The organism is Methylosarcina fibrata AML-C10, assembly GCF_000372865.1.
In the GTDB taxonomy this organism is placed as follows: Bacteria; Pseudomonadota; Gammaproteobacteria; order Methylococcales; family Methylomonadaceae; genus Methylosarcina; species Methylosarcina fibrata.
Genome location: NZ_KB889965.1, coordinates 1 through 115,343 on the forward strand (window position 1 = coordinate 1; position 115,343 = coordinate 115,343).

Annotated in this window: 101 protein-coding genes, 1 tRNA gene, 1 pseudogene and 2 CRISPR repeat arrays (1 of these 105 running past the window's edge); of the genes and pseudogenes, 61 read left to right on the top strand and 42 right to left on the bottom strand. The window is 53.4% G+C overall.

The window, feature by feature from the left end; translation table 11 throughout:
• Nucleotides 1–538 (top strand): IS91 family transposase (locus A3OW_RS0100005; protein ID WP_020561384.1); only part of this gene is annotated, 538 nt, incomplete at its 5' end.
• A 311-nt stretch (nucleotides 539–849) separates the two neighbouring features.
• On the opposite strand, the gene A3OW_RS27515 is transcribed toward A3OW_RS0100005, so the two are convergent.
• The 3 genes from A3OW_RS27515 to A3OW_RS0100015 are packed head-to-tail and all read right to left on the bottom strand — an operon-like array spanning nucleotide 850 to nucleotide 4,002.
• Nucleotides 850–1,155, bottom strand: coding sequence for a hypothetical protein (locus A3OW_RS27515; protein WP_157385745.1), 306 nt, complete (start codon nucleotides 1,153–1,155; stop codon nucleotides 850–852).
• Nucleotides 1,148–1,834, bottom strand: a complete 687-nt coding sequence (locus A3OW_RS0100010) for a TSCPD domain-containing protein (RefSeq protein ID WP_020561385.1) — start codon at nucleotides 1,832–1,834, stop codon at nucleotides 1,148–1,150. The genes A3OW_RS27515 and A3OW_RS0100010 overlap by 8 nt, the downstream gene beginning before the upstream one ends.
• A 17-nt stretch (nucleotides 1,835–1,851) precedes the next feature.
• The gene (locus A3OW_RS0100015) at nucleotides 1,852–4,002 is read right to left on the bottom strand and encodes an adenosylcobalamin-dependent ribonucleoside-diphosphate reductase (protein WP_020561386.1); all 2,151 of its coding nucleotides are present in this window, start codon (nucleotides 4,000–4,002) and stop codon (nucleotides 1,852–1,854) included.
• Nucleotides 4,003–4,389: 387 nt separating this feature from the next.
• On the opposite strand from A3OW_RS0100015, the gene A3OW_RS0100020 reads away from it, so the two are divergent.
• Nucleotides 4,390–4,479: transfer RNA gene (locus tag A3OW_RS0100020), tRNA-Ser, on the top strand.
• A gap of 157 nt (nucleotides 4,480–4,636) precedes the next feature.
• Here the strand turns inward: A3OW_RS0100020 and A3OW_RS0100030 are convergent.
• Nucleotides 4,637–5,983 carry an IS5 family transposase gene (locus A3OW_RS0100030; RefSeq protein WP_020561388.1) on the bottom strand — a complete coding sequence of 449 codons (1,347 nt, stop codon included), beginning with the start codon at nucleotides 5,981–5,983 and terminating at the stop codon, nucleotides 4,637–4,639.
• 403 nt (nucleotides 5,984–6,386) lie between these two features.
• Between A3OW_RS0100030 and A3OW_RS0100040 the strand changes: the two genes are divergently transcribed.
• The 16 genes from A3OW_RS0100040 to A3OW_RS0100120 all read left to right on the top strand — a co-directional run bounded on the left by A3OW_RS0100040 (nucleotide 6,387) and on the right by A3OW_RS0100120 (nucleotide 26,678).
• Nucleotides 6,387–7,637, top strand: coding sequence for a cytochrome P450 (locus A3OW_RS0100040; RefSeq protein WP_020561390.1), 1,251 nt, complete (start codon nucleotides 6,387–6,389; stop codon nucleotides 7,635–7,637).
• A 784-nt stretch (nucleotides 7,638–8,421) separates the two neighbouring features.
• A complete protein-coding gene (locus tag A3OW_RS0100050) occupies nucleotides 8,422–9,453 on the top strand; it encodes a GHMP family kinase ATP-binding protein (RefSeq protein WP_020561392.1) in 1,032 nt (343 codons plus the stop codon).
• A gap of 244 nt (nucleotides 9,454–9,697) precedes the next feature.
• Nucleotides 9,698–10,435 (top strand): glycosyltransferase family 2 protein, encoded by a 738-nt coding sequence (locus A3OW_RS0100055; protein WP_020561393.1) that lies wholly within the window; start codon nucleotides 9,698–9,700, stop codon nucleotides 10,433–10,435.
• A 53-nt stretch (nucleotides 10,436–10,488) separates the two neighbouring features.
• Nucleotides 10,489–11,958: a class I adenylate-forming enzyme family protein gene (locus A3OW_RS0100060; protein WP_020561394.1), complete on the top strand. Its 1,470-nt coding sequence runs from the start codon at nucleotides 10,489–10,491 to the stop codon at nucleotides 11,956–11,958.
• Nucleotides 11,955–12,569 (top strand): chorismate--pyruvate lyase family protein, encoded by a 615-nt coding sequence (locus tag A3OW_RS0100065; RefSeq protein WP_026223213.1) that lies wholly within the window; start codon nucleotides 11,955–11,957, stop codon nucleotides 12,567–12,569. Before A3OW_RS0100060 ends, A3OW_RS0100065 begins: the two co-directional genes overlap by 4 nt.
• Nucleotides 12,570–13,082: 513 nt before the next feature.
• Complete coding sequence (locus A3OW_RS0100070; protein WP_020561396.1) at nucleotides 13,083–13,319, top strand: acyl carrier protein; 237 nt, start codon at nucleotides 13,083–13,085, stop codon at nucleotides 13,317–13,319.
• A 6-nt stretch (nucleotides 13,320–13,325) separates the two neighbouring features.
• A complete protein-coding gene (locus A3OW_RS0100075) occupies nucleotides 13,326–13,907 on the top strand; it encodes a serine O-acetyltransferase (protein ID WP_020561397.1) in 582 nt (193 codons plus the stop codon).
• A 45-nt stretch (nucleotides 13,908–13,952) separates the two neighbouring features.
• Complete coding sequence (locus tag A3OW_RS23630) at nucleotides 13,953–14,546, top strand: serine O-acetyltransferase (RefSeq protein WP_051091776.1); 594 nt, start codon at nucleotides 13,953–13,955, stop codon at nucleotides 14,544–14,546.
• Nucleotides 14,543–15,169 (top strand): beta/alpha barrel domain-containing protein, encoded by a 627-nt coding sequence (locus A3OW_RS0100085; protein WP_020561399.1) that lies wholly within the window; start codon nucleotides 14,543–14,545, stop codon nucleotides 15,167–15,169. Before A3OW_RS23630 ends, A3OW_RS0100085 begins: the two co-directional genes overlap by 4 nt.
• A gap of 785 nt (nucleotides 15,170–15,954) precedes the next feature.
• Nucleotides 15,955–17,415, top strand: a complete 1,461-nt coding sequence (locus A3OW_RS0100090; RefSeq protein ID WP_157385746.1) for a glycosyltransferase family 4 protein — start codon at nucleotides 15,955–15,957, stop codon at nucleotides 17,413–17,415.
• A gap of 733 nt (nucleotides 17,416–18,148) precedes the next feature.
• Entirely contained in the window at nucleotides 18,149–19,294 is a 1,146-nt protein-coding gene (locus tag A3OW_RS0100095) for an efflux RND transporter periplasmic adaptor subunit (RefSeq protein WP_020561401.1), read from the top strand.
• Nucleotides 19,281–20,639, top strand: a complete 1,359-nt coding sequence (locus tag A3OW_RS0100100) for a TolC family protein (RefSeq protein ID WP_020561402.1) — start codon at nucleotides 19,281–19,283, stop codon at nucleotides 20,637–20,639. Before A3OW_RS0100095 ends, A3OW_RS0100100 begins: the two co-directional genes overlap by 14 nt.
• Before the next feature lie 31 nt (nucleotides 20,640–20,670).
• Nucleotides 20,671–22,131 carry a flippase gene (locus A3OW_RS0100105; protein WP_083918102.1) on the top strand — a complete coding sequence of 487 codons (1,461 nt, stop codon included), beginning with the start codon at nucleotides 20,671–20,673 and terminating at the stop codon, nucleotides 22,129–22,131.
• The gene (locus tag A3OW_RS0100110) at nucleotides 22,121–23,455 is read left to right on the top strand and encodes a tetratricopeptide repeat protein (RefSeq protein ID WP_020561404.1); all 1,335 of its coding nucleotides are present in this window, start codon (nucleotides 22,121–22,123) and stop codon (nucleotides 23,453–23,455) included. The genes A3OW_RS0100105 and A3OW_RS0100110 overlap by 11 nt, the downstream gene beginning before the upstream one ends.
• 8 nt (nucleotides 23,456–23,463) lie before the next feature.
• Nucleotides 23,464–24,969: a hypothetical protein gene (locus A3OW_RS0100115; RefSeq protein ID WP_020561405.1), complete on the top strand. Its 1,506-nt coding sequence runs from the start codon at nucleotides 23,464–23,466 to the stop codon at nucleotides 24,967–24,969.
• A 119-nt stretch (nucleotides 24,970–25,088) separates the two neighbouring features.
• On the top strand, nucleotides 25,089–26,678 hold the full coding sequence (locus A3OW_RS0100120) for a glycosyltransferase family 39 protein (protein WP_020561406.1): 1,590 nt from the start codon (nucleotides 25,089–25,091) through the stop codon (nucleotides 26,676–26,678).
• Nucleotides 26,679–26,875: 197 nt separating this feature from the next.
• Here A3OW_RS0100120 and bioD read toward each other — a convergent pair whose 3' ends face one another.
• Genes bioD through bioB form a run of 5 tightly spaced genes read right to left on the bottom strand, consistent with a single transcriptional unit; the run spans nucleotide 26,876 to nucleotide 31,402 of the window.
• The gene (gene bioD / locus A3OW_RS0100125; protein ID WP_026223214.1) at nucleotides 26,876–27,535 is read right to left on the bottom strand and encodes a dethiobiotin synthase; all 660 of its coding nucleotides are present in this window, start codon (nucleotides 27,533–27,535) and stop codon (nucleotides 26,876–26,878) included.
• A 4-nt stretch (nucleotides 27,536–27,539) separates the two neighbouring features.
• Nucleotides 27,540–28,349, bottom strand: a complete 810-nt coding sequence (bioC, locus tag A3OW_RS0100130) for a malonyl-ACP O-methyltransferase BioC (protein WP_020561408.1) — start codon at nucleotides 28,347–28,349, stop codon at nucleotides 27,540–27,542.
• A complete protein-coding gene (gene bioH / locus A3OW_RS0100135) occupies nucleotides 28,346–29,152 on the bottom strand; it encodes a pimeloyl-ACP methyl ester esterase BioH (RefSeq protein ID WP_020561409.1) in 807 nt (268 codons plus the stop codon). Before bioH ends, bioC begins: the two co-directional genes overlap by 4 nt.
• 12 nt (nucleotides 29,153–29,164) lie before the next feature.
• Nucleotides 29,165–30,355, bottom strand: coding sequence for an 8-amino-7-oxononanoate synthase (gene bioF / locus A3OW_RS0100140; protein WP_020561410.1), 1,191 nt, complete (start codon nucleotides 30,353–30,355; stop codon nucleotides 29,165–29,167).
• 42 nt (nucleotides 30,356–30,397) lie between these two features.
• Complete coding sequence (gene bioB / locus A3OW_RS0100145; RefSeq protein WP_020561411.1) at nucleotides 30,398–31,402, bottom strand: biotin synthase BioB; 1,005 nt, start codon at nucleotides 31,400–31,402, stop codon at nucleotides 30,398–30,400.
• 74 nt (nucleotides 31,403–31,476) lie between these two features.
• Between bioB and A3OW_RS0100150 the strand changes: the two genes are divergently transcribed.
• The gene (locus A3OW_RS0100150) at nucleotides 31,477–32,178 is read left to right on the top strand and encodes a ComF family protein (protein WP_332309791.1); all 702 of its coding nucleotides are present in this window, start codon (nucleotides 31,477–31,479) and stop codon (nucleotides 32,176–32,178) included.
• A 28-nt stretch (nucleotides 32,179–32,206) separates the two neighbouring features.
• On the opposite strand, the gene A3OW_RS0100155 is transcribed toward A3OW_RS0100150, so the two are convergent.
• The 5 genes from A3OW_RS0100155 to A3OW_RS27520 all read right to left on the bottom strand — a co-directional run bounded on the left by A3OW_RS0100155 (nucleotide 32,207) and on the right by A3OW_RS27520 (nucleotide 35,527).
• Nucleotides 32,207–32,617 (bottom strand): ExbD/TolR family protein, encoded by a 411-nt coding sequence (locus A3OW_RS0100155; RefSeq protein WP_020561413.1) that lies wholly within the window; start codon nucleotides 32,615–32,617, stop codon nucleotides 32,207–32,209.
• Between the two features lie 3 nt (nucleotides 32,618–32,620).
• The gene (locus tag A3OW_RS0100160; protein ID WP_020561414.1) at nucleotides 32,621–33,283 is read right to left on the bottom strand and encodes a MotA/TolQ/ExbB proton channel family protein; all 663 of its coding nucleotides are present in this window, start codon (nucleotides 33,281–33,283) and stop codon (nucleotides 32,621–32,623) included.
• 15 nt (nucleotides 33,284–33,298) lie between these two features.
• The gene (locus A3OW_RS0100165; RefSeq protein ID WP_026223215.1) at nucleotides 33,299–34,102 is read right to left on the bottom strand and encodes an energy transducer TonB; all 804 of its coding nucleotides are present in this window, start codon (nucleotides 34,100–34,102) and stop codon (nucleotides 33,299–33,301) included.
• A gap of 369 nt (nucleotides 34,103–34,471) precedes the next feature.
• Nucleotides 34,472–35,242 carry a hypothetical protein gene (locus tag A3OW_RS23635; RefSeq protein WP_157385747.1) on the bottom strand — a complete coding sequence of 257 codons (771 nt, stop codon included), beginning with the start codon at nucleotides 35,240–35,242 and terminating at the stop codon, nucleotides 34,472–34,474.
• A gap of 120 nt (nucleotides 35,243–35,362) precedes the next feature.
• Nucleotides 35,363–35,527 carry a hypothetical protein gene (locus A3OW_RS27520; protein WP_157385748.1) on the bottom strand — a complete coding sequence of 55 codons (165 nt, stop codon included), beginning with the start codon at nucleotides 35,525–35,527 and terminating at the stop codon, nucleotides 35,363–35,365.
• Nucleotides 35,528–35,604: 77 nt separating this feature from the next.
• Between A3OW_RS27520 and A3OW_RS0100185 the strand changes: the two genes are divergently transcribed.
• From A3OW_RS0100185 to ccmI, 11 genes are all read left to right on the top strand, one after another.
• Nucleotides 35,605–35,928, top strand: coding sequence for an integration host factor subunit beta (locus tag A3OW_RS0100185; RefSeq protein WP_020561419.1), 324 nt, complete (start codon nucleotides 35,605–35,607; stop codon nucleotides 35,926–35,928).
• A 332-nt stretch (nucleotides 35,929–36,260) separates the two neighbouring features.
• Nucleotides 36,261–37,010 carry a 23S rRNA (guanosine(2251)-2'-O)-methyltransferase RlmB gene (rlmB, locus tag A3OW_RS0100195; RefSeq protein ID WP_020561421.1) on the top strand — a complete coding sequence of 250 codons (750 nt, stop codon included), beginning with the start codon at nucleotides 36,261–36,263 and terminating at the stop codon, nucleotides 37,008–37,010.
• A 77-nt stretch (nucleotides 37,011–37,087) separates the two neighbouring features.
• Nucleotides 37,088–37,711, top strand: coding sequence for a cytochrome c biogenesis heme-transporting ATPase CcmA (gene ccmA / locus A3OW_RS0100200; RefSeq protein WP_020561422.1), 624 nt, complete (start codon nucleotides 37,088–37,090; stop codon nucleotides 37,709–37,711).
• Nucleotides 37,711–38,385 carry a heme exporter protein CcmB gene (gene ccmB, locus A3OW_RS0100205; RefSeq protein WP_020561423.1) on the top strand — a complete coding sequence of 225 codons (675 nt, stop codon included), beginning with the start codon at nucleotides 37,711–37,713 and terminating at the stop codon, nucleotides 38,383–38,385. Before ccmA ends, ccmB begins: the two co-directional genes overlap by 1 nt.
• A gap of 104 nt (nucleotides 38,386–38,489) precedes the next feature.
• Nucleotides 38,490–39,254 carry a heme ABC transporter permease gene (locus tag A3OW_RS0100210; protein ID WP_020561424.1) on the top strand — a complete coding sequence of 255 codons (765 nt, stop codon included), beginning with the start codon at nucleotides 38,490–38,492 and terminating at the stop codon, nucleotides 39,252–39,254.
• Nucleotides 39,251–39,406 (top strand): heme exporter protein CcmD, encoded by a 156-nt coding sequence (gene ccmD, locus A3OW_RS0100215; RefSeq protein ID WP_020561425.1) that lies wholly within the window; start codon nucleotides 39,251–39,253, stop codon nucleotides 39,404–39,406. Before A3OW_RS0100210 ends, ccmD begins: the two co-directional genes overlap by 4 nt.
• A gap of 3 nt (nucleotides 39,407–39,409) precedes the next feature.
• Nucleotides 39,410–39,856 carry a cytochrome c maturation protein CcmE gene (ccmE, locus tag A3OW_RS0100220; protein ID WP_020561426.1) on the top strand — a complete coding sequence of 149 codons (447 nt, stop codon included), beginning with the start codon at nucleotides 39,410–39,412 and terminating at the stop codon, nucleotides 39,854–39,856.
• Between the two features lies 1 nt (nucleotide 39,857).
• Nucleotides 39,858–41,813, top strand: coding sequence for a heme lyase CcmF/NrfE family subunit (locus tag A3OW_RS0100225; RefSeq protein WP_026223217.1), 1,956 nt, complete (start codon nucleotides 39,858–39,860; stop codon nucleotides 41,811–41,813).
• Nucleotides 41,806–42,336: a DsbE family thiol:disulfide interchange protein gene (locus tag A3OW_RS0100230; RefSeq protein WP_020561428.1), complete on the top strand. Its 531-nt coding sequence runs from the start codon at nucleotides 41,806–41,808 to the stop codon at nucleotides 42,334–42,336. Before A3OW_RS0100225 ends, A3OW_RS0100230 begins: the two co-directional genes overlap by 8 nt.
• Nucleotides 42,336–42,794 carry a cytochrome c-type biogenesis protein gene (locus A3OW_RS0100235; protein WP_020561429.1) on the top strand — a complete coding sequence of 153 codons (459 nt, stop codon included), beginning with the start codon at nucleotides 42,336–42,338 and terminating at the stop codon, nucleotides 42,792–42,794. The genes A3OW_RS0100230 and A3OW_RS0100235 overlap by 1 nt, the downstream gene beginning before the upstream one ends.
• Nucleotides 42,791–44,023: a c-type cytochrome biogenesis protein CcmI gene (gene ccmI, locus A3OW_RS0100240; RefSeq protein ID WP_020561430.1), complete on the top strand. Its 1,233-nt coding sequence runs from the start codon at nucleotides 42,791–42,793 to the stop codon at nucleotides 44,021–44,023. Before A3OW_RS0100235 ends, ccmI begins: the two co-directional genes overlap by 4 nt.
• Before the next feature lie 31 nt (nucleotides 44,024–44,054).
• Here the strand turns inward: ccmI and A3OW_RS0100245 are convergent, their stop codons facing one another.
• The gene (locus A3OW_RS0100245; protein ID WP_026223218.1) at nucleotides 44,055–44,711 is read right to left on the bottom strand and encodes a DUF1614 domain-containing protein; all 657 of its coding nucleotides are present in this window, start codon (nucleotides 44,709–44,711) and stop codon (nucleotides 44,055–44,057) included.
• 389 nt (nucleotides 44,712–45,100) lie between these two features.
• Between A3OW_RS0100245 and A3OW_RS0100250 the strand changes: the two genes are divergently transcribed.
• Nucleotides 45,101–45,385, top strand: a complete 285-nt coding sequence (locus tag A3OW_RS0100250; RefSeq protein WP_026223219.1) for a DUF427 domain-containing protein — start codon at nucleotides 45,101–45,103, stop codon at nucleotides 45,383–45,385.
• Nucleotides 45,386–45,408: 23 nt separating this feature from the next.
• On the opposite strand, the gene egtD is transcribed toward A3OW_RS0100250, so the two are convergent.
• Nucleotides 45,409–46,353, bottom strand: coding sequence for an L-histidine N(alpha)-methyltransferase (gene egtD, locus A3OW_RS0100255; RefSeq protein ID WP_020561433.1), 945 nt, complete (start codon nucleotides 46,351–46,353; stop codon nucleotides 45,409–45,411).
• A 17-nt stretch (nucleotides 46,354–46,370) separates the two neighbouring features.
• Complete coding sequence (gene egtB, locus A3OW_RS0100260; RefSeq protein WP_020561434.1) at nucleotides 46,371–47,561, bottom strand: ergothioneine biosynthesis protein EgtB; 1,191 nt, start codon at nucleotides 47,559–47,561, stop codon at nucleotides 46,371–46,373.
• A gap of 652 nt (nucleotides 47,562–48,213) precedes the next feature.
• Here egtB and A3OW_RS0100265 point away from each other — a divergent pair.
• The gene (locus A3OW_RS0100265; protein ID WP_020561435.1) at nucleotides 48,214–48,750 is read left to right on the top strand and encodes a hypothetical protein; all 537 of its coding nucleotides are present in this window, start codon (nucleotides 48,214–48,216) and stop codon (nucleotides 48,748–48,750) included.
• A 69-nt stretch (nucleotides 48,751–48,819) separates the two neighbouring features.
• On the opposite strand, the gene def is transcribed toward A3OW_RS0100265, so the two are convergent.
• The 4 genes from def to A3OW_RS0100285 form a co-directional block, all read right to left on the bottom strand.
• The gene (def, locus tag A3OW_RS0100270) at nucleotides 48,820–49,344 is read right to left on the bottom strand and encodes a peptide deformylase (protein ID WP_020561436.1); all 525 of its coding nucleotides are present in this window, start codon (nucleotides 49,342–49,344) and stop codon (nucleotides 48,820–48,822) included.
• A gap of 4 nt (nucleotides 49,345–49,348) precedes the next feature.
• Entirely contained in the window at nucleotides 49,349–51,499 is a 2,151-nt protein-coding gene (gene ppk1 / locus A3OW_RS0100275) for a polyphosphate kinase 1 (RefSeq protein ID WP_020561437.1), read from the bottom strand.
• A 19-nt stretch (nucleotides 51,500–51,518) separates the two neighbouring features.
• The gene (locus tag A3OW_RS0100280; protein ID WP_020561438.1) at nucleotides 51,519–52,172 is read right to left on the bottom strand and encodes a class I SAM-dependent methyltransferase; all 654 of its coding nucleotides are present in this window, start codon (nucleotides 52,170–52,172) and stop codon (nucleotides 51,519–51,521) included.
• Between the two features lie 282 nt (nucleotides 52,173–52,454).
• A complete protein-coding gene (locus tag A3OW_RS0100285; RefSeq protein ID WP_020561439.1) occupies nucleotides 52,455–53,372 on the bottom strand; it encodes a 1-aminocyclopropane-1-carboxylate deaminase/D-cysteine desulfhydrase in 918 nt (305 codons plus the stop codon).
• A gap of 147 nt (nucleotides 53,373–53,519) precedes the next feature.
• On the opposite strand from A3OW_RS0100285, the gene A3OW_RS0100290 reads away from it, so the two are divergent.
• The 4 genes from A3OW_RS0100290 to A3OW_RS0100305 all read left to right on the top strand — a co-directional run bounded on the left by A3OW_RS0100290 (nucleotide 53,520) and on the right by A3OW_RS0100305 (nucleotide 59,421).
• Nucleotides 53,520–55,499, top strand: a complete 1,980-nt coding sequence (locus A3OW_RS0100290; RefSeq protein WP_020561440.1) for a TRAFs-binding domain-containing protein — start codon at nucleotides 53,520–53,522, stop codon at nucleotides 55,497–55,499.
• Between the two features lie 146 nt (nucleotides 55,500–55,645).
• Nucleotides 55,646–56,191 carry a DUF4231 domain-containing protein gene (locus tag A3OW_RS23640; RefSeq protein WP_157385749.1) on the top strand — a complete coding sequence of 182 codons (546 nt, stop codon included), beginning with the start codon at nucleotides 55,646–55,648 and terminating at the stop codon, nucleotides 56,189–56,191.
• Between the two features lie 79 nt (nucleotides 56,192–56,270).
• The gene (locus A3OW_RS0100300; protein ID WP_083918103.1) at nucleotides 56,271–57,704 is read left to right on the top strand and encodes a toll/interleukin-1 receptor domain-containing protein; all 1,434 of its coding nucleotides are present in this window, start codon (nucleotides 56,271–56,273) and stop codon (nucleotides 57,702–57,704) included.
• A 37-nt stretch (nucleotides 57,705–57,741) separates the two neighbouring features.
• Nucleotides 57,742–59,421 carry an nSTAND1 domain-containing NTPase gene (locus tag A3OW_RS0100305; protein WP_157385750.1) on the top strand — a complete coding sequence of 560 codons (1,680 nt, stop codon included), beginning with the start codon at nucleotides 57,742–57,744 and terminating at the stop codon, nucleotides 59,419–59,421.
• Nucleotides 59,422–59,490: 69 nt separating this feature from the next.
• On the opposite strand, the gene A3OW_RS0100310 is transcribed toward A3OW_RS0100305, so the two are convergent.
• A complete protein-coding gene (locus A3OW_RS0100310; RefSeq protein ID WP_020561444.1) occupies nucleotides 59,491–60,336 on the bottom strand; it encodes a PHP domain-containing protein in 846 nt (281 codons plus the stop codon).
• A gap of 65 nt (nucleotides 60,337–60,401) precedes the next feature.
• Complete coding sequence (locus tag A3OW_RS0100315) at nucleotides 60,402–62,210, bottom strand: ABC transporter ATP-binding protein (RefSeq protein ID WP_020561445.1); 1,809 nt, start codon at nucleotides 62,208–62,210, stop codon at nucleotides 60,402–60,404.
• Between the two features lie 147 nt (nucleotides 62,211–62,357).
• On the opposite strand from A3OW_RS0100315, the gene A3OW_RS0100320 reads away from it, so the two are divergent.
• The 23 genes and pseudogenes from A3OW_RS0100320 to A3OW_RS25790 form a co-directional block, all read left to right on the top strand.
• On the top strand, nucleotides 62,358–64,268 hold the full coding sequence (locus A3OW_RS0100320; RefSeq protein WP_020561446.1) for a transglycosylase SLT domain-containing protein: 1,911 nt from the start codon (nucleotides 62,358–62,360) through the stop codon (nucleotides 64,266–64,268).
• 75 nt (nucleotides 64,269–64,343) lie between these two features.
• Entirely contained in the window at nucleotides 64,344–64,859 is a 516-nt protein-coding gene (gene fabA / locus A3OW_RS0100325; protein WP_020561447.1) for a 3-hydroxyacyl-[acyl-carrier-protein] dehydratase FabA, read from the top strand.
• Between the two features lie 11 nt (nucleotides 64,860–64,870).
• Nucleotides 64,871–66,091: a beta-ketoacyl-ACP synthase I gene (fabB, locus tag A3OW_RS0100330; protein WP_020561448.1), complete on the top strand. Its 1,221-nt coding sequence runs from the start codon at nucleotides 64,871–64,873 to the stop codon at nucleotides 66,089–66,091.
• Nucleotides 66,092–66,156: 65 nt separating this feature from the next.
• Entirely contained in the window at nucleotides 66,157–67,032 is an 876-nt protein-coding gene (ttcA, locus tag A3OW_RS0100335; RefSeq protein WP_020561449.1) for a tRNA 2-thiocytidine(32) synthetase TtcA, read from the top strand.
• A 96-nt stretch (nucleotides 67,033–67,128) separates the two neighbouring features.
• Entirely contained in the window at nucleotides 67,129–67,545 is a 417-nt protein-coding gene (locus A3OW_RS0100340) for a hypothetical protein (RefSeq protein WP_020561450.1), read from the top strand.
• 273 nt (nucleotides 67,546–67,818) lie between these two features.
• Nucleotides 67,819–68,829, top strand: coding sequence for a helix-turn-helix transcriptional regulator (locus A3OW_RS0100345; RefSeq protein WP_232422300.1), 1,011 nt, complete (start codon nucleotides 67,819–67,821; stop codon nucleotides 68,827–68,829).
• A 54-nt stretch (nucleotides 68,830–68,883) separates the two neighbouring features.
• Nucleotides 68,884–71,634 carry a CRISPR-associated helicase/endonuclease Cas3 gene (gene cas3, locus A3OW_RS0100350; RefSeq protein WP_020561452.1) on the top strand — a complete coding sequence of 917 codons (2,751 nt, stop codon included), beginning with the start codon at nucleotides 68,884–68,886 and terminating at the stop codon, nucleotides 71,632–71,634.
• Nucleotides 71,631–73,121, top strand: a complete 1,491-nt coding sequence (gene casA, locus A3OW_RS0100355) for a type I-E CRISPR-associated protein Cse1/CasA (protein WP_020561453.1) — start codon at nucleotides 71,631–71,633, stop codon at nucleotides 73,119–73,121. The genes cas3 and casA overlap by 4 nt, the downstream gene beginning before the upstream one ends.
• Nucleotides 73,118–73,576 carry a type I-E CRISPR-associated protein Cse2/CasB gene (casB, locus tag A3OW_RS0100360; protein ID WP_020561454.1) on the top strand — a complete coding sequence of 153 codons (459 nt, stop codon included), beginning with the start codon at nucleotides 73,118–73,120 and terminating at the stop codon, nucleotides 73,574–73,576. Before casA ends, casB begins: the two co-directional genes overlap by 4 nt.
• A gap of 16 nt (nucleotides 73,577–73,592) precedes the next feature.
• Nucleotides 73,593–74,738: a type I-E CRISPR-associated protein Cas7/Cse4/CasC gene (gene cas7e / locus A3OW_RS0100365; RefSeq protein ID WP_020561455.1), complete on the top strand. Its 1,146-nt coding sequence runs from the start codon at nucleotides 73,593–73,595 to the stop codon at nucleotides 74,736–74,738.
• Nucleotides 74,739–74,743: 5 nt separating this feature from the next.
• A complete protein-coding gene (gene cas5e / locus A3OW_RS0100370; protein ID WP_020561456.1) occupies nucleotides 74,744–75,394 on the top strand; it encodes a type I-E CRISPR-associated protein Cas5/CasD in 651 nt (216 codons plus the stop codon).
• Nucleotides 75,381–75,998, top strand: a complete 618-nt coding sequence (cas6e, locus tag A3OW_RS0100375; RefSeq protein ID WP_020561457.1) for a type I-E CRISPR-associated protein Cas6/Cse3/CasE — start codon at nucleotides 75,381–75,383, stop codon at nucleotides 75,996–75,998. Before cas5e ends, cas6e begins: the two co-directional genes overlap by 14 nt.
• Nucleotides 75,999–76,025: 27 nt before the next feature.
• Nucleotides 76,026–76,229 carry a type II toxin-antitoxin system HicB family antitoxin gene (locus A3OW_RS26725; RefSeq protein ID WP_083918104.1) on the top strand — a complete coding sequence of 68 codons (204 nt, stop codon included), beginning with the start codon at nucleotides 76,026–76,028 and terminating at the stop codon, nucleotides 76,227–76,229.
• A 141-nt stretch (nucleotides 76,230–76,370) separates the two neighbouring features.
• Entirely contained in the window at nucleotides 76,371–76,628 is a 258-nt protein-coding gene (locus A3OW_RS0100380) for a hypothetical protein (protein ID WP_020561458.1), read from the top strand.
• Nucleotides 76,606–77,037 carry a type II toxin-antitoxin system VapC family toxin gene (locus A3OW_RS0100385; RefSeq protein WP_020561459.1) on the top strand — a complete coding sequence of 144 codons (432 nt, stop codon included), beginning with the start codon at nucleotides 76,606–76,608 and terminating at the stop codon, nucleotides 77,035–77,037. Before A3OW_RS0100380 ends, A3OW_RS0100385 begins: the two co-directional genes overlap by 23 nt.
• Before the next feature lie 26 nt (nucleotides 77,038–77,063).
• Nucleotides 77,064–77,438 (top strand): type VII toxin-antitoxin system MntA family adenylyltransferase antitoxin, encoded by a 375-nt coding sequence (mntA, locus tag A3OW_RS0100390; RefSeq protein ID WP_020561460.1) that lies wholly within the window; start codon nucleotides 77,064–77,066, stop codon nucleotides 77,436–77,438.
• Nucleotides 77,431–77,853, top strand: a complete 423-nt coding sequence (gene hepT, locus A3OW_RS0100395; RefSeq protein WP_020561461.1) for a type VII toxin-antitoxin system HepT family RNase toxin — start codon at nucleotides 77,431–77,433, stop codon at nucleotides 77,851–77,853. The genes mntA and hepT overlap by 8 nt, the downstream gene beginning before the upstream one ends.
• Nucleotides 77,854–77,872: 19 nt before the next feature.
• Nucleotides 77,873–78,784, top strand: coding sequence for a type I-E CRISPR-associated endonuclease Cas1e (gene cas1e, locus A3OW_RS0100400; RefSeq protein WP_020561462.1), 912 nt, complete (start codon nucleotides 77,873–77,875; stop codon nucleotides 78,782–78,784).
• Nucleotides 78,765–79,070, top strand: coding sequence for a type I-E CRISPR-associated endoribonuclease Cas2e (gene cas2e / locus A3OW_RS0100405; RefSeq protein WP_026223890.1), 306 nt, complete (start codon nucleotides 78,765–78,767; stop codon nucleotides 79,068–79,070). Before cas1e ends, cas2e begins: the two co-directional genes overlap by 20 nt.
• A gap of 85 nt (nucleotides 79,071–79,155) precedes the next feature.
• A CRISPR array of direct repeats spans nucleotides 79,156–87,182; the repeat unit is 29 nt; unit sequence CCGTTCCCCACGAGCGTGGGGATGAACCG.
• Nucleotides 87,183–87,279: 97 nt separating this feature from the next.
• Nucleotides 87,280–88,393 (top strand): IS630 family transposase gene (locus A3OW_RS26730; protein ID WP_085984322.1). Its coding sequence is split into 2 segments (ribosomal slippage): nucleotides 87,280–87,707 and nucleotides 87,706–88,393, totalling 1,116 coding nucleotides; the frame shifts between segments, so codons are not numbered across the junction.
• A 31-nt stretch (nucleotides 88,394–88,424) separates the two neighbouring features.
• Nucleotides 88,425–89,368: a CRISPR direct-repeat array (repeat unit 29 nt; unit sequence CCGTTCCCCACGAGCGTGGGGATGAACCG).
• A gap of 663 nt (nucleotides 89,369–90,031) precedes the next feature.
• Nucleotides 90,032–90,376: a hypothetical protein gene (locus A3OW_RS0100425; RefSeq protein ID WP_157385751.1), complete on the top strand. Its 345-nt coding sequence runs from the start codon at nucleotides 90,032–90,034 to the stop codon at nucleotides 90,374–90,376.
• A gap of 433 nt (nucleotides 90,377–90,809) precedes the next feature.
• The gene (locus A3OW_RS27525; RefSeq protein WP_020561468.1) at nucleotides 90,810–90,959 is read left to right on the top strand and encodes a hypothetical protein; all 150 of its coding nucleotides are present in this window, start codon (nucleotides 90,810–90,812) and stop codon (nucleotides 90,957–90,959) included.
• A gap of 15 nt (nucleotides 90,960–90,974) precedes the next feature.
• Nucleotides 90,975–91,397: pseudogene (locus A3OW_RS25790) on the top strand (IS630 family transposase); the annotation flags it as partial.
• A gap of 214 nt (nucleotides 91,398–91,611) precedes the next feature.
• Here A3OW_RS25790 and A3OW_RS0100440 read toward each other — a convergent pair.
• From A3OW_RS0100440 to A3OW_RS0100450, 3 genes are all read right to left on the bottom strand, one after another.
• A complete protein-coding gene (locus A3OW_RS0100440) occupies nucleotides 91,612–93,144 on the bottom strand; it encodes a glycosyltransferase family 4 protein (protein WP_456297479.1) in 1,533 nt (510 codons plus the stop codon).
• Nucleotides 93,145–93,642: 498 nt separating this feature from the next.
• Nucleotides 93,643–93,975 carry a PilZ domain-containing protein gene (locus A3OW_RS23650; RefSeq protein WP_020561471.1) on the bottom strand — a complete coding sequence of 111 codons (333 nt, stop codon included), beginning with the start codon at nucleotides 93,973–93,975 and terminating at the stop codon, nucleotides 93,643–93,645.
• Nucleotides 93,976–94,228: 253 nt separating this feature from the next.
• Complete coding sequence (locus A3OW_RS0100450; protein ID WP_083918105.1) at nucleotides 94,229–94,903, bottom strand: response regulator; 675 nt, start codon at nucleotides 94,901–94,903, stop codon at nucleotides 94,229–94,231.
• Between the two features lie 265 nt (nucleotides 94,904–95,168).
• Between A3OW_RS0100450 and A3OW_RS0100455 the strand changes: the two genes are divergently transcribed.
• Nucleotides 95,169–96,386 (top strand): UbiH/UbiF/VisC/COQ6 family ubiquinone biosynthesis hydroxylase, encoded by a 1,218-nt coding sequence (locus A3OW_RS0100455; RefSeq protein ID WP_020561473.1) that lies wholly within the window; start codon nucleotides 95,169–95,171, stop codon nucleotides 96,384–96,386.
• A gap of 68 nt (nucleotides 96,387–96,454) precedes the next feature.
• Here A3OW_RS0100455 and A3OW_RS0100460 read toward each other — a convergent pair whose 3' ends face one another.
• Nucleotides 96,455–97,384 carry a glycosyltransferase family 4 protein gene (locus A3OW_RS0100460; protein ID WP_198291269.1) on the bottom strand — a complete coding sequence of 310 codons (930 nt, stop codon included), beginning with the start codon at nucleotides 97,382–97,384 and terminating at the stop codon, nucleotides 96,455–96,457.
• A 62-nt stretch (nucleotides 97,385–97,446) separates the two neighbouring features.
• The gene (locus tag A3OW_RS26140; RefSeq protein ID WP_020561475.1) at nucleotides 97,447–98,328 is read right to left on the bottom strand and encodes a glycosyltransferase family 2 protein; all 882 of its coding nucleotides are present in this window, start codon (nucleotides 98,326–98,328) and stop codon (nucleotides 97,447–97,449) included.
• 212 nt (nucleotides 98,329–98,540) lie between these two features.
• On the opposite strand from A3OW_RS26140, the gene A3OW_RS0100475 reads away from it, so the two are divergent.
• Nucleotides 98,541–99,728, top strand: coding sequence for a hypothetical protein (locus A3OW_RS0100475; RefSeq protein WP_020561477.1), 1,188 nt, complete (start codon nucleotides 98,541–98,543; stop codon nucleotides 99,726–99,728).
• Here the strand turns inward: A3OW_RS0100475 and A3OW_RS0100480 are convergent.
• The 14 genes from A3OW_RS0100480 to A3OW_RS0100550 form a co-directional block, all read right to left on the bottom strand.
• Nucleotides 99,723–100,493 (bottom strand): class I SAM-dependent DNA methyltransferase, encoded by a 771-nt coding sequence (locus A3OW_RS0100480; protein ID WP_020561478.1) that lies wholly within the window; start codon nucleotides 100,491–100,493, stop codon nucleotides 99,723–99,725. The two genes, A3OW_RS0100475 and A3OW_RS0100480, sit on opposite strands and share 6 nt — an antisense overlap.
• A gap of 53 nt (nucleotides 100,494–100,546) precedes the next feature.
• The gene (locus tag A3OW_RS0100485) at nucleotides 100,547–101,662 is read right to left on the bottom strand and encodes a DegT/DnrJ/EryC1/StrS family aminotransferase (protein WP_020561479.1); all 1,116 of its coding nucleotides are present in this window, start codon (nucleotides 101,660–101,662) and stop codon (nucleotides 100,547–100,549) included.
• Nucleotides 101,659–102,096 carry a cupin domain-containing protein gene (locus tag A3OW_RS0100490; RefSeq protein ID WP_020561480.1) on the bottom strand — a complete coding sequence of 146 codons (438 nt, stop codon included), beginning with the start codon at nucleotides 102,094–102,096 and terminating at the stop codon, nucleotides 101,659–101,661. The genes A3OW_RS0100485 and A3OW_RS0100490 overlap by 4 nt, the downstream gene beginning before the upstream one ends.
• On the bottom strand, nucleotides 102,093–102,989 hold the full coding sequence (locus tag A3OW_RS26145; RefSeq protein ID WP_083918106.1) for a glycosyltransferase family 2 protein: 897 nt from the start codon (nucleotides 102,987–102,989) through the stop codon (nucleotides 102,093–102,095). The genes A3OW_RS0100490 and A3OW_RS26145 overlap by 4 nt, the downstream gene beginning before the upstream one ends.
• Before the next feature lie 506 nt (nucleotides 102,990–103,495).
• The gene (locus A3OW_RS0100505) at nucleotides 103,496–104,740 is read right to left on the bottom strand and encodes a glycosyltransferase family 4 protein (protein WP_020561483.1); all 1,245 of its coding nucleotides are present in this window, start codon (nucleotides 104,738–104,740) and stop codon (nucleotides 103,496–103,498) included.
• 3 nt (nucleotides 104,741–104,743) lie between these two features.
• Nucleotides 104,744–105,610 (bottom strand): class I SAM-dependent methyltransferase, encoded by an 867-nt coding sequence (locus tag A3OW_RS26150; protein ID WP_020561484.1) that lies wholly within the window; start codon nucleotides 105,608–105,610, stop codon nucleotides 104,744–104,746.
• A 61-nt stretch (nucleotides 105,611–105,671) separates the two neighbouring features.
• On the bottom strand, nucleotides 105,672–106,418 hold the full coding sequence (locus tag A3OW_RS0100515) for a glycosyltransferase (RefSeq protein WP_020561485.1): 747 nt from the start codon (nucleotides 106,416–106,418) through the stop codon (nucleotides 105,672–105,674).
• A complete protein-coding gene (locus A3OW_RS0100520; protein WP_020561486.1) occupies nucleotides 106,415–107,695 on the bottom strand; it encodes a glycosyltransferase family 4 protein in 1,281 nt (426 codons plus the stop codon). The genes A3OW_RS0100515 and A3OW_RS0100520 overlap by 4 nt, the downstream gene beginning before the upstream one ends.
• The gene (locus tag A3OW_RS0100525; protein WP_020561487.1) at nucleotides 107,692–108,549 is read right to left on the bottom strand and encodes a class I SAM-dependent methyltransferase; all 858 of its coding nucleotides are present in this window, start codon (nucleotides 108,547–108,549) and stop codon (nucleotides 107,692–107,694) included. Before A3OW_RS0100525 ends, A3OW_RS0100520 begins: the two co-directional genes overlap by 4 nt.
• A gap of 161 nt (nucleotides 108,550–108,710) precedes the next feature.
• Nucleotides 108,711–109,670, bottom strand: a complete 960-nt coding sequence (locus tag A3OW_RS0100530; RefSeq protein WP_026223221.1) for a polysaccharide pyruvyl transferase family protein — start codon at nucleotides 109,668–109,670, stop codon at nucleotides 108,711–108,713.
• A gap of 78 nt (nucleotides 109,671–109,748) precedes the next feature.
• Nucleotides 109,749–110,990 carry an ABC transporter ATP-binding protein gene (locus A3OW_RS0100535; protein WP_020561489.1) on the bottom strand — a complete coding sequence of 414 codons (1,242 nt, stop codon included), beginning with the start codon at nucleotides 110,988–110,990 and terminating at the stop codon, nucleotides 109,749–109,751.
• 20 nt (nucleotides 110,991–111,010) lie between these two features.
• Complete coding sequence (locus A3OW_RS0100540; RefSeq protein ID WP_020561490.1) at nucleotides 111,011–111,835, bottom strand: ABC transporter permease; 825 nt, start codon at nucleotides 111,833–111,835, stop codon at nucleotides 111,011–111,013.
• Between the two features lie 197 nt (nucleotides 111,836–112,032).
• The gene (locus tag A3OW_RS0100545) at nucleotides 112,033–113,697 is read right to left on the bottom strand and encodes a glutamine--tRNA ligase/YqeY domain fusion protein (protein ID WP_020561491.1); all 1,665 of its coding nucleotides are present in this window, start codon (nucleotides 113,695–113,697) and stop codon (nucleotides 112,033–112,035) included.
• A gap of 151 nt (nucleotides 113,698–113,848) precedes the next feature.
• On the bottom strand, nucleotides 113,849–115,343 hold the 3' portion of the coding sequence (locus A3OW_RS0100550) for an EAL domain-containing protein (RefSeq protein ID WP_051091838.1). Its footprint extends 1,040 nt past the window's final position; 1,495 of the gene's 2,535 nt are visible here — the last part of the coding sequence; its start codon lies off the right edge, out of view — the gene reads right to left on this strand; its stop codon occupies nucleotides 113,849–113,851.

Below are 115,343 nucleotides of genomic sequence, written 5' to 3' on the forward strand. Positions count from 1 at the left end.
ACGCGGTGAACTGCAACGGATCACGCGTCCTGCGGAAATCGATACGCGACTCCGTGAGCTCATGCAAACAGACTGGGTGGTGTACACCAAAGCCTATCTCAACCAAGCCGAAACAGTGGTCCAGTATCTGGCCCGCTACAGTCGCAAAACCGCACTCAGTAATGGGCGGATCCGGCAGATAGACGAAGACCAAGTGCATCTGCGCTACAAGGACTACCGGGATCATGACCGCAACAAAGTCATGGTGTTGGGCGGTGAAGAACTGATTCGACGCTTCTTATGGCATATTTTGCCGATCGGGTTCATGCGCATTCGCCATTACGGCTTTCTCGCCAACCGATGCCGGCGACAAAAGCTGGCGCAAATCCGGCATACTCTGCAAGCCATAGCCGAGCAAGAGATCGTCGAGCAGGAAGTTGTAAACAGTCAGCCCGTTACCGCGCCGATCATTGAAAAACCGCAGTTATGTCCGCAATGCCAAACAGGCCGTATGATCGTCGTCGGAGAGATAGCGCCCAAGCGCATAGAGTATGGCTAAGCGATAAACCGATCGGAAGCTTAAGCCAGGAACGGCACAGCCCGTCCACAGGCGCCAAAAGGCCTGGGATACCGTGCGGCCGAGAGAAAGAAAAAACCGAAAAACTAACAAATGAAGCGAACAAAATTGAATAAATCCTTCCCTCGACGGACCTATCAGAAGCTAATCGGTCAGTTACAAACAAGACTAACGTCCATAGAAAGCCGATAAATCTTGGACAACCCTGCTCGAAAACAATACAATCCCCATTAATAAAGAAGGCGGGCTAAGCCAAACATCCAGAGCGGCTTAGTCCAACACACATTTATCTGTCATGCTTGCGCACGACAGATAAAATGCTTATTTGTTATACCGAATAACCACCATGACCATTTAATTAAATCTAAATAGCTAGCTATTTCTAATGGTACAACAAAGCGTATAGCTGTTAATGATAGTGCTAAGCCCGCCGAAGAAAGAGATAAAATAGTTTTGTCATAATTTTCATTGTTAGATAACTGTCTTTTTCTCACCTCATCTCGATAAGAATCATATAGTTCATTCGCTCTTTTCTGTTGCTCTTCAGTTCGAGGAACAACTTGATTTAAATTTTCATTTTCCGTTCCTTCTTTAACCACATTTACTCTCCCCACAATTCAAACAAGTCATGCACCCGTCCATCAACACCATCGCCTTGGTGCTGCATTTTGTGCAGAGCACGGCTTTTTCGGGGAAGGCTTGGCCATTGGATGAGCCGTGCAGAGCTTCGAATTCGCGGCGTTTTTCTTCGATCAGCTGTTTCTGGTGGTCGCTGAGACCTTCCGGTTTGATCATGCCGATGTGTTTCATGTGGGCTTCGATCGCATGGCCGATTTCGGCGACCAGGGAAGGCATGAACACACCGCCTTTTTTGAAATAGCCGCCGCGCGGGTCGAACACCGCTTTCAATTCCTCGACCAGAAACGTGGCGTCGCCGCCTTTCCGGAACACCGCCGAAATGACTCGGGTCAGCGCCAGAACCCACTGGAAGTGCTCCATGTTTTTGGAATTGATGAAGATTTCGTACGGCCGGCGTTCTTCGTGTTCGGTGCCCTGGTTCAGGATGATGTCGTTGATCGTGATGTACAACGCGTGCTCGGACTGCGGTGTCTTGATCTTATAGGTCGAGCCGACCAGGACTTCCGGACGCTCGAGGTTTTCGTGCATCTTTTCCAGATCGGCGATTTTCGCTTCGTTGGCGGCCTGTTCGGCGGCGGCTTTGACTTCGCTGGTCAGTACCTTGTAGCCGATGATTTTTTTGCTGATTTTATGTGTCATTGGGTTATCCTCGATTCTCAAAACTTGCCGTAATAGCCTTCTTTCAAGGCGTCGAACAGGTTGGCGGCGGTATGGATCTCGCCGTCGTATTCCACTTCCTCGTTGCCCTTGAATTCGACGACGTGGCCGTCTTCCAGCGTGAACTGGTAAGTGGTGTTTTCAAGGTCCGATTCCTTGACCAGCACGCCCTGGAAGACTTCGGGATTGAAGCGGAAGGTCGTGCAGCCTTTCAGGCCCATGTCGTAGGCGTATTCGTAGATCGACTTGAAGTTTTCGTAAGGAAAGTCGGTCGGCACGTTCGCGGTTTTAGAAATCGACGAATCGATCCATTTTTGCGCGGCGGCCTGAATGTCGACATGCTGCTTCGGGCTGATGTCGTCGGCGGCGATGAAATAGTCGGGCAACTGCCGGGCGGGATCGTCGCTGTAGGGCATCGCGTCGGCGTTGACCAGGGCGCGGTAGGCCAGAAGTTCGAACGAAAAGACGTCGACTTTTTCCTTGCTCTTCTTGCCGGCTCGGATGACGTTGCGCGAATAATGGTGGGCGAAGCTGGGCTCGATGCCGTTGCTGGCGTTATTGGCCAGAGACAATGAAATGGTTCCGGTCGGCGCGATCGAACTGTGATGGGTGAAGCGCGATCCGTTCGCCGCCAGTTCCGCGACCAGTTCGGGCTCTTCCTTGGCCAGTTGCTGCATGTAGCGGCTGTATTTGGTGTGCAGCACCTTGCCTGGAACCTGGTCGCCGATTTTATAACCGTCGGCGATCATTTCCGGGCGCTTGTGCAGCAAAGCGCCGGTCACGGTGAACATCTGTTCCATGATCGGGGCCGGACCTTTTTCCTTTGCCAGCGCCAGTCCGGCCTTCCAGCCTTCCACGGCCATGACCTTGGTGACTTCTTCGGTAAACCGGAGCGAGTCGGCTTCGCCGTATTTCATGGCGAGCAAGGTCAATGTCGAGCCGAGCCCCAGATAGCCCATGCCGTGGCGGCGCTTGCTGAAGATTTCCTCGCGCTGTTTGGCGAGCGGCAGGCCGTTGATTTCGACGACGTTGTCGAGCATGCGGGTAAAGATGCGGACCGTTTTGCGGTAAGTGTCCCAGTCGAAATGCGCTTCGCTGGTAAACGGCTTTCTCACGAAGCGGGTCAGGTTAATCGAACCCAACAGACAACTGCCGTAAGGTGGCAGCGGCTGTTCGCCGCAGGGGTTGGTCGCGCGGATGTTTTCGCAGAACCAGTTGTTGTTCATCTCGTTGACCTTGTCGATCAGGATGAAGCCGGGTTCGGCGTAGTCGTAGGTCGAACTCATGATGATGTCCCACAGGCGGCGCGCCGGCAGCGTTTTGGTGATGCGGCAGGCGATCAGACCGTCGTTGTTGACGATGTAGCCGTCCTTGCAGGGCAGATCGCGCCAGAGGATCTGTTTTTTGTCGTTTAGGTCCAGTTTGTCCACCTTGACTTCCTTCTCGGTGACCGGAAACGACAAGGGCCAGGGCAGGTCGTTTTTGACCGCCTCGACGAACTCGGAAGTAATCAACAGCGACAGGTTGAACTGGCGTAGGCGGCCGTTCTCGCGTTTGGCCCGGATAAACTCGATGACGTCCGGATGGCCGACGTCGAAAGTGGCCATTTGCGCGCCGCGGCGTCCGCCCGCGGAGGAAACGGTAAAGCACATCTTGTCGTAGATGTCCATAAACGACAAAGGTCCCGAGGTATAGGCGCCGGCGCCGGAGACATAGGCGTTTTTCGGGCGCAGAGTCGAGAATTCGTAGCCGATGCCGCAGCCGGCCTTTAAGGTCAGCCCGGCTTCATGCACCTTGGCCAGGATATCGTCCATCGAATCGGCGATCGTGCCGGACACGGTGCAGTTGATCGTCGACGTGGCGGGCTTGTGCTCCAGCGCGCCGGCGTTGGAGACGATGCGCCCGGCCGGGATGGCGCCTTGCCGCAGGGCCCAGAGGAATTCCTTGTAATATTGATCTTGCTTGTTCTTGCCGGTTTCGACCTCCGACAGCGCCTTGGCGACCCGCTGGTAAGTCTCATCAATGGTCGCATCGATGGCCACGCCTTCTTTCGTTTTTAAGCGGTATTTGGTGTCCCAGATATCGATGGAGGCATCCTGTAAGGGAATTTCGGTAACCGTGTTGGCGATGACATGGAGATGTGCGTTCATGATGATGTCCCTGTGAATCGTGATTGAAAGGATGGGTTAAAGTCGCGATAAATCAGCCAGTTAGGAAGGCGAAGATTTATCGTTGAGTGACTATATGTAGTTAATTGGATTTAACCTATGCACAATATATAGTGTTTTTGAAAAAATACAATAATGGATTCCGATAAATTTGCAAAGCCGTCGCCGTTGCTGGACCGGAAGAGTGAGGGATGTGAATGAGGCTGAAATTCGAATTCAACAATTTTCAAATACTTGCCGATTTTTGACGTATTTGCTGCAAAGTCGAGTACTCTCCATGAGGTCGAATAGGTCGAATTTAAGAGGATATGACCGGAATAAATAAAAAAATTGATTTTTGAATTCGTTCCGATATCATATGCGGTTCGCGGAGAGATGGCTGAGCGGTCGAAAGCGGCGGTCTTGAAAACCGTTGAGGGTTTATCCCCTCCCAGAGTTCGAATCTCTGTCTCTCCGCCACTTCTTCTTTAAAATCAGTAAGTTATTTAATTAATTAAGTCGTTAGTTCCTATATCCTGGAAGTTAACTTAACTTTCCAGAGTCATCAATGCCTTGAGGCGTTTTTTCACTAAATAGTCGTCCCTGAAAAAGTCATTTTTTTGAAAAAAACAGCTCATTAGGAAACATAAACAGATTCCTGAACCGTTTTATTTTGTAAAAACCGGCAGATGGCTTCCCCGATTTCCGGCCAAAAAATCCTCAACCGCCTGAGGATTAAACGCATGTTGTGTCCAGCGGCGCAGAGAACGGCATTCATGGCATCACCGAGTTGGCCTTTCAGGTAATTTCTGCTCAGCAAGCCATCGTTCTTCATGTGTCCAATCACCGGCTCGATGGCATTGCGCCGTTTTAACGCGGTTTTCAACCGTCGGGTATGGACTCCCCGTTTTTGCCTTGACTTGTACAGGGTGACACCGGGTATTTCTCGCTCCCGATAGCCCAAATCCACAAAAGCTTCTTTGGCTCGGGTACCGCTCAGGATTTCAGCTTGTTCCAGGCAGGAGTACAAGGTATCGCCGTCATAAGGATTGCCGGGAAAGCTCCTGGCGCCCAGCACGAAATTACTTTTATTGGTCACCGTGATGCCGACTTTGACGCCGAACTCGTATTTTTTGTGTGCTTTCCCTTTACTGATGCATTCCACTTCCGGTGCATGAAAGCTGTAGAGTTTGTTTTTGTCGGTGTGTTTCTGATTCAGTATCCGCTGGGTTTTGGCCAGGGCGTCCTGAAGCCCCCTTTGCGCGGCCAGCTCCTGTTGCGGCAGTTGCCGCAGGATATCCCGATAAACACGACCGACCAGGGTTTTCAGTTGCTTCAGGGCTTTTTGCTTACGCTTCATTTGCTTGGCATGATGATAACGATGCGATTGCACTAACAGCAGCGGTGCCTTTTTATTGTAGTTCTGTCGCAGGGGCAGCCCGTGTTGTCCAGCCAGCTTGACCAGCTCCCGACGGCATTTTTCGTACAACTTGCCGTCCGTCGGAAAGCCAACCGCTTTTTCCTGAACGGTAGTATCGACGGTGACCGATTGAAAATCTCGTTTCTTCACGGTCCGGGTAGCGACGCCCGCCTCGATCGTCAATAACAACAGCCACTCACAGCCGGCTTCACCGATCCGTTGCCGCCATTTCGTCAGCGAGGTCGGATGACAGGGAACCTCATGCTGAAAAAAGGTTTCGCCACAAAAGTACTGCCAATAACCGTTTTCAACCCAGCGTTTAACGACCGCTTCATCCGATAAACCTTCCGCATGTTTCAGATAATGCAATCCGGCGATCAAACGGGTCGACAACGCCGGGGCGCCTTGTTCTGCTTCAAAAAACGGGCCGAATTCTTCGTCCAGCCGAGCCCAGTCTATTTTGCTGGCCAATCGATAAAGTTCATGTTTCGGGTTCAAAAACTCGTCCAGGCGAGTTTTGAAAAGGTCATTTTGCACAACTTCCTGAGGACGTTTGGGCTTCATTTTTCGGTGAAAATTTGCAAGAAAATAAAACCCATTTTAACATTTTCTTGCAATTTTTGACCTCATAAATATCCATTTATATGATATTAATCAATTTCTTATGAATTAATCAGGGACGACTAAATATATCCCAATGTCTTTATCCATTAAGATGCTCAGAAATAGCGTCTTTCGGATCGTGAGCACTTTTTTAAACCGGTCGTCGTCCTTTCTAATTTCTAAAAGGAACAAATTGTCGTTCGGTTTGCCAAATTTTGTGATGGGGCGGCCTGTTGTTTCAAGCGAATAAGTTTTTGTCGGAAAATGAACGCCGGAAGTGTTTTTTCTTAAAAAACCATATTCTTTGATTATGCCGGACCAAGGCTGAACAGGCTCCAAACAATTTGCTCAGGAGGATGATCCGATGCCTGAAATCCCACATGATATTTGGCCTGAAAGCACTTTGGCCCTGTTGCTCGATCCGTACCGGTTTATTTCGAAGCACTGCCGGCATTACCGCTCCGATCTCTTCCAGACCCGGCTCATGCTCCGCAAGACCATCTGCATGACGGGACCGGAAGCGGCCGAGCTGTTTTATGACGAGAGCCGGTTCATACGAAACGGCGCCGCTCCGCCATGGCTCCTGAAGACTCTTTTCGGTCAGGGCGGTGTCCAGGCACTGGATGGCGAAGCGCATCGGCATCGCAAGCAGATGTTTATGTCCCTGATGTCACCGGAACGCATTGAGCAATTGGGCGCCATCACCGCCGAGGGATGGCGGAATTATGCCCGGAAATGGGCAAAAATGGACAGGATTGTGCTTTACGACGAGGTGAACAGGCTTTTGTCCCAGTCCGTGTGCACTTGGGTCGGGGTTTCGCTTCCGGAGCCGGAAGTCGGCAAAAGAACGGCCGAGCTGATGGCCATGTTCGATAAAGCGGCTGGCTTCGGGCGGGGGCATTGGTTAGCCCGGTTGTTTCGTAAGCGGGCTGAAAGATGGATCGAAAATCTGATCGAGGATATCCGCGCCGGGCGCATCAAGCCGCCCGAAGAGAGTGCGGCCTGGGTAATGGCAATGCACCGGGACTTGAATGGGCAATTGCTGGATCGGCATACCGCGGCAGTGGAACTCATCAATGTACTGCGGCCGACGGTGGCGGTTTCGGTCTTTATCGTGTTCGCTGCGCTGTCTCTGTATCAGTATCCGGTATGCCGGGAAAGGCTTGCGGCCGGGGAGGAGGGCTTTGCGGACCTGTTTGTGCAGGAGGTCCGGCGGTTCTATCCGTTCTTTCCCGCGGTCATGGCCGTTGTGAAGCAGGATTTCGACTGGAAGGGCTATCGTTTCCCGCAGGGGAGCAAGGCGGCACTGGACTTGTTCGGCACCAACCATGACGAACGGAGTTGGGAGTTTCCGTATGAATTTCAGCCGGATCGGTTCCGGCACTGGGAAGAAAATGCATTCAGTTTCATTCCACAGGGAGGCGGTGAGCATTATCACGGTCACCGTTGCCCAGGCGAATGGATCGCTCTCGAACTGATCAAGGTAGCATCGAACTTTCTGGCCAGAGATCTTGCTTATGACGTGCCGGAGCAGGATCTGGGAATCGACTACAGAAGACTGCCTGCTCTGCCGCGTAGCCGCTTCGTCATTAGTAATGTGAGAGAGCGGGTGTAACGGGCGCTGTGCGACGGCAAAAGCGCAGTGCTCTCCTCCGATGGGCCCGGACTTAACGGCATACTGAAATTATCCGCTCGGTTTATTTTCGAGCATGCCTAAAACGGGCGGAAGGAAGCCAAAAATCTTCGTGGCCGATAGAGCCGGTAAAACGGCATTGAATCAGCCTTTTAAAAGGCGGGTCTGTGCTTTGAGATTGAAGTCGGAACCGTTTTGAAAGCGGCCGCGGTACGACAGATATTTTATGGATATGAAATGTTTTTATCTCTCATTCACTCTCTAAAATTAATCCTTTCGAACTCATTGAATTCTTGAGTTTTGTGAAGATCCGGGATATATTTTCGCCAGATCAAGGAAAATGCCGGCTACACGACATTTCCTGAACAATTTCAGGCCACGGTTTTCCCTCTCGTTGAATTGAATGGCCGAAAGAATCGATAAGGCTGAAATAAAAACGGACATTTCGGCATATGATCGGATAAAAAATCAAGATTTTCGAGACGTAGATGTAATCTCGGCTCTTCAAACACATCATAAATTTTTAACATTCCAGCAAGATAATAAGCCGTAAACCTCATTTTCACCTAAGAGCAACCCTCATCAGAAGGATGTTCCAGGCCACCCGCTGAAGCAGTGTTTGCCGGCAATAATAAAGGGCGGAAAAGCCGATTTTTGGGAGTAATTCTTCATTACATATCATTTTCAAATGAGGTCCGGTGGATAATCCTGTCACAGTGACTATACTTTTTTATTGTTTTACTTGTCGTTTACTTGAGGATTCATAATGTCGAAAGAAGGGGCTCAGGCCATAATTCGCGCGAAAGCACCGTTACGTGTCAGTTTTGCCGGAGGCGGTACCGATGTGCCTCCGTATTGCGATACTTACGGTGGCTGTGTTTTAAACGCTACCATAAACAAGTACGCCTACAGTACCTTACAGCCTACCTTGAACGATAAGATCGAAGTTCATTCGCTCGATTACGATTACATTGCTCATTTTCAGGTTGAAGACAATTTGCCGTTGGATGGCGAAATGGATCTGTTAAAGGCTGTCATTAATCGGTTGAAGCGGGGCCAGAAGGGTGTGAGTCTGATGACGCATAATGATGCGCCACCGGGATCCGGATTGGGCTCTTCATCCGCGATGGTGGTGTCCCTGGTCGGTGCCTTTAACGAGTGGCACGGATTGGGTTTGAGCGACTATGAAATTGCCAATCTGGCGCTTGAAATCGAGCGGGTGGATCTGGCCATTTCGGGAGGAAAACAGGACCAGTATGCCTGTACTTTCGGCGGCTTCAACTTCATGGAGTTCGGCCATGACTATACCCTGGTAAACCCGTTGCGCATCAAGAAGGATATCATCAACGAACTTGAATACAACCTTCTTTTATATTACACTGGAAAGAGCAGGCTTTCCGGTAACATCATTGATGCTCAAGTAAAAAACGTCAACGACGGCAAGAAAAAAAGCCTGGATGCCATGCACGATCTCAAGCAACAAACCCTGGATATGAAAAATGCCTTGTTGAGAGGGCAGACGCATAAATTCGGGGAGCTCCTGCATTCCGCTTGGGAGTCTAAAAAAAGTATGGCGGATGAAATCAGCAATCCACTCATTGACGAAATGTACGATACTGCCCGCCAAGCCGGTGCGATAGGTGGAAAAGTCAGTGGTGCAGGCGGAGGCGGTTTTATGACCTTCTACTGTGCAAACGGCAAAAAAAATAAAGTCGCTGAATCTTTAGAGCGCTTGGGCGGTGAAGTGGTGGATTTTCAATTTGAGCTCAACGGGCTTCAAAGCTGGCGCGTCGGTTAGCATTTTAAGTACGTGTTAATCTTTTGCAGCAATAATCCTTACTTTTCGGCAACCGTTTTATTGAATTGCGGAAATCAATAGGGAAAATTGCTTTGTCCAGATCTTTTAATACTCAGATAATTTCCCGGCGCAGGATGGGTTGGCTTTAAATTTTGATAAAGCGACCGGGCACGTACCGTTGTTCGTGCCTTTTATAACAAATTATTCCCCCTCAGTGCATTACCAATTAAAGGAGAAACGCGATATGGCGGCCGTTAGTGAAAATGATACTCGACTTTCCAGTCTGTCCATTGTATTTCCGGCTTACAATGAAGAAAGCAATATTGAGAAGGCAGTCGATGCTGCGCGTCAGGTTCTTCAAAAATATGCCCAATCCTATGAAGTTGTGGTAGTGAACGACGGCAGCAAAGACCGGACGGGCGAAATTATTGATCGGTTGGCGCGAGAGGATAAAAACGTGGTGCCTGTTCATCTTGCTCAAAACAGCGGCTACGGCCGCGCATTGTGCACCGGTCTTTACAAGGCCCGTTGCGACTACATCTTTTTTAGTGATTCGGATCTTCAATTCGATCTGAATGAAATCAACAAGTTGATAGAATGGATAGGGGAATACGATATTGTGGTTGGCTACCGTGCGAAAAGAGCCGATCCTTTCCATAGAAAATTGAATGCATGGGCATGGAACAGGCTGGTCCGGATTTTGCTTGGCGTTAAGGTGAGGGACATCGATTGCGCGTTCAAGTTGTTCCGACGCAAAGTGTTGGATACCATCAAGCTTGATTCGGCTGGGGCTTTGGTCAATACCGAAATGTTTGCAATGGCTGCGCAAAACGAATTTAGCGTCAAGGAAGTGCCGGTCAGCCATTTTGAAAGAAGACAGGGACAGCAAACGGGGGCGAATCCGAAAGTGATACTAAAGGCATTCCGTGAACTGTTTGCCATGTACGGCCGCTTGAAACTCAAAGGGACCAATGCGCAGTGAGCAGGAATCCATTGCTTCGATGACTCAGGGTGCTTATTTAATAAGGAGGCTTAATGATACATGAGTATTTCAAGCAGATAGCGCAACAACATCCCGAAAAGCCGGCTATTATCTCCGGCAAACAAGTGATCAGTTACGCCGAGTTGCTTGATCGCATTGACGGTCTGTCGGCAGCGCTGGCTGAATCGGGTGTTAAAAAGGGCGATGCGGTCGGGGTTTTATTGCCGAACAGTGTCGACTTTGTCGCATCGATCCTGGCGATCATGGCTTGTCGTGCGATTGCGGTTCCCGTCAATACTCGTTTTCAGGCTGCCGAGGTCAAGTATTATCTGGAAACCTCTTCCGCTTGCAAGGTGATTCATGGAGACAAGGCGGAGGCATTGCTTGAGAGTATTTCCACGCCGATAGAGAAAATCAATCTGGACAAGCAGTCCATGGCGGGCACGAAAGGGACGCCGGAGGCGGCAGTGGTCGGCGGAGAAGTGCCGGCTCTTCACATGTATTCTTCAGGATCCACGGGCAAGCCGAAAAGAGTGACTCGCACGCAGACTCAATTAATGGCCGAATACCGGGCTTTGGCCGCGACGATCGAATTGTCCGATCAGGATGTCGTATTATGCACCGTTCCTCTTTACCATGCGCACGGTTTCAATAATTGTATGTTCGCTGCGTTGATGTCGGGCGGGACTCTGGTCCTGATGGAAGGCGATTTTAATCCGAGAGAAGCGGTCAAGCTCATTGAAGGCTCGGGCGTTACCATTTACCCGGCCGTTCCTTTCATGATCAAAATGATCGCCGAATCTTTTTATCCTGCCAAGCCGGATCTGAGCGGCATAAGACTGGTATTTACCGCAGGAGCGCCTCTTGCTAAAGAAATCGCCGAGCGTTTCCGGAATACTTTCGGCAAGACAGTCAAGCAACTGTACGGATCGACCGAAACGGGTGCGATCTGTATCAATTATGACGGCGATACGACGACTGAAGAGTCGGTGGGCAAGCCGCTGAAAGGCGTTCAGGTCGATATCCTAGATGAGAATGGAGAGCTTGTGTCCGCTGGATCACTCGGCGAGGTAGCGGTCCGGAGCCCCGCGATGACCAGGCAGTATGACGATTTGCCCACGTTAACCGAGGAATGTTTCCGGGACGGTTATTATTTGTCGGGGGATCTGGGTCTGGTGGATGCCGAGGGGAGGCTTTTCATTAAAGGTCGGAAAAAACTTTTTATCAATGTCGCGGGTAATAAAGTGGACCCGCTGGATGTGGAAACGGTCATTAAAACGCATCCGAAAATCCGTGAAGTGGTCGTGGTGGGCATGCCCCATTCCAATTATGGCGAAATGGTGAAAGCCGTCGTGGTTGCTGATGAGGGGTGTTCCGAAGAAGAAATTATCGCTTTGTGTGAACAGCAGTTTGCCTGGTACAAGGTGCCGAAAAAAGTGGAATTCCGCAGTGAAATACCGCGCAGTCCATTAGGTAAGATTTTAAGGAAACATCTGATAGATAATCCTGGGGAGGTCGTATGAGTACAGAAAGTTATAGCAATACTCTCCCTATGGAGAGTTATTTTAAGTCCAAAGGCTATGTGCCTGGCGGGATCATTACCAATAGCCGGCATGAAAATCTCGATATAGAAGCCATGCCGCCTTTTCTGAGAACATTGCTCGTGACGGACGGTACTGTAACGAAAAGTCTCGAAGCTTTCTTTTGGGAGCCGGTGGTGGTTGAAAACCTTGGGCAAACGCCGGTGACCTTATCCAGCGCCATCGAATGGATCAACATGCGTCCCGGCGATTCGGCATTGCAACGCGAAGTAAGGCTCAAGGGAGAAATCAGCGGGAAAGTGTATGCTTACGCCAAATCCTGGCTCAGGCTCGATTTGATACCTCAGGGACTGAAGGAAGATTTTCTTGCGGGCAACATCGGTATTGGCGAACTGTTGCGCGAACGGGGGCTTGAAAGTTACCGCGAAGTGCTCGATATCGGCCGTGAAATCGATGAATCATTAGCTCCCGTTTTTAACTCCGCTAAATGCGGCGAACTGCTCTATCGGACATACAGGGTTTTTATGCAGGGAGAGGCTACTATTTTGATCACGGAGAAATTCCCGTATCGTTTATACAATGATCGAACCTGACGGTTCGGTATCAAGCAAAACTGTAATTCTATCGGCTTAAATTCAGTTGTGAATCTGTCTTTCCTCGCTCGAAACGATAAAAATCGTTTCGGGCGAGGCGAGTCGTTTCTGTCGGCATTCCGGCGAATCGTTTCAAGAAATTCCTGACGACCTGTAATGGCCTAGGGAGTGCTCCGGCTGAGACTGGTTTGGAATTGAGCCCGGACAATTCCAGATGACACGCGGGAAATTGTCAGGCCAGGTAAACATTAAAATTGACAGTACGCCCAAATAGTGTCACTTTGGTGCAAATAATGTCACTTTTGCCCTACTTGCAACTGTTTGTGGTTTAAAAGCAAGCATTGCAATATACTGTCTGAATTAATTTTTCTTGAGTTCACGTCATTTTGACGATCAGGTTAATTTATTATTGAGAATTTTTAAATAATACGCCTGTTTGCGTCACATTAGAAAGCCATTTGGTATGATTTGGCGTGAAAATTGCTTTTTTTTAAAAGGAAGAGGATATTTTTTATGAGTCAAAATCGAAACACAATTGAATTGGTACGCGAGGTCGTGGAACGGGTAACGGGGGCCGATCTGTCGGGTACCCGCGTTGATCAACCGCTTGGCCTTGATTCAATCAATCGGATTACCTTGCTGGTTGAACTCGAACATGCACTCGAAAAGCCTCTGGACAGTGAAACGATGACTCCCGAAACATTCGAAAGCGTGAAAACGCTTGCTGAATTTATCGACAATCTGGGATAAGTCGTCATGTTTGAATATCTTCGTGCGGACATCCATAGAAAGCAGGAATGGTTTTTGAAGGAGAAGTCCTGGTTTGTCAAAAATATTCGGGTATTTCTTGAGCCCGGCACTATTGCCGTTATTGTTTTCCGGTATGGAAGATGGGTGAAAAACCTGAAGATACCGGTAATAAAGCAGTTTTTGAATTTATTTTATTTGCTTGGCAAGGCATTCGTCGTATTAGGGTTCGGAATTTATATTCCTGTCAATGCCAATATTGGAAAAGGCTTCACGATCCATAATTTTTCCGGAATTTTTATCTGTGAAGCCACGATCGGCGACAACTGCATCGTATTTCAAAATGTTACGATCGGCCACTTGCGGGGACAGCCTGAACCGCCGCGTCTTGGCAATAATGTATTTATCGGGGCAGGGGCCAAGGTGCTGGGAAGCGTCACTATCGGCGATAATGTCGCCATCGGCGCCAATTCGGTGGTAATAAATGACGTGCCGGATAATTGTACCGTATTGGGCGTCCCGGCTCGAATAATCTCTCGCGAAACCAACTGGATAACGGACAAGCTTGAAGGCCGTTCTATGAATTATTAGCGAATTCGTCAATTCGTATTTAAATTAAGAACTTGGATTTTTCAAATGTATCAATATAGTCGCGAAGATATTGCCAAAAAAATATCGCTTTCCGGAATAAATCCAGGATCTCCTTCCGCCTTTGCGGTTTTGCTTGATCCCGGAACTCTGGCTGTACTTGTTTACCGGTTCGGTCGTTTTGCTAAAAATGTACGATTGCCGGTGGTGGGCCATTTACTGAAGATTCTCTATTTTGTTTGCTTTTATTTGATCCAGATGCTCACAGGGATCAGTATTCAGGCCTATGCGGACATCGGGCCGCGGTTTGTCGTGATGCATTTTTCTTGCGTATTCGTGTTGGCGGAAAAAGTCGGCTCTGATTTTACCGTTTATGAAGGCGTAACGGTAGGCAATATCAGGGGTAAATCGAGATTGCCCATCATCGGTAATAATGTCACTCTTGAAGCGGGATGCAAGGTGCTGGGCGACGTGACCATAGGAGACAATGTGGTGGTGCGAGCCAATAGTTTGGTGCTCAGCGATATCCCGAGTAACTCCATCGCGCTAGGAAATCCGGCTAGACATACTCCCATGAAGCAAGACATAAATAATTCCGATCGGACCGAAATTCAACATTCATTAAAGCAGGAGATAATATGAGGCTTTTCGCAATTCAAGCGATGATCCGCCGTCTGGCGATTGGCGCAGATTTCAGAAGCGCAATGGCATCGATGGGAGGAGTGGGATCGACTGCATTGGCCCGGCATATCGGCTCGATTGCAGACAAAACAGTAAAGGAGCATGCCTATTCTCCTAGAGTTTTTGATCAATACGACAATATCAAGCTGGGTTACATTTACGGTAATCCGTACAACGCGGTGCTTTCAGTCTTTCGAAGAGGGTATCAGCACATGCATGTGCGTGCGATGAATGCGGATAGTGGAACTGAACCAAAGAATTTGGAAGGCATTTCATTGGAGGAGTTTCTGGCGCAGGGAAAGGACGAGTTTTACATGGAAAGGCAATTCGATAACTGGACCTCCGAAGTCAATCCGAAGCATCCCATCATATTGATTAAATACGAGGCGCTAGCCGATCACATCGGAGAAATACTTGATTTTTTCGGCACTAAGGATCCCTTCGAAGTCAAGGAGCGAAAATCGTCCTGGCTTGACCAGCCCGAATCGATTCGCAAACAGCTTGAAAAAGTATATGGGGGATTATTCGAAAAGGTTGAGGCTATGCCGTCGATTAAAATAATTTCTCCCAATAAATCCGCGTAAGGGATTTTGTGTAAAGATTGGACTAAACAGTAAATTTTGTTTTGGCGTTTTATTATTCGTTCAGCGAAGGTTAAGGGTGTACCGATTAAGTTTTACAATTCTTGACTTTCTAACTGCTTGTTATTTTGAATAACTATTGGGACGGGAATAAGGTACCGATATCGGCAAGGATTAATACTTAAAATAAGCAATATAAAAACCTTAACCGTGCTTTTATAACGTAGGGAAATTCTGAATAATTCGGCTCCTCTTGCCCCCTCAAGGCATAAAGGGATAAGTCGGGGCGAGGCTAGAAAAATCAGCCGGTTATCATCCTGATTTTAACCCTCTCGGCAAGCGCTCCCGGCGTGGCCAAGCCACAGGGATGGGGCGAATAGAAAACGCACGGAGCAGTTTTCTGCCTTGCTCCTGCATTCGCAGCCGTCCAGGAGGGAGAAGGAATTAATCGGAGCTTTCTGCTCGAAGCCGCTATCGCCGTTGCTGACAATGGAAGGTTTTTGTGTTGTTGTAGATTAAACCGTTTATCGGCATCCATTAAAACGCCGATGTTCAAGCGAATAATAAAAATGTCCGGAAATTTTCTGTCAGTCCTTCCGGTATGTCAAATTTTAATTATGGCAATAAGTTTTGATTAGTGCCTGAAGAAGCAATTTGGCCGCTTAATATGATCGTAATGTTGGCGCTGTATTCTAGCGCTCAAGTTTGATATTGGAATGTATTTCCATAGTAATCCGTACCAGATAAGCGGAACGATTAATTTTTTAAATCAAACCAAGGAGAGTTTAATGTCTATTCGAGCAACAGATTGCCATGCGGGTCGAAAGCTCACGATTGTGATGGTTGCCGCCTGTCCGTTTCCCGCCAATCACGGCTCCCCGGCGTCGATCCGGGAAATGTCGGAAGCCCTGGTGCGGCAGGGCCATACGGTGCACATTCTGACCTATCCGATCCGGCAAGACATTCCGGTCGAGGGCGTCGCCATCCACCGGGTGCGGGCGCCGTTTTTGAAATCCAACGAAATCAAGGTGGGGCCGGCCTGGGAGAAATTCATCTACGACCCGCTGATGGTGCTGAAACTGGTGGGGCTGATCCGGAAACACAAGGTCGACGTGATCCACGCCCACAACTACGAAGGCGCTCTGATCGGCTGGCTGGGCAAGCTGTTGACCGGCCGGCCGATGCTGTACAACGCGGTCAACAGCATGGCCGACGAGTTGCCCACCTACAACTTCATCAAGCCGCGGGCACTGGCGGTGTTTCTGGGCAAGCTGCTGGACGTGCTGGTGCCGAGAACCGGCGACTACGTGACCATGGTGTCGGACAGCCTGAAGGAATTCCTGCTCGACAAAGGGGTGGCGGCGGCGCGCCTGAAGGTGGTGCCGGCCGGGGTCAATCTGGACATGTTCGCGCACGGCAACGGCGCCAAAGTGCGGGCCAAGCACGGCATCGGCAGCAAGCCTCTGGTCATGTACACCGGCACTCTGGATCAGTTTCAGCGGCTGGATTATCTGCTGAAAGCGATGCAGCGCACGCTGCAGGAATGCCCGGACGCGATGCTGATGATCGCCTGCAACATCCTGCACAAAGGCCATCAGCAGGAGTATCTGGCGCTGGCGCAGGAACTGGGCATCGAGAAACGGCTGGTGTTCGCCTATCCGGTGGCGCTGGAGGATCTGCCGGACTATCTGGCGGCCGCGGACGTGACCGTGGTGCCGCGGCCCGAGTGTCCCGGCCATCCGGTCAAGCTGTTGAATTACATGGCGGCGGGCAAGGCCATCGTCAGTTTCGAGGGCGGCGGCAAAGGGCTGCACCACATGTTCAACGCCTATCTGGCGCCGGACCACGATCACGACAGTCTCGGCGCCGGCATCGCCTTTTTGTTGCAGCGCAAGGATCTGCGGGACATCCTGGGCGCCCAGGCCAAAATCACCCTGCAGGGCAATTTCGACTGGAACACCCTGGCCAAGGGCATCGAGATCATCTACCACATCATGCTCGAAGAAAAAGGCGCGGCGGGACGCGAGCAGGAGCTGGCGCGCTATCTGCGCAGCACCTATGAAATCCAGTACGTGGACCGGCGCCATAGCGATCAGAAGGTCAAGGACAGCGGCCGCAGCGGCGGCGACCGCCGCAAGGTGCAAAAACGGATCGATTTCCTCGAGCAAAGAAAAGTGGCTTTCTCCAATTCCGAACCGCTGCAAAAAGTCACCCAAAAACCCGACAAATCCAAGGAAGAAGCTGCTTGATGTGCATTTTCGGATCGCATGGAGAATTGATTCGCTCAGGCTGGATGCCGAAGGCGGATCAATTCGTTCCCAGGCGCGGTGGGAAAACGCTCTGGGACAACTGAATTCTCTACAAGAAAAAGCATGCCAAGTTATCGGTATTTTGAAAGAATGATGACTTAATGACATTAACCTGTCTGCCTCGGAAATTCGACGGTACGGATACTTTTCGAAATTTCGATCATGTCGGCATGACGTCGTGGTCTCGACTGCCGGTTAATGCGCTTATGGCTATCAAGCAGAATTCAGGCATGCTTGGCCATGCAGTTCTTCAGCACTAAGCTCAAGAGACAATCCGGCAGGATGAAAAAGGAGAACTGCTCTCCGTTCGTTATCTCTAATTAACTTCATTCAGGCCTGAATGCATCCTTTCCTGCCGGCGGCGGTTATGGAATTAGCGCACTAGCCGCTTCTTTAAAGTTATGCTATATTAACCACTTAATGATTCAAGCCACTGAATTTAATAATTCAAGTCACTGAGCCATGAAGTCTGTCATGGAAATTCCTTTGCACTGAGCCGACCGGCTCTGTAGCTGTGTGCGAACGGAAACAAATAATAATTTTAAGGGGGGATATTGAGTTTAAAGCTATTTCATTCGCTCGGCTTGTATTTTCCCATGGCCATTAATAAAGGATCGTCGCTCGGCGTAATAGTCCGCATTTCTTATAAAGTATTTACTATAGCCTCCAATCTATGAAAATGATTCGCTTTAACAGCAGCGGCAAAACGACTTATCTCCTAGCCCTTGCCGGTATCCTTTTAATATTTTTTGTTCTAGGGATGAAATATATTTTCGTCCATCTCAAAGAAACCAACCCTAAGATTGCAAAAGCGTTCTCCTCGCCGCTTCCTGTTGAAGTGCAGGTGGCACAAGGAGGAGGGATTGAAGAATTGATAGGCGCCGAGGTGGTCGCCAAGGCAAGCCAGTCGATCCCGATTCGTACCATGCTTTCCATCGGAAGGGTGACGAAAATTCATGTTCAACTCGGTCAGGAAGTTCGGGTAGGCCAATTGCTGATTGAAATAGACGATACCTTGTTAAAAGCGGCGCTGGCCGCGGCGGCTTCCCAACTGGAAAGCTCCAAAATTGAACTTGATCAAAGCCGGATAAAATTGGAGAGAATGCAGGAATTGTTCAGAAACAAACGAGTGACCGAAGAAGAATATCGGAAAGCGGTTGAGGAAAAGTCCACTAAGGAATTTAACTGGGCCAATGCCAATTATAAATATTCACAAGCCAAGTACGACCTCAGCGGTTGTCGTATCGAATCGCCTGTCGCCGGGGTGGTCACCACACTGGATCTCTATGAAGGCACCATTATAAAACAGGCAAGCGACTTACTGACTCTGAATGCCATCGATCCCATTTTATTAAACGCCAAGGTGAGTGAAGAAAGAGCGAAATCGGTCTTCGTAGGGCAGGAAATGGAGGTTTCCCTCCATGCTTTTCCCGGGCGAAAATTTAAAGCCAAAGTTGCAGTCATTCAACCCTCCGTTGACGAGGAGACTCACCTCTTTGAAGTAATCGCACGGCTGGAAAATCCGGATCTTGAAGTCAAACCAGGGATGAACGGCGTTGCTTATCTTAAAACGAATCGTCAGTCCATAAAAATACCCAGTATCGCGCTCATTTCATCGCAAGACGGTTCGGCTTCAACTTTTGTTGTCGATGATGAAAAGATTGCACATCTTCGGAAAGTGAAAACCGGATCAATCTCTCAGGGATATGTCGAAATCAAGGAAGGGCTTAACGAAGGAGACCGTGTGGTAGTGGTTGGACAAGCCTCATTGCAGGATAATGATAAGGTACGCTTTGGAGATAATTATGTTTCAAATTAGAACATCGACAGAAAAAGCATTATGGGTGGCCATTGCGTGGACAGCCGTCGGTGGCGGCGCCTATGCCGAAACGTTGCGTCTAAGTCCCGAAAAAGCGGTTGAAGAAGCGCTGTCAAACAGCAGTTCCTTAGCCGGAGCGAATGCCAGTATTTCGTCCTCGGAACTGGAACTCCAATCCGCCGAAAGAGGGGGGTTTCCAACCATCTCGGCGGCAGTCAGTTCCATGTACGGAAACGGCGCGCCTTACTCCTTCTTCTCGCTGAATCAATCGATTGATCGGGGAGAAGCCTTTCGCGTCGGTCAAAAAACGAAAGGGGGCTATGCCTCTGGCGCCTTGACTGTTACCGTTCCGGTATTCAAAAAAGGTTCTTTGTTCAATATCGACGCACCGGCGGTTCAACAGGCCGAGGCTGAAGCAAACAAAGCGCGCGCCGATAGTTTGGCTATGTCCGATAAAGTCACAATAGAAGTTCTGCAATATTATCTGGGGGTTCTTCAGGCGGAAGATGAAGTGGCCATTCATCAGCAAACCCATGATTCTCAATCGAAATGGCTGGACTATGTACGCAAGCGGGGTCAGGAAGGACTGGCCATCAAATCGGAAGAGCTCGCGGTCGAGACCGCTTTGGCAACGGAAGCGGCGAATTTGAACATCGCTCGCCGGAAAAAGGATCTGTACATGCTCAAGCTGAATATGGCAATGGGAAACGAAGAAACCAGGAAGCTTGAACTCGCCAAGCTGCCGGACGTGATTACCGATGTTCCCCCTGTACAGGAACTGTTGCAGCGCGCGTTAAACATTAACGGCACTATAAAATCCCAGGAAGCGGAACTGCAACTAGCGAAAGCCGAACTGGAAGACGTCAAAGGCGAGTCCTTGCCGACCGTTACCTTTGCCTCGTCCGCAATCGCAGCCAACAATATAGTGGACAACAATATAACAAGCTTTTATAGCGTCGGACTGAACGTGGCCATGCCGATCTACGATTTCGGGCAAAAATCGTTTAAACAGGACGCCAAAGAAGCGGCAGTGATCGAAAACAGTCACAAACTGGAAGCCGCGAGAGAAGCTCTCGTTCATCAGATTCATGGTTCCTACAATTCGTTGCAGGATGCCAAGGAACAGATGGAAGTCGACAAGAAGGAGATCGCTCATGCCGGACTGGTCGAGGAAGAAAGCAAGGACGGTTATGAAAAGGGATTTGTCGGACTGGATCAGGTGCTGGAGGATGAAAGCGACACTCTGAAGGCCAAATTGAAGCTGATAGAAGATCGTTACTTGGCCTGGGCCAATTACTACGACGTCATCATCACAACGGGAAAATTCGTTGCGTCTTCAAGATAGCTCCCGATCAATTATTTGAATCAGAGTCAGCATGACGACCCCAGCACGGAAGATACTAAGGAATTCTTTTTTTGGAATTGCCAGTGAGGCTATCGGCGGCGCATTATTATTTGTTGTTTTCATCTTTATTGCCCGGTTTTTAGGATCGGAGCAATTCGGGGTCTTTTCCTACATTCTGGCATTTGTGGGCTTGTTCCAGCTCATTGCCGATTTTGGTTTAACCAATGTAATCGTCAGGGAAATTTCTCGAGCGAAAGACAAGGCCGCGCACATCATGGGTGCGATAATTCCACTGGCATGGTTGTTTTCGCTATTAATCTTCGGAGTTATCGCTTTCCTTGGGAGTTTTTTTTCTCTCTCGGAAGAAGGATACAAAGCCACCCTGATCATGGGCGTAGCGGTTCTGACGACCTTCCATTCGGTTGCCTATGGTTCGGTATGCCGTGCTTTTGAAGAAATGGGATTTAATGCAGTAGGTAACGTGACTCACAAGATCGTGTTGTTCCTGCTCGTTTTAACCGCCATTCATTTCGAATGCACGGTAGTCGAAATAGCCGAAGCCTTTATGCTGGCCAACATTTATCAGATGATGTTTTTCTACATTGTCGTGAGCCGCCGCTATTTCAAACTGTCCTTGCGCTTCGATAGGCGCTATTGGCGCTATCTGATCAAGGAAGCTTTTCCGATCGGGCTCGCCATGATCTTTCGAAGGATCACTCTTCACGTCGATACATTGCTGTTGACCGCATTGTCGACGACGTCGTCCGTGGGGTTATTCAATGCCGCGTACAAGGTAATCCAGATGATCGACATGATTCCTTTTACATTATCGTTGCCTTTGTTTCCTCCGTTTACCCGCCTGGCCCTGGAGTCGCGGGAAAGGCTGTTCTCCTTCGTTACCCAGGCGCTGTCGTTTTTTATGGTGATTGCACTGCCTATCTGCGCCTTGATGATCATTCTGGCTCCCCAGATTGTGAATTTGTTTTTCGGAGCCGGATATCAGGAAGCCGCGCCGACTTTACGCATGCTTTCCTGTAGCGTCGTTTTTTTGTTCCCTACCGCGCTGTACATTTATCTATTCTCGGCATTGGGCCACCAGAAGTTTTATACGATAAGCTCGGCCATTTGCTTGATCACCAAGGCCGGTCTGGATGTGTGGCTTATTCCGTTGAAGGCCCATTATGGTGCAGCCATCGCCACGCTGAGCGCCGAAATCGCTTTTTTCCTCAGCGGCTTAATTTATCTGTGGCGGTTGGGGTATTTGTTGCCTTATTTAAAAATAATTTACAAACCCTTGTTTGCAGTCAGCATCTCCAGTCTCGCTTTGATGCTTGGACTCTTCTACGACAAGGAAAAAACGTTGGTTGTACTGATTGCACTGGTCTGTCTGTACGTCATTCTGTATTTACTGTTAATTCTGGCATTTGGCGCCGTTTCCCGCAGACAGCTAACCTTGCTCGAAGAAACATTGAGAGTGAAACATGGCACCTAAATATTGGCCGGCCTTTTCTCTGGCCAAGTTATTCTCGCTGTTCAACTCCGGTCGTTTTGTTCTGGCCTTGCTGGGGTTGCTGCTGACGCTCGCCGGCGGAGTCAGCGAATGGCTTCATTTTCCTCTATCCGCCAAAATCACCGGTTTTTCGATTCCCTACGGAGCGACAAGCGGGGCCGAAGAGTCGACCGTATTTTCTCAAGGGGCGGGCTTTTTAATTTTGATTGTCGGCGCCGTAGCTTCGGCGCTGATGCGGCGTGATGAAATGGGCAGAATATTATTGTCCCTCTCTTTAGTCGCTCTGCTGTATTTTCCTATTTATCTATTGTTTGTCGATACCCACTGGACGATCCAGTATATCCTTGAAGCCGACCAATATAACGGATTGCGTTCCTTCCTGGCGAAAAACTTCATCCCAAATACCGGGGTGGAATTCCCCACGACTTATTTGACGGGGTTCGAGTATCTCGTCGACCGTTTCATGGTGGTATTGGCCGTTACCAGTTGGGGATGGTATTTGGCCGGAATCGGCGTATTGATAGTTCTGTTCAGTTACCGGCCCATGCAGGAGAAAACCTGGAACGCTCTCGGCGCACTGCTCATGTCGGCCGGCATCTCGCTCGTTTTAGCGGTATTGATCGGCTTTAATGAAATATATGCGGATTATCGCCATTCCGAAGGGGATAGATTGTTGACTCAAGGCGCTTATAACGAAGCAATAGACAATTATGCGGCGGCCCTGGTCAACGATCCTGCATTGCAATATTCCGAGCTGTTCCTGTTGAATGTGTCCAGCGCCTATCTTTCGAAAGAAGGAAAATATCACCCCTTTGCCCAGGTTTACGTTTCTGAAGAAAACTCCAGGCGTCAGCTCCCTGTACAGGCGGCGCTTCATCTTGAATATTTTGTGGCGCACGAACCTATCGATTCCGTTTTTTTATCTCCCCTGTTGGCACATTCCGTACGAAAGCTGACTAAAATTTATCTTAAAAGCGGCGGAGAGTTTTATTCGAAAGGTCAACTGGCGGCTGCTTTGAGTAATTTCGAAAAGGCATTGTCGATCGATTCCAGCTTATTGAACGGTAATTTTTACCGGGCCAAGGTATTGCTTGATCTTAGAAAACATGAAGACTGTAAGGCGATTATGGAAAAACTTATCGACAAGGTCAGCAGAGCCTCCATCAAAGCCAATTTTTACAGTACCTTAGCCGAGTGTTTTGTCGGCATGGAAGATTACATTCGAGCCAGGGATGCGTACTCTTCTTCTTATAAACTGGATGACAGAGAGAATTATTGGGCGCTTAAAGGATTAAGCGGAACGTAGTAGGCATTATGGAAATATATCGCATTGTTTCGGGATTTCTTCCCGCCGGTTTCGCCTGGTTACGGCCGGTTTTAATCGTTGTTGCATTCAGCGTCCTGTTGGGTTGGCTGGATGCCAAGACCTCGGGGCCATTCAGAAACCGGACATATCTGGCCGAATGGGATAATGCGCACTGGATTGCGCCCAAAAAAGCGTCGGCGTCGGGTTATTACCGAACGGAATTGATGATCGACAGCCTGGCGACAAAAGCCATTCTGCAGGTTGCCGCTCCGGACCATTTCGAAGTGTACGTGAACGGTAAGAAAGCTGCGGCCAACAGCTTTACATCCATACTCACCACAGGTATTTACGATATCACCTCCATGCTCGACGTCGGGATGAATCTCATTGCGATTCGAGTCGTAAAAAAAACCTATTCGGGATCGGCTTCGTTAATCGTGAACGGATACTGGCAGGATTCCATAAACCATCGGCACAGTATTGTGACCGATACGGACTCATGGCGGGTATCCACCAAGCAGGAATCTCAAGCGGCGGGTGACGTTTCCTGGTATGACGAACAGTTTATCGACGATCAATGGGAAAAGCCGATTCCTTATACGCTGCAGGACAATGAGATCATTCAGGACCTGAGCGTTCCTCCCGAACTGTATGCCGAATTTCCCAAAGGCGAGTGGATATGGAGCCGGGATACCTCGGCGCTCAACGGGACTTTCCGCCGTCACTTCGAGCTGGACGGCTCCCGGATAGACAGCGCCTGGCTGGGCATTGCCACCAACGGTACCTACAAGCTGGCCGTCAACGATAATCTCCTGCTGACGGGCAGCCCCGGAAACTCCAATATGGATACGTTCAATATCGGGCGTTACCTGAAGCTGGGACACAATAACATTACCGTCGAGATTACCAGTCATCAGCCGGGTATCCGCTTGGCGGTTGCCGCTAGGGTATTGGTGGACGGGAAACCGGTCGAACTGTCTTCGGATCAAAACTGGCTGGCCAAATCCACGACTGTGCCTGCCGTACAGTCCGACGACGACTGGTATAAAGCATTTTTGCTGGGACCTATGGAGCCCGTGCCGATCAGTTATCAGCTCAAGGTGAAATCGGGCGTCTTGCGGGGATTGCCGGCAGTGCGCATCATGACCCTCGAAGTACCCGTGGGGCTGGCCATGGAAGAATTTTTCGATTTTTTTTGGCCTGCCAGCTTCATTCTACTGGTCAATATGGGATTGGCGCTGATTTTCGTGTCGTTTGTTGAAAAGCGGATGGTCATCGATAAGCTTCGTGCTCTTGAAATTTATGCCATTCCGAATTTTGTAGGGGCTTTGCTCATTGCTTTTGCCGTACTGATAAGCTTCGATGTGCGTATGGATCCTTCGGCCGTTTTAAGTGGCACGACTTTTTGGGGAATCTGCCTTATTATTTTGAGCTGGATAGCATGGCTGATGTTGGAGGTTTATTTCAAATCCGCCCACTTGGATGAACCACTACGCCGCTCCGGGAGACAATAGCCGTGAACCATTCAGAACGCCGATTATTTTTTTCGCTCTCCGAGGCACAAACCTTTGCGAACTTGTTTTTATCCCGGTTCAATTCGATAGACATACACTCGCGCTCCTTCCTGGATCGTATGAACCGGCTGGATCAGCGCTTATTTTATTGGCTCTCCGCCGTCCTGGTGCTGACCTGCGCCGCGTTGGCGCGGTTTAGTTCGATCGACATACGTTCCCTTACTTTGGATGAAAGCACCATTGTCGTTTTTGCCCAGAGCATTCTGGAAAAGGGATATCCTTATGTTTATGTAGGCAGCATGGAGGTACAGTTGGCAACCTACGAGATAGTGCCTTACTTTATGGCGCTGTCGATCGGCTTGCTCGGACTGACCGACGTTGCGGTTCGTTTGCCTGCGGCTCTGTTCGGGCTCGGCACCACTTATCTCATCTTCGCTACCGCTTGGCGATGGTTCGACTGGCGCGTCGCGATTTTGGCCAGCGTACTCTACGCTTTATCTCCCTGGGCCATTTTCTGGGCTACGAACGCCTTTCATCCTTCGCAAATGCAATTCTTTGCGATGCTGACCATCATTCAGGCTCACAAAATTATTACTCTCGATAAGGTCGAGCCCCGTACGTATTATCTGACGACTTTTTTCTTTACGTGCTCTTACCTAAGTTGGGAAGGAATAGGCTTTCTGTTGCCGATTCTTCTGGTCGTCATCATCCTTATGCGCTGGGGAAACTGGGACTGGCTTAAAAACCGGCATGTCTGGATTGCTTCCGCAATCATTGTCTTTGTCGTGGTCGCCCAAGGCATTCGAAGAGTGCTGTTGCAGAAAAGCTATTTGATGGTAGGTTCGGGGCGAGGCGACGTTTCCTTGCCGGAGTTCGTTTTTACCAAAACTTATTACGATCCTTTCTTCTATATCAATGAACTCTTTACCCGGGAAGGCCACTGGGTATTGACCGGATTATTCATCGTCGGCATTTTCTACACGCGCAAAAGCATCAACTTTCGTTTCGTTTATTTGCTGACGATCGTTGCCGTCTTTTTCATGACCAATTTTTTGGGTTATTACAGCGCGCATTACATTTATTATGCTCTGCCGTTTTTGTTCATGGCCGTTGCGGTGGTGACCTTTGAATTATTGAAGTCGGTGACTTCAACGGCGTTCAGCGACACGCTCGGCGGCGGCAGAACGGCGCGCCGCCTCAGTTACTGTCTGCTGATCGCCATCGAAATAGGCTCCTCCAGCGCTTTTGGGCCCAAGCTATGGAGAAATTACGGCGATTTCAGCGACATAGGCCGCGGAGACATGAGGCCGGGTCTAGCCTCGATCGATTACAAAGGTTTGATCGAGACGATGGACAAGCTTTCCAAGCCTGGGGATGCCATCATCAATTTTGCCCCTTTTACATTGAGAAGATACATCAATAAATCCGGCGAATATTTTCTGCAGAATTATACGATGCAAAAACTGGTATACAACGCAGAAGGCACTTCGCCTTATTATCTGGATAAATACGCCGGAAACATCACCCTGCGGAGCAAGGACGAACTACTGGATGCATTGTACAATCACGAGCGAGTTTGGCTGCTTGCCGCTCCGTACCGGCCTCTGCGCGACATTCTGAATGCGGAAACATTGGAATTTATCGATAAATACATGACCCTGGTTGACGAAAGCTATGACGGCAAGCTTTATCTTTGGGAAAGATATTAACTTCCTCGATATCAAATGGTAACCCGGAGCGCCGGTAACCTTAATCAGAACCATCCTTTGACGCCGGCTTGTCGATAAGCCAATTCTGCGGGAACAAGATCGAATCTTCGGTTTCTGCCGGGACGGGGCTTGTTCAGCACGGTATTTCAGCCGCGGACGGTTGTTTTACTTCAGCCAGGTCTGGCTCAGGACTTAATCTATAAACGCAATTGCTCGGCCATCCGATCGAAATCGGCCTTTTCCAGAAACGGCAAGACGCCCAGCAGCGGGACATGAAGCTCCTGATGAATACGACCGATATTCTCTTCAATTTTTTTCATGGCAGGATCCGAACAGACAGCGATCCAGCCGGCGCAAGGCAAGGCCGAACGATTGATTGCTTCAGCGGTCAATACGGCATGATTGATGCAGCCGAGCCGGATGGCGACGACGAGAATGACCGGCAATGCCAAAGATGTTGCCAGATCGCTGATATTTTGGCGGTCATTGATCGGCGAGTACCAGCCGCCGGCTCCTTCGACCAGGATGACGTCGGCCTGCGGTTTCAGTTCATGAAACCTGACCATTATTAAGTCCAGATTGGCCGGATTGTTTCTGCCCGCTAAATGAGGAGAAACCGGTAACGGGTAAGCGTAGGGATTGACCAGATCGTAGTCCAGTTCGACGCTGGCATTGGCCTGTATCAGCAGGGCGTCGTCATTGACCGGTTTGCCGTTTTTCAGAGTGCAGCCTGAAGCGACCGGTTTCATCCCGGCGACCGTTTGGCCTTTGTTTTTAAAATGGCGCATGAGCGCGACGGTGGCCCAGGTTTTGCCGACATCGGTGTCCGTGCCCGTGATGAAATAGCCGACTTTCATGGCGTTAACCTCGCGCTGCAACCTGAATGATTTCGAAGCTTGCCGGGATCCGTCCTTCTACCCGATACGGTTCATACGCCTTGATCATGCCTTGCATTTGAGCTTTCGTGGTGAAACGCCGGTTGCGGCCGCTGTTGACGTTATGAGCGCCGATCTGTTTGAGTTCTTTCATCAGCGCATGGACCGATTCATAGTGAGATAAATGCAATCGGCTGGCAATTTTCAGATCGGTAAAGCCCGCTTGCTCAAGAAGTCGCCGTATCTCCGATGGATCATGAAATTCGTTGACGTGACTGTACGCGTCGACGCTCGCCCAGGCGCTCTTTAACTCCCGCAGAGTGTCCGCCCCGAAGGTCGAGAAGACCAGAGGGCTTCCCGGTTTCAGAATCCGTTTGAAATCGTATAAAACCTTTTCGAAAGAATTACACCATTGCAAGGCAAGATTGGAGAACAAGCCGTCCAGGGAGTGATCGGCAACCGGCAAAGATTCCGCGTCGGCGCATAGACAAGCCAGTTTCCGTTGGTTTCTGTCCGGTATGCTCGGCGACAGTTTGCAACGCGTCATCTGGAGCATGGTATAGGCCAGATCGAGTGCGATGATCGTTTCCGTTTCGGACTGGCGGCTCCATAATTCTCCGGTCAGAAAACCGGTGCCGCAACCCAAATCGAGAATCGTTCCCGAAAGACGGACGCTGCCGGCAAAGTCCAGCAAATCCTTTCCGACCGCCCGCTGCAATTGAGCGACGCCGTCGTAGCGGGCGGCGGCGGCCCCGAAGGACTGTTTAATTTTGGCTTTATCCAGCAAGGTAGTCATGATTGATCCATAAAGCGCGAAATGATCGCTGCCAGCTCGGAGGGATGGGACAGGAAAGGAACGTGCCCCGCCTGATCGAGCACGGATAACCGCAACGACGGCAGGAGCTGTTGCATTTTGACGCCGGCATCGGCCGGAACCAGGGTGTCTTTGCCGCCGAACACAGCCAGAGCAGGGATCTTCAATTCGGCTAAAACCGGCCTCAGATCGGCTTCCCTTAAAATACGCAGGCCCTGTCTGAGCGTTTCAAGATCCGGAGGCTCGCGGCTGTAGACTGCGGTTTTCAGTTCTTTCAGCAACGTTCTGGCATCCGCCAGGCCGTGAACCTGCAATGCCAGGAAATTGAAGAGGGTGGATTGAGCATTGTTGGCAAAGCGATCGGAAAAGGTAGCGAGCAATTGCGCATCCATGCCGGGCCAGGCGCCGCTTGCAGGTGCCTGCTCACCGATCGGGCTGTAATAAGCGCGGGTGAACCGCGGATTGCCCGCCAGCAAAATGAGCGAGCCGACCCGCTCGGGGAACCGTCCGGCCAGATCGAGAACCACGGTCGCACCCAGAGACCAGCCAAGCCAACAGCATTGCGGATCCTCGATCGCAGCGCTCAGCGCCGTGCTGATTTCCTTTAATGAAAACGGCGATACTGGCCGGCTAAGGCCGTGTCCGGGTAAATCGATACAGGTCACCCGGTAGCGTTCCGCCAGTTGTTCGGCAAATGTTTGCCAGATGGCGCTGTGCATGGCCCAGCCGTGCACCAGTACGATGGGTTTGCCTTGACCGAAAGTTTGTTGAAATATCGTTGTCATCAATTGACCGGATTAGTCGATGGTTGGCTTCGCCGCTGGTCTCTGCGCCAGAATGAATTCAAACGCCTCCAGCAGACGGTCGACATGATGAGCTTCATGCAGCGCCGAAAAAGTGATGCGCAAGCGGGCGCTGCCCTGCGGAACCGTCGGCGGACGTATGGCGCCCACCAGGAAACCTTTTTCGAGTAATGCCTTGCCTATGAACATTGTTTCCTGGCTATCGCCGATCACGACGGGCTGGATGGCGGAGGCCGAAGGAAGTAAGGTCAAACCGAGCTGCTCGGCGCCGCGGCTGAAACGTCGAATCAATTCGGCCAGTTTTTCTCTGCGCCAATGATCGGCGATGGCCATTTTCAGACTGACGCGCGTCGCTTCCGCGACAGCCGGGGGCAAGGCCGTGGTATAAATGTAAGTTCTTGCTTTTTGGATCAATGTTTCAATCAATTCGCGAGATCCTGCCACGAAGGCCCCGAACGTTCCGAACGCTTTGCCCAGAGTGCCCATCAGTATCGGCACGTCGTTCCGGCCGAGGCCGTAATGCTCCAGAATGCCGCCGCCGCGCCGGCCCATGACGCCCAGTCCATGGGCATCGTCCACCATCAGCCAGGCGTTCTGCTTCCGGGCGAGCGAAGACAGCGCATCGAGCGGAGCCAAATCGCCGTCCATGCTGAATACCCCGTCGGTGACGATCAGTTTGCGGCCGGAAGCGCGGGTCAAATTCGCTTCGAGATGCTCCATATCGGCATGGCGATAGCGTTTGAATTGCGCCGCCGACAGTAAGCCGCCGTCCAACAGCGAGGCATGATTCAAGCGGTCTTCCAGTACCGTATCGCCGCGGCCCGCCAATGCCGAAACGATGCCGAGATTCGCCATATAACCGGTGGAAAACAGGAGCGCGCGTTCACGTCCGGTAAATTCGGCCAGTTCTTCCTCGAGAGCGTGATGTGCGGCGGAGTGCCCGCAGAGCAGATGCGCCGAGCCGCTGCCGACGCCGTAACGGTCGGCGCCGTGTTTGAACGCCGCAACGACGGACGGGTGATTGGCCAGGCCCAGATAATCGTTGCTGCAAAAGTTGAGCAGTGTCCTGCCGTCGACGTTCAGAACGATTCCTTGCGGCGAAGAGACGATCCGCCGGGAACGGTACAGGCCGCGTGCCGCGATGGACGCCAGGTCTTCGGCCAACTCCGGGTAAATTTCGGCCATTAAATTGCCTCGGAAGCGGGCATTTCGTTCGAGATCGCTAGCTTACGCAGGACGGGCGTAACTGGAACCGCCCATGTGCAGGCCCAGGCGTTCGAACAAGGTCCGGTCGCGAAGAGTCATCGGATTTTCCGTCGTCAGTAATTTGTCGCCGTAAAAAATCGAATTGGCGCCGGCCAGAAAACACAACGTCTGCATTTCGTCGCTCATGCTGTTGCGTCCCGCCGACAGGCGCACCCGCGATTTCGGCATCAGGATTCGGGCGACCGCAATCGTGCGGATAAAGATCAGGGGATCGAGCGGAGCCGTTCCCATCAACGGCGTGCCTTCCACTTGCACCAGCATGTTGATCGGCACGCTTTCCGGGTGTTTCGGCATATTGGCGAGTTCGATCAATAGTTTGGTGCGGTCGTCGTCGCTTTCGCCCATGCCGACGATACCCCCGCAGCAGACATTAATGCCGGCCGATCTGACCCGTTCCAGCGTGTCGAGCCGGTCCTGATAAGTACGCGTCGTGATGATTTCGCTGTAGTACTCTTCCGACGTGTCCAGGTTGTGATTGTAATAATCGAGTCCGCCCTCTTTCAGACGCGCGGTCTGCTCGTCGGTCAGCATGCCCAGGGTAACGCAGGTCTCCATGCCCAACGCCTTGACCCCCTGGACCATCTCGATGACCCGGTCGATGTCCTTGTCCTTGGGCCGGCGCCAGGCGGCGCCCATGCAAAAGCGCGAGGCGCCTTCCTTTTTCGCCTTTTGCGCCGCCAGCAGAACCGTTTCCACCGGCATCAAGGCTTCCGGCGCGACTCCGGCGTCGTAGCGGGCGCTTTGCGGACAGTAGCCGCAATCTTCCGAGCAGGAGCCCGTCTTGATGCTGAGCAAACTGCTTACCTGCACTTCGTTGGGGTCGAAGTGTTCCCGATGAATGGTTTGCGCCTGATAGATCAAGTCGAGGAAAGGAAGCGCAAAAAGAGCCTGAACTTCGTCCAGCCGCCAGTCGTGGCGCAAGGCGGGAGCGGCGGGAATCCTGTTTGGGGCAGGGTAGGCAGACATGCAGAAATTCTCCTGTTACAGTATGGCGGCGACATATCGGCTCGATAATCACCGATCAACCCAATTGAATGAAAATGGTTAACAACTGGTTCGATATTATACAGGATTGCCTGTTTCCTCCAACCTGTATCTTATGCGGCGGCGAGGGCTTTGCTTCCCGTGACCTTTGTGATGGCTGTTACCGGCTGTTGTCCAGAAACGATCATTGCTGCAGCCTCTGTGCCGAGGTCCTGGACGCGTCCGCCGCCGGCGGAGCGTTGTGCGGGCGCTGTCTGCGCCGCCGTCCCGCCTACGATAAAGTCTATGCTCCGTTCGTCTACCAGGGCGCCGTGGCGCATCTGATTACGGCGCTGAAATTTAATGCGCACTACCCCAATGCCCGTTTGCTCGGCACGCTGTTGGCCGAGTATCTGAAGCGGAATGCGCAGTTGCCCGACCGCCTCGTGCCGGTGCCGCTGCACAGGTCCCGATACGCTCAGCGCGGATTTAATCAGGCGATGGAAATTGCCAGAACCGTAGCCGGGGAACTGGACGTTCCGCTTGATTTTGCCGGTTGCTCGCGTCATCGCGATACGCCTCATCAAACCGGTTTACCGGCAAAACAAAGGCGTAAAAACATGAAAAATGCCTTTTCTTTGGTCAAACCGGTCGATGCCCGGCACATTGCCTTGATCGACGACGTCATGACCACCGGTACGACGGTGCATGAGTTGGCCGCGCTCTACAAGAAAGCAGGCGTCGGCAGGGTGGACGTCTGGGTTTGCGCCAGGGCCTGAGCTACGGCGCTACCGGCGGCAGGCCGCTTTACTTTTCAACGGTCACGAACCCCATCTTGACAATGCCGGCCTGCTGTACCGCCGCCATCACTTCAGCCACTTTTCCGTAGTCGACGGCGTGATCGGCGTATAAATGCACCGCGGCGTCCGCATTTTTAAGCAGTTCGTTTTTGAGTTCGTCCGTCAGTACGGTCAGATTCGCCATCGGTTTTTTATTCAGCGTGACCGATCCGTGCTCGTCGATGCCCAATTGCAACGGCTGGTCTTTGACGTCGGGCGTGGTGGCGGCGGTTTTCGGCAGGTTGACCTTGACCGACTGAGTCAACAGCGGCGCGGTGACCAGCAAGATGATCACCAGCACCAGCATCACGTCGACCAGCGGAGTGACGTTGATGTCGCTCACCGCTTCCTGATCGTCCGAAGAAATTTTAAAGGCCATTGCTTACTCTCCTGCCGAATCGGCGGACAAGGCGATGTGCAGAAAACCGTCGGCGAAATTTTCCAGCCCGATTCGGTGATGCTTGGCCCGGCGCAGGAAAAAGTTGTAGGCCAGCACCGCCGGAACCGCGACGGCGATGCCGATAGCGGTAGCGATCAGCGCGTCCCCGATCGGACCGGCGACGACGTCCAGGCTGGCCGAGCCGCTTTTGCTGATGTCGTGCAGGGCATTCATGATGCCCAGGACGGTTCCGAACAAACCCACGAACGGGGCGGTGCTGCCGATGCTGGCGAGCAGGGTCAGCCCGCTTTCCATCGAGCGCTGCTCTTTTTGAGCCTGCCGACGCAAGGCCTGTTCCAGCAATTCGGCCGGTTCTCCACGGTATTTAAGAAATTTACCGCCGGCTTGACGCATTTCCGAGAGCCATTCGAAACCGCTTTGCGCGATGCGGGCTTCGGGTCCACGCACTTGCTGGGGGGGCAGATTGGCCGCAGCGGCCAGATCGGGAGCATCCCAGAACGCCTGATGAAAGCAGCGGTTGTAATAGGAGTTTTTTGAGAACTGCCAGGTTTTGAACAGAATGACTGTCCAGGTAGCCACCGAAAAAATCAATAATATATATAAAACGCTGTCAATGATAAGAGCCGGCGGAATATAAAAAGGCATTAAAATCTCCTGGGGTTAATCGTCTAATGAAAAAAGAATCGGTACGACCACCGAACTGGCGACCGGCGTATCGCCCCGCCGGGCAGGAACGAATTTCCATTTTTTCACCGCTTCTATCGCCGATTCATCGAGGATTTCATGCCCACTGCTGCGATGGACGGCGACATTGTCGCTGACGCCTGCCGCCGACACCTGGACCCGCAGCAACACCTTGCCCTGCCAGCCTCGGGAACGGGCGATTCGGGGGTATTCCGGCTTCGGATTGAAGGCGTAATTGGCACGGTAATTCGCTTCGGTAAAGCTTTGCGCCTTCGGCGCCGAGGCAGCCGGGGGATTCGGCGCGGGCGGTGCCGGAAGGCTGGGCGCCGGCGCTGGAGCGGCCGCAGTTTCGGCCGGCAATCGCAAGGGTTCGGAGACCGCTTTGGCCGGCTTGGGTAGAGGCTGCTTGCGCACTGTCGCCGGTTTTTTGGCAATGTCCGGTTTCTGTTTGGGCTTCTTCGGCGCAGGAGCCGGCTTGGCAACCGGGACCGGCGCCGGGGCCGGAGCCTTGGGCGCAGTGGCCGGGATCAGCGAGACCTCCATCGTGATCGGCGTGGGCGGTGTCGCCGATTCGGCCGGACGGTGCAGATAAACAAAAAGCCAGATATGCAACAGCGACACCAGCAGACCTAATTCCAATAGCATGTGGCTGGGTTTTTCTTCGGCAGTCAGGCTTTTCAACAAAAGACCGATCATATCGGTTAACGCGACAGTCGAGCCCCCCGGTAGTGCGAGCGAGTGTTCGGCAGCTCGGGGTTCGCGGCTTTTAAATAAAAACATTGAAGGGTCGATTCCAAGCGGGTAATTCCATATAGTTTAATATTCCTGAAAAAATTTCTCCAACTTGCCAATGCATTGCATCGTTCGATCGGGGAATTTCCGGAGAGCTCTGGGTATTAAGGATTGTCGGCTAAATTGGATGAAGACTGTCTTGAGTTTTTCTTGATCAGTGTATCGAAGAATCAACGCAGCACGCATTGGTTGAAGCACTAAGCAGGGCTTTAAAAGATCGAGCTTTTTACGCTTCAGTTGCCGATATTTCTTCAGAGAACGCAAGTTGATCGATCCGAAATGAAGCGCCCCGGTTACGGGACGGTTCAAAACCTGATCCGGTACGGGGTAGTCATGAAGCTCCCATCCGGTAAAGGGCTATGCTGTTGATCTTGAAGGATTGTCCGGGGCCGGTTGAGAATGAGAGAAGGATTGGTATCGAATCGGGCAGAGATGCGGCGGGTGAAGCGATTTTTTCAGGTAGACTGCTTCTTCCAGCACGGCAATGGCTTTTTCGCAACCGACGGTCTGTTCTTTGTGAATAAGCAGGTAATCGGCCAGATGTTCGATGGCGCACCAATGGGCGGGTTCGGTTATAAAATCCAGGGCCCGGTCAAACAATTCGGCCATTTTTTCTTCACGGCGCTGTTGGGAAGCGATGCTGTGTTCGAGATAATGATAGGCCTCGGCCAGGTCCGAAGCGCCGCCGTAACGAAGCAGGGAGGCAAGGCCGACGGCGTGGCGGTCAAACCTGTTTGTCTCGCGGAGAGCTACATGCTTGGCTTCGGCCGCCGCTCCGATGAGTAAGTTGACGATGTCGGCTTCAAGCGCCGTCCGATAGGCATCGGTTGTGCTAAGGGAAAAGTAGCCGCTGCTTTCGAGCACGTCGATCGGCAGCGTTTCCGTGAGCCGTCCTCCTTCAATTTCGGCAATAAAGGGAATGGGCTTTCCGAACCGGGCTTTGGCTGCGGAAGGCATTCCGGCAGCGGCATTTTTCAGGACAATCTGGAAAAATACCGAAGGCAACTGTTTTTGTTTATTGTGCAAATGAATGCCGGCGGCATGGCCCGCTTCGTGGTAGGCAATCCTGTAAATCAAATCTTGAGAATCGACCGATTCTGTCGTCGGCAAGCAGTCGTTTCGCTTCATGGTCATCCCCGAAGAGAGAAAAAAGAAGCGGCCTGGTTTGGCACCGGCCGCCATTGAGGAAGGATACTAATAACAACTCTGGGCCCTTTAGGAGGAGCGCATCCAGGAGTCGAAAATAGATTACCCGGCAAAGCAGAGCTTGAAAACGTGGCAAATTGCCGCGCGGCATTTTGCCGCTTTTTTTGGCATGAATAGTGCTCTTACTAGCTGATTAAGCAAAGCAATTACCTGAAAACCAGCGATCTTTTCATCTAAACGGCCTATCTCTGATAAAAACTGGGGCATTTGCCGCATCCAAATGGGGCATAACCCGTATTTTTACTTTTCTGAGCAAATGCCTTGCTCGGGAGGGAAAAGTGACCATGACAAAAGCAGAACTTATTGAAACTTTAGCCAAACGACAGATTCATCTGGATAAAGCCGACGTTGATTCGGCGGTCGACTGCATCCTGGACCTCATCAGCGAGGCCCTGGTGGCCAATCAGCGCATTGAAATACGCGGGTTCGGCGCTTTCTCGCTGCGGTATCGGGCGCCCCGTCAAGGACGAAATCCGTTTTCGGGCGAAATGTTGAATTTGCCGCCGGCCTATTCCGTCCATTTCAAACCGGGAAAGGAGCTGAGGCAGAGGGTCGACGAGTCCCGCCTGACTTGCCCCATCGTCATCAAGAATACGACTCGAACGTAGCTGTGCATCCTCGATCCGGCCGGCAACAGCCGGATCCTTACTCCTCGCGGCTTGTACAGGAAATTCGGCAATCTTTTCCGTCCGGTGAACAGCGGCGTGGGCCGTGTCATTCCTCTTTCGGAAGATCAGCCTCCGCGAGCCAATTTGCGGTGCCGAGGCTTGCCGCAGCCGGAAAGACGGACGCTGGCTGCGGAAAGCAATGAAGTAACAGGCGCCTTCCATGTACTCAGCCGGTAAAGCCGGGTACAATGTGCCGCAATCGATATTTCCGACGGGCTCAGGCCCGGCCCGATCCGCTCGGTGCGAAACCAGAGCCATTGAGAATTCACTGAATGAAATCAAGTAAATTATGGGGTCTGCACTCGGTCCAGGCCGCGTTGCACCATACGCCGAACAAAATCAACAAGGTCTGGATCGACCGGCAAAGGCAAGACAAACGTTTGGCACAACTGCTGGATGAATTGGCGGGGCTCGGCATCGAGCCCGAAAAGGCCGATAGAAAGAAACTGGACCGTTTGTCGGAGGGCAACAATCATCAAGGCGTGGTCGCCGAAGTCGAACTGCCCGCCGAATTGTCGGAGAGCGAACTTAAAACGGCGGTCGAGAGTCTTGCGGCAACTCCCTTATTTCTCGTGCTCGATAACGTTCAGGACCCTCATAATCTCGGAGCCTGTCTAAGATCGGCCGACGCGACGGGCGTACATGGTGTTATAATAACCCGGGATAACGCTGTCGGCATCACGCCCACGGTATGTAAAGTCGCCTCCGGTGCGGCCGAAACGGTGCCGGTTTATCAGGTGACCAATTTATCCCGTACCCTGCGCTGGCTAAAGGAGCGGGGGATATGGGTGGCCGGCGCGGCGGGCGACGGTTCGCAAAGCCCTTACCAGACCGATTTAACGGTGCCTCTGGTCCTGGTGATCGGCGCCGAAGGCAAAGGCATGCGCCGGCTGACCCGCGAACACTGCGATCTGCTGCTGTCCCTGCCGATGCAGGGGCAGGTGGAAAGCCTTAATCTGTCGGTGGCTACGGGCGTTTTATTGTATGAGATTCTGCGTCAGCGTTCGGTTAGCCCGGCGTGAGGATAAAACAGAATACCCTCAATTAAATCGAATCGATCTTGAACTAACGACAGTACCTTTTTGTCTTGCTTCATCGGATGAGTGAATATAATACCAGGTCGCTCCAGGCCGTCGGTCTGAGCTGTAGCCGCGACGATCGGCTGTTGTTTGACGGATTGAATTTCGAGCTGACGCCGGGACAGGTCCTGTTGCTGGAAGGCAGGAACGGCAGCGGCAAGACTTCCTTGCTGCGAATACTCTGCGGTTTTCGCGAGGCCGATGCCGGACAGGTGCTCTGGTGCGGAGATTCGATCAAAAACGCTCAGTATTATGCCGACATGGCCTACGTCGGCCATCTGGACGGCATCAAAAAGGAATTGACCGTGCAGGAAAATTTAATGGTGTCCCTGGCGTTGAGTCGGCCCGGAGTTTATTCGATCGAGCAGGCTTTGGCCAAGGTGCGGTTGTCCGGCTATGAGGATGTTTTGGTTCAGTCCCTGTCTGCCGGCCAGAAACGGCGTTTATCGCTGGCCCGTTTGTTGATAACTGACAATCATTTATGGATACTCGATGAGCCTTTTACCTCGCTCGATAAAGAGGGCATCGCCCTGATTGAAACCCTTATGATCGAACATTGCATGAACGGCGGCATGATCGTCTTGACCTCGCATCATGACCTCGACCTGCACAGTGCACCCGTACAACGCATCCATTTATCCTGATGTCTTTAACCCGGGCTTTTTGGGCCGTCATTCGGCGCGATCTGATATTGGCTTTCCGGAGACGTTCGGAAATGATCAATCCACTGCTGTTTTTTATTCTGGTCATTACGCTGTTTCCGTTGGGGATCGGCGCCCAGCCTAATTTACTGGAAGCAATCGCACCGGGCATCATCTGGGTTTCGGCCTTGCTGGCGGCGATGCTGTCGCTGGACAGTCTGTTCCGTTCCGACTTTGACGACGGCTCGTTGGAACAGATTTTACTGAGCCCGCATCCGGCTTCCGTTCTGGTGTTGGCGAAGGTGTTTGCGCACTGGCTGGTGACCGGTTTGCCGCTGGTGCTGGTGGCGCCGCTGTTGGCGATGTTTTTGGGGCTGCCGCAGCAGTCCTTGGCCATTTTGCTGCTGACCCTGCTGTTGGGCACGCCGGTATTGAGCCTGATCGGCGCGATCGGCGTGGCATTGACCGTAGGACTCAGACGGGGCGGCATGATTTTGTCGTTGCTGGTGCTGCCGTTGTATGTGCCGGTGCTGATATTTGCCGGCAATGCGGTGTCCATGGCGGGCAGCGGTCTGCCGGTGGATGCCCAGATCAGCATTCTGATCTCCATTCTGTTTCTGGCGCTGGTGCTGGCTCCGTGGCCGACGGCCGCCGCGCTGAAGATGAGTATTAATTAATGATGTTTCTTAACCGAGGTAATTACGGTTGAACGGGAAAGGTCAGGTCAGGCTAATATGTCAAGCCGAATGCTCTTTTCCGTGACTCTGTTTATTGAATTCGTATGTTTTTAATTCCAGATCCGGTTGTTCGATTTTTTCACCGCATGGCTTCGCCGCCTCATTTTTACGGTCTGACCGAGCGGATGATGCCCTGGCTTGTCGCCGTTTTCGTCCTGCTGACGGCGGCAGGGCTGTACGGTGGACTTTATCTGGCGCCGTCCGATTATCAGCAGGGCGACAGCTACCGCATCATCTATATCCATGTGCCGAGCGCCTGGATGTCGCTCTTTATTTATGTCGTCATGGCCGTGGCCGGAGCGATCGGGCTGGTCTGGCGCATCAAGCTGGCGGAAGTGGTGGCGATCAGCAGCGCGCCGGTAGGCGCCAGTTTTACCTTTATCGCGCTGGTCACGGGCTCGCTCTGGGGCAAGCCGATGTGGGGCACCTGGTGGGTCTGGGACGCGCGGCTGACTTCCGAATTGATCCTGCTGTTCCTGTATCTCGGCGTCATCGGTCTTTACGGAGCGATCGACGACAAGCGCACGGCGTCCAGAGCGGTCGCGATTCTGGCTTTGGTCGGAGTCGTCAACATTCCGATCATTCACTATTCGGTCGAGTGGTGGAACACGCTGCATCAGGGGCCTACGGTCAGTAAAATGGACAAACCGTCGATTCACGTCAGCATGCTGATCCCGTTGCTATTGATGGCGGTCGCCTTCAAGTTTTACTACCTGATCGCGATGCTGCAGCGCGCCCGGGTGGAACTGTTGATGCGCGAACGCACCGCGCAATGGGTCAAAAACAAATTTTTCGGAGCGGCGCAATGAACCTGCAGGAATTTTTCGCGATGGGCGGTTACGCCTTTTACGTCTGGACCGCCTACGGCATTACCCTGATTGTGCTGGTGGCCAACATCGTCATTCCGGTGTTTCAGCGCAAGCAGTTTTTACGTCGGCAAATTTTAAAGCAGAAACGATAGACCATGATGAAACCCGCCCGTAAACAGCGTTTGATACTGATAGCCCTGATGGTGATCGGAGCCGGCATAGCGACCGCTTTCGCGCTGAAGTCGTTTAACGACAACCTGATGTATTTCTTTTCGACGACCGACGTCGTCGACGGCAAGGCGCCCAAAGACGCCTTGTTCCGTCTCGGCGGCATGGTCGTGAAAGGCTCGGTGGCAAGACCCGGCCAGGACTTGACCGTGCGTTTCAGGCTGACCGATTTCAATAAGGAAGTCACCGTGCAATACACCGGCATCCTGCCCGATCTGTTCCGAGAAGGGCAGGGCATCGTGGCGCACGGCAAACTCAACGGGCAAGGTGTTTTTGTCGCGGAGGAAGTGCTGGCCAAGCACGATGAAAATTACATGCCGCCGGAAGTCGCCGGCAGCCTGAAAAAACAACCGGACAACTCGGCGGGTCGCTAGCATGATACCGGAACTTGGACAGTTTTCCCTGATTCTCGCCTTGTGCATGGCGCTCGTGCTCGGCGTGGTGCCGATCGTCGGCTCGCAGCGCGCCATCTCCGGCTGGATTGCCGTGGCCAGGCCGGCCGCCTACGCGCAGTGGCTGTTCATGGTCCTGGCCTACGGCTGTTTGACCTACAGTTTTCTAACGCACGACTTTTCGGTGGCCTACGTCGCCACCAACTCCAATACTGCGTTGCCGGTGCTGTATCTGATCTCCGGCGTCTGGGGCGCGCATGAAGGCTCGCTGCTGCTCTGGGCGCTGGTGCTGTCCTCTTGGACCGCGCTGGTCGCCCGTTTCAGCCGAAACATTCCAGACGCCACGGTCGCCCGGGTATTGGGCGTGATGGGACTGGTCGCCGTCGGTTTTCTGCTGTTTTTGCTGCTGACGTCCAATCCGTTCGAGCGTCTGTTTCCGATGCCGGAGGAAGGGCGCGACTTGAACCCCTTGCTGCAGGACCCCGGCCTCGCCATCCATCCGCCGATGTTGTACATGGGCTATGTCGGTTTTTCGGTGGCTTTCGCCTTCGCCCTCGCGGCGCTGCTCGAAGGGCGGCTCGACGCGGCCTGGGCGCGCTGGTCCAGACCCTGGACCAACATCGCCTGGATGTTTCTGACTCTGGGTATCGCGCTGGGCAGTTGGTGGGCTTACTACGAACTCGGCTGGGGCGGCTGGTGGTTCTGGGATCCGGTCGAAAACGCTTCGTTCATGCCCTGGCTGGTCGGCACCGCGCTGATCCACTCCTTGGCCGCGACCGAAAAGCGCGGCGTTTTTAAGACCTGGACCGTATTGCTCGCGATTTTCGCCTTTTCCTTGAGCCTCTTGGGTACCTTCCTGGTGCGCTCGGGCGTCTTGACCTCGGTGCATGCCTTCGCCAGCGATCCGACCCGGGGACTGTTCATCCTGATCTTTCTGGCCGTCGTGGTCGGCGGCTCGCTGCTGCTTTATGCCGTGAGGGCGCCGGCGGTCAAAAGCAGCGCAACCTTCGAAATGGTGTCGAAGGAATCGGTCATTCTGCTCAATAACGTCTTGCTGGTCGTGACCGCCGCGAGCATTCTGCTCGGCACCCTGTATCCTTTGGTCATCGACGCTCTGGGCCTGGGCAAGATTTCGGTCGGCCCTCCCTACTTCAATGCGGTGTTCATTCCGTTGACGGCGCCCCTGGCTGTGGCCGTGGGCTTCGGCGTGCTGCTGCGCTGGAAGCGCGACGCCTTCCGCCTCCTGGCGCTCAGGGTGCGCTGGATCGCCGCCGGCTGTCTGGCGGGTGGTCTGCTGCTGCCGCTGCTGATGCCGTTTTATTCCTGGGCCGCGGTGATCGGGCTGAGCCTGGCCTTCTGGAACGCCGTCATTACCGTGCTGTCCTTCAAGGACCGCCTCGGCGCCCGGGGATTCTCCCGGCAGCGCCTCGCCTCGATCCCGGCCGGATTTTACGGCATGACGCTGGCCCACGTCGGCATTACGGTGTTCATCATCGGCATTACCCTGACTTCCGCCTACAGCATCGAAAAGGACGTGCGCATGGCGCCGGGCGAGACGTTGGACATGTCCGGCTATCGGTTCGAATTTCACGGCGTCAAACAGACCCAGGGACCCAACTACGTCGCCGACCAGGCTTTCGTCACCGTCAGCCACGGCGGCAGGAAAGTGGCCGAGCTGGAGCCGCAGAAGCGCATTTACCAGGTGCAGAAAATGCCGATGACCGAGGCGGCGATCGAAGCCGGCCTGTTCCGGGACCTGTTCGTTGCGATCGGCGAACCTCTGGGCGACAAGGGCGCGTGGAGCCTCCGAATTTATTACAAATCGTTTATCCGCTGGATCTGGCTCGGCGCGCTGTTCATGGCGGCCGGAGGGCTCTGCGCCGCCTGCGACCGGCGCTACCGGATAACGCCGAAAAGCCGGGTGGCAGCCGATGCTTAAATACGTTGTTCCGTTGATCCTGTTTCTGGTGCTGGCCGTTTTCCTGGCCGTCGGATTGAAACTCAAGCCGACTGAAATTCCTTCGCCTTTTATCGGAAAATCGGCGCCGGCCTTTTCTGCGCCCAAATTAGGCGCGCCGGAGCAAAAACTGACGCCGGCCGATCTCAAAGGCAAGGTCTGGCTGTTCAACGTCTGGGCTTCGTGGTGCGTTTCCTGCCGGGCCGAGCATCCGGTGCTGAACCAGGCGCGCTCATCGATCGATGCGGCGATCGTCGGGCTGAACTACAAGGACAATCCGAACGACGCGCGGCAATGGCTGGTGCAATTGGGCGATCCTTACGACGTGAGCATCATGGATCCGGACGGCCGCATCGGCATCGACTGGGGCGTTTACGGCGTGCCGGAAACCTTCGTCGTCGATAAAAAAGGAGTGATACGCCATAAATATACCGGTCCTTTGACTGCCGAAGACGTTCAGCAAACTCTCCTGCCCTTGATAGCCCGGTTACAGGCCGAAAATTGATGAAGATTCTAGTTTTTGTCTTTCTGACGATGTTGTCCGGCCCCGGAATTTCCGGAGTCGAATACCGTGAATTCTCGAATCCCGAGCAACGGGAAGCCTACGAGTCCCTGATCAAGGAGCTGCGCTGCCTGGTCTGCCAGAACCAGACGATCGCCGATTCCAACGCCGATCTGGCGTCGGACTTGCGCCGGCAGGTCTACGAAATGGTGCAGCAGGGCAAAAGCCGGGAAGACATCGTGCGCTTCATGACCGAGCGCTACGGCGATTTCGTTTTATACAAACCGCCGTTCAAATTCAAGACCGGCTTGCTCTGGCTGGGCCCCGCGGCCTTTTTGCTGATCGGCCTGATCAGCGTGTTCATTTTCGTTCGCCGCAAAAAAAACGAGGCCGGCGTGAATCTCAGCGCGGAACAACAGGAAAAAATCCGGCAACTGCTGAAAGAAGGGGACCGCTCGTGACCGCATTGTTTCTGCTGGTCGCAGGCCTCCTGATTCTGCTTGCCTTTTTGTTCGTGTTGCCGCCGCTATGGCGGGGGCAGGCCGTGCCGGATTCGGACAGCGATCGGCGCAACATCGCGATCGCCCGGCACCGCATGGCCGAGCTGGACGAGCAGCGTCAGGCCGGTGCGCTGACTTCCGAGCAATACGACGAGCAGGTGCTGGAACTGGAACAGGCCTTGATCGACGATCTCGGCATCGAAAGCGCCGTCACCCCCGCCGGCACCCAGGGCCGCTGGATGGTCTACGTGCTGGTGCTGGGGATTCCCTTGCTGGCGGGGTCGCTCTACTGGGCCAAGGGCGATTTCGGCGCCATCGGCATCGATCCGGAGATGGCCGCGTCCAATCTGAGCAATCCCAACATCCGCGACATCCATAAAATGGTCGAAGGTTTGGCCGAGCGCATGAAAACCGATCCCGGCAACGCGGAAGGCTGGCTGATGCTGGGCCGCTCGTACAAATATCTTGAGCAGTATCCCAAGGCCGTCGAGGCGTTCGCCAATGCCTACCGTCTGCTGGGCGACAAAGCCGAAGTGATGCTGCTTTATGCCGATGCCATCGCCCTGGCCAGCGACAAGAATCTGGCCGGCAAACCGACCGAACTGATCTTCAAAGCGCTGGAACTGGAGCCCGACAACCTGAACGGCCTGTGGCTGGGCGGCCTGGCCAAGGTCCAGCAGGGCGACGTGCCCGGAGCGCTCGCTTTATGGCGCCGGCTGGAATCCCGTTTGCCGGCTGGCTCCGAGTCGCGAAAGGAAATGCAGAACATCATCGCCAGCCTGCCGGGACAGGCGCCGGCACCGGAAAGTCCGGAAGAGCCTTCTCGGGCCGTTCAGGCGCCCGCCGGTTCGATCGCGGTCGAAGTCAGTCTGGCGCCTGAACTACAGAAAGCCGCAAGTCCCAACGATACCGTCTTCATCTATGCGCAGGCCCTTTCCGGCCCGAAAATGCCGCTGGCGATCGTGCGCAAACAGGTGGCCGATCTGCCGGTCAAGGTGACTCTCGACGACACGATGGCGATGATGCCGGCGATGAAATTGTCCAATTTCGGTGAAGTCAAGGTGCTGGCCCGAATCTCTAAGTCCGGCGAAGCGGTCACGCAGTCCGGAGATTTGATCGGCACGGTCGAAAAGGTGACCGTCGGCGACTCAGGCGAACAAAAGATCGCCATCGATCGGCGCGTCGAATAGACCGAAATGGTACGCGGTGCGTACCCTACCTTCAAGCCAGAAGAACGGCCAGAATGCCGGTCAGAAAAATTCCGTCGAAGGTGCCGGCACCGCCGATCGAGGCAATGGGCGCGCCGAGGTTGACGATTTCTTTCAGGCGGAGAAGATCCGCTCCGATCAACACCCCCAGTACGCCGCTGACATAAGCCAGTTGCGCGGCATGGCCGGGATCGAGAATCAGGGCTACCGTGGCCGCCGCCAAGGGGGCGGCAAGCATCGGCATGCCCACGCCGAAACCCGGAATCAAACGGCTGATCTTGTAGCAGAGGGCTGTGACGATCGCCAGAGCGGCGAGCATTTTGAGCGGATCGATTAATTGCTGCGAAATGAAATACAAACTCAGGCCGAGCGGGATAATGCAGCCTCCGACGTTTGCGGCAACCACGACTTTGCCTTCTCTCGCCGGCTGATAGATTTCCCAGACCGGCTTCTTCTCCGGCGACATCACCAAATGCCCGGTTTGCCTGGTGCGCAGATAAAACAAAGGCAAATTGATGCCGCTGCCGACGAGGATTCCGACCAATAACAGCAACGACAATTCGGGAGTCAGTCCGAGTTTGGCGAAAGCGAATTCAAAGATATGGATCTGTATCAGTGCTACCAGGAACAAGCCGATCAGAAAAACCAGGATGAGCGAATTGAACGGCACGGAGGTCTCCTTTTTCGTCCGAATGGATTGGAATATTAAAATGATTCCGAAAAAACGGAATTTCAGTCCGGCGCTTTTAAACTTCCGGATCGTTCCCACGCAGAGCGTGGGAACGATCCGGATGATCCCGAAAGAAACGGTTGATTTTTAGAGGTCCTAAAAAAACCATTAGAGCAGATTTTACTTTTAAACGCTCAAAAAATTGAAGTAAAGACAGCGATTGGCCGGTCAAACGAATCGGCGCGAAAAAGCAAATCGTGACGCGGGAAAACGCTGTGCGGTCCTTCCCGTGCCGCGCCACCCGTCGGCAGCCGTTATTCCGTATAATACCGGCAACTCCGATGGACATGTTTGACGAAATATTGCAATCCGATCGAGAGGTATTCTCTATGGCTAAAGCAGAATGGAAAGGTAAAGTCCTCGCCGAAAGCGATCAGTTCAAAACGGTGGAAGGCAACGTCTATTTCCCGCGCAGCGCTCTGCATCAGGAGTTTTTGCGCGTCAGCAATCACACCACGACCTGTCCCTGGAAAGGAGTGGCTCACTATTACGACGTCTGCGTGGACGATATGATCAATCCGAACGCGGCCTGGTATTATCCCAATCCCAAGGAAAAAGCCGCCCACATCAAGGATCATGTGGCTTTCTGGCAGGGAGTCAAAGTGATTCTTTGACAGAGCCGGACGGTCTCGCCGATTTAATCCTGCGCCTTAAGTAAAAACACGCCGAATCCGGATTCCTTGTCATCCTCCCAGTCGCGCACCGGATGCCATCCGCAATCCCGGCTCATCGCTTCGAAATCTTCCCGCCGATATTTATAGCAATTTTCAGTGTGAATCGTTTCGCCGGATTCAAAGCGGAAAACGTGGCCGTTGATGCGGACTGTCTGTTTTTTCATGCTGACCAGATGCATTTCGATCCGCCGCTCTTCCGGATTGAAATACGCGCTGTGCCGAAACAGGTCGGTATTAAAATCGGCGCCCAATTCCCGGTTGGCCCGAACCAGAATGTTTTGATTGAATTGGGCGGTGATGCCGCGCGCGTCGTTGTAGGCGGCAATCAATAGATCTTCGTTCTGCGTCATGTCCACGCCGATCAGCAGCCAGGCCTTTTTGCCGGCAAAGCTCCGGATGTTGCGCAATAATCGTCTGGCTTCCTCGGGGGCGAAATTGCCGATGGTCGAGCCGGGGAAAAAGACCAGGCGTTCCGAATTTTCCGATAAGTCCAGTCTGGGAAGCGGCGTCGAAAAATCGGCCGCCAGCGGAGCTATCCTTATCCGTGGAAAATCCCGCTTCAACTGTCGGGAAGAGGACAAAAGAAAGTCTTCCGAGATGTCGATCGGAATGTACGTCTGCAAGTTGGGCTGAGAGTTTAACAGGATGCGCGTCTTGAAGCTGGAGCCGCTGCCCGGTTCGATCATCACGGCCAGGTCGGGAACGGTGTCGGCCAGATCGGAGACGAGTCCGAACAAGAGCTTCGTTTCGACTCGCGTCGGATAATATTCCTCGGTCCGGGTGATTTCTTCGAATAATCTCGAACCGGTTTCGTCATAAAACCATTTGCAGGACAAGGATCTCGGCTTTTTCGAGAGGCCCAGCAGGGCATCGGCGGCAAATTCACTTTCTAATTCGAGGCGCATCATGACGGAGCCTCTCCGGATCAATCGGCATCGGGGCCGTCGGCCGCCAGACGAAGTCCGGTGAATTGCCAGCGCTGATGCGGATAGAAGAAATTCCGGTAAGTCGGCCGGCTGTGGCCGGGCGGCGTTGCGCTCGAACCGCCGCGCAGCACGTACTGGCCGCACATGAATTTGCCGTTGTATTCGCCGATCGCTCCGGGCCGTATTTTGAACCGGGGATAAGGCGCATAAGGGCTGGCTGTCCATTCCCAGACCTCGCCATAGGAGAACGGGGTGGGAGAGTCGCCGCAGGTTATCGCCGTTTCCCACTCGGCTTCGGTGGGCAACCGTTTACCGGCCCATCGGGCAAAGGCATCGGCTTCGAAATAACTGATGTGGGCGACCGGAGCTTCCGGAACGACGGCTTGCAGGCCTTCCAGAGTCATGCTGTGGTAGCCGTCACGGATTATCCAGTACAGAGGCGCTTGCCATTGTTCCGCCTGTACGGTCTTCCAGCCGTCGGCGAGCCACAACAAAGGATTCCGGTAGCCGCCGTCCTCGATGAAACGAATCCAGTCGCCGTTGGCAACGACGCCTCGTGCCAGTTGAAACGGTTCAAGATAAACCCAATGGCGCGGAAATTCATTGTCGAATCCGAAGCCGTTGCCGTCGTGGCCGATGCGCTCCAGACCTCCGGAAAAGGCGATCATTTCGGAGGAAGGAGCCGAAGCAGGGCGTTTTGGTCGGGATGCGGCGGGCCGATAGGCGGGAAAGAAAGGATTCTGCGCCAGATTGTAAAGGATGTCCGTCAAAAACAGCTCCTGATGCTGCTGTTCATGATGAAGTCCCAGTTCGACGACGTCCTGCAGTTCCTTGCCGACGCCCTTGTCCAGAGCTTCCAGTACCGCCTGATCGACGGTTCGGCGGTATCGGAGAATTTCGGACAAGCCCGGCCGGGTGATCAGTCCGCGTTTGCCCTGGGCCTGGCGCCGGCCTACGTTTTCGTAATAGGAATTGAACAGGAACCGGTAGGGTTCGGATTGCGGCCAGCGGTTATTCAAGGCGCATAAAAAGAATTCTTCGAAAAACCAGGTGGTATGAGCCAGATGCCAGCTTCCGGGGCTGACGAAATCGGCCGCCTGCACCGTCATATCGGCTTCCGATAACGGCCGCGATAAGGACAGGGTTTGTTCTCTTACCGATAAAAAACGTTGGATCAACGCGTTCGACATCGTGTTTCTCCTATCGTAATTGAGCATAACCGGCGCCGGGAACAAGAAAACGGCGGAAAACAGCGCTTGTGTCCGAGGCCATTCGAGAGGGACGGAGCAGCCGATTTTCCGAATGAACAGAGAAAGTTTGTTGTTGAAACCGGCTATCCGGAACCTCTTCCCGGTGCAAATCTAACGCCCTTTATTCTTGTCTTTATCGCTTAAATAAGCAAAAAATTATTCCTTCCGCTCGAACGGCGGTCAGGCGGCCGGGAATTTAACGAAGGGCTTTTAAGTCCAAAGAAACAGTAAAAACGGAACAGGCGCATGTGGAAAATGACTCGATTCGTGTGAATCGGGAATCCGTCATTCCGGTAGAGATTGGCTACTACGCGGTCCTAAGTGCGGCTAAGTTGGAAGGCAGGGTGGAGAAGCGCTGCACTGCCCGACTACCGGGACTTCGTCGGCACAATCTATGGCTTTTCATCTTGCGTGCCAGGCGAATTGTTTCGCTTTCGGAGTGCAACCTGGGCGAATGAATTCGCCCCCACCCAGGCGGGCCGTACACGCGAACCGAAAGGCTTAAGCATCGTTGCCCGAATTCTTGATTTTTGACTTGACTTTTTTAAAGTCTATGATTGTATGAAGTACGTAAGTTTTTTAGGAGAGCGTTATGAAATATGAAAAACACTACTTGACCGGTTCTTCCGGTGATGCTGTCGTAGCGGTTGTTCAGGGCATCGACCGCGACGTCGAACGGGGAGAGGACATGCTGACGCTCGGCTTGTGCATCGTAATGCTGTCGTCCACCTTCGCGCCGGTGGCGCCGCCGGATGTTCTTTTGCCGTTGGTGGCATTGACGTTTGCCGTTACCGTTTATTTCGCCCGAAAGAATTATCATGGCATGGAGCGAAAACTGCTCGCTTCCATGGCCTACCTCAATGCGCAGGAAAAAGCCCTGGTGCATCCGATTGTCGCCGTCTTTACCGAACTTTCGGTGGAATCTCTGGCCGAGTCGTTCAATCCGGTCAGGAATCTGAAACGCACCGTCAAGAGCGCGCTCGGCGGCGTGCTGATCAATCCGCTCTGGATGCCCATTTTCTATGTGATGGGTATTCAGATTCGGGAAGAAAAAAATCTGTTCCAGTTGAACCGGGCCATCATGGGCGTCGAGAGAAAAATTTATCCGCCGACTCACTTTTTGAGTTGACGGTAAGCCAGCCGTTCCGGTCGAAAAAGGAGCGGCTTTGCGGCAAGTCTTCCCGTTTGTTGACGAGTTTCAACCGACCCGTTTCAAATATTCGCTTTCGGAAAAAATATCCCGATTGTCTTCTACACGGTCCAGATACACCATCCCGTCCAGATGGTCGATTTCATGCTGAAAGATTCGGGCGACGAAGCCGTTCAGTTCGGATTCGACCAAATGGCCGTATTCGTCGGTGTAATGAATGCCAATGTCGGTGTATCTCGGCACCAGGGCGCGTATGCCGGGAATGCTCAGGCAGCCTTCCCAGCCCTTTTCCCTGGTTGCCGATAACGGGCGATAGCCGGGATTGATCATTACCGCCGGTTTCATGTCGGGCGCGTGAGGATAGCGCGGCGTCGGGCGGGAGGCGACGATAATGATCCGCCTGGACACGCCGATCTGCGGCGCGGCGAGGCCGACGCCCTGGGTGCCGGCCAGAGCATCCCGCATGGCCGCGATCAGTTGCCGGGTTTCCGTGCCGTGCACGTCGTCCACAGCTTGTGCCCGAAGTCTTAGCACCGGATTGCCCAACAGGGCAATTTCAGAGGACGCGCTCATTGTCTTAAGCCTGTAATTCGGTCAACAGCATCGATTGAGCCTGTATCGGCTCTTCCTGCCCCGTTTTCGGATAGGGCAGATAACTGCCGTCGGGTTGCAGCAGCCAGGATTGGGTAGTGTCCTTCAGGTACAAGTCCAGATCGTGCAGGATGCGGCCGGCCAGCTTTTTGTTTTCAACCGGAAAACACACTTCGACCCGCCGGAACATGTTGCGATTCATCAAATCGGCGCTGGCGGCATAGACTTCCTGGTTGCCGTCGTTGGCAAAGGCGTAAATGCGCCCGTGTTCGAGAAAGCGTCCGATGATCGAGCGAACTTCGATGTTTTCGGAAATGCCCGGAATGCCCGGCCTCAGGCAACAAACCCCGCGCACGATCAGCTTGACTTCGACGCCGGCTTGCGAGGCGCGGTAGAGCGCCTGAATCGCCTGCTCCTCGACGAGTGCGTTGACTTTAATGATGATTTTCGCCGGTTTTCCGTTCCTGGCGTGTTCGATTTCCCTTTCGATCTTTTCCAGCAAGCCTTTGTGCAGAGTAAAGGGCGATTGCAGCAGTTTGTTCAAACGGGTCACCTTGCCCAGGCTGGTCAACTGCGCAAAAACCCTTCTGACATCCTCGCCGAGTTCCTTGTCGCAGGAAAACAGGCCGTAATCGGTGTAAAGCTGGGCCGTTTTCGGGTGGTAATTGCCGGTGCCGAGATGCACGTAATTGCGCAGTTCCTTGCCTTCCCGCCGCAGGATCAGGCACATCTTGGCGTGCGTTTTATAGCCCACGACCCCGTAGACGACATGCACCGCGGCTTCCTGCAGTTTGGCCGCCAGATCGATGTTGGCTTTCTCGTCGAAACGAGCCCTCAATTCGATCACCACCGTCACTTCCTTGCCGGCCCGCGCCGCCTTGATCAGGGCATTGACGATCGGCGAGTCGGCGCCGGTCCGGTAGAGCGTCTGCTTGATCGCCAGCACTTCCGGAGATTCCGCCGCCTGCTTTAAAAATTCGACGACCGGCGAGAATGATTCGAAAGGCTGATGCAGCAGAATGTCGCTTCGCCGGATCGCGGCGAAGATGTCCTTGTTGCGCGCCAGTTGCGGAGGCGTGCTCGGCTTGAACGGAATGAACTTGAGTTCGGGGCGGTCCACCAGTCCGATGATGGCCTGCAGCCGGCTCAGATTGACCGGGCCTTTGACCAGAAACAGATGGTCGCGGGTCATTTCGAAGCGGGCCAGTAAAAAGTTCACCGTCTCGTCGGGGCAGTTGGCGTCGATCTCCAGACGCACTTCGTCGCCGTAATTGCGCATCGCCAGTTCGCCCTCGACGGCGAGCAGCAAGTCGTCGATGGCGTCGTCGTCGACGAAGAAATCGCTGTTCCTCGTCACCCGAAACTGATAGCAGCCCTTGACGTGCATGCCGTTGAACAATTGATCGACGAAAGCATGAATGATCGACGACAAAAACACGAAGTCGTGCGGGCCGCTGCCGGTCCTGTCGGACGGCAACTGCACGATGCGGGGCAGGGCTCTCGGCGCCTGCAGCACGGCGCGGCCGCTGTTTCGGCCGAAAGCGTCCTTGCCGGTCAGCGAAATGATGAAATTCAAGCTCTTGTTGAGAATCCTCGGAAACGGATGCGCCGAGTCCAGCCCGACCGGCGTCAGGATCGGCAGGACTTCTTCGTTGAAATACTGTTGCAGCCATTGCAGTTGCGCCTCGGTCCAGTCCTTCCGGCGGATGAAGCGGATGTTTTGCTCTTCGAGCTGGGGAATCAGGATGTCGTTCAGTACCCGGTACTGTTCCAGCACCAGCAGATGAGCGTTGACGGCGATCCGCTCCAGTTGCTCGCTGGGAGTGAGCCCGTCGGAGCCGACGACCTTGGGATCGATGGCGGCCATCTGGATGATGCTGGCGACCCGGACTTCATAGAATTCATCGAGATTCGAGCAGGAAATGCACAGATAATTCAGCCGTTCGAGCAACGGCACGTTTTCGTTCATCGCCTGGGCCAGCACCCGTTTGTTGAATTCGAGCAAGCTGACGTCGCGGTTGATGTACAGTTCGGGACTTTTCAGGTCGACGGTTTCGGCGGGAGGCGTTTTGTCGGGCAAGGGCCTGGCCGGGATCAGTTTGGCCAGAATGGGTTCGTCTAGAGTCAGCGTATCCATGGTGTTTCGGTAGAGTCAGTTAGAGTATGCCTTTAATAAAGACGTGCCGATCACTGATTTGTTCCGGATTCAGTTTTAAATCGGCGCGGATTAATTGCGCTTTGATTTCTTCGAGGCTGAAAGCCGCCAGCAGGGAATGGTAAAAATCACGCTGCAGAATGTCCAGCTCTTCGCCTGCATAAGTTTTTACCAGCGACCGGGCGGTCTCTATGGAATCCGGCCTCAGCAAATCCATGACCGCGACCTGTGTACCCGGCCGGGAATGGGTTTTTATCGAGCGCCATAGAATTTGGGGGTCGGGCAAGTGATGAAGCAGGCTGTTGCTGAAGATGATCTCATAGTTTTGTTGCGGTAATGTGACAAAGGGCAGTCTGCCGTGAATAAAACGGATGCGCTGCGCCAGTCCGCCGGCCGACGCTCGGGCGCGTTCGATCATCGGCCGGGAACCGTCGACCGCATCGATCCGGCAAGAAGGAAAAGCCCGGGCGAAACGGAAGGTGACGTCTCCGGGGCCGCAGCCCAGATCCAGCGCGCTGCCGTTAAAATCCGGACGGCCGACGAAACTCCGGATTCGTTCGATAAAGTCGTTGTGCGGAACCGAAAAATCGGCTCTGGCGTAGGCTTCCACCTGGTCCGGATCTTCCATCAATTCGGGTTCTAACTGCCTTTCCATTGTCCGGTTTGGGTTCTCGAATAGAATGTCATAAAAACATGTAACTATTCAGCGGAAATCACTGGCTTGTTTATAAGTGGTTTCAAAGTAAGGAAAACCAACTGTAGGAGCGACGCCAGTCGCGATAATCACCGCCCAAATCGCGACTGGCGTCGCTCCTACGAATACCGCTGAATAGTTACAAAAACATTAGAAAAAGATTATTTGAAACACGCCGTTCACGGTTTCGGATTTATTCAGCCGGACGATGAAAGCGCCGGCGGCGGTTTTACTTGTCCCGCCTCACGAAAAAGGTCGACGAGTGAAGCCTCTGTTACCCTGCAAACCGCCGGTGTGCAGGGCGATCATTCTGAGTCCTGGCTTGAAACGGTTTTTGGCGATCAGATCGTATAAAGCATATATCATTTTTCCGCTGTACACCGGTTCGAGCCCGATTTTATGTTTTAATTCAAACTCGTGGATGAATTGATTCAGCTCGGGCGTGGTCCTGGCGAAGCCTCCGAAATGATAATCGTGGTTAACGGTCCAGTGAGTATACGGCCGGGGCAGTAATTTCTCCACTTCATCCGTTAGATAGACCGCGTTTTTGACCGCCGCAAAGCCGATGACCGAAGCGCCTTCCGCCGCCGCGCCGACGCAGCCCGCCAGCGTGGTGCCGGTGCCGCAAGGCAGGCAGAGCATGTCGTAAGACAAATCGATTTCATCGAGGCCTTCCTGGATGCCCGCCAGCGCCAGAGCATGAGCGCCACCTTCGGGCAGCCAGTATTCGCCGGGCCGGATTCCCGGCAGGGCGTCGTGTTCGCGGTAGTGCCTGAGCAGCCGGTACTCGGAACGGGAGACGAAGCGAAGTTCCATGCCCCAGCGCAGGCAGTCCTGCAACGTAGGCGTCAACGGTTCCGGGCGTTCGCCGCGAACCAGGCCGACGGTCTTCAGGCCCAGGACCTTTCCTGTAAAGGCCAGCGCGTGCAGATGATTGGAATAAGCTCCGCCCATGCTGATCACCGTACCGCTCCCCAGCGTCAGGACGTGGTCCAGGCAGTATTTCAGCTTGCGCCATTTGTTGCCGGAAATCACCGGATGCAGCAAATCGTCCCGCTTCAGCCACAGTTCGATTCGGTGCCGGTCGAGCAACGGGTCGTCGATTCGGCTGAGGATGGAAGGGCTGAAGGTTTTTTCCAGGCGGATCAGGGCAGGGTGCATGGACAGGGATTTTTAGAATAAAGGAGACATTGTGATTATATAGCCATAATTTATGATTGGAGGTTATCTTCCGCATTCAATAACGAATATGGATAGCGCTCCGGTTTATGCTAAGGTTCTTAAACAAGTCTGCACAGGAGATATTCTATGAAACCGCACGTCTTTGTCGCGATGCCGTTCGGCAACAAACCGGCCCCGGACGGCACTTCGATCGACTTCAACGCGATCTATGACGATCTGATCAAACCCGCTTGCGAGGAGGCCGGAATGGACGTGTTCCGCGCCGACGAAGAGCAGGCCGCCGGCGACATCAAAACCGACATGTTTCAGGAGCTCTTGATTGCCGATCTGGTCATTGCCGATCTGACGCTGGACAATCCGAACGTCTGGTACGAGCTGGGCGTGCGCCATGCGCTTCGGGCGCGCGGCGTCGTGCTGATCCAGGGACCCAGGAAAAAGCAGCCGTTCGATATTTACACCGACCGCAAGCTCAATTACGGATTGGCGAACGGCAGGCCGGATCCGGGCACGCTGGAGGCCGACAAAAAGGCTTTGGCCGGGATGGTGCAGGCGACGATGGAATCCTGGCACGGGCGCAAGATCAGCCCGGTTTACCATCTGCTGCCGAATTTGCAGGAACCCGACTGGACATCGTTGCGGGTCGGCGAGGCCGTCCAGTTCTGGCAGGCGCACGAGACGTGGAAACGGCGCATCGAGTTGGCCCGGCTGAGCGGCCTGATCGGCGATTTGCTGGTGCTCGCGGACGAAGCGCCGGTCGCGGCGTTTCGCGCCGAGGCGCACGTCCAGGCCGGGATCGCGTTGCGCAAGGCCGAACGCTTCGATTTTGCGCTGGAACAACTGGAAAAAGGTCTGGCCGTCGATCCGGAGCACCGCGACGGCTTGCGCGACAAAGGAATCTGCCTGCAACGGCTGGCACTGCTCGGCAGGCCCGGCTTCACCTTCGACCGGGCCCGGCTGCATTACCGAACGTTGCTCGAGCGCTGTCCCCAGGATGCGGAAGCCCGGGCGCTGCTGGCGCGGATCGACAAGGACGAATGGCTGGAGGCCTGGCGGAACAAAGACAGTACCCCCGAGCAGAGGCGCGCCGACGCGGCCTACGAAGAATCGCTGCTGCGCGCGGCCGTTGAAAGTTACCGGCAATCGTTTCGCTGCCATCCCGGCCATTATTATTCCGGCATCAATGCACTGACCCTGATGCATCTTTATACCGATCTGACCGGAGACAGCCGGTACCAGCCTGAAATGGCCACGATGGCGGGCGCCGTGCGTTTCGCCGCCGGCTGCGAACCGGCGCCTTCGTTCTGGAGTCTGGCGACTCTGGGCGATCTGGAAGTGCTGACCGGTACGGAGAAAACGGTAATCGCGGCCTATCGGGATGCGGCGGCCAAAGCCGAAAACGACTGGTTTGCCCTTAATGCCGTGCTGTCGCAATTACGCATGCTTCAGGATCTGGGTTTTCATCCGGAACGGGTCGAGGCGGGGATTGCCGTGCTCGATCGGGCTCTGGCTCGTTTGGCGAAGCCGAAGGAATCGTGGCAGCCGCGTCGGGTGTTTTTGTTCAGCGGGCACAGGGTCGACCCGCCGGGCCGCCGGCCGCCCCGCTTTCCTCACAATAAATCGGCGATTGCCGCCGAAAAGATTACGGCAGCGCTGATCGCTCAGGGCGCCGGCGAAGGCGATCTGGCGCTGACCCAGGGCGCCTCCGGCGGCGACCTGTTGTTTGCCGAAGCCTGCGCAAGGCTCGGCGTGCGCCTGCAATGGCTGCAACCGTTTACGGAAGCCGAATTCATCCAGCGCTCGATTCTGCCGTCGGAGGCAGGGCAAGACTGGCGGGCGCGTTATTACGAGTTGAAAGGCCGACTGTCCATGCCGCCCCGGGCCATGCCCGAGGCATTGGGACCTTTACCTGAGGGCGCCGACCCCTACGAACGCTGCAACCTTTGGCTGCTGTATACGGCTTTGGCCTTGGGCATCGATAAGGTCCATTTTATCTGCCTTTGGAACGGCGAGGGCGGCGACGGCCCCGGAGGCACCGCCCATATGTACCGGGAAGTCAATGGCCGTACCGGTCAAGTCACCTGGATCCATACCGGAAAATTAGGGTGAGGCTTCACCACGGCGATCGGGTTCGGGGCGTCCTGGGAATTCCATCTTAGTTTCGACAAGCGCCTTAGCCTGGGCGCTTATTCCCAACATGGCATTAAATGAAATTGCGCCTATATTTTCTTAATACTTTAAAGAGAGGGATGCCGATGGCCAACGAAAAATCAGAATCACCGTCGCCAGGCTGGATGCAGTCGATCGAAGTCCGCAAGGAAAGAGCCGACTATTATTTCAATAGCGTTCTTTCCGGCCAGCTCGATTGGTACTCCCGGAATGCCGGCCGGCACAAATCCAGGCATCTTCTGTTCGCCGTTGCGGTGATTGTGCTCGGCGCCCTGATCTCGTTGTTGCAGATATACGCGGACGAAGCCTGGGTAGCCGGAGCGACGGGGGCGTTGGGTGCGGCGGTTGCGGTACTGCGTTCCCTCGATACCTTGCTGCGTCCGAACGAAACCTGGCAGTCCTATCGCAAGGCTTCCGAGGGAATGAAGCGGGAATACCGGCTTTATCTGAACAATGCCGACGCTTATGGCCAGGCTCAAACCGAAGAGGAAGCCTATCGTCTGCTGGTGGAGCGTGTGGAAACGGTCGTCGCCGAGGAGCAGCAACTGTTCTGGCAGTTTCATGCCCGGATTCAAACCGCTGCGGAAGCTTCGGCGGACGCAAGAAAAGCCCCGCAAAACGGGCAAAACTAGAAATTTCGAATACCTGCGGGCAGACGATTTGCCGATGAAAAAAGCCGGAACTTGAAGCCGGGCTTTGGAGAGAAGAACAATGGATAACTGTGCACAGTCCGTAATAAGAAATGTACCGCCCCAGTCCCGGGACGAACGGTTCTGGAATCGCTTGCTCAAATCGATCGAGGAAGGCCAGGTGGTGCCTGTCATAGGTTCTCAGTTATTGACTTTCGGCCCGGAGAATGCGCGTCAGACCTTGCAACGCCGGGTGGCGGAACAGTTGCTCGACATCCGCGACGAAACGCCGGACCGGATCTGTTTGAGTCCGGGCAGGGAGCTCCACGACGCCGTTTCCTTCCTGAAAAGCAGAGCCGACGTCAATCTGCAGGATCTTTACGGCGATATTTCGGATGCCCTGGATGCGCTCGTTTCCGATCCCGGTTTTCAAATGCCGGCGGCGCTTCGGCAAATTGCGGCGATCAGCGATTTCCGCCTGCTGGTCACGTTGAGTCCGGATCCTCTGTTGGCCAAGGCCGTCCGGTCCCGCTCCGCCGTCAATGAAATCATCCATTCGCCCTATCTTCCGACCAGCGAGGCCGGCGATCTGCCTCAGGACTGGCTCAAGAGAAGCGGAGAAAGCCATCTGCTTTATCTGTTCGGCAAGGCCAAGTCGACGCCGGTGTTTGCGATTCACGACGAAGACGTCCTCGAGTACGCGCATAATCTGTTTACCCGCGGCAGCAACGTGCCCGGCCGGTTTCTGGGCGAATTGCAGCAACGGAATTTATTGCTGATCGGCTGCAATTTTCCCGACTGGCTGAGCCGTTTCTTCATGCGCCTGACCAACCAGACGCGCCTGGCCGATAAAAAGACCCGCGCCTGGCTGGTGGAGGACGACCGGCACCAGCCGGGGTTGACCTCGTTTTTCAAAGGATTCAGCCGGGAGACCGAGTTTCTTTCCGACGTGTCTCCGGAAACGTTCGTCGCGGAATTGCACCGGCGCTGGCTGGCGCGCCGCACGCCGGGAGAAGAAAAGATCGACGAGGCGGTCAAGGCGCCCGGCCCGACCTTGTTCTTTATCAGCTATTCGCGCGCCACCGATTTGCCGGCCGCGCAAAAACTGTTCGAATCGCTGCGCCAACAAGGCGTCGGCGAAAATGAAATCTGGTTCGACCGCAACGCGATCGAACCCGGCCAGGATTTTCAGAACAGCATTCTCGACGGCATTCGCGGTTGCCGTTATTTTTTGCCGCTGATTTCCGCCGCCGCCGACCGCTTCGATGAAAAATTCTTTCGCCGCGAATGGAAGCAGGCAATCGATCGGAGCGGAGCGATCGCGGGGCGCGATTTCGTCGTGCCCCTGATCGTCGACGCCGACTACGATCCTCTGGCCTATAAACGGGTGCCGCGCGACTGGACCGAGCACATCGATTTCGGCCATGCGCCGGCCGGGGTGCCCGATCCAAGAACGCGCAACCGTTTGAACAAGCTGATTCGCGACGAGCGCAGGGGAGCGGCCGATAGTGTTTGAGGAGCGGCGGAAAGTTCTGAGGGAGCCTTATATTGCGTTGGACAAGCAAAATCCCTGGCCGGGCCTCGCGCCCTACGATGAAAACGGGCAGAATTATTTTAAAGGCCGGGATGAGGATGTGGAGGAGTTGCTTCGCCTGGTGCGGATGGCGCCGTTGACGGTGCTTTACGGCAAATCCGGGCTCGGCAAAAGTTCGCTGCTCAAGGCGGGGCTGTTTCCGAAACTGAGACAGGATCATTATTTGCCGGTGTACGTTCGCCTGGATTGCAGTTCGCAGGGTTCGAAAACTCCGATGGCGCAGGTCTTTGAATTGCTGCTGGCCGAGTTGGCGGCGCAACAGGCCGATTTTCCCGAGCCGCAGCCGGGCGAGACCGTCTGGCATTATCTGCACCGGCGCGATCTGGAGCTGTGGAGCGGCGACAACCGTCTGCTGACGCCGGTGCTGGTGTTCGATCAGTTCGAGGAAGTGTTCTCTCACAACCGTCTCGATCCGGCCAGGCTCAGGCAGACCTGCCATGAACTGGCTGACCTGGCCGAAAACCGGATTCCGGCGGCGGTCGGTTCCTGTCCGGAAGGTCGTCGGGCCGCGGCGCAACTGGACGTGTTCGCGCAGCGGTACCGGATCGTTCTTTCGTTCCGGGAAGATTTTTTGCCCGAAATCAAAAACTGGGAAAGAGAGGTTCCTTCCCTGTTGAAACACTGGCGGCAGCTTAAACCGATGACCAGGAAGCAGGCGGTCGAAGCGGTGTCCGGCTCGGGAGGCGCAGTATTGGCGTCCGGCGTGGCGGAGGCCATCGTCGACTTCGTCGGCAACCTCGACGAAGCCCGCAGCGAAGGCGACCATACCATCGAACCGGTGCTGCTGAGCCTTTGTTGTTATCAGCTCAATCTGCGCCGTCTGCAACGCCGGGCGGACGTCATCGATGCCGAATTGCTAGGGCACGTCGGCCAGAATATTTTGCAGGAATTTTATGAAAATGCGCTCGCCCGAATGCCGGCTTCGGTCCGGTTGTTTATCGAGACCCAGTTGATTCTAGGAGACCGCTACCGGGCCAGCTATCCGGTCAGGCTGGCGATCGAAAATCAATTCATCAACGAGGCGCAACTGGCCGAGCTGACCGGCCGGCAGCGATTGCTCCGGATCGATCATCAATTGGGCAGCGACCGGATCGAGCTGATTCACGACCGCGTCGTGAGCGTCGTGCGCAAATCGCGCGACCGGCGCAAGAAACTCTCGGAAATCAGAAAAATATGGGCTGTTGCCGCGGTCGTCATGATCGTGGCGGGTTCCGGTATGAGCGGACTGACTTTCTGGCAGCGCAGTATCGATCAATTGAATCTGGCCAAGGCTCAGGCCGATCTGATCGAATCGAAGCGGGCGCTGGCGGCGGAAGCGGCCGGAAGTCGCGGCCCCGGCATCGTGTATATGCAGGTCAGAAGCCGGGAGCAATTGCCGGAAAGCAAGGCCATCCGGCAGGTCTTGATCGATCAGGGCTTCAGGGTGCCGGAAATCGAGTCGCTGACCACGGGACCTTCGGCCACTGAGGTGCGCTATTTTGACGACCAAGCCGCCGAGAGTGCGGTCAAGATCGCCGATCTGATCAAAAGCGCCGGAGTCAGGGACGTGTCGGCGAAATTGATTCCGGATTACCACCATGCCGACCGGCGCAAACAAATTTTTGAAATATGGTTTGCTCCCGACGCCTTTTCGAGCTGACTCGGGGAAAAGGCGCGCTTTGTCGATAAGGTAGCGGGAAACGGCCTCCGGTAAACCGGCCGCCGGATTTCAGGCCTTCGGCAACAGCTCCCATACCGGGACGATGCCGTCCGGCAAAGCTTCCAGCCTGCCCAGTTCGACCCATTGATTGGCCGGGTTGTGGAAGTCTGAGCCGGTCGAACCGGCCAGTTCGAAGCGCCGGGCATAATCGCCGACCCGTTTGATTTCCTCGTCGGTGCTTCGGCCGGTGACGACCTCAATGGCCTGGCCTCCGAATGCCTTGAATTCGGCGAGCAGCCTTCTCATCCAACTGGCGGTCAGGTCGTAACGCGTGGGGTGGGCCAGCACGGCGACGCCGCCGGACTGTCTGAGCCAGCCGACGCCGATTTCCAGTTCGACCCACGGGGTCGGCACATAGGCCGGTTTGCCTTTGGCTAGGTACCGGTCGAAGGCTTCCTGCAGGGTGCCGACGTGGCCTTGCGACAACAGAAAATCGGCAAAATGGGTGCGCGTGATCATCCCTTCGCCGGCGGCTTTCCGGACCGCTTCCAGAGCCCCCGGGATGCGTTTTTTCTCCAGTTTCAGGGCGATCTGTTCGGCTCGCTCGAGACGCGTGTTCTGTAGATTGTGAACCGCTTCGGCCAGAGGCGGATAAGCCGGGTCGACGTTCAGGCCGACGACGTGCAGGCATTTACCCTGCCACGTGGTCGAAAGCTCGATGCCGTCGATGAAGCGGATGCCCGCTTCGGCCGCGGCGGCTCTGGCTTCGGCAAGTCCTGCGGTGGTGTCGTGATCGGTCAGGGCCAGCGCGGTGACGCCTTGCAGACGGGCTCTTTGCACCAGTTCGGCAGGCGACAGGGCCCCGTCGGATGCGGTGGAGTGGCAGTGGAGATCATAGAGTTCGGTGGCGGTCATAATAAAAATTATTGGATTGCAAAGGACAGGAAATCTCTTTCAATGGCCGTGTCCCTGTTCCGGATTCATTGGTATTCGCCGTACAATTTAGCATATAGGCCGTTTTGAGCGATTAAAGTTTCGTGTTGTCCCTGTTCGCAAATCCTGCCGCCTTCGAAGACGTAGACATGATCGGCCTGTTTGACCGCGCTGAGCCGATGCGCGATGATCAGCGTCGTGCGTCCCTGCAGAAAACCGCCCAGGGCGAGATGCAGCTTGTGTTCGGTTTCGCTGTCGAGCGCCGAGGTCGCCTCGTCGAGAATGACCACTTTCGGGTCGGCGACGATCATCCGGGCGATCGCCATGCGTTGCCGCTGGCCGCCGGAAAGCCGCATGCCGTGACGGCCCACGACCGTGTCCAGGCCTTTGTCGAGATCCCTGACGATGCGGTCCATCTGTGCGATGGCCAGCGCTTCCCACAATTGCTCGTCGGTGGCGTCCCGACCGAGGGTCAGATTGGCGCGGATGGTGTCGTTGAACAGAATCGGATGCTGCAGCACGGTGACGACGTTCTCCCGAACGACTTCGAGTCCGATTCTTTCAATGGCGACCTCGTCGAAATAAATTTTGCCGGCGGTCGGCGGGTACAGGCCGATCAGGGTTTGTATCAGAGTCGACTTGCCGCCCCCGCTGGCGCCCACCAGCGCCACTTTTTCCCCGGCATTGATTTTTAACTGAATGCCGTTCAGGACGCTTTCCTCTCCGTAGCTGAAATGCAGATCCTCTATCCGGATCGATACCGTTTTTTTGTCGAGGAACGGATTTTCCAGATGCGGATAGTGAGGCTCCTGTTTCAGCACGCGCAGCTTGTTGATGCGTGCCAGCGCCGCTTTGGCCGCGTAAAAAGCGTACTGGATGTTGAGCACTTCCTGGACCGGCCCCATCATGAACCACAGATAGCCGAATACCGCGAGCATCTGGCCTATACTGAGATCGGAATAAAACACCATCAGCATCGCCAGCGCCCGGAAGATATCGAATCCGAATAAAAAAATCAGAAAACTGAGACGGGTGGCGGCATCGCTTTTCCAGGCGTAAGCCGACGAATAATCCTTGACGTACCTTGCCGATTCGATCAATTGCCGGCAATAATGTTTTTCGCGGTTGCTGGCGCGAATCTGGTGGATCGCTTCAAGCGTTTCGGTCAGGGCTTCCTGGAACACCTGATAAGCCGAATTTTCTTTGTTTTTCAAATCTTTGACGCGAGATCCGGCGACCCGGGTGAAATAAATGACGACCGGGTTCAGCAGCAGAATAAACAAGCCCAGTTGCCAGTGCATCCAGAGTAAAATGACGGCCGTGCCGACGATGGTCAGGCTGGCCACCAGCAGTTTGCTGACGGTATTGCCGATAAAATTGTCGATCGTATCCAGATCGGTCACCAGATGCGTGACGATGGCTCCGGTGCCCAGGCTTTCGTATTCGGACATCGAAATGGTTTGCAGGTGTCCGATCAGGCTTTTGCGGATGCGGAAGATGATGTCCTTGGCAATGCACGAAAAATGCCGGGCCTGGATGATGTTGAAAAGAATCGCGATCAGCCGCAGCAGCAAACTGGCCAGCAGGACCACGGTAATGTAGAGGATCGGCCCGTGCCAGTGGTCGGGAAACCAGGGATTGATGAAACGGATGACGATGCCGGGCTTTTTCAGCAGGACTTCGTCTACCAGGAGCGGCATCAGCAGGGGTACCGGAACGCTGACGACGGTCGCAAGAACGGCGATAAAATGAGAGTATATCAGTACTTTTTTATGCTCTAAGGCGATTTTATAAAAAGTATTCCAGTTGTAAGCAGAGAGGGACGGTTGGGAAGAACGCTGGGCTGGCACGGACATACGAAAAAATGGTTACAAGGCATCAATTATAACTTCGAGCCTTGTCTTTAGAAATAGTTTACCGAGTCCGGCGCGCCGGCTCGGCGGAGGAGCGATGCGGCAATTCGACGATTTTATTATCTGCAACCGGAGCAGGCCTGAAACGTCATGAGAAACTTTGTGCTTGGCGTCGTCTTGACGTGTTTTCCGGTCTTCGTGCCCGCGGCCGTTTCCGCACCGGTTCAGGAACGGCAAAGGCAGGATTTCCTGCTGGCCGAGAAAATGATCTCTTCGGGCGACGACCCGAATTTTTTCAGACTGAGCGCCGGTTTAACCGATTATCCCTTGTATCCTTATCTGCAATACCAGTGGTTAAAGGAGCATTTGGCGCACACCGGAAAAATCCTGGACTTTTTACAGACCTATCGGGAAACCCGCTATGCCGATTTGCTGAGGTCCCGGTGGCTGGTTTATCTGGCCGATCATCAGCGCTGGCAAGAGTTTGTTCAATATTTTAGCGCCGATGGCGACCTGGCTCTCGAATGCCGATGGCATTGGGCCAATTACAATCTCGGCCATCGGGATCAGGCTCTGGCGGAAGCCAGACGGCTATGGAGCCTGGGAGCTTCCCAGCCGCCGGCCTGCGAACCGCTGTTTTCGCTGCTGGTGGTTTCTTCGCAGTTGACTCCCGATCTGATCTGGCAGCGTTTCGAACTGGCGCTTACCGCAGACCGCGTGCCTCTGGCCGATTATTTACGGCGCTTGCTGGACGGCAACGAACGGCAACTGGCCGACGTCTGGATGCGGATACATCAGCAGCCGAAACTCATTCAGAAAAATCCGTTTCCGGACGAAAACGATCCGCGGCTTGGACGGCTCTTTGCCCATGCCGTCGAGCGGCTGGCCAGGACCGATCTCGATCTGGCGGTCGGCATCTGGGATGCGAATAAACAGCATCCCTTGCTCGATAGCCGGACGGTTCAACGAATCGAACGCAATCTGGCTCTGGCGCTGGCGTACAACCATAAGCCGGATGCCTATCGGCGGCTGAATCAATTGCCGGACTCCGACAAGGAGGTCAGGGAATGGAAGGTGAGGGCGGCCTTGCTCGAGCAGGATTGGCGGCGTATTAACGAAGCCCTGTCCGGCCTGGCTCCAGAAGAGCTCAAGGAAACTCGGTGGCAGTATTGGCAGGCGAGGTCGCTGGCCGCCAAAGGGGAGCGGGCCGATGCCGACAATCTCTATCTCAAGCTGGCGGAGGACCGGAGTTTTTACGGTTTTCTGGCGGCGGACGCCGCGGCCAGACCTTATAGTTTGTCCGATAAACCGGTCTCTCCGGCGGCCAATGACATCGAGGCGCTGGCGGCGGCAACCGCTTTCCGGGCAGCCTATGAGCTGAGGTATCTGAATCGGCCGCTGGAAGCCGAGCGGCAGTGGTGGCATGCGGTAAAAAAATTGAACAAGGAGCGGCTGACGGCAGCGGCCAAACTGGCCCAGTCCTGGCACTGGGATTCGGTTGCAATAAAGACTCTGGCCAAGGCCGACTATTGGGACGATCTGGCGCTTCGTTTCCCTCTCGGTTACATGCCGCAAGTTCAGAACAATGCTTACCGTTATCAGCTCGACCCCGCCGTGGTGCTGGGCCTGATGCGCCAGGAAAGCATGCTCGACAGCAATGCTCTTTCCCCGGTCGGCGCGCGTGGGCTGATGCAGCTCATGCCGAAAACGGGCCGGCAGATCGCTCAGGAACTGAAGGAGCGCTGGTCGTCCGAAAACAGCCTGTTCAATCCCGACGTCAACATCAGCTATGGCGCCTATTATTATAAAAGCTTGCTGAATCGCTATAACGGCCATGCGGCGCTGGCGACCGCCGCCTACAATGCAGGCCCGGCCCGGGTGGCGAAATGGCTGCCCCAGGCCGGCCCGATGGCGGCGGACGTCTGGATTGAAACCATACCTTATAAGGAAACCCGGAAGTACGTCATCTCGGTCTTGTCCTACGTCATCATTTATCAGCACCGCATGCAGGAAGATGCGCTAAAAATGAAAGACTTCATGCGGGATATACCGCCGGGCTAAAAATGAGCTGATTTTTTTCAGGCTCTGATAGATAATATAAGCAACAGAATGAATTTATTATAAGGTACATAAGTAATGGAGAAACCGCATAGTTTAACGCGCGAAGATTTGTTGAAGTCCGGACGGGGGGAGCTTTACGGACCCAATAATGCGCAATTGCCCTTGCCGCCTATGCTGATGATGGATCGTATTACCCTTATTACCGATGAAGGCGGTTTGTACGGTAAGGGCGAGATCATTGCCGAGCTGGACATTCATCCCGATCTGTGGTTTTTTGCCTGCCACTTTCAGGGCGATCCGGTCATGCCGGGCTGTCTGGGCCTGGATGCCATGTGGCAGTTGGTCGGGTTCTTTTTATGCTGGATGGGCGGTCCGGGCAAAGGACGAGCGCTGGGTGTGGGCGAAGTCAAATTTACCGGACAAGTATTGCCGACCTCTAAAAAAGTGATTTACAGAATTCACATCAAAAGATTGATCATGCGCAAGCTGGTAATGGGAATTGCCGACGCTACCATGGAAGTGGACGGAAAAGTGATCTATGAAGCGACGGATCTTAGAGTAGGTCTGTTTACTTCAACAGAAGATTTCTAGGGTTTATAGCAATGAGAAGAGTAGTTGTCACCGGTTTGGGAATCGTTTCCAGCATCGGAAATAACCGGCATGAAGTAGTCGAGTCGTTAAAACAGGGTCGTTCCGGCATCGTTTTTTCCGAAGTATACAAAGAGTTGGGGTTTCGCAGCCAGATTCACGGCGCGATCCAGATCGACATGGACCAATTCATCGATCGTAAAATCAAACGATTCATGGGCGATGGAGCTGCGTTCAATTATATTGCCATGCAGCAGGCGATCGAGGATTCCGGTCTGGAAGCGTCGGAAGTTTCCAATTTCCGAAGCGGGCTGGTGATGGGGTCCGGCGGGCCTTCCACGTCGAATCTGGTGGATGCGGCCGATATTTTACGCGAGAAAGGCGTGAAAAAAGTCGGGCCGTACATGGTGACCCGGACTATGTCCAGCACCAACACCGCCTGCCTGGCGACGCCGTTTAAAATAAAAGGCGTCAATTATTCGATCAGCTCGGCCTGTGCGACCAGCGCCCATTGCATCGGCCACGCGATGGAACTGATTCAAATGGGCAAACAGGACGTTGTTTTCGCCGGCGGCGGCGAAGAAGTCCATTGGACGATGTCGGTGTTGTTCGACGGCATGGGCGCCTTGTCTTCCAAATACAACGACACGCCGGCGACGGCGTCCAGGCCGTATGACGAAACCCGCGACGGTTTCGTCATTTCCGGCGGCGGCGGCGTGCTGGTCATGGAGGAGCTGGAGCACGCCAAAGCCCGCGGCGCCAAAATCTATGCCGAACTGACCGGCTACGGCGCCACCTCCGACGGTTACGACATGGTGCAGCCGTCGGGCGAAGGCGCGGTGCGCTGCATGCAGCAGGCGATGGCGACGGTGAAAGGCAAAGTCGATTACATCAATGCGCACGGCACCAGTACGCCGGTGGGCGATACCAAGGAGCTCGAAGCCGTGCGCGCGGTGTTCGGCCAGGATCGGATGCCCTGGGTCAGTTCCACCAAATCGCTGACCGGCCATGCTCTGGGCGCCGCCGGTGTAAACGAGGCGATCTATTCCTTGCTGATGATGGAAGAAAACTTTCTCAGCGCCTCGGCCAACATCACACAGCTCGATCCGGCTGCCGAAGGCATACCGATCGTTCGCGAGCGCCAGGACAATGTCACCCTGAACACCATCATGTCGAACAGTTTCGGTTTCGGCGGCACCAACGCCACGCTGGTATTCGAACGTTACCGCGGCTAAGGCTTCTTTTGAACGGGACGGCGAGTTCGTCCCGTTTTTTACACCCTTAACAGTTTCATATTTCTTTGATCGTGTCGGAATTCAAACAGAAGACCAGAACCCAGTTCAACAAATTGCAAAAGCGCCTGCGTCATTACGTCGGCGACGCCATCGCCGATTACAACATGATCGAAGACGGCGACAAGGTCATGGTCTGTCTGTCCGGCGGCAAGGATTCCTATACCTTGCTCGACATTCTGCTGAATCTGCAAAAAACCGCGCCGATCGAATTCGAACTGGTCGCCGTCAACCTGGACCAGAAGCAGCCCGGCTTTCCCGAGCATGTCTTGCCCGAGTATCTGGAATCGCTCGGCGTTCCCTACCACATCATCGAACGGGACACCTACAGCGTCGTCAAGCGCATCATACCGGAAGGCAGCACGACCTGCGGCCTGTGTTCCAGATTGCGACGGGGGACTTTGTACGGCTATGCCGAAGAAAACGGCATTACCAAAATTGCCTTGGGCCATCATCGCGACGACATCCTGGAAACGTTCTTTCTGAACATCTTTTACGGAGGCAAGCTTAAGGCGATGCCGCCCAAGCTGCTCAGCGACGACAAAAAGAATATCGTGATTCGGCCGCTGGCTTACTGCCGCGAGAAAGACATCGAACGCTTTGCCGCGTTCAAGAATTTTCCGATCATTCCCTGCAATTTATGCGGCTCCCAGGAGAATCTGCAAAGAAAGGCCATGAAAGCGATGTTGAGAGGCTGGGACAAGCAATTTCCGGGACGGCTGGAAACCATCTTCACCAGTCTCAAGAACGTGGCTCCGTCGCAACTGGCGGACAATCAACTCTTCGATTTTGCCGGGCTCCGGCGAATTCCGGGAGACCTCATGGAAACCGAGGCCGGAAAACCGAACCGGGATTTGTTGGCCGAATCGGTTTTTTCCTTATAGGCGGGTCGGAACATCGGCCGATAATGAATCCGTTCGGCGCCGACTCTCCGGGCTGGAATCGATCCTTTTTTCTACCGTGACCCGAAGGCCCTGAACATGAACGACCTCCCTCACCGCATCCTGCGCTTTGTTGTCGAAGCCAATTTTTATATTTCGGTGATCAGCCTGATGGCGGTCGGCGTGACGTCGATGAGCGAAAGCCGTCCGCTTTTTGAGTTCCACGAGGATCTGTACGGGCCATTGGCCAATAATCTCCGGATGATGCTGATTTATTTGGGGATGGCCGAAGTGATCCTCTGCGTCTATTGCTTTTTTCTTCGGCAATTCAAGGTTTTCATCGCAGCCGGATTTTTCCTGATTCTGACCAGCGGATCCTTGAAGTTTTACGCCGCGATCAACGATATCGTCGTCGATGAAAATTTCTCCGTGTTCTTCCTGTATCTCGGTTTGTCGCACATCTTATACGGTATCGTGAAATATAAGGAAGCACAGGGGCAGGAAATGCCGCGCTGAAGGGCGCGCGTTTTTCTCTCCATACCGGCTTTCTGCCGTTCAAACGCACGGTTCTTGGCTCTGGCCGAAGCTTGAGGCCGGGCCTCCAGAATGATGCGGATGCTCTTTTGCGAAGAGAGCGGCCGATAGAATCTTTACTCCCGTTTCCGGATTTGTCCGGTCCGGCCTTCCAGTTGATTCGTTCGAACAGCAGGATGAGCGGGAATTTCTTTCTTCGTTGACAGACTGAATAAAGCCGCTAGGCCGTCTATACTTAGCCATCTTGGGTTTTCAATGGCAGAGCTTATGGACCGCTTCGAACGCGTTTATCAACTGCATACCATCCTGTCCGGCCGGCGCATTCCGATCGCCGGCAAAGACTTACAGGAGCGCCTGGAATGCTCCGAAATTACCGTCAAGCGGCTCATCGGCGTCATGCGCAATCACTTCGACGCACCGATCGTGTATGATCGGCAGTTGCACGGCTACCGCTACGACAATCAAAACGGTGCGCATCCGTATGAACTGCCGGGCCTCTGGTTCAACGCCGACGAACTGTGGGGCCTTCTGACCTGCCATACTCTGCTCAGCAAACTGTCGCAAGGCATCTTCGGCGATCACGTGGCGCAATTGCAAAAGCGCATCGAGAAATTGCTCGGGCTGGACAACAGCAGTGCGCGGCGCAAACTCGAAAGCGTCAAGATTCTGCCCCTGGGAGCCAGGCAGAAGGGCGCCGATCCTTTGTTCAACAAAATCGCTTCCGCGCTGTTCGATGGCCGGCAATTGCATCTGACCTACGAGGCGCGCAGCAGCGGGAAAACGACCGAACGCGACGTATCGCCTCAGACTTTAGTCTATTACCGCGATAATTGGTATCTCGACGCCTGGTGCCACCTGAAAAACGAGCTGCGCACTTTCGCGGTCGAAAACATCCACGCAGCCATCCGCCTGGACCGGTCCGCCAAAACCTTCATCCGTGCCGAACTGGATGCCTATTTCTCCTCCGCTTACGGCATCTTTTCCGGAACAGCCGAGCATCTCGCCAGGCTCAAATTCACCCCCGAACGCACCCGCTGGATCAAGGACGAACACTGGCATTCCGCGCAACAGGGCCGCTGGCTTGTCGACGGCAGCTACGAACTGACCGTCCCCTTCAGCGACCACCGCGAACTGTTGATGGACATCCTCAAACACGGCCGCCACGTCGAAGTCCTCGAACCGGAGTTTTTAAGGCAGGCCGTTCAGGATGAAATCGAGGCGATGAAAAAAATTTACCAAAAAGACGAGACTGGGATCATCGAATGATACGGTGGCTATGGATAATGCAGTTTCGAGTTTGAAAAACCGGCGACATTGACGATGACAGAAGAAACCAACAAAGAACCTCCGCTGTATTATCGCTATTGGGGCAAGGCCAAACCGGATGCAGAAGGCGCAGGACCGGCTTATCATTTGCTGCCGTTTCATTGTCTGGATGTGGCGGCGGTGGCGGATGTCTGGTTATATCGAAGCAACAGTCTGCGCCGCCGTTTCACTGACATAACTGGCTTGAGTAACGAGCGAACCCGAGCCTGGTTATTATTTTTCATCGCATTGCATGATTACGGCAAGTTTGATCTACGTTTTCAACGTAAAGCGGGCGAGGCCTGGAAGAGGGTAAATCCTGAATTATCTGCTGTGCAGGCACAATTACGCGGGGACGAGATTAAAAATTATTATCATGGCCCGGCAGGCTTGTATTGGTTTTGTCAGGATTTAACCCAAAGGTTTTCGTTCGGCGAAAGCGATTTTTGTTTTGACGATAATGACGATTGGAACGCGTGGTGCAGTTGGCTGGCGCCAGTCGTTGGACATCATGGCATTGTCCCGGAGAGCCATATCAAGGATACTTTCGAATACGATTTGTGCTTATCTGACGAGCTAAAAACCGCTTTCAAACAAAGCCGCCTGCAATGGCTGCAAATGTTGGAACGGCTGTTTTTGCAATCTGCCGGGATCGCGTTGAGCGACAACCCGCCGGAACTGAAAACCGGCAATAACAAGCAAACGCCGGCAACCATGCTGGCCGGTTTTTGTTCAGTGTGCGATTGGTTGGGCTCTTCAGAGCGCTTCGATTACGACGACAAGCCCTACGACGATTTTGATTCGCTTCAACACTGGTATGTCAAGCGCCTTACTCTTGCGGAAACGGCATTGATCGATGCGGGTATCATCAGCCAGATCAAGTCGTACCGATCCGTTGATGTCTTGCTTGATCATGGCAACAAACCGCGCCAAGTCCAATGCTTGGTCGATAGTCTGTCGGTAACGCCGGGTTTAACCATCATCGAAGCGTCAACCGGCTCCGGCAAAACCGAAACGGCTTTGGCTTACGCTTGGCGGCATTTGGCGTTGGGATTGGCCGACAGCATCGTGTTTGCCTTACCGACGCAGGCCACGGCGAACGCCATGTTAAGCCGCTTGGAAAAAGCCGCGCCGCTGTTGTTTGCCAACCAGACCAACGTCGTGCTAGCGCACGGGCGTGCCAAATATCAACAAAATTTCATCGACTTAATGCAAGCCTGCCAGCCTAAAACCGCGCAAGGCCATGAAGAAGCCTGGGTGCAATGCGGCAACTGGCTGGCGCAAAGCCGTAAACGGGTGTTTCTCGGCCAAATCGGCGTTTGTACCGTCGATCAGATGCTGGTATCGGTATTGCCGGTCAAACACAAGTTCGTGCGCGGATTCGGGATCGGCCGTAGCGTATTGATTGTCGACGAAGTGCATGCCTACGACAGCTATATGTACGGACTGCTGGAAGCCGTGCTGGAACAACAACGCTTAGCCGGCGGTAGCGCGATTTTGTTGTCGGCAACTTTGCCGTTCGAACAAAAGCGGCAATTGGCAAGAGCCTGGAATTGCGATTTGCCTGACGAAAACAATCGTTATCCGTTGATTAGCCATTGCCGGGACGGCCGCGCCGAATTTTTCGATTTATCAGCTATGCCACAGCAACAACCGAAACCGACAGCAGTTACTATCGAGTTACTGAAACGGCCGGATTTATTGCCGGACGACGAATTGTTCCAGCGTCTGCTAGACGCGGTCGAACAAGGCGCTCAAGTTTGCCTGGTCTGCAATCTGGTTGCCGTGGCTCAGCAGTTTTATCAGGTTCTGCTGCAACGTATTCAACAGTCGCAAACGCTCAACGAAGAGCAAATCTTGCTTTTCCATTCCCGTTTCATTTTTGCTGATCGCCAGAAAAAGGAGCAAACCGTGCTCGAATGGTTTGGGCCGGACTCGGCCGAACGCCGCAATACAGGCCATTTGCTGATTGCCACCCAGGTAGTCGAACAGTCGCTGGATCTCGATTTCGACTGGCTGATTACCCAACTCTGTCCGGTGGATTTGCTGTTTCAACGCATGGGCCGGTTGCATCGTCATGCCAAAAATCAAAGCCGTCGCCCAGTCGGTTTTACCGAACCGGTGTGTACCGTCCTATTGCCGGAGAATATCGATTACGACTTGCATGCTTTGATTTACGGCAACAGCCGGGTACTTTGGCGGACGCAACAACTACTGGAGCAAGCCGAACGCGAAGATGGTTCTCGGTTGACGTTTCCGAATATTTATAGAGACTGGATTGAATCGGTTTATAACGAAGAGTCTCGGGATGGAGAGCCGGAAGCGGTGACAAAAAGCTTTGAAGCTTATAAAGATGCTTGCTATACCAGCCGCATGCTGGCTAAACAACTGATCAACAGTTCGATGCATGAACTGTCCGACAACGATTCTAATGTTTCGGCGCTCACTCGCGATGGAGACATGAATTTGAATATCTTACCCTTCTATCTGGATGCTCAAGGACGACGGTATTTGCTGAATGGCGATTGTTTGGACGATCTCGACGACAGCCGATTAGCCGAAGCGCTGAATCTGAACACCGTCGCCGTACCGCACAGTTGGGCCAATCGCGACCGGCTACCCAAAACCGATCAGGATGGCTTGATCCGCTTGCAATTGCAGCAGCAAGACGCTGGTGGATTTATCGCCAGCCATGGCCCAGACATTTATCACTACCACGCCGATACCGGCCTGATCCGCATCGAAACACCCAAGGAGAACGCATGAATCTACTGACCGACGCCTGGATACCGATTCAACAGCAAGGCCGTTATCAAAAAATCGGCCTGCAACAACTGCTATGCGGCGAAGCCGGCGGCGAACTCTGCTTGCCGCGCGACGACTTGGAACTGGCATGTTTGCAATTGCTTTGCGCGATCACACAGGTACTGTTTACGCCCAAGGACAAAAAGGAACTGGGGCGGTTTGTTCAGCAGCCTTTGGCGCCGGAAATCTATGCCGAAGCCTGCAAGGATAAATTGGACTGGTTTGACTTGGACCATCCGCAAACGCCGTTTATGCAGATACGCGGCGTCAGCGCCAAAGAGCCTACCCCAATGGATAAATTGTTGGCCGGCGTCGCCGACGGCACCAATAAAAGCTTTGTTAATCCAGCCGGTTTGGGCGAAGCCTTGTGCGGTGGTTGTGCGGCAGTTGCTTTATTCAACGTCGCCAATAATGCGCCGAGCATGGGCGGCGGTTTTAAGGGAAGTTTGCGCGGCAGCACGCCAATTACGGTTCTGATCAAAGGCAAGGATTTAAGACAGACTTTTTGGCTCAACGTCTTGACCCAAGAATCTGCTGAATCGGTCCTGCCTTGGTATGAAAGGACAAAAGATCAACGCCCCAACTATTTGGATACTGTTAAAGCGGAAGAAAAAATTCCGGCGTCGGCCATCGGTTTGACTCGCGGATTGTTATGGCAACCCGCTCATTTCGAGTTATTACCCGTCGAAAAAAATGCAACATGCAGTTGCTGCGGCTGCGAGGAACCGGTTTACCGAGGATTCAAAAAAGCCAAATTCAACTACACCGTGGAAGGCGTTTGGCCGCATCCGCTATCATCCCGCACCTTCGCGATCAAAAAAGGTGAAAGGGAAGAAAAGTTTCCGTCGTTTACCACGACCGCGCCAACGTGGACGCATTTGAGTAAGTTGGTCGTCGATCAGCAAAACGATAAAGAAGGCCAGCAAGCCGCACCGGTACTTCAACAGGCCAGATCTTTTATGGCCGCTGGCAAGATTCAATTGATCGTCGGTGGTTACCGCAACAACCAGGCGACCGTGTTGGAGCGCCGTCACGAGCTTTTCAGCTTGGCGCAAGGCTGGGCGGAACACGGTTTGGTGATTCATAAGATCATTGAGGGCGGCTTGGCCTATAAAACCGCGCTACGCAAAGCACTCTATCTGTTCGCAGTTGGTGTGAAAGATAAAGTCCACGGCTCCGGGATTAATCTTTGCGACCCCGTTGAAGCGAATTATTACCAGCAAACCGAAAATCTATTGCACCAGACCTTTGCAGGAGTGGACTTTTCCGAACCCGACTCCACGCTGCAGGCGTTAAATCGAAAGCTCAAGACAGTCATAATCGATTTATTCGAGCAAGCAACCGATCCCTACCGGCAAGAACCCAAAATGTTGAAAGCGCTGGCGCTAGCCAGACGATCCTTACACAAATCTCTTAAAGACTTGGAGCCCGAAGGAGCTAAAGCATGAGTGAAGAACGAAACCAAGGGCCGGATTTTGTCAGCCTGTACGAGCGTTACCAAAAACTGAAGCCCGGTTCGCAAGCCGAATTGAAGCGGGTAGCGCAGCCGGACGACTTGCTGGAAATACCGGCGTTTTATCGTTTGCTGTTAGACGCCAAAGCCAGCAAGGGTATGCAACGTTTGGTGTATTGCCTGCCATTGATTAAACATCTGGATAGTGGCGATTCGTTGGGCAAATCTCTGGCAAAAGCCGACATCAACGAAAAGCGCCTGTTCATGGTGATTCGTTCCCAGGAACCGAACGATTTGATCCAGTTGCGACGCTTGCTCAAACAAGTCGAACCCAAACTGGACTGGTTAGCGGCGGCCAAGACATTATATTACTGGAACGACCGCGCCAAGCGCCAATTGCTGGAAGACTTTTTCTTCTATCAAAATACCAAAACCAAAGAATCCGCTTAACCCCAAGGAACAGACCATGAACGAAAACTTTATCAACTTTCACGTTTTGATTTCTCACAGCCCGTCTTGCTTGAACCGCGACGACATGAACATGCAGAAGTCCGCGATTTTCGGAGGCAAACGCCGGGTGCGGGTTTCCAGCCAAAGCCTGAAACGCACAATGCGGCATAGCGATTACTACCGTGAGCATTTGGGCGAGCCGAGCATTAGGACGAAACACCTTTGGGATCCTGACAAAAATAATTTGAAAGAATTTGTATTTGAAGCGTTGGGTAACCGATATGACAAAGACTTGATCCAGCAAACAATCGAATGGCTAAGTGCTAAAAAGTTGGACTCTGAAAGTAAAGTTGAAAATGATGCCGTCGCACCTTGGGTATTGGAAGAAATTTCCTATTTTTGTGAGCAAATTCAGTCAGCTAATGCAGTGACTGATGACGCAAAGAAGAAACTTCAAAAACAAATAGAAAAAGATAGCCAAGCGTTCCGCCAAGCACTGGCTAAAGGTTTAGACATTGCACTGTCCGGGCGAATGGCAACTTCCGGCTTGATGAGCGAAGTCGGCAAAATCGATGGGTCATTGGCCGTAGCCCACGCCATCACCACACACGCCGTCGATGCCGACATCGACTGGTTTACCGCCGTCGATGATTTGCAGGAATTGGGTTCCGGCCATTTGGATACCCAGGAGTTTTCGTCCGGCGTGTTTTACCGTTACGCGAGCCTCAACCTAAAACAACTGCAAGTCAATCTGGGTCTGCTGACGGACATTAAAGCAGAGGAAACCGCCGAAGGTCGAGCCAAAGCGTTGGACATCGCCGCCCATGTTCTGCACATGCTGGCAACCGAAGTGCCGAGCGCCAAACAGCAAAGTTTCGCTGCGCATAACCTGGCGGACTTAGCGTTGGTCAGCTTTTCGCATCAGCCCATTTCGCTCGCGAATGCCTTTGAAGAACCTGTTAAACCTGGCAAAAGCGGTGGTTTCCGCGAACCCTCTATCATGGCATTGAATAGCCATTGGGATAAAATCCATCGCGGTTATGGCTTGGAAGAACGTTGCGCCGAATTTGCTTTGGATGAAGTGGTTTTGCCTAACGACATCACGGCAAAACCCTCGTTGCCAGACTTGGAAAAGTGGGTCAGAACCAACGGCCAAGGATAAACGCCATGCGCGATTATTTGATCTTAAAATTACAAGGTCCGATGCAGGCCTGGGGGCGGGAAAGTTTCGAGGGTTTGCGGCCATCCGAATTGTTTCCGGGCCGAAGCGCATTGCTGGGCTTGCTCGGGGCATGTCTCGGGATTGATCGAATCGACCGTGAAGGCCAACAGGCTTTGGCGTCCAGCGTGTCTTTCGCGGTTCGGGTCGATCATCAAGGTCAAAAAATGACCGATTATCACACCGTTAAAAACGCCCGTGAGGATTACCGGGGGTTGAAAAGCCACGACACGATTCAAACCTGGCGAGAATATTGGCAGGATGCTCGTTACACGGCGGCAGTTTGGGCAACCGACAATCCGCAGATCGGTCTGGAAGACATCGAGCAAGCCTTGAAGCGGCCGCTTTACACGCCGGTGCTCGGGCGACGCAGCTGCCCGTTGGCTAGACCGCTGTTTGATTGTCGTATTTCTGCCGATTCGGCGCTGGCCGCTTTAGCGTTAAGCGGCGATACCGGCACGGTGTACAGCGAGGAATCCAGCGATAACGCAATCCCATTGAAAAAGCGCGACGTACCGATTATTCATCAACCAAGGCAATTTGCCAGCCGGATGCTATTCATGACCAACGGACAAGGAGCGCAATATGTTTCTGAGTAAGGTGCATATTCCTTGGCAGCAAGCGAAAAATTCTTATCAATACCATCAAGCCTTGTGGCGTTTGTTTCCAGGCTATGAAGACGCGGAAAGAGATTTTTTATTTCGCGTCGAACAAATCCAGGCCGGTGTTGGCGCTAGCGTGCTTCTGCAATCGTTACTCATGCCGGAAGGCGGCGATCAAAGCCCATTGATACTGGCTCAAAGAGAATTTGGTTTGAATGTGCCGAAAGGCCAACGCCTGCGGTTCCGGCTACGTGCCAATCCGATCAAAACTATCAAGGACAGCAACAAAGGAACGATTGAGAAGAAGGGTAAAACGTTTGTCAAAACCGTTCGGGTACCGTTGTTGCACGAAGAACAGCAACGGGCTTGGCTGGAGAGAAAGCTTCAGGATTTCGCAAAGCTGGAAACCTTGATTGTCCAGCCCGAACCTATGATCTACTTTCGTAAATCAAAAGAAGGCAGGAGCGGTAAAATCCAAACCGTTCTCTTCGACGGCGTACTAACAGTTATAGACGCAGAGGTTTTACAAGTACATGTTGCCCAAGGCATCGGCCCCGCCAAAGCCTTCGGCTGTGGCTTGCTTTCTGTTGCCAGAGTATAAGTATGAGCCGTCTCTGTGAGGACTCCGATGAAACTTAAAGTAATTATTCACGAAGCAGAAGAATCCGGTTACTGGGCCGAAGTACCGGCATTGCCGGGATGTGTGTCTCAAGGCGAGACTTTTGAAGAATTGCTGAACAATCTTGATGAGGCTATATCCGGTTGCTTAACAGTGGATTTGGTATCCGTAACGATGGATAGAAATGATCGTGTAATCGAAATTTCAGTGTAGACATGCATATTTTCACTTTGTCAAAATATTGTGTATGGCGAGAAAGTAATGCTATCCGAATTTTTCTTTTAACCGCCCGCAATCAACGATTAGGGTTTATGGTATAGTCCGTATGACAAGTCATACAATCAAGGTGACACTATGAGAATCAATGCCCGTTTAGACGAAATTCACGAACAAAAACTGCTTGCCATTCAGCAGGCGACTTCATTGAGCACGTCGGAAATCATCAAGCAGGCGCTGGATTTGCTGTATGAAAAAACGACTTTGAGCGATAAAGAAAAAAACCGGAAACTACTTGAGAAACTGTCGGGCATCGGCCACGGTCCGGCGGACGGCTCGGTCAATTATAAAAAATACGTAGCGGAATATTTGGATGAAAAATTCGATCATCGCTGATACAGGGTTCTGGTATGCCCTGATCTGCGAAGATGACGCATTTCATCAGCGCGCCATGGATGCGATGCAGGAGCTGAATGCTCCTTTGATATGCACATGGCCGGTCATCAGCGAAACGTGTTACTTATTGCAAGCCCGGGTTTCCTCTCAGGCTGCGTTCGAGTTTTTGTCGTCTGGCAATGAAGGATTGTATGAAGTCTATCCGATCAAAACCGAACAAATTCATCGACTGGTCAAGTTGATGCAAAAATACGCCGACCTGCCGATGGATTTGGCCGATGCCTCGCTGGTTCTGCTTGCCGAGGAGATCGGCCACGGACGTATTCTCTCGACCGACCGGCGCGACTTTAAAACCTACCGATGGAAAAACCACAAACCGTTTCAAAACCTGCTGCTGCCGGACGACTGATTCGGCTTCGATAAGAAACTCATGCCATGACCGATCTGCTGCAACAAATCGCCAAACTTGCCGAAAATGACCCTGATATTGCGGTCGTCTGGCTCTACGGTTCGCGCGCGAAAGGCAACGCCCATGCGTCCAGCGATTACGATCTGGCTGTAGCGTTTAATCGCTTTATCAAGGACGACCCGGTCGAAAAGCGGCTCCGGCCCGAGTGTTTGGCGCTGGACTGGCAACAGGCTTTGGGCCTGCATGATTTTCAGTTGTCCGTGGTGGACATCAATCAGGCGCCGATCCCTCTGGCTTTTGAAATCGTTCAGGCGGATAAGGTGATTTTTTGCCGCGATGAAGACCGGCTCTGGCTGGAAACGCTTCGCATTCATAGCCGCATGGAGCTGGATTATGCCTAAAGCCTATCTCGACTCGATCGAGCAACACAGCCGGGAATGCCGGGAAGATCTGGATGCCTTGTCTGTTATGGCCGCAGAGCGTCCATTCAGCCGGATTGAGCGGCGCGCTGCCGAACGGGCTTTGCAGGTATTGATAGAAGCCTGCATCGGAGCGGCAAAATTTTGGTTAAAGGCCGAACATCTTAACCTGCCGGTGGACGCCTACGAAAGTTTCGCCAAACTGGCCGAATTGCAAAAGATATCGCTGAATGAACTGAAGCAGTGGCGCAAAATTGTAGGTATGCGCAATGCATTGGTGCACGATTATCTGACTATCGACGCCGACTTGTTACGGACTGTTTTGGCCGAACGGTCGTATGATTTTCTGATCGATTTTATTTTGAAGGTCAAGCAGCAATGTACGCCTCAACACTAACCGAACAAGGTAATTCCTCATGCTGCCTCCGCTCAAACCTATCGCGATGAAAGAACGCGTATCGATGGTCTTTATCGAAAAAGGCCAGATCGACGTGAAAGACGGCGCCTTCGTCGTGATCGACGAAACCGGCATCCGCACCCATATTCCGGTCGGCAGCATTGCCTGCATCATGCTGGAGCCGGGCACCCGCGTTTCCCATCATGCCGCCGCGTTGGCGGCGAGGGCAGGGACCTTGCTGGTCTGGGTCGGCGAAGCGGGCGTCAGAGTCTATGCTTCGGGGCAGCCGGGCGGCGCGCGTTCCGACCGCCTGCTGTATCAGGCCAAACTGGCGCTGGACGATGCGGCGCGATTGAAAGTTGTGCGCAAGATGTACGAGATCCGCTTCGGCGAAAAACCGCCCGAGCGGCGCAGCGTGGAACAATTGCGCGGCATCGAAGGCGCCCGCGTCAAAAAAACCTACGAACTGCTGGCTAAACAGGCCGGCGTCCAATGGAAAGGCCGCCGCTACGACCCGACGGAATGGGATAACAGCGACATGGCGAACCGCTGCGTCAGCTCGGCCACCGCCTGTCTGTATGGCATCTGTGAAGCGGCGGTGCTGGCGGCGGGCTACGCGCCGGCGATCGGCTTCATCCATACCGGCAAGCCGCTGTCGTTCGTTTACGACATTGCCGATCTGTTCAAATTCGACGAGATCATTCCCCACGCCTTCAAAATCGCCGCGAAGAATAACCGCGATCCGGAGCGCGAAGTCCGGCTGATGTGCCGCGATGTTTTCCGGCAAAGCAAAATCCTGAGAAAAATCATTCCCACCATCGAAGAGGTACTGGCCGCCGGCGAGCTGGAGATTCCCAAAGCGGCCGAAGAATCGGTACTACCCGCCATTCCCAACCCCGAGAGCATCGGCGATGTTGGTCATCGTAGTTGAAAACGTCCCGCCCCGGTTGCGCGGCCGCCTGGCCGTCTGGCTGATCGAAATTCGCGCCGGCGTTTATGTCGGCGACTTGTCGGTCAGAGTCAGGGACATGATTTGGTCGCAAATCGAAAAGGGTATCGAAGACGGCAATGCCGTGATGGTTTGGTCTACCAATACCGAATCCGGATTCGATTTTATCACCCTGGGCAAAAACCGCCGACTTCCGGTCGAACTGGACGGATTGAAACTGGTTTCGTTTTATCCCGAGGAAGACCCGAAGGATCAAAATGCTCTTTAACAATTTAATCTTAATAAATTGGCAAAAAATCGGTAGAAATTTGAAGGCGATTATTTCGCTTTATTAACAATGTGATAAGATAAGTCCGTTCCCCACGAGCGTGGGGATGAACCGCAGGCGGTGTGGAAACATTCACATGCTGGAAACCGTTCCCCACGAGCGTGGGGATGAACCGCGGGCCTTGTCCTATACCGTCGATACATCAAGCCGTTCCCCACGAGCGTGGGGATGAACCGACGCCGTATAACGCAGAGCTAACCGGACCGCACCGTTCCCCACGAGCGTGGGGATGAACCGTCGTTCGATCTGCTGACGCGAAAGGCAGGTCCCCGTTCCCCACGAGCGTGGGGATGAACCGCCGCCGACGCAGGGCGCCGTATTCTAAGCAGTCCGTTCCCCACGAGCGTGGGGATGAACCGCTTACCACCGAACCTCCGGATCTTACCACCGAACCGTTCCCCACGAGCGTGGGGATGAACCGTATTCCAATTCTTTCGCATAGGCCGGATTAACCCGTTCCCCACGAGCGTGGGGATGAACCGGAACAGGGCGTAAATCTCCTGGTTACGGCGGGCCGTTCCCCACGAGCGTGGGGATGAACCGTAATCGATACCAACGGCCATAACAGCGGAGTACCGTTCCCCACGAGCGTGGGGATGAACCGTGGTTCCTATGAGCGTCTTGATTGAGGAAGGTCCGTTCCCCACGAGCGTGGGGATGAACCGTCACGGAAATATTGAGTGGCGACAACGTCGGCCCGTTCCCCACGAGCGTGGGGATGAACCGGCCATACCGGGCTGGGACACGATCAATACCCTCCGTTCCCCACGAGCGTGGGGATGAACCGCTGTTCATTCTGGCCAATGAGGTGTTGAGTCGCCGTTCCCCACGAGCGTGGGGATGAACCGACGCACTACGCAAAACCGCCACGGATCGGCATCCGTTCCCCACGAGCGTGGGGATGAACCGATAACGGTTTAATTTTGGTCATGTTAACTGCCCCGTTCCCCACGAGCGTGGGGATGAACCGTCCATCATGGCGATTTCACCTACAGTTTTACACCGTTCCCCACGAGCGTGGGGATGAACCGGCTTTGGCTTTAGATACGCCGATTCCAACTCCCCGTTCCCCACGAGCGTGGGGATGAACCGGGGGGCTGATGGCTCAGGTCATTCCATTGGCCCCGTTCCCCACGAGCGTGGGGATGAACCGTTGGTTATCAGCATTCAACGGACCTTGTACGGCCGTTCCCCACGAGCGTGGGGATGAACCGGCGTGCGCACGGGCGGCGGATATCTATTTTTCCCGTTCCCCACGAGCGTGGGGATGAACCGTCATCATCAACGGAACGGAATATCAGGGGGATCCGTTCCCCACGAGCGTGGGGATGAACCGCCAGATGGCGTAATGCCGAGCAGCTTAACCAGCCGTTCCCCACGAGCGTGGGGATGAACCGGCGAACGAGACCTATGCCAACGCGGTGAAGGTCCGTTCCCCACGAGCGTGGGGATGAACCGAAAATTAGCGCCGCCGTATTAGCAAAAGCATCCCGTTCCCCACGAGCGTGGGGATGAACCGGACACAGAGGAGTTTTTCCAGTTCAACACGCCCCGTTCCCCACGAGCGTGGGGATGAACCGCCAACAGCAAAGTCGGGCAGACGCTGTTTCAGCCGTTCCCCACGAGCGTGGGGATGAACCGGTGAAACTATGGGAATTCTCGCAACAATTTTACCGTTCCCCACGAGCGTGGGGATGAACCGAATAATAAAACCTTCATTACAAATATGTAATGCCGTTCCCCACGAGCGTGGGGATGAACCGAAAACCGAACCGGTAACCGAGGCACCCGTCGACCGTTCCCCACGAGCGTGGGGATGAACCGGCGAGGTCATCGGCGGGGCTGGCGGGAAATTGCCGTTCCCCACGAGCGTGGGGATGAACCGAAACAACCGGAAACTTACCACCTGACTTATTCCCGTTCCCCACGAGCGTGGGGATGAACCGCTGTAAATGTAATTACAGTAATTATCTTTTTCCCGTTCCCCACGAGCGTGGGGATGAACCGCCTTATCAACATGCGTAAATTTCCAATATCCCCCGTTCCCCACGAGCGTGGGGATGAACCGCCGGTAGTTATCCAGAAACTCGCCGAGCACCACCGTTCCCCACGAGCGTGGGGATGAACCGCAAAATCAAATCCCAATGACGTTTTCTAGATAACCGTTCCCCACGAGCGTGGGGATGAACCGGTATCTTTTTTCGATCAGAGCGCGAGGCTTGTCCGTTCCCCACGAGCGTGGGGATGAACCGGTACAGATTTAAATTTGTAGCAACGGGACAACCCGTTCCCCACGAGCGTGGGGATGAACCCAGAAAAAATCCGGCGGCGCCCTCGATTATCTGCCGTTCCCCACGAGCGTGGGGATGAACCGGCTTGGACTGTTCTGAACTCTTGATCTTTCATCCGTTCCCCACGAGCGTGGGGATGAACCGATGAACGCGAACGCCCAATTGCTTTATGACCACCGTTCCCCACGAGCGTGGGGATGAACCGCCGCGCATCGAGGATATGCACGCGCTTGGTCGACCGTTCCCCACGAGCGTGGGGATGAACCGAGAAAATTGGTTACATTGGCGCCAATGCCAAGCCGTTCCCCACGAGCGTGGGGATGAACCAGGCATTCAACGGGTAAGCGGAGGCAACATGAGCCGTTCCCCACGAGCGTGGGGATGAACCGGACATACAGAGGGCGCTGGGCGAGGTGAAAAGCCGTTCCCCACGAGCGTGGGGATGAACCGATTTATTTGAGATTGTCGCGGCTGCGGGAAAGCCGTTCCCCACGAGCGTGGGGATGAACCGAGTACGGGCGGGATTGTCCGGATTTAAAGCGCCCGTTCCCCACGAGCGTGGGGATGAACCGAGCGACGGGCAACAGATGGCAGCTTCGTTTACCCGTTCCCCACGAGCGTGGGGATGAACCGCGTATTGGGGGAGGACCGATCAAGGCCGGCAACCGTTCCCCACGAGCGTGGGGATGAACCGACCTCATTCATTGGCAAAACTGGCACATCTGGCCGTTCCCCACGAGCGTGGGGATGAACCGATCTATTAATTGCGGCCGCGATTGCAAGAAGCCCGTTCCCCACGAGCGTGGGGATGAACCGCACTCATTGCCCATTATCGTAACCGAATTAATCCCGTTCCCCACGAGCGTGGGGATGAACCGGCCGCGCAACTGGCCGAAGCCGAAAAAACCGGCCGTTCCCCACGAGCGTGGGGATGAACCGAATTCACGCTGCTCGTCGACCTCGAGCAGCGGCCGTTCCCCACGAGCGTGGGGATGAACCGACATGGCTGTGCTTAACAACAACAGCACGCAGCCGTTCCCCACGAGCGTGGGGATGAACCGTATTTTCTTTTCATCGGCCAGGGCGCGACCCACCGTTCCCCACGAGCGTGGGGATGAACCGCATCAGCAGGGACCATCGTCACGCATCACGCGCCGTTCCCCACGAGCGTGGGGATGAACCGTCGGCAATTAAAGCGCAGCATCCGGAGGCTCACCGTTCCCCACGAGCGTGGGGATGAACCGAACCCGTTGAGGTCATGCCTGAATAACGCCATCCGTTCCCCACGAGCGTGGGGATGAACCGCTCAGCGCTTTCCTCCTGAGCGGCCGCCAATTCCGTTCCCCACGAGCGTGGGGATGAACCGCCGGGACACCGGTTCCCAGCCATGCCTAGCCACCGTTCCCCACGAGCGTGGGGATGAACCGCATCCAGGGCTTTTGCCTGAGCCTTTAGCATCCCGTTCCCCACGAGCGTGGGGATGAACCGGCGGCGGCCGCGTTGTCGTTGGTCGCCGTGTACCGTTCCCCACGAGCGTGGGGATGAACCGACCGACGACAAAGACGAAAACCAATTCAACCACCGTTCCCCACGAGCGTGGGGATGAACCGCCGATCTTTTGAAAAAGGCGTTCGGAACGGATCCGTTCCCCACGAGCGTGGGGATGAACCGTTACTGATCAGATCCTATCTTCCGCCGGACAACCGTTCCCCACGAGCGTGGGGATGAACCGCACAAGCTGGCGTTCGAAGTGACCAGTCCGGACCGTTCCCCACGAGCGTGGGGATGAACCGTAGACGTGCCGTAAGCGCCTTGAATCAATTGTCCGTTCCCCACGAGCGTGGGGATGAACCGATTGAGTTTGCGCGATCGGCTGGAGAGCTAAACCGTTCCCCACGAGCGTGGGGATGAACCGAACTATGTCAGTTGGGCCTGGATTCTCCGTTGCCGTTCCCCACGAGCGTGGGGATGAACCGCAAAAAAAGCTACCTTGACCGCTCTGTCAGAACCGTTCCCCACGAGCGTGGGGATGAACCGCGTACTTATACATGGCTTAACAGTTCCGTTGTCCGTTCCCCACGAGCGTGGGGATGAACCGTAGTGGGTTTAGGTGAATATAATTTGTCTGAGCCGTTCCCCACGAGCGTGGGGATGAACCGTCGGTCTAAGAGGGTGTTTTTGCGGTGTTTTCCCGTTCCCCACGAGCGTGGGGATGAACCGGCACGGTGCCGCTGTTTGATGCGCCTGCAGACCCGTTCCCCACGAGCGTGGGGATGAACCGGATGTATATAATAATATGGTGGCGGTCGAGAACCGTTCCCCACGAGCGTGGGGATGAACCGCTAAACGAATACGACGAGGATGAAAAGCGGGTCCGTTCCCCACGAGCGTGGGGATGAACCGCCGCTGTTTTTGAGTTTAATACCATCATATTCCCGTTCCCCACGAGCGTGGGGATGAACCGTTTTTAGAGGCCATTAGGCGTGGCAAGGCGATCCGTTCCCCACGAGCGTGGGGATGAACCGCAAGTTACTTATTGCAAGAATGTTTTGCTGGTTCCGTTCCCCACGAGCGTGGGGATGAACCAGGTTCGTTCCAGCATTCCCATCTTTTTATGCCCCGTTCCCCACGAGCGTGGGGATGAACCGGATTAAAGCATGTAGCGCCTTGCGCCGCAATACCGTTCCCCACGAGCGTGGGGATGAACCGGTGTCAGGCATTCTGGCCAAAGGGACCAAGGCCCGTTCCCCACGAGCGTGGGGATGAACCGACCGCTAATGCCAAGACGGCTAATAAGATGGCCCGTTCCCCACGAGCGTGGGGATGAACCGCCATCGCGGCCAAAAACATCCAGGCCATCCAGCCGTTCCCCACGAGCGTGGGGATGAACCGCCGGCCCGCTTGCCGGACATTTCAAACCCCGTCCGTTCCCCACGAGCGTGGGGATGAACCGCAAAAACTGTTCACCTCGATGGAACTGACCTCCCGTTCCCCACGAGCGTGGGGATGAACCGAAGAAAATGCCCAAGTACAAAAACCAAAAGGTCCGTTCCCCACGAGCGTGGGGATGAACCGCCAGCCATTCTTGCTCTTCTTCGGACACGGCTCCGTTCCCCACGAGCGTGGGGATGAACCGATATAGATTGTATAAACTGAGACAAATGTCTCCCGTTCCCCACGAGCGTGGGGATGAACCGCAGACCATATCCCATAAATCCGGACTCCCCCTCCGTTCCCCACGAGCGTGGGGATGAACCGATCATACCGGCAACTTCCGTTTGAAGATACCCCCGTTCCCCACGAGCGTGGGGATGAACCGAGCGCGACGTAAAAGTTGGCCGGGCTCGATTCCCGTTCCCCACGAGCGTGGGGATGAACCGCCAGGCATGGCATCCGTTGGGATGGCAATGCGCCGTTCCCCACGAGCGTGGGGATGAACCGCAGCGCCTCTTCGATATCCGCTGCCGACTGGCCCGTTCCCCACGAGCGTGGGGATGAACCGTCATTCCTTCCGTTTTTCGCCAGTTACAGCACCCGTTCCCCACGAGCGTGGGGATGAACCGAACAATGGCAGGCAGCCAGGGCTAAGTGGGAGCCGTTCCCCACGAGCGTGGGGATGAACCGCCATATCCTGGATAGTGTGGTAACGAAGCCATCCGTTCCCCACGAGCGTGGGGATGAACCGGCGTCTCGTCCATCGCCAGTGCTTCGGCTTTCCCGTTCCCCACGAGCGTGGGGATGAACCGGCAACCACCTGGGATCATCGATTAAAGTCCTTCCGTTCCCCACGAGCGTGGGGATGAACCGTAAAATTTGATCAGTGCCGTCCGACAACGCCGCCGTTCCCCACGAGCGTGGGGATGAACCGCTCTTGAATCCTTTATCGATGTGGCTGATTATCCGTTCCCCACGAGCGTGGGGATGAACCGTATACATAGCATTGGCATGTTTCAGTGACATCCCGTTCCCCACGAGCGTGGGGATGAACCGAAGTTTTGTTTGATGGGTGCAACCGATGAAGACCGTTCCCCACGAGCGTGGGGATGAACCGGCATTACAAACGATGCGCTAGATGGCGGATGGCCGTTCCCCACGAGCGTGGGGATGAACCGATGCTCCAGAAAACCGCGCTCGATTTCAGCATCCGTTCCCCACGAGCGTGGGGATGAACCGTTCCGTGCCGAGACTGGTGCTGATCGCGTCCACCCGTTCCCCACGAGCGTGGGGATGAACCGACATAGAACAATCTCAACAAACGGATAATATTCCGTTCCCCACGAGCGTGGGGATGAACCAGGACCAATCGATAACCTGTTGCGCGGTAATGCCCGTTCCCCACGAGCGTGGGGATGAACCGAATTTCAATTTGTTGATCGACGTCGCCAAGACCCGTTCCCCACGAGCGTGGGGATGAACCGTAGACGTGCCGTAAGCGCCTTGAATCAATTGTCCGTTCCCCACGAGCGTGGGGATGAACCGGCCAATGTCTCTAGGTTCTGCGCCTGATTTATCCGTTCCCCACGAGCGTGGGGATGAACCGTAATTATCTGCTGGCATCGGGACATCCAGAGACCGTTCCCCACGAGCGTGGGGATGAACCGTATAAATGGCGGGCCAATGGCAAATGCAAAACCCGTTCCCCACGAGCGTGGGGATGAACCGAAAAACGATGTCATGTATCTGATTCTCGGGTCCCGTTCCCCACGAGCGTGGGGATGAACCGATCGATTGCCAGTTGTTCTTTTAAAGCAACGTCCGTTCCCCACGAGCGTGGGGATGAACCGACGTTGAATTTATAAACTGCGATGTTTGTCTTCCGTTCCCCACGAGCGTGGGGATGAACCGATATCCGCATGGCAGGACAAAAAAGAAATTGCCCGTTCCCCACGAGCGTGGGGATGAACCGTCCGCTCTGCGCGTTGATCGGTGGTGGTATCGCCGTTCCCCACGAGCGTGGGGATGAACCGGGTACGCACGGGACCGCGTCCGGAGCGTCCAGCCGTTCCCCACGAGCGTGGGGATGAACCGGTAACGGTTACAGTTGCAGATTCACTAGCTCCCCGTTCCCCACGAGCGTGGGGATGAACCGCAATAAGTGTGCCATTCGGAAAAGTGTGATAGCCGTTCCCCACGAGCGTGGGGATGAACCGATTTTATTCCAATAATTGTTTTGTAGGATACTCCGTTCCCCACGAGCGTGGGGATGAACCGGCAAACTTATGGATATGATCCATGAGTTACAGCCGTTCCCCACGAGCGTGGGGATGAACCGCACAAACTCTGAGTAATATTAGTTTAACCCAACCGTTCCCCACGAGCGTGGGGATGAACCGAAGCAAACCCTGTGCCAATATTTAAATTGGCACCGTTCCCCACGAGCGTGGGGATGAACCGGCAACCCCGTATATGAATCAATCGGTTCGGCGCCGTTCCCCACGAGCGTGGGGATGAACCGTCATCGGAACGCCAGTTCCAGACATTGCAATGCCGTTCCCCACGAGCGTGGGGATGAACCGTATGAGATATTGTTATATCCCAAAAATCTTCTCCGTTCCCCACGAGCGTGGGGATGAACCGCTTTGCGTGGCAGCAATATTATTAAGATTAAGCCGTTCCCCACGAGCGTGGGGATGAACCGAAATTCAGGATCAAATTAACGCCTATTACAATCCGTTCCCCACGAGCGTGGGGATGAACCGTCGGCAGTAGTTAGGGATTGTGCTTGTTCTGTCCGTTCCCCACGAGCGTGGGGATGAACCGTAGTGGTACTAGTAGTCAGTCAATTTAAATCAAAAGGATATATTGGGCTTGTAAGTCACTCTATAGTGGCATTGATGGTTACTGATTGAGGTCAAGCAATGCCAGCTCTTAAATACAAAGTCAATCTGACTGAAGACGAAAAGCGTGGCTTGGAAGCCATGATCAACAAAGGAAAAGCCGCGGCACGCCATCTGACACGCGCGCGAATTTTATTAAAAGCGGCAGCGGGTATTCAGGATAAAGACATTATCCAAGCTTTGGGTGTCTCGGAATCAATGGTGTTGACGACGCGCCAACGGTGTGTGGAAGAAGGCCCGGAAGCCGCCCTGAAAGAACGCCCCCGTCCAGGACGTGCCCCAAAACTGACGGAGAAGCAGGCCGCCCATATTATCGCCTTGGCTTGTAGTGAGGCGCCGACAGGGCATGATCACTGGACCTTGCGGTTGTTGGCGGACAAAGTGGTGGAATTAGCGTATGCCGACCGTTGCAGCTATGAAACCATCCGTCAGCTTTTAAAAAAACACTCTCAAACCCTGGCAGAAGCAAGAGTGGTGCATTCCCGAGGTGAGTGCTGAATTTGTCGCGGCGATGGAAGACGTGCTGGACCTTTATGAAGAACCCTACGATCCGTTGCGCCCGGTTGTGTGTTTCGACGAAAGTCCGAAGCAACTCATTGCGGAAGTCCGCCAACCTCTCCCGCCTGAGCCCGGTCAACCGGCCCGCTATGACACCGGCTATGAACGGAAAGGCGTCTGCGATTTGATGATGATCTGCGAACCTAAACGCGGTTTTCGGCAGGTGGACATCACCGCGCGGCGGACCAAAATCGAATTCGCGCACAGCATGAAGCATATCGCTGAACTTTATCCGGACGCGGCGGTGATCCGGGTGGTGCTGGACAATCTGAATACCCATAAAATGGCGTCTTTGTATGAAGCCTTTCCAGCAGAGCAAGCCCGTGAATTGGCGCGACGGCTGGAGTTCCACTACACGCCCAAGCATGGCAGTTGGCTAAACATCGCTGAGATCGAACTGGCCGTCTTGTCGAACATGTGTTTATCACAGCGGATACCGGACACAGAGAGCCTCCGGCGTGAGGTCGAAGCCAATATCCTACCGCGCAACACCAAGGCGACGCCCGTCAATTGGCGATTTACGACGCAACAGGCACGACGTAAACTGGCTCGCCTGTATCCTTGTGTTTCTTCGTGACTGACTACTAGTAGTAGTAGTTCCATCGGGACCGTTCCCCACGAGCGTGGGGATGAACCGCCGCCTTAGCATCATCAGGCAACGTATAATAACCGTTCCCCACGAGCGTGGGGATGAACCGCAAATCAGCTCCGCCGCGATATTGCCCACGTTCCGTTCCCCACGAGCGTGGGGATGAACCGAATAAAATCTTTGTAGGTTTCTAATGGAATCACCGTTCCCCACGAGCGTGGGGATGAACCGCCGTTATGTTTAATCCGGTTGCTAAGATGATACCGTTCCCCACGAGCGTGGGGATGAACCGGAATTGTTATATTTTATTTGTTGATTCCACGACCGTTCCCCACGAGCGTGGGGATGAACCGCAAAGTAACGGGAATAATATTTTCCCGTTTCTCCGTTCCCCACGAGCGTGGGGATGAACCGCAAGCTATTTGCTTGAATATCCAGCTCTTTGTCCGTTCCCCACGAGCGTGGGGATGAACCGCCCCATTCCATAACAGGGCTTTCTCTGGCTTCCCGTTCCCCACGAGCGTGGGGATGAACCGCCATTGGTTCTATAGATCACACCGACACAGGACCGTTCCCCACGAGCGTGGGGATGAACCGTGATCCGCATCCTGGTGACTCCGAACAAAGCCCCGTTCCCCACGAGCGTGGGGATGAACCGGCGTTTGCCGTGCCGGATGATAAAAAGGCCTACCGTTCCCCACGAGCGTGGGGATGAACCGAATTTCGTTTTCCTGGCCGAGAATGTTAGCGACCGTTCCCCACGAGCGTGGGGATGAACCGCGTCCCGGCATAAAGCCGAGGGCATGACAACCCCGTTCCCCAAGAGCGTGGGGATGAACCGACTGAAGGTCAGGCGAAAGCTGCCCATTGCTGCCGTTCCCCACGAGCGTGGGGATGAACCGGCAGGCGTGTTGCGACTAACCTTGACCTGAATCCGTTCCCCACGAGCGTGGGGATGAACCGGCGGCGATACCTACCGCGTGCCGCTGGGAAAAATAAACTGCAAGTGACCGGAGACGGGCCTTTTGGACTGGTTTACGGTAATCTGGCCGGGGATCCGGTGAATTCCGTGGCGCATTTGTTGCGCATGGGTTCCGGGGAAGTTCCGCGAGCGGGATCGAATCCGATGGCCGGAGATATCAGTTTAGTGGCCGGATTCCCAGTTATACAAGGCGTAGGGGATATGGATTGATGCACATCGATGCGCACGGCCGGAACGACGTGCTGAATTGATTACCTTCGCTATTGACCGAAAGCGTGCCGTATTCGCGTCTATAGGTATTAAAAAAGGATTGCAACCTAAAGACGGTGAGAAAGTCCGTTACTACCTCGGCGATGGGGATTATGAGGCGTAGATAAGGCAAAATTTTGACAATTTGCCAACCGCCGATTGGGCGCACACGTCGTATGCTATCGACCTAGAAAATAGGCTGCCCATGGGACCTGTGCGGTCAACGTCACCACCATCAACCGCGGCGCGTCCACGGGCAGCCCAAAGAACGGGGCAGCGCAGCCCCCACCGAGAATATATCACGAAACCCGCGCGCCTACGAAAACTTGATGACCGAAGAACAATTCGGCCTTCTCGACGAAGCTTGAGCACTGCACCGGTTGCGCAAGGAAAACTTGGAATCCGGGCCGGCCTTCGGGCTGACGCAAGTGGGACGAGATGGCCTGTCGGCCTTGCAGGGCGCGGAAATACCGAAGGCATTCTTTAACAGCAAGTCCAGTCAGGCGGCCGACATTGAGCAATTTCGCAAAGCCTTCCCGGGACAGAATGACGTCTGGAAAGCTCTGAAAAACTATGCACTCAGCGATTTGAAGCAAGCGGCAACCAAATCTAATAGCGTTCTGTCGGACGCCAATCTGCAAAACTGTATGAAATACCGATCGAGTGCCTTAAAAGGCTTGTTGACGGACAAGCAACTGGACGAATTGAGAGCCGTCGCGGCGGACGTCCGGCGGAGCTGAAATCCAGTTCCCTACGAGTATGGGGATGAGACTTGATAATCCGTCCATATGGAACGGTCGGATTGTGCCAGTCTGTCTCTTGACGGAAAGAAAATGAGAGTAAAAAATTTAGAGATGGCAATGTCGAGCAGATAGTGAACCTGGCTTTCTGCTCAAATATTATTCATCGCAAGCTGAAATTTGATTGTCGTTGGAAAACACGGATAACCTAGTAGCGTACCAAACTTGCTTTGATAAATAGTTAATGTAATATTTCAATTTCCTGTATCAAACCAATGAAACTAAAATACTTACCCTATGCCAGCAAAAAATATCGCGTAAAACTGACTGAAACCGAACGAAGTGAGCTACTGGGGTTGCTCAATAAAGGCCGCGCATCGTCACGGAGTGTTGGTGTATTCCCCCGCAAGCGAATGCCGATTTTGTTTGCGCGATGGAAGATGTTTTAGAAACGTATCATCGAAGCTATACCGAGGACGAAGTGTTGGTTTGCCTGGATGAAACCAGCAAGCAGCATATTAAAGAAACACGAACCCCGTTGCCCGCCAGGCCCGGCGAACCCGAGAAACAGGATTTTGAATAGGAACGTAACGGCGTCAGCCATTTATTTATGTTGTTTGCACCCCTTGAGGGATGGCGAAACGTGAAGGTGACAGATCATCACACCCGGGAGGATTGGGCGCGGGTGATCAAAGAATTAGTCGATGAGCATTTTCCTGAAAAGAAGATCGTCCTGGTGATGGATAACCTGAATACCCATAAGGTCAGTTCCCTTTACGCCGCATTCAAACCGGAAGAAGCGCGCAGAATTGCGGAACGGATTGAGATTCACTATACCCCAAAGCATGGCAGTTGGTTGGATATGGCGGAGATAGAAATTGGCGTTATGGTTAGGCAATGCCTGAACCGGCGCATACCCGATCAAGACGCGTTAAAGCGTGAAATAAAGGCTTGGCAAGATCAACGGAATCAGAGGGGGGGTATGTGGATTGGCGGTTTACGACTCAAGATGCTCGGGTGAAATTAAAATCCCTCTATCCAGCAATATAAGCTTGGCGGACTACTAGGATAGATGCTGCGATGAATCGGTATTGCTTTTTTAAAGGCGAATTCGATAGTTTTTTAAAAGCTGAAAAGACAAAGGAGGCCCCCCTCGTTATTTTTTCCATCCTCCTCATCTTTCCGATAAGCGTCAAGACTCCTTTTGCAGCACTTCGCCAATTACAGGCCACCTTCTAAGCAGCTTCTTCCTTGGATTTGTCGGGTTTTTGGGTGACTTTTTGCAGCGGTTCGGAATTGGAGAAAGCCACTTTTCTTTGCTCGAGGAAATCGATCCGTTTTTGCACCTTGCGGCGGTCGCCGCCGCTGCGGCCGCTGTCCTTGACCTTCTGATCGCTATGGCGCCGGTCCACGTACTGGATTTCATAGGTGCTGCGCAGATAGCGCGCCAGCTCCTGCTCGCGTCCCGCCGCGCCTTTTTCTTCGAGCATGATGTGGTAGATGATCTCGATGCCCTTGGCCAGGGTGTTCCAGTCGAAATTGCCCTGCAGGGTGATTTTGGCCTGGGCGCCCAGGATGTCCCGCAGATCCTTGCGCTGCAACAAAAAGGCGATGCCGGCGCCGAGACTGTCGTGATCGTGGTCCGGCGCCAGATAGGCGTTGAACATGTGGTGCAGCCCTTTGCCGCCGCCCTCGAAACTGACGATGGCCTTGCCCGCCGCCATGTAATTCAACAGCTTGACCGGATGGCCGGGACACTCGGGCCGCGGCACCACGGTCACGTCCGCGGCCGCCAGATAGTCCGGCAGATCCTCCAGCGCCACCGGATAGGCGAACACCAGCCGTTTCTCGATGCCCAGTTCCTGCGCCAGCGCCAGATACTCCTGCTGATGGCCTTTGTGCAGGATGTTGCAGGCGATCATCAGCATCGCGTCCGGGCATTCCTGCAGCGTGCGCTGCATCGCTTTCAGCAGATAATCCAGCCGCTGAAACTGATCCAGAGTGCCGGTGTACATGACCAGAGGCTTGCTGCCGATGCCGTGCTTGGCCCGCACTTTGGCGCCGTTGCCGTGCGCGAACATGTCCAGATTGACCCCGGCCGGCACCACCTTCAGGCGCGCCGCCGCCACCCCTTTGTCCAGCAGGAATTCCTTCAGGCTGTCCGACACCATGGTCACATAGTCGCCGGTTCTCGGCACCAGCACGTCCAGCAGCTTGCCCAGAAACACCGCCAGTGCCCGCGGCTTGATGAAGTTGTAGGTGGGCAACTCGTCGGCCATGCTGTTGACCGCGTTGTACAGCATCGGCCGGCCGGTCAACAGCTTGCCCAGCCAGCCGATCAGNGCGCCTTCGTAGTTGTGGGCGTGGATCACGTCGACCTTGTGTTTCCGGATCAGCCCCACCAGTTTCAGCACCATCAGCGGGTCGTAGATGAATTTTTCCCAGGCCGGCCCCACCTTGATTTCGTTGGACTTTAAAAACGGCGCCCGCACCCGGTGAATGGAAACGCCTTCGACCGGAATGTCCTGCCGGATCGGATAGGTCAGAATGTGCACCGTATGGCCCTGCCGCACCAGGGCTTCCGACATTTCCCGGATCGACGCCGGGGAGCCGTGATTGGCGGGAAACGGACAGGCGGCAACCATCACAATCGTGAGCTTTCGACCCGCATGGCAATCTGTTGAACGAATAGACATTTTAAACTCTCCTTGGTTTGATTTGATCAAAGATACAGTTTGTTCATCTGGAAGAATCCGGGCATAACCCATATCAATTAATTTCAATTGTTTACGTTAATCTGGAACTGCCCTTTATTATCCTTATTCAATAAATCACCCTGCTGCAAAATCGCTTTAATTTAAAAAATGTAATCGATCCGTCTGTTTTTGTTATTTTGTTTATTCGAGTTCGGCATTTTTCTTGCTATTTGAGGCTTTCACTCAATAAAGCTATCGGATTTATCAAGGATTTGTCAACTGATTTATTTAGTTAGTCCTCAAAATGGCTGAGCAAAGAATATTGTTCTTAAAAGTTTTCGGTTTTAAGTGAAGTTGAAACTTATGTTGATTATCAATTTATAGAAATTTTTTACGGCCTACATCTAGCGAATGTCCCGACATTTCAAAGAAAAATATCCCGTGTGGATGCGGATTAATTGGGATATTTGTCCTATTGGTCTAGGATGAACGCTGAATTAGCGGCGCCGGCGAGATCGTCTGTATCAAGTCTTTAAGAGGTGAGAGAGGGTGATACAGTTTTTCAGTCGGCTAATCGGTCGATATGATTGGAATCAGGCGACGGTGAGAAAAGCTGACTGCGATACCGCTAAGTCCCATTTGCTTGGCCTCTTCCCGAACTATCCGGCCTCGAGCGGCGAGACTGGCTCCGCCAGGCAGACGGACCAAGGCAAATAAACTCATGCCGACGTGCAGTGCATAAGGAAGCTGGAGATATAATCCGCCTTCGCTGATATTGTCGGCCAGAGTATGCATTTCAAAAAGTTGACCGGAAGCAGTAATGCCTCTTACTCTGACTGGGAAAATTCCCTTCAGGCGCTTCTCGGCCCTACGCTCAACATCACTATGATTGGAATCTGTCATATTTGGGCATGATTTAGGGTGAGTTTCCGGCTATTGTGGCAAATTTCATGCGTGCAGTCATGAGTCAATTATCACGATAAATCACTGAATCATTTATCCGCAATCCGATAGGATGGGACAAAACGCCTTGTCGATAGGGGAGCTCCGAAATGCCACTTACCGATTGTTTACAGCAAATAATTGCTAATAATAGATTGAAGAAAACACAGAAAAGGCAGGAGAAGGGCAGGCAGAGGGGACTGTCCATGTCTTGCTACAGGTCGGGGGATAACAAGCCGAAGTGGGACGCGCGCACCACCAGTTCGACGTGACTGGAAACGCCCAATTTGCTGTATATGATGACCAATTGATTTCTCACCGTTTTTTCGCTGATAAAAAGCTGTCCTGAAATTTTTTTAGCGCCCCAGCCTTTGGCTGCCAGACGGGCGATGGAGAGTTCGCGAGGAGTCAGTAAATTGGTTTTGGGTTTGTTGTCGGGCTCGTTTGCCGGGGAGGGACGGTTAAAGTCTCGCAGCATTTCGGCGGCAAGCGACCGGTTAAGCCATACTTCGCCGGAACAGACGCTGCGAATGGCTTTCAGCAGCATGGAATTCGGCTGATTTTTCGTAAAAATCCCCATGGCGCCGATGCGCAAGGCCAACAGATGCTTGTCGCGGCTTTCGCAGGCGGTCAATATCAGGATTTTGGAAGCCGGACTGGCCGATTGAAGTTCGGGAATACGCGGGGTGGTTTCGCCGTCCTTCAGGATCATGTTCAGCAGGATTAAATCGGGAGTGGCCTGCCTGGCTAGACGAAGGGCATCGGCAAAATTGTCGGCTTGTTCGACCAACTCCAGGTCGGCATCGGTTTGAAATAACGCGCCAATTCCTGTCCGGATCAATTCGTGATCTTCAGCTAATAGTACCCGGATTGGGCCGTTTTCTTTCATAAGTTTTTAGAAATGATATGATTATGAATGAAGTTAAACAGCAGCCAATGACCAGCTAATACTGTAAGATTTTTGGCCTATATTAATTAATTAGGGGGCAAATGTCCATATTCCACTGGCAGGAAGTTCTTTCCTGAGAGGTAATAAATGAATTACTTTTCAAGCGCTTCATGGTTTAATGAGAGTATAGTTTGTCCGGCGTATTTTGTATTGAGTACCGGTAAAAAAGCTGTTTTATGGCCAGTGGTGTATAGAATTGAATCATATGAAAGAAATGTTTGATGTCGTCATCGTAGGCGGGGGCATGGTCGGGGCGGCGGTAGCTTGCAGCCTGGGCGGCAGTTCGTTAAAGGTAGCTCTAATCGAGAGTTCGCCGCCGGAACCTTTTTCCGAGGATCAGCCGCACGATTTGAGGGTGTCGGCGCTCAGTATCGCATCGAAGACCATTCTGGACACCGTAGGCGCTTGGCAAGGCGTCGAAACTCGACGGTCGTGCCCGTTTCGGCGGATGCGGGTTTGGGAAACGGCGGGAGACACGGAGTTTTGCAGCGACGATATCGGCCAGCCGGCGTTGGGTTATATTGTCGAAAATCGAGTCACTCAACTGGCCTTGCTCGAACGGTTACAGGATTTCGCCAATGTCGAGAGAATCTTTCAAGTTCCCGTTAAAACCATCGATTACCGGCCCGATCGGCCGACCGATCTGGAACTGGCCGATGGGCGCCTGTTGTCGGCCAAAGTTCTGGTCGCGGCCGACGGCGGTCAGTCGAGGGTCAGGCAAACGGTGGGCCTGGGCGTGACCAGTTGGGATTACAAACAACATGCTCTGGTGATTTACATTGAAACGGCTTACGGTCAGCAGGATATTACCTGGCAACGCTTTGTGCCGACCGGTCCTCAGGCTTTCTTGCCGTTGACCGGACCTTACGGCTCGATCGTCTGGTACCACTCTCCGGATGAAATCAGACGTCTTAAGGCTTTATCCGACGAGGCGTTATTAAAGGAACTGGTAGCCGCTTTTCCCGATTGTCTCGGAAAAGTCAACAAGGTCCTGGGCCGGGCCAGTTTTCCGTTGAAACGTCAGCATGCTCAGGATTATGTCAAAACCGGCGTCGTTCTGGTCGGCGATGCGGCGCACATGATCAATCCTCTGGCGGGGCAGGGGGTGAATATCGGCTTGCTGGATGCGGCGGCTCTGGCCGAAGTGCTGATCGAGGCGCATGGAAAAGGGCACGATATCCGGGACTTGTCGGTTTTGAAGCGTTACGAAGCCGTGCGTAAAAACGAAAACCTGAAAATGATGACGGTGATGGACGCTTTTTATCGGGTGTTCAGCAATCGTCTGCTGCCGCTCAAATTTATCCGGAATCTAGGCTTGGGTTTGGCCGAGCGGATCATTCCGGCCAAGACTAAAGTCATGCGTGCCGCCATGGGGCTGGAAGGCAATCTGCCCAAGCTGGCCCGGGGCAAGCCGATCGTTTGATTTATTAGAGCCTTTTCGGCTCGCGTGTCCGGCCTCCGGCAAGCGATAGGAAACGTTCTAATCAAACCTTAGTCCTGGGTATCCAGAATTTCTTCAAAATAACGCTGATAGGCCATGGCCATCGTGTGCAGGCGAAACGCTTGTTCTATTTTGATGCGGTTATAGAGCCCCATTTCCTCTCGTAGCCGGCTGTCTTCAGCCAGCCGATGAATGCCGGAAACAAATGAGTCAATATGTCCTACCGGACATAAAAAGCCGCCTTTGTCCTGATCGATCAATTCCGGAAGCGAGGAGCAGTCCGAGGCGACGACCGGCAGGCCACAGGCCATGGCTTCGGCGACTGCCAGACCGAAGCCTTCCCTGACGGTCGGAAACAGCAGAAGATCGGCTTGCCGATAAAGTTCCGGCATGTCGCTATGGGGCACCGACCCCAGGCATTCAAGGCGCGGATGAGAAGGCAGTTTCGTTCGAGGCAATAAGCCGGAAGTATATTGGATAAGAATGTTGCGGTTGAGTTTTTCGGCTATCGGTAATAACCATTGAGCTCCTTTGCCTGATTTTAAATTGCCGCTGAACAGCACTCTCACGACGCCCGATCGATTTTTTCTATCGGAGGGCGGGGTAAATAAAGTCTCGTCCACGCCGTTATAAATGACCCGAATGTCCTTTTCAATGTTGAGTTCCCGCCCGGCGAGATCGGCAATGAAGCGGCTGACCGCAGTGATGCCGGTCGATACGGCGCCGGCCGCCTTCGTGAACCAGTACAGATCGGTTCGCCTATGCAGATTCTGAAAAAAACTGCCATAGGCTTGCAGATCGTCATCCAGCATATAGCCGTGAAACGTGGTCACCAACGGAACTTGATTTCTTAGGTGAAAGAGCCCGTAATCGGCCGGCGTGTGGATGAGTCGGGCCGGCTTGAAACGGCCGACGGAAACTAACGAAGGCGGGCAAAGCGTTCTATAAGGGTGATAAGGCACCACTTGATAATCAAGCAATTTTTTTTCGAGACTTTTGTGCAAAACATAAGCCCCATTGCCTGTTGCTACCGGACTGATAATCATGATCGGGAGGTAGACAAAATTTGCCGGGCGCGCCTATACCACATGTACAGTAGCCAGTACATCCGATAAACGGTTGACATGGCGAAAGAACGGCAATTCTTTATGTGCGCTGTTCTTTCTTCGTCCAGGCGCTTCAACAGACTGGGCCAGTCTTTACGGGCGCTGACGCCGGTATCGCCCATGACGGTAATCGCTAAAGGATGAGAGTGGGCATGGAGGCCGTATCGATAGGCTCTAAGAAAAAAATCAAAATCCATGGCTATCTTGAAACCGGTATCGAAGCCGCCGATGCGCTCGAAAACATCGCGCTTGCAGAGAGTGCCTTGATGATAGACGCCGGTTTTAAAATTCATCCAGAAATTAAAGCCGCGGGGAGACAGGCGTTTTCTGGAATGTCCGTAGAAAATGTCAAACAGAACGATATCCTGGCCATCAAGAAACTCGGCGGCTTTTTCCAGGCTGGTGCTTTCGGACAGAAAATCGTCCGCGTGAATGAAAAGGACATAATCGCCCGTGGCGCGGCTGAGCCCTTTATTCATGGCATCGGCAATCCCTTGATCCGGTTCACTGACCCAGTAGTTGATCGCCTGCCGATGACGGCGAATAATTTCCACAGTGCCGTCGGATGACCCGCCGTCAATGAGGATGAATTCGATGGGACGATAGGTTTGCCCGATGACGCTCAGGATCGTCTGTTCGATGGATGCGGCTCCGTTATACACGACGGTAATGATCGAAATGACAGGACGGTCGGCTTTAAAAGTTTTCTGTTCGCCTGAACTGCCGAGAGGCACGGGTTGCAGGAGTGATGGCCCGCTGCCGGTGTCGTGTCCGGAAAACAGGGCGATTCTCGGCGGCGTTTTCGATCGTAAACTCATTCGGGTATCCGGTTTTTGTACTATGATTCCGTTAGGCTGAACGGCAAAATTCTTAAAGTCGGCGCAAATTGATTATGAAACCGAATTTTTTGCCGGAAAAAAGCAGTCATCAAAAGATGTTTAAATCGACCCGAAGCGAATGCTTTTAGAAATTCCATTAAGTTCCGGTTCGTAACAGTATAGTTTCAATTCCGATCAAGAGTCCTTATCGTTTGCGTCCCGACAAAAGCCGAACCCAATCCGGAATACTTATTATTCACCCGGAAGGAAACTCGTTCAACAATCCCACCCTCAAGAGTCTGATCGACTTGTTCGTCAGCCTGGGGATTCCGGTCGATCTACGCTATGGGGTTTCCGACGCGCCGATGCCTGCCGGTTACGACGGCGTGAAGTTGTTGCCGTACGGAAAATTCCATAAATTCATCCGCGCCGTCATTCTGGAAAATCTTTGCTTTATTCCATTGATCGGGCTGGTAGTCGCCTTGGACGACTTATTGCTGTACGGGAATTACCGGCTGGTCCTGGGCGTCGACCGGGAAGGATTGATACAGGCCGGACTGCTTCACCGGATGAAGAAAATCCCCTATGTTTTTTTATCTTTCGAAATTCAGTTCGGCGATGAAACCTCCAGGCGTTTCAAAGCTCCGGAAATCAAAGCGTCCAGGGATGCTGCCGCCTGGCTGGTTCAGGATGAGGTGCGCGCCCGTCTTCTGGTCGAAGAAAACAAACTGGATCCTGTTAAAAAAATCGTGCTGCCTCTGGCGTCGGTCGGCCACGCCGAAGCGTCTTCGTCGAGGCTGAGAGACCGGCTCGGCATTCCCAATGAAAAAAAAGTCGCGATTACGTTGGGCTCCATTACCGCCTGGTCCATGGCCGCCGATATTATCAAAAGCGCGACTTCCTGGCCGGAGGATTGGGTATTGATCGTGCATGACCGTTACGGCAAAACTTCCAGGCGGTTACAGGACATTCTGCCAGCCATAGAACCCTATCTGAACAACAAGATTTATATCAGCGACGAGGCCAGCCTGATGGTGGACGATCTGGGCAACATTCTTGCCGGCGTTTCAGTGGGACTGGCTTTTTATCGGCCCGTTTGGGACTGTCCATCGTCCGGAAAGAACATTCAATACCTTGGGCTGGCTTCCGGAAAAATCAGCACCTATTTACGCTACGGCATACCGGTTATCGTCAACGAGATAGGGCTTTACGCGGAGGAAGCCCAAAAACATCGTTTTGGCCTGGCGGTCGAGGATGCCGACCGGATCGGAAGCCGGCTTGATGAAGTCGACCGGCCGAGCTACCGCGAAAATGCCAAACGGTATTTCAGGGAAACCCTGGATTTTAAGCTGCATGAAGACAAGATCCTGAATTGCCTGAAAGAAAATAAGGCGTTATGAACGCCGGGCGACGGCACAGGCATTCCAACTGTCGAAGCCCGGCGCGGTGGTTTTCATCCAGGCATGGCTGCCGATCAGTTCCATGCCGTGCCGGGCCAACAGCAGTTCGATCTCGGGGATGAATAAATACCGCATCGAGTGGGTTTCCCTGATGGTTTCCAGCTTTCCATCGGGTTTGCGTTCGATCAGCAGTTCGTAGTTGACGTCGACGATGTTCTTGTCGACATGAACTACGGGTTCGGCAATCCGCGTAAGGCGGACGTCTTTATCTTCGAAGCGCTGTACCCGGACTTCGGGCAATTGCCGGATGACCGCAGGCCCGTACCAGAAATCAAACAGCAGTATGCCGCCGTCGGCCAGATGGGCGGCGGCGGTAGCGACGGCAGCGGAAAGGTCGTCATTCGTCGTCTGGTAACTGAAGACATGAAACAGCGACACCACGGCATCGAAGCGTTTTTCCAGCCGGATGGTGCGGATGTCGCCCTGCGTGAAATTTAACCTGGCGCGAAGTTCCTGGGACATGACGGTTTTTTTCGATTCGGCTGCCTTCAGCATGTTCGGGCTTAAATCCACGCCATGCACTGCGTGTCCCAGTCTGGCGAAGTGCTCGGCGTGGCTGCCGGTGCCGCAGCCGAGTTCCAATAGGTTCGTGCCGCGAGATCCATGACACCGAAGGTGCGACAGGGCATAGCCGGCTTCCGAGGCATAGTCTTTTTCTTTATAAAATAGCTCGTAATAGTCGGCATAGCCGTCAAAAGCACTCATATGACAAATCCGTATAAGCTGTTTTCGGGGGATAAGATCTCGATTCCGGCCTTCTATCGGTTGTGCAGAATACTTTTTACCTGATCGGCCACCTGTCCGATCTGATTTTCGCTCAAAGCCAGACCGCTCGGAAGATAAAAGCCTTGTTCGGCCAGGTTTTCCGCAACCGGATAACTTTCTTGCTCGAACCAGCCCTTATTCAGCAATACCGGCTGCCGGTGCATGGGCCAGAAGAACGGGCGGGTTCCCACGCCGTTGAGCGACAGCCTTTGCATGGCCGATGCAGCATCGATCCCTAGGGTTTTATCCAGGACCAGGCCGAACACCCAGTAGATATTTTCGGCGAATTCCGTTCTTGTTAACGGTAATTGCACGCCGGGCACATCCTGCAGGAGTTCATGATAGCGCCGGCCGATGAAGCGTTTTCTGGCCACGAACTCATCGAGACGCTCCAGCTGCGCCAGCCCGAGCGCGGCCTGGAGATTGGTCATGCGGTAATTCCAGCCGAGATGTTCGTGGACAAAGCGCTTGCCCGGCTGGAAACAGAGGTTTCTCAAACTGCGCGCCCGCTCGGCGAGTTCCTCGTCGTCGGTGGCCATCATGCCGCCTTCGCCGGTGGTAATGTGTTTATTAGGATAAAAGCTGAAGGTGCTGATATCGCCGAAGCTGCCGCAGGGTTTGTCTTTATAGGTTTGGCCGAGCATTTGGGAAGCGTCTTCGATCAATTTCAGGCCGTGCCGGTCGGCGAGAGCCAGTAAAGGATCCATGTCCACCGGCAGGCCGTAAATATGCACCGCCATGATGGCCTTGGTGCGCGGCGTAATCTTTGCGGCGACCTGCTCGACGTCCATGTTCCAGCTCAAAGGATCGCTGTCAACCAGGACCGGCGTCGCTCCTGCCCGGACAATCTGGTGAATGCACGAAATAATCGTGAAGGTCGGCAGAATGACTTCATCGCCGGGGCCGATTGCCAAGGCTTCCACCGCAATATCCAGAGCCGCCGTACCGTTGGCGGCGGCGACCGCATGGCGGCGGCCGACCCGCCGCGCAAAAGCTTGTTCGAAGCGCTCGACGAACGGTCCTTCGGACGAGATCCAGCCGGTATCGATGCATTCCAGCAAATACTTTTTTTCGTTGCCGTCCAGGAGCGGCTGGTTGACGGGAATCACGGGCTCTTCCTCAGCACGATCCGGTCTTCGGGAACGGCATCAAACCGGGTCTTGTCGCTTTCTCCGGCATAGGGCCCCTGTTTCACTTCAATGATTTCGGATTCTTCGAGCATTTCGAAGCCATGACCGCCGAACGCCAGCAGAATCACATCGCCGGCCGCCAGCACGGTGCTTTCCAGGTACTCCTGTTCATCGCTGTAGAAGTCCACGCGGACTCGGCCCGACTTGATGAACAGGACTTCCTTGGTGTACTGCACTTCCCGCACCACGGGATTGTGCACGTGCGGAGGGATGGCGTAACCTTTGGCCCGCTTCATGTAGCCGATCTGTTGCGAATAGGAGCCCGGCGTAAAGAATTCGATGCCGTCCTTTTCGAAAGAGCGGCGTATGATCAGGGCCAGCTCCTTGCCGGCATTTAAAATTCGTTCAATCATGCGGGACGACGGGCAGGGTAGGTTAGAAATGCTCTCAAGAATAACAAACCGGCGACCAAACGCCAGTAACTGAATGCCGGCATTTGCCGAAGCAATTGGCGGGCATCATCGAAGAAACCGAATTTGGCGCAGCGGTTGATCAGAACGGCGCAATGCCGAAGCCAGGCTTTTTTACCTAAAATTTCTTCCATCGCCGCTCGGTGTTTTTCTATGATGTAGCGGTAACCTTCCACGTCGCGCCGCAGGTTTTTCGAAATGGTATCGCCTTCGTGCAGCCAGTAAACCGCCAACGGTTCTTTGATGTGGATGAATTCGCAGATTTCCGCCAGACGAATGGCGGTATCCCATTCCTGATAGGAAGGCACTCTTTCGTCCAGATAGCCGATGGCATGCAACGCCTTTTTGGATACCAGAAGGGTTTGAAACAAAGGGCCGGGTGACTGCAACAGCTTAGCGTGGCAGGACGTTCCGGAAACTATAGGCAAATCCCAGGATTCGGTCGAATTTGTCCGAGGATAATAGCGCGTCATGCCGCCGTGTACGACGATTCCTTCATCCCAGCCGCGAGAAGCCAGGGCGGCCGTCTGTTCGGCCAGTTTGTGAGGATGCCAGGTATCGTCGCTGTCCAAAAAAGCGATCCATCGGCCGAGCGCAGTACGGATACCGGTGTTTCTGGCCGCCTGCGCGCCTTTCGACGAATCGTGGCGGAGCAGGCGGAGGCGAGGATCGTCGAATTCCAGAACTTTTTTTGCCGTACCGTCCCTGGAGCCGTCGTCCACCACCACGACTTCGAAGTCGGTATAGGTCTGCGCAATCACGGATTGCAGGCAGTAACCGATCGTTTGCTCGCGGTTATAAGTCGGAATAACCACCGAAATCATGGGAGACGTCATGGGCGTTTTGATGCGAAGGTGATGTCAAGACTGGGCATGCGCTGCCTGCGTCATTTTAATGTTCATAGGCTTATGGATGGATCAGGCTTTGGGCCTGCTGGCGTATAAAAATTCATTTTATAACGATACCGCCAACCCGGCCAAGGAAACTGCCTTCGCAGTTCCGGAATCATTGCGGCTTCAACTCGTTAGGCCGAAGCTCGTTTCTTTATTCGTAACTATTCAGCGGAAATCACTGGCTTGTTTATAAGTGGTTTCAAAGTAAGGAAAACCAACTGTAGGAGCGACGCCAGTCGCGATAATCACCGCCCAAATCGCGACTGGCGTCGCTCCTACGAATACCGCTGAATAGTTACCTTTATTCTTTATAAAGTAGACCAATAAACCGGCCGAAGACTAATAATTTTACGATAAAGGCTGCCGATTTTAATCCGGCGGCATTTTTACGTTTCAGGTAGCCATAAGCTTAGTGAATAGTGAAGAGGAAAAAACAATGCCCGATTCTGTCAGGCTTTGTCCTCATTCGTATTGATCGACTCATTGATCAGCTCGATGTATTGGCCGGCAAGGCTTTCCGTCGCAAATCGTTGATTGACGAATTCCCATGTGCTGCTTTTCAATCGTTCGTTTTCCTGTTTGTCCATCAGCGAGGTCGATCGCGAAATCAAGGTTTCCATATCCAGAAACGGGACGAGATAGCCGTTCGAACCGTCGGCGACGATGTCGGCATTGCCGCCGACATTGAAGGCGACCACCGGAATTCCGCAAAAGTTCGCTTCCAGAATGGCCATGCCGAAGCTTTCAAGAACGGTCGGCGAAATACAGAATGAACAGGATTTGATTTTAGCGATATTACCGGCATAGTCGGTATGGCCGGGGCAATGCAGCCTGGCATTTTCGGGGATGTGTTCGAGTTCGCCGAGCAGTATGGGGTCGGAAAAAGCGCCGGTCAGGTAAAAGCCGACGATTCGAGTTGAAGCCGACAAACGGCGGATGATTTCAAACACATAACGCGAGCCTTTGATGCCGGTGCCGGCTGACGGGATATAAACGATCGGCGCATCTTCCGGCATCTCCAATATCCGATGCAGGTTGGCGGGAGGAATGGAAGCGATGAAATCGCGGTTCACGAGGTTCGGAATGACCTTAACCTCTCCGTCATATTGATGAGTCCGCAAAAAAGTTTCTTTCATATAACGGGACGGACAGACAACCGCATCAATCCGCGGCATGGTTTTCTGCTCGAAAAACATCGCCAGTCTGGCGTCGAACGAGGAAAAATGGCCCAGGATCGGATTTTCCTGAAAGCGAAGATAATTATGGTGCGAAATGAAGATCGTTTTGCAGCCTTCGGGCGGACGGATAAAAAAACCGGGCGAACCGTTGTCTGGAAGGAACAAGAGGTTCGGCTGAAAAGTTTTCAACGAGCGGTTGATTCTTAATGCCCCTTCCATCGAGGCGAGCACATAAATGAATTGATAGCTTTGGCCCGAAGGTCCGAACCAAGCTTGCAGAAAGGCCAGATACAATCGGTTGATGATGCCGTTCAGCCGCAACCAGAGCCTGGACGCGCCGTGCCGGACCACGTCCCCCTCCATTTGCCCCGTGCAGCCGTTATCGTTGTATGTGAAGATTTTAACGCAAAAACCTGCCTGCTTCAGAGCGAGATATAAATTCCAGTGAGCGGAAGAAATGCCGCCCGTCAGCAAGGGCGGAGTGGAAGAGGAGATAATGGCGATTTTCGGCCGCATCGCTTATTTTTTTCTTGCAATAAGCAAGCGCATATCAAAGCAGCGCTCGTGCCATTTTTTCCATGCGGGCGGCGGATCTGCGGTTTCCCGGCAAACCAGATAAGTATTGCTTATCTCCACGATACAAGTCTTTTCCAATAGGGCTCTGATCCGGTTCCACTCGATATGGTCGTGCCGATAAACATGAATGTCGCCGTCGCCTACCAAGAGTGATTTTTCCGGGTCGGGTCGGGATTGCAATTTTTTCAAGAAAGCCCTGAGACGCTGTCTAAGTCCTGCCTTGCGCTTCAAGCCCAGTTCCGCTGCATGATCGTTATAAAATTTATCGCCCAATTCTTTAAGATACTCCATATAGTCGGCATTGTATTCCCAGTAAGTTTCGTCCACTTCATGATCGATGTAAATGATTCCGCCGGGTTTGACGACTCGAACGAATTCTTCGACGATTCTCAAATAATCCGGAACATGGTGCAGTACCGAGTAAGTGACGATCATATCGATACTGTCGCTCGCCATTTCTTTCAGATCGGAGCCGTTGAGGACCAAGATGCTAAGATCCTGCCGACTACCGAATTTTTCTTTCAGGACTGCCAGCGATTTGGGAGAAACATCCGCGGCCATGACCGAAGCTGCGCCAAGCTCAAGCAGATGACGCGTCAGGTTTCCGGTTCCCGAACCGAAGTCCAGGATTACCGTATTTTCCGGTGTGGTCGAGGTCCGACGCATTCGATAAGCTTCCTTAATAGTGCGGTTAAGACGCTGCTGTTCTGTCGGATTGAAGATTTCGGCGTGGCGCTCGTCGTATACCGCAGCAATTTCGTCGTGCGCCCGGATGTTGAAATTGATCAGTTCGTCGTTGTTAAAAGACATGGCGCAATCCTGGAAATTCGAACAATTGTCCGTGCATTTCAAAATGAAAAAATCAATCCGCCTATCGGGTCAGCAAAATATAGTGTCTTAAGGCTCTGGCAAGATGAAGGCCCCTGGAAAGCCACATGCCGACCATCATGCCCAGATTGTCCAGAATTAACTTTTTTGCCTCTTTTCCCGTTTCGACGGCTGCGATGCTGGAAATGCCGGTTTCATCATAAAGAACGATCGGAATGGACAACATATCGACCGTAATATGCTTGCTGAACAATCGAAACCACAAATCGCCATCCATCGCAATTTTGTAGTCCGGATTAAACCCGCCGTATTGCTCGAACAGACCGCTTCTGATTAGCGTCGCCGGGTGAGGAACCCAGTTGCCGTAAATCGGCGGCCATAAAGCCCAAATCGGCGGATGAATCTGCCGGTTGCCGGACTGCATCCATTCCAGCTCGAATACGATCAATCCGGCTTGGCTGGCGCTTAGAATTTGCAGCAGTAATTCCGCATTCAGTTTGGGATGGGCTTCATCCCGGCCGTTGAGAAACCAAAGCCATTCGGCGTTCGACCGCTCGATTCCCAGATTGAAGGCCCTGGCGATCCCGCAAGGGTTCTGCCAGACGTATTCGAGATTGTTCTCTACGGACAACCGGGCCTTTATTTCATTCGCTATCGATTTACTGCTGCTGTCGATCACGATCTGCCGGACGCCGGCGAGGCTGCGCAATTTTGCCGTACTGGCAATGCTGGCAGCGAGGCCTTCCGGATCGTCTTTGGTAACGGTGATAATATCCAGAGTATTTCTCATGCATCTGTAGTGCGTAGAGGCATTAAAATCGATTCGTAAAGCTTCGAATAATTGCCGGCCTGATATTCCTGAGTGAATGCATTCAGGGCGCTATCCCGGCATTGTTGGCTCATTGAAACCCGTAATTCGGTCTTTATTAAAAGTTCCCGGATCGCGTTCCGCATCGCTTCGATATCGAAATTTTTTATTAGAAATCCGGTTTTCCCTGGTCTGATTAGATCGGGAATGCCGCCCGCATCGAAGCCGACCGAAGGCGTTCCGCAAGCCATCGCTTCCATTAAAGTGTTGGGAAGATTGTCCTGAAAAGACGGAATGACGAAAACATCGGCGGCATTGTAAATCTGCGAGAGCACCAGATCGTTGTCTATAAGACCTAGATGAAGGTGTTCCATGCCGAAATCGACCTGAGGTTTGTTCCGGCCGACGGAAAGCAGCGTTAAAGACGGAAGATCGCGTAATTCCGATAAAGCCTGCATTAGCATGTCCAGGCCTTTCCGTTTGATATTCGTGGAATGCGCGACAAATAGAACAACCTTGGCATCGGGTTTGATTTCGAAAAATTCACGGGCTGTTTTTTTATTACGCGGTTTGAAAACGGAAGCATCCAGGCCATTGGGAATAACGGAAACCGGAAAACGGCTCAAAAGAGGGCTGTTGTGTACTTCTTTGGCCATCCATTGATTCAGCGCGATCAAATGTAGGCTGGCGGGATCGAGGGACGAGAATAAAGAATACTTCCGTTGCCATATCTGACGGGACAAATCGTTTAAATGCTCCGATCCGAGTTGGGGGCAAGCTCCGCAGCCTTCCAGGTATTTCGCACAGCCCATATCATAATGGCAGCCCCCGGTAAATGGATTCATGTCGTGCAGGGTCCAGACAATCCGGATCCGTTCGGGCAACGATGAAAAAAAAGCCCGATAATCGATAAAACCGGAAATCCAGTGCAGATTGACGATGTCCGCTTCCGGCAATTGTATGACGGACTGGCGGCCGAAGGAATTTCTGTCGTCGCTGAACAATTCAAAGCCTTCCGGACGGGTGACGGCGTATTTTGCGAAATCTCGCTTGATTTGACGCCTGGGCAGGAATCTTGCCGCCCGGCTAGCCAAATCACAAGAAGGAGAAAACTGAATGACGGTGGGGTCATCGCTTGCCTTGTGCGCCACAAACATTAACGATTCATGGCCTAGTTTCAGCAAGCCTCCATGCAATCGGTAGGCGGCGCGCGCCGCGCCGCCCTCGAGGTCGTTGGTAATGACGTGAACGATCTTCAAGGTCTGACGGCTTCCATAAATAAAGAGTCCGGTTTATGGACATTGCCGTCCGGATTGCTGTCGAGGTTAAATCGGGACCAATCGGATACATAACTCTCTGTGGCGGTTCTTGGAACAATTCCGGCAAAGCCGCACTCCATCAGAAGTCTGCCGAGAGAAAAACGGTCGTACATCCATTGATGTACCTCACCGCCAAGGCGAAATCGGCCAAGCTGAAGAGCTTCATAGTCGGTATTTTTTAGAATCAGTTTGAGCAGTATTTCTCGTCTATGCCTGGCATCGTAGAACAGCCTGAACAGTTTGGTTAGCCATGATTTCTTTTCGGGGTTGATGGTGTGCAGGGTGTCCGTGATTTTTTCCTGGCGAGCCGCTTCAATCAGCCGTTTTGCTTCGATGCCGCAACGTGCAACGATAAACTTTTCGTTTGCAAGGGCATTATTGCGAAGGTACGCAGCCATTTCGCCGCCGGAGCAATCTCTTACCGCTTGGTCATACATTTCCAGCAGTATCCAGTCATAGTTATTGGCTCCTTCCTTCGATCCGGTTCTTGCCTGTTCCAACGCAAGCAGGTAATGATGAACGATGGCTTCGAGGTCGGGCACGGCAATGCGGAGGATTCCCTCGGGCCGCAAGACGCGATAGCATTCCTTGAGAAAATCCCGAGCGGCCGGTTTCGGCAGATGTTCCAGTAGATGAGAGTGATAAACGACATCGAATGACCGATCCGGAAAAGGTATTCCTTTGGCCACATCGGCGGCGATGACATGGGTATCGGCCGGAGTAAAGTCGACGTTCGTCCAGGCAGGATGGTAGCGTGTTCCGCAGCCGAGATTGAGATAATCAAATTCTGACATTAAGCGCATGCCCTTATTCACAACTCTGTCATTCCGGCAGAGCCTGCCCCGGTCAGGGATTGCCGGAATCCAGACTACAGGGACGTATTGAGCTTGCCGTCCATGGCTCTGGATACCCGCTTCCCGGCGGGTATGACGACATTTGTGTATAAGGGTATGTATTAAGCGAACTGGCTCTTCCATTTGTGGATATTATCAGTATTGATATTTAATTGTGGTTCGACAGGTTGGTATATCCAGCGGACAATACTCTCAAAATCATCTCTTTTATATACACTTAAGTTCGTATCTAGAGATATTTCATGGGAACGATTATCAACGGCAAGGATTAATACTCTCTTTTTCATCGTAAGGCATCGAATTCCTCCATGAAGTCTAGTGCCCACGTAGTCAAATTCTTCTTCGGACAGTAAAAATTCATTAAAGGCGTTTAGAGAATGTCTTAGCATTGAAACTGGATAATTTAATTCCTTAATATAATCCTCATCTTTGCGTCCTTGAGGCCAAAAATATACTTTCTCATAACATGCGAATAGTATTTCCAATAATTTCTTATCTGCGGCGATATTTTTGTAATAATCCGTTAACATTACCAAAACATTGGATGCTTTGGCGCAACAATATTGCGATGGTTGAATTTCAGCCAGTGGCCACATAGTTGGACAGCCAGTATTGACAACATTTTTAAACCCAAGATTTTTAAGTTTTCTTAATGTGTAGCTGTCTCTGACTGAGTGTATATGATTATGAGATAAAGATAGATTTAAAAGTAGTTTGGTGTATAAATTCGGAGAATTTTGATATTGCCACCAGCCTACCCCAAAAAGTATTAAGTTTTTGATGTAAAAAGTTTTTTTAATAGATATGTTCCATTGTTTATATTTATTCATGTAAGAAGATAATAAGTTTGTTCCTCCAACAAAGGTATAATCACATTCCCGTATAATATCAATTTGTTCGGCTTGTAATGGGGATTGGGTGGAAATACTTATTATTTGATCGTTTGAAAATAATTTTCTAATTTCTTTTTTTATGGCTTCTTGAATAATGAGATCCCCTAAATTTGAACTAATTGTTCCTTGGTTATCTTCAAGCCCTGGATCAAGAATACAAATTTTCATAATATTTTTACAGTGGGATCTGAAACAGTACTTTGAAATTAGCTATTTAATTAAATTATCCTTTATCTTTCACTTTTATTACTCCCATACGAGTAATCCTGGACCACATGTACCTTTCCAGTCAGATGCAGCAGTTTTATCAGAAAGTGTGCCAGTGAATATAACTTCGATAGATAATATTTTTTCCTTCTTTTCATATAATTGATAGTTTCTCTTAAATAGTGAATAGTTTACCCAATATTTTCCTGGAGCTAATCCATAAGCAGGGATAATGCAATTTCTTTTGAGCCTATTGCTAAAATTATCATCCACATTTGCAAATGCGCTTGAAGAATGATGCACACATACTCCCCATGAATTTGAAATTGTAATGCCAATTTCCAAATCATTATTATTTCGGCTATCCAATTCAAAGGTAATTTTAATCGGCTTATCTATTTCAAAAATTCTTTTTGGCACTAATTCTTGAGAAATGCAAATGTTTGTTATATGGGGATGCTCGGGAAATTTATGTGATTGATAGAAATATGACTCTAGGTTATCTCCTTCCATATAATACTGAATCACTTTATTAACTTTATCATCCATTACAATCATTCCTTCATTCAAATATATCGCTCTTTCGCACAAAGCTTTTACAGCAGCCATATTGTGACTCACAAACAAAACCGTTCTCCCTTCCGTTCCCGCTTCTTCCATCTTCCCCAAACATTTCTTCTGAAACTGCGCATCCCCCACCGCCAACACCTCGTCGACGATCAATATTTCCGGCTCCAGATGCGCGGCGACGGCGAAGGCGAGGCGGACGTACATGCCGCTGGAATAGCGTTTGACCGGGGTATCCAGAAATTTTTCGACTTCGGCGAAAGCGACGATTTCATCAAACTTGCTTTTGATCTCGGCTTTTCTCATGCCCAGAATGGCGCCGTTCAGGAAAATGTTTTCCCGGCCGGTCAATTCCGGGTGAAATCCGGTGCCGACTTCGAGCAGACTGGCCACGCGGCCGTGAATGACCGCTTGCCCGGTTGTCGGAGCCGTGATCCGGCTCAGGATTTTCAATAGAGTGGATTTGCCGGCTCCGTTGCGGCCGATGATGCCGACTCGTTCGCCCTGTTCGATTTCGAAATTGATATCCCGCAGCGCCCAGAATGCTTCGAGTTCGGCGGTTTTATGCCGGTATTGCCGAGGGTGGCGGAGGCGCTTGATCAAGGACAGCGCATTCTGGCCGATGGCTTCGCGAAGAGTGGCGTAGGGCGCTGTGTTTTTATGCCCGATCCGATATTTTTTACCCAGGTTTTCGACTTTAATCGCGGTCGTCATGACGGCTCCGTTCGTTCCGCTTAAATGGTATCGGCGAATTGCCGTTCGGATTTCAGGAAGTAGCTTAAACCGATCATGAACAAAAGTACGGAAACGCCGGCCGACAAGTACAGGCCGGGCAGATAAAGCGGCGTTTCGCCGCCGTTGATCATCCATCGAAAGCCGTCGATGACGCCGACCATCGGATTCGCCGCATACACAAGGCGCCATTGATCCGGAATGACCCCGCTACTGTAACCGATGGGCGAGACGTACAAGCCCATCTGGACAAGGAAGGGGACCACGATCCGGAAATCGCGGTATTTAACGTTCAGCGCGGCAATGAGAAAACCCAGGCCCAGCGCGGTGATCCCGGCCTGCAACAGGAACAGCGGCAGCAGCACGAAGTAGGGGCTGGGCAGAAACCGGTACCAGATCATCAGGCCGATCAGGAGAACGAAGGAAATTAGAAAATCGATCAGGTTGACGAAAACGGGAGCGGTCGGAACGATGATTCTGGGAAAATACACTTTACTGATCATGGCGGCGTTGCCCACGACGGCATTGGCGCTTTCGCCGAGCGTGCCGGCGAAAAAATACCAGGGCAGCATGCCTGCAAAGACCAGGATGGGGTAGGGGGTGATGCCTTCGCTGGGCAGTTTGGCCAGGTGGCCGAACACGACGGTAAAGACGATCATGGTCAGCAAGGGGCGCAGCACCGCCCAGAGCATTCCGAATACGGTCTGCTTGTAACGGACTTTGAAGTCGCGCCAGGCCAGGAAAAATAACAAATCGCGGTATTCCCAAAGTTCCTTGAACAAGAAGCGGATCGATTTTTCCGGCGTGATGATGAGTGGAGACTGCATGCTGTGTCGATAAAACTTAATTCTGGATGGCCAGGCATTGTAGGGACGAATTCATTCGCCCAGGATGTGCATCGAAGACGAATGAATTCGCCTTTACACACGATAAGACAATGCTCTACATCCTGCTCGACGCGCTCTGTATGGCGAAGTTTAGTTCAAGTTTGTAAAGCTGACCACCCGGGCCGGGCAAAATGCCCTCAATCCTTTTCCCAGTTTTCCCTGAGCGTGACGGTGCGGTTGAATACCCGCCTGCCGCCCACGCTATCGATGGTGTCCAGGCAGAAATAACCGGTTCTTTCGAACTGGTAACGGCTTTCCGGTCCGGCATCGGCCAGACTGGCCTCGACGCGGCATCCGGTAAGGACTTCCAGGGAGTTCGGGTTCAGCACCGACAGAAAGTTTTCTTCGTTATCGGGGTTGGGCACCGTGAACAGGCGGTCGTACAGCCGCACTTCCGCGAGCAGCGAATGGGGTTCGGATACCCAGTGGATCACGCCCTTGACTTTGCGCCCTTCGGGATTCTTGCCCAGGGTGGCCGGATCGTAGGTGCAGCGAAGCTCGGCGATATGGCCGTTCTCATCCTTGACGATCTCGTCGCAGCGGATGACGTAGGCGCCTCGCAGGCGGACTTCGCCGCCGGGAATCAGGCGCTTGTATTTGGGCGGAGGATTTTCCGCAAAATCGTCCCGTTCGATCAGGATCTCGCGCGTGAACGGGACCGTGCGTTTGCCGAATTCCGGGCGTTGCGGATGATTGCCGAGCTCCAGATGCTCCGTTTGGCCTTCGGGATAATTGGTAATGACGATGCGTAACGGTTGCAGAACCGCCATCGCGCGAGGAACGTTCTCGTTCAGATCTTCGCGAATGCAGTTTTCCAGAACGCCCATTTCTATCCACGAATCTTTCTTGGTCACGCCGATGCGTTCGCAAAAATCCCGGATCGCCGCCGGAGTGACTCCCGCCCGGCGCAGACCGGCGATGGTCGGCATGCGGGGGTCGTCCCAGCCGCTCACGTGCTTTTCGGTGACCAGTTGGTTGAGCTTTCGCTTGCTGACGATCGTGTATTCCAGTTGCAACCGCGCGAATTCGATCTGTTGAGGATGGCAGGGCGTATGCAGCTCGTCCAGCACCCAGTCGTACAACGGCCGGTGGTCTTCGAATTCCAGGGTGCACAGCGAGTGCGTGATGCCCTCGATCGCGTCGGAAATGCAATGGGTGTAATCGTACATCGGATACAAACACCAGTCGTTGCCGGTACGATGATGATGCACGCGGCGAATGCGGTAAAGCGTCGGATCGCGCATGTTGATATTGGGGGAGGCCATGTCGATTTTTGCCCGGAGCACGTATTGGCCGTCGGCATACAAGCCGTCGCGCATGCCCTGGAACAAGGCCAGATTTTCTTCGATCGAACGGTTACGGTCAGGGCTTTCCCGGCCGGGTTCAGTCAAGGTTCCGCGATAAGCCCGGATCTGCTCGGGAGTCAGACTGTCGACATAGGCCTTGCCGTCCTTGATCAGCGCTACCGCATAGTCGTACAACTGTTCGAAATAGTCGGAGGCATAATGCAGTTCATGCCACTGAAAACCTAGCCATTGCACGTCTCTTTGGATGGACTGTACGAATTCGTCGCTTTCTTTTTCGGGATTGGTGTCGTCGAACCTCAGGTTGCAGGTGCCCTGGTATTCGGCGGCAGTGCCGAAATTCAGGCAGATCGACTTGGCGTGTCCGATGTGCAGATAGCCGTTGGGCTCCGGAGGAAAACGGGTGACTATCTTGCCGTTGTTTTTGTTTTCCTTAAGATCCTGATTGATGATGTGACGAATGAAGTTGGACGGAGATTGGGTTTCGTTAATGGACATGGGGGGCGTAAGTGTTGAGTCCTCGATTGAACCGGATGCAAAGGTCAGCGACGGAATGAAAAATTATTGAATAATTATGGGCAAACAATATGATCAATTCAATACTACTTGAATCTAAAGGGATTAAACAATCTTGAACTCGCGGTTTTCCTCAGGAATGTTCGCATATCGGTTTCGGTTTGCCGGTGTAGTAACCTTGGGCATAATCGACCTTGAGTTCGTTTAATGTCTCTAAAATGGCTTCGCTCTCGACAAATTCGGCAATGGTCTTTTTGCCCAGAACGTGGCCGATGTCGTTAATGGATTTGACCATCGCCAGATCCATCGAATCGTGCACGATGTCCTTGACAAAAAAGCCGTCGATTTTCAGATAATCGACCGGCAGATTTTTCAGATATGCGAACGAGGAGAGCCCGCTGCCGAAATCGTCCAGAGAAAATTTACAACCGTATTCCTTCAGCCGATTCATGAATTCGGTGGCCTGCGACAGATTGGCGATGGCCGCCGTTTCGGTGATTTCGAAACAGACTTTTTCCGAGGGCATGCCGGTCTGATCAAACTGCGACTCGATGAACGAGAATAGATGCGGATCGCTCAGGCTCGAGCCGGAAAGATTGATCGAGCACAGGGACAACTTCTTCAGACGCTCCGGGTGTTTGGCATAAAACTGGAAGACGTTGCGTATGACCCAGCGGTCGATTTTTGTCGACAGTTGATAGCGTTCGGCGGCCGACAGGAAGGCGTCGGGAGAAATGATCGAGCCGTTTCGATCCTTCATGCGAATCAGAATTTCGCAATGCTCGCCTTCCTCGGCGTTTAACGCAACAATGACCTGAGTATAAAGGCAAAAGAGGTCTTCCTCCAGCGCCTTATTGATTCGGACCACCCAATTCATTTCGCCATGATGCTGGGCAAGGGCTTTGTCGTCTTCCCGATAAATGTGCGTCCGGTTGCGTCCGGCCTGTTTGGCCATGAAACAGGCCATGTCGGCTTGTTTTAAATGAATGTCGGAGCCGCCCTTATTGAAATCGATGATCACGAGTCCGATGCTGACGCCGATGCGAAAACTTTTATCTTCCCAGTAGAATTGAAATTGCTCCACAATCCGATGGATTTTTTCGGTCACGGCGACAGCCTGTTCCAGCGGGCAATATTCCATCAGAATGGCGAACTCGTCTCCCCCGAGCCGGGCCAGCGTGTCGCTGCGGCGGATGACCTGGCAGATGAGCGCGCTGATTTGCCGGAGCAGTTCATCGCCGGCGGTATGGCTGCACGTGTCGTTGACCACTTTGAACTGGTCGAGGTCGATATAACACAGAGCGTGTTCGGTATCGCTGTGTTGCGCCAGAGTGATCACCCGTTCCAGGCGCCGGTCGAATTCATGGCGGTTGATCAGGTGGGTCAGGGAGTCGTGGGTGGCATGATAGGACAGTTTTTCCGTCATCAGCAGTGCTTCGGTGACGTCTTCCTGAATGGAGACGTAACTGGTGATGACGCCTTCCGAATTGATCAACGGAGCGATCGACTCCCGCGCCCAATAGATTTCCCCGGACTTTTTCTGGTTCTTCAATACCCCGCGCCAGACCTGGCCGGAAGAGACGGTCCGCCATAAGTCCTGATAATTGTCGTTGTTGGTTTCGCCGGAA

Bases quoted from the DNA above. Each gene is read 5' to 3' on its own strand.
- A3OW_RS0100040 (WP_020561390.1), top strand. From the start codon at position 6,387: ATGCCTGAAATCCCACATGATATTTGGCCTGAAAGCACTTTGGCCCTG.
- mntA (WP_020561460.1), top strand. From the start codon at position 77,064: ATGACCGATCTGCTGCAACAAATCGCCAAACTTGCCGAAAATGACCCT.
- A3OW_RS0100380 (WP_020561458.1), top strand. From the start codon at position 76,371: ATGAGAATCAATGCCCGTTTAGACGAAATTCACGAACAAAAACTGCTT.
- A3OW_RS0100505 (WP_020561483.1), bottom strand. From the start codon at position 104,740: ATGCGGCCGAAAATCGCCATTATCTCCTCTTCCACTCCGCCCTTGCTG.
- A3OW_RS0100155 (WP_020561413.1), bottom strand. From the start codon at position 32,617: ATGGCCTTTAAAATTTCTTCGGACGATCAGGAAGCGGTGAGCGACATC.
- A3OW_RS0100055 (WP_020561393.1), top strand. From the start codon at position 9,698: ATGGCGGCCGTTAGTGAAAATGATACTCGACTTTCCAGTCTGTCCATT.
- bioC (WP_020561408.1), bottom strand. From the start codon at position 28,349: ATGACTACCTTGCTGGATAAAGCCAAAATTAAACAGTCCTTCGGGGCC.
- A3OW_RS0100250 (WP_026223219.1), top strand. From the start codon at position 45,101: ATGGCTAAAGCAGAATGGAAAGGTAAAGTCCTCGCCGAAAGCGATCAG.
- ccmB (WP_020561423.1), top strand. From the start codon at position 37,711: ATGTCTTTAACCCGGGCTTTTTGGGCCGTCATTCGGCGCGATCTGATA.
- casA (WP_020561453.1), top strand. From the start codon at position 71,631: ATGAATCTACTGACCGACGCCTGGATACCGATTCAACAGCAAGGCCGT.
- A3OW_RS0100450 (WP_083918105.1), bottom strand. From the start codon at position 94,903: ATGAAAGAAAACGGCCCAATCCGGGTACTATTAGCTGAAGATCACGAA.
- A3OW_RS0100545 (WP_020561491.1), bottom strand. From the start codon at position 113,697: ATGTCCATTAACGAAACCCAATCTCCGTCCAACTTCATTCGTCACATC.
- A3OW_RS0100160 (WP_020561414.1), bottom strand. From the start codon at position 33,283: ATGCCTTTTTATATTCCGCCGGCTCTTATCATTGACAGCGTTTTATAT.
- A3OW_RS0100310 (WP_020561444.1), bottom strand. From the start codon at position 60,336: ATGACCGCCACCGAACTCTATGATCTCCACTGCCACTCCACCGCATCC.
- A3OW_RS0100120 (WP_020561406.1), top strand. From the start codon at position 25,089: ATGAACCGGCTGGATCAGCGCTTATTTTATTGGCTCTCCGCCGTCCTG.
- cas7e (WP_020561455.1), top strand. From the start codon at position 73,593: ATGAACGAAAACTTTATCAACTTTCACGTTTTGATTTCTCACAGCCCG.
- A3OW_RS0100320 (WP_020561446.1), top strand. From the start codon at position 62,358: ATGAGAAACTTTGTGCTTGGCGTCGTCTTGACGTGTTTTCCGGTCTTC.
- A3OW_RS0100530 (WP_026223221.1), bottom strand. From the start codon at position 109,670: ATGAAAATTTGTATTCTTGATCCAGGGCTTGAAGATAACCAAGGAACA.
- A3OW_RS23635 (WP_157385747.1), bottom strand. From the start codon at position 35,242: ATGAAGCGAAACGACTGCTTGCCGACGACAGAATCGGTCGATTCTCAA.
- ccmE (WP_020561426.1), top strand. From the start codon at position 39,410: ATGATGAAACCCGCCCGTAAACAGCGTTTGATACTGATAGCCCTGATG.
- egtB (WP_020561434.1), bottom strand. From the start codon at position 47,561: ATGTCGAACGCGTTGATCCAACGTTTTTTATCGGTAAGAGAACAAACC.
- A3OW_RS0100525 (WP_020561487.1), bottom strand. From the start codon at position 108,549: ATGTCAGAATTTGATTATCTCAATCTCGGCTGCGGAACACGCTACCAT.
- A3OW_RS26725 (WP_083918104.1), top strand. From the start codon at position 76,026: ATGAAACTTAAAGTAATTATTCACGAAGCAGAAGAATCCGGTTACTGG.
- bioH (WP_020561409.1), bottom strand. From the start codon at position 29,152: ATGACAACGATATTTCAACAAACTTTCGGTCAAGGCAAACCCATCGTA.
- bioF (WP_020561410.1), bottom strand. From the start codon at position 30,355: ATGGCCGAAATTTACCCGGAGTTGGCCGAAGACCTGGCGTCCATCGCG.
- A3OW_RS0100090 (WP_157385746.1), top strand. From the start codon at position 15,955: ATGTCTATTCGAGCAACAGATTGCCATGCGGGTCGAAAGCTCACGATT.
- A3OW_RS0100100 (WP_020561402.1), top strand. From the start codon at position 19,281: ATGTTTCAAATTAGAACATCGACAGAAAAAGCATTATGGGTGGCCATT.
- ccmA (WP_020561422.1), top strand. From the start codon at position 37,088: ATGAGTGAATATAATACCAGGTCGCTCCAGGCCGTCGGTCTGAGCTGT.
- A3OW_RS0100015 (WP_020561386.1), bottom strand. From the start codon at position 4,002: ATGAACGCACATCTCCATGTCATCGCCAACACGGTTACCGAAATTCCC.
- def (WP_020561436.1), bottom strand. From the start codon at position 49,344: ATGAGCGCGTCCTCTGAAATTGCCCTGTTGGGCAATCCGGTGCTAAGA.
- A3OW_RS0100540 (WP_020561490.1), bottom strand. From the start codon at position 111,835: ATGCAGTCTCCACTCATCATCACGCCGGAAAAATCGATCCGCTTCTTG.
- A3OW_RS0100115 (WP_020561405.1), top strand. From the start codon at position 23,464: ATGGAAATATATCGCATTGTTTCGGGATTTCTTCCCGCCGGTTTCGCC.
- A3OW_RS0100065 (WP_026223213.1), top strand. From the start codon at position 11,955: ATGAGTACAGAAAGTTATAGCAATACTCTCCCTATGGAGAGTTATTTT.
- A3OW_RS0100085 (WP_020561399.1), top strand. From the start codon at position 14,543: ATGAGGCTTTTCGCAATTCAAGCGATGATCCGCCGTCTGGCGATTGGC.
- fabA (WP_020561447.1), top strand. From the start codon at position 64,344: ATGGAGAAACCGCATAGTTTAACGCGCGAAGATTTGTTGAAGTCCGGA.
- A3OW_RS0100095 (WP_020561401.1), top strand. From the start codon at position 18,149: ATGAAAATGATTCGCTTTAACAGCAGCGGCAAAACGACTTATCTCCTA.
- A3OW_RS0100285 (WP_020561439.1), bottom strand. From the start codon at position 53,372: ATGCACCCTGCCCTGATCCGCCTGGAAAAAACCTTCAGCCCTTCCATC.
- A3OW_RS0100105 (WP_083918102.1), top strand. From the start codon at position 20,671: ATGACGACCCCAGCACGGAAGATACTAAGGAATTCTTTTTTTGGAATT.
- A3OW_RS0100150 (WP_332309791.1), top strand. From the start codon at position 31,477: ATGGTTAACAACTGGTTCGATATTATACAGGATTGCCTGTTTCCTCCA.
- A3OW_RS0100480 (WP_020561478.1), bottom strand. From the start codon at position 100,493: ATGAGTGCTTTTGACGGCTATGCCGACTATTACGAGCTATTTTATAAA.
- A3OW_RS0100110 (WP_020561404.1), top strand. From the start codon at position 22,121: ATGGCACCTAAATATTGGCCGGCCTTTTCTCTGGCCAAGTTATTCTCG.
- A3OW_RS0100290 (WP_020561440.1), top strand. From the start codon at position 53,520: ATGAAACCGCACGTCTTTGTCGCGATGCCGTTCGGCAACAAACCGGCC.
- A3OW_RS0100490 (WP_020561480.1), bottom strand. From the start codon at position 102,096: ATGATTGAACGAATTTTAAATGCCGGCAAGGAGCTGGCCCTGATCATA.
- A3OW_RS0100165 (WP_026223215.1), bottom strand. From the start codon at position 34,102: ATGTTTTTATTTAAAAGCCGCGAACCCCGAGCTGCCGAACACTCGCTC.
- A3OW_RS0100345 (WP_232422300.1), top strand. From the start codon at position 67,819: ATGGCAGAGCTTATGGACCGCTTCGAACGCGTTTATCAACTGCATACC.
- bioB (WP_020561411.1), bottom strand. From the start codon at position 31,402: ATGTCTGCCTACCCTGCCCCAAACAGGATTCCCGCCGCTCCCGCCTTG.
- cas1e (WP_020561462.1), top strand. From the start codon at position 77,873: ATGCTGCCTCCGCTCAAACCTATCGCGATGAAAGAACGCGTATCGATG.
- A3OW_RS0100235 (WP_020561429.1), top strand. From the start codon at position 42,336: ATGAAGATTCTAGTTTTTGTCTTTCTGACGATGTTGTCCGGCCCCGGA.
- A3OW_RS0100075 (WP_020561397.1), top strand. From the start codon at position 13,326: ATGTTTGAATATCTTCGTGCGGACATCCATAGAAAGCAGGAATGGTTT.
- hepT (WP_020561461.1), top strand. From the start codon at position 77,431: ATGCCTAAAGCCTATCTCGACTCGATCGAGCAACACAGCCGGGAATGC.
- A3OW_RS23630 (WP_051091776.1), top strand. From the start codon at position 13,953: ATGTATCAATATAGTCGCGAAGATATTGCCAAAAAAATATCGCTTTCC.
- A3OW_RS0100010 (WP_020561385.1), bottom strand. From the start codon at position 1,834: ATGACACATAAAATCAGCAAAAAAATCATCGGCTACAAGGTACTGACC.
- casB (WP_020561454.1), top strand. From the start codon at position 73,118: ATGAGTGAAGAACGAAACCAAGGGCCGGATTTTGTCAGCCTGTACGAG.
- A3OW_RS0100060 (WP_020561394.1), top strand. From the start codon at position 10,489: ATGATACATGAGTATTTCAAGCAGATAGCGCAACAACATCCCGAAAAG.
- cas6e (WP_020561457.1), top strand. From the start codon at position 75,381: ATGTTTCTGAGTAAGGTGCATATTCCTTGGCAGCAAGCGAAAAATTCT.
- A3OW_RS0100515 (WP_020561485.1), bottom strand. From the start codon at position 106,418: ATGAGAAATACTCTGGATATTATCACCGTTACCAAAGACGATCCGGAA.
- A3OW_RS0100385 (WP_020561459.1), top strand. From the start codon at position 76,606: ATGAAAAATTCGATCATCGCTGATACAGGGTTCTGGTATGCCCTGATC.
- A3OW_RS0100455 (WP_020561473.1), top strand. From the start codon at position 95,169: ATGAAAGAAATGTTTGATGTCGTCATCGTAGGCGGGGGCATGGTCGGG.
- A3OW_RS23640 (WP_157385749.1), top strand. From the start codon at position 55,646: ATGGCCAACGAAAAATCAGAATCACCGTCGCCAGGCTGGATGCAGTCG.
- A3OW_RS0100230 (WP_020561428.1), top strand. From the start codon at position 41,806: ATGCTTAAATACGTTGTTCCGTTGATCCTGTTTCTGGTGCTGGCCGTT.
- bioD (WP_026223214.1), bottom strand. From the start codon at position 27,535: ATGAAAGTCGGCTATTTCATCACGGGCACGGACACCGATGTCGGCAAA.
- A3OW_RS26145 (WP_083918106.1), bottom strand. From the start codon at position 102,989: ATGACGTCTCCCATGATTTCGGTGGTTATTCCGACTTATAACCGCGAG.
- cas2e (WP_026223890.1), top strand. From the start codon at position 78,765: ATGTTGGTCATCGTAGTTGAAAACGTCCCGCCCCGGTTGCGCGGCCGC.
- A3OW_RS23650 (WP_020561471.1), bottom strand. From the start codon at position 93,975: ATGACAGATTCCAATCATAGTGATGTTGAGCGTAGGGCCGAGAAGCGC.
- cas3 (WP_020561452.1), top strand. From the start codon at position 68,884: ATGACAGAAGAAACCAACAAAGAACCTCCGCTGTATTATCGCTATTGG.
- A3OW_RS27525 (WP_020561468.1), top strand. From the start codon at position 90,810: ATGGAAGATGTTTTAGAAACGTATCATCGAAGCTATACCGAGGACGAA.
- rlmB (WP_020561421.1), top strand. From the start codon at position 36,261: ATGAAATCAAGTAAATTATGGGGTCTGCACTCGGTCCAGGCCGCGTTG.
- A3OW_RS26150 (WP_020561484.1), bottom strand. From the start codon at position 105,610: ATGTCTTTTAACAACGACGAACTGATCAATTTCAACATCCGGGCGCAC.
- ccmD (WP_020561425.1), top strand. From the start codon at position 39,251: ATGAACCTGCAGGAATTTTTCGCGATGGGCGGTTACGCCTTTTACGTC.
- A3OW_RS0100280 (WP_020561438.1), bottom strand. From the start codon at position 52,172: ATGGAAAGGCAGTTAGAACCCGAATTGATGGAAGATCCGGACCAGGTG.
- A3OW_RS0100030 (WP_020561388.1), bottom strand. From the start codon at position 5,983: ATGAAGCCCAAACGTCCTCAGGAAGTTGTGCAAAATGACCTTTTCAAA.
- cas5e (WP_020561456.1), top strand. From the start codon at position 74,744: ATGCGCGATTATTTGATCTTAAAATTACAAGGTCCGATGCAGGCCTGG.
- A3OW_RS0100210 (WP_020561424.1), top strand. From the start codon at position 38,490: ATGTTTTTAATTCCAGATCCGGTTGTTCGATTTTTTCACCGCATGGCT.
- A3OW_RS0100185 (WP_020561419.1), top strand. From the start codon at position 35,605: ATGACAAAAGCAGAACTTATTGAAACTTTAGCCAAACGACAGATTCAT.
- A3OW_RS0100070 (WP_020561396.1), top strand. From the start codon at position 13,083: ATGAGTCAAAATCGAAACACAATTGAATTGGTACGCGAGGTCGTGGAA.
- A3OW_RS26140 (WP_020561475.1), bottom strand. From the start codon at position 98,328: ATGAGTTTACGATCGAAAACGCCGCCGAGAATCGCCCTGTTTTCCGGA.
- egtD (WP_020561433.1), bottom strand. From the start codon at position 46,353: ATGATGCGCCTCGAATTAGAAAGTGAATTTGCCGCCGATGCCCTGCTG.
- A3OW_RS0100300 (WP_083918103.1), top strand. From the start codon at position 56,271: ATGGATAACTGTGCACAGTCCGTAATAAGAAATGTACCGCCCCAGTCC.
- A3OW_RS0100535 (WP_020561489.1), bottom strand. From the start codon at position 110,990: ATGACGACCGCGATTAAAGTCGAAAACCTGGGTAAAAAATATCGGATC.
- ppk1 (WP_020561437.1), bottom strand. From the start codon at position 51,499: ATGGATACGCTGACTCTAGACGAACCCATTCTGGCCAAACTGATCCCG.
- A3OW_RS27520 (WP_157385748.1), bottom strand. From the start codon at position 35,527: ATGCCCCAGTTTTTATCAGAGATAGGCCGTTTAGATGAAAAGATCGCT.
- A3OW_RS0100315 (WP_020561445.1), bottom strand. From the start codon at position 62,210: ATGTCCGTGCCAGCCCAGCGTTCTTCCCAACCGTCCCTCTCTGCTTAC.
- A3OW_RS0100340 (WP_020561450.1), top strand. From the start codon at position 67,129: ATGAACGACCTCCCTCACCGCATCCTGCGCTTTGTTGTCGAAGCCAAT.
- A3OW_RS0100050 (WP_020561392.1), top strand. From the start codon at position 8,422: ATGTCGAAAGAAGGGGCTCAGGCCATAATTCGCGCGAAAGCACCGTTA.
- fabB (WP_020561448.1), top strand. From the start codon at position 64,871: ATGAGAAGAGTAGTTGTCACCGGTTTGGGAATCGTTTCCAGCATCGGA.
- A3OW_RS0100265 (WP_020561435.1), top strand. From the start codon at position 48,214: ATGAAATATGAAAAACACTACTTGACCGGTTCTTCCGGTGATGCTGTC.
- A3OW_RS0100225 (WP_026223217.1), top strand. From the start codon at position 39,858: ATGATACCGGAACTTGGACAGTTTTCCCTGATTCTCGCCTTGTGCATG.